This is a genomic window from Lactobacillus taiwanensis DSM 21401 (assembly GCF_001436695.1).
In the GTDB taxonomy this organism is placed as follows: Bacteria; Bacillota; Bacilli; order Lactobacillales; family Lactobacillaceae; genus Lactobacillus; species Lactobacillus taiwanensis.
The window spans coordinates 115,344-230,686 of record NZ_AYZG01000001.1; the positions used below are offsets into that span (position 1 = coordinate 115,344).

General features: G+C 34.5%; 100 protein-coding genes, 2 tRNA genes, 2 pseudogenes and 1 riboswitch (1 of these 105 only partly in view). Of the genes and pseudogenes, 31 read left to right on the forward strand and 73 right to left on the reverse strand.

Features of this window, described 5'->3' with window-relative positions:
- The first annotated feature begins 123 nt into the window (after positions 1 to 123).
- Positions 124 to 1,476 carry an aspartate kinase gene (locus tag FD18_RS00600; protein ID WP_057718052.1) on the forward strand — a complete coding sequence of 451 codons (1,353 nt, stop codon included), beginning with the start codon at positions 124 to 126 and terminating at the stop codon, positions 1,474 to 1,476.
- A gap of 15 nt (positions 1,477 to 1,491) precedes the next feature.
- On the forward strand, positions 1,492 to 2,493 hold the full coding sequence (gene dapF / locus FD18_RS00605; protein WP_057718053.1) for a diaminopimelate epimerase: 1,002 nt from the start codon (positions 1,492 to 1,494) through the stop codon (positions 2,491 to 2,493).
- A 189-nt stretch (positions 2,494 to 2,682) separates the two neighbouring features.
- Here the strand turns inward: dapF and FD18_RS00610 are convergent, their stop codons facing one another.
- The 4 genes from FD18_RS00610 to FD18_RS00625 all read right to left on the reverse strand — a co-directional run bounded on the left by FD18_RS00610 (position 2,683) and on the right by FD18_RS00625 (position 6,846).
- On the reverse strand, positions 2,683 to 3,948 hold the full coding sequence (locus tag FD18_RS00610) for a UDP-N-acetylglucosamine 1-carboxyvinyltransferase (protein WP_057718054.1): 1,266 nt from the start codon (positions 3,946 to 3,948) through the stop codon (positions 2,683 to 2,685).
- Between the two features lie 133 nt (positions 3,949 to 4,081).
- Positions 4,082 to 5,704, reverse strand: coding sequence for a CTP synthase (locus tag FD18_RS00615; RefSeq protein WP_057718055.1), 1,623 nt, complete (start codon positions 5,702 to 5,704; stop codon positions 4,082 to 4,084).
- Positions 5,705 to 5,835: 131 nt separating this feature from the next.
- Positions 5,836 to 6,378, reverse strand: a complete 543-nt coding sequence (gene rpoE / locus FD18_RS00620; protein ID WP_057718056.1) for a DNA-directed RNA polymerase subunit delta — start codon at positions 6,376 to 6,378, stop codon at positions 5,836 to 5,838.
- A gap of 48 nt (positions 6,379 to 6,426) precedes the next feature.
- Positions 6,427 to 6,846 (reverse strand): YwiB family protein, encoded by a 420-nt coding sequence (locus tag FD18_RS00625; protein ID WP_179219464.1) that lies wholly within the window; start codon positions 6,844 to 6,846, stop codon positions 6,427 to 6,429.
- Positions 6,847 to 6,959: 113 nt separating this feature from the next.
- On the opposite strand from FD18_RS00625, the gene FD18_RS00630 reads away from it, so the two are divergent.
- Positions 6,960 to 8,324: an HD domain-containing protein gene (locus FD18_RS00630; RefSeq protein WP_057718058.1), complete on the forward strand. Its 1,365-nt coding sequence runs from the start codon at positions 6,960 to 6,962 to the stop codon at positions 8,322 to 8,324.
- A gap of 39 nt (positions 8,325 to 8,363) precedes the next feature.
- On the opposite strand, the gene FD18_RS00635 is transcribed toward FD18_RS00630, so the two are convergent.
- From FD18_RS00635 to trpS, 22 genes are all read right to left on the reverse strand, one after another.
- The gene (locus tag FD18_RS00635) at positions 8,364 to 9,980 is read right to left on the reverse strand and encodes a glycoside hydrolase family 13 protein (RefSeq protein WP_057718059.1); all 1,617 of its coding nucleotides are present in this window, start codon (positions 9,978 to 9,980) and stop codon (positions 8,364 to 8,366) included.
- A 69-nt stretch (positions 9,981 to 10,049) separates the two neighbouring features.
- The gene (locus FD18_RS00640; RefSeq protein ID WP_057718060.1) at positions 10,050 to 10,907 is read right to left on the reverse strand and encodes a sugar ABC transporter permease; all 858 of its coding nucleotides are present in this window, start codon (positions 10,905 to 10,907) and stop codon (positions 10,050 to 10,052) included.
- Between the two features lie 2 nt (positions 10,908 to 10,909).
- Positions 10,910 to 12,265, reverse strand: coding sequence for a carbohydrate ABC transporter permease (locus FD18_RS00645; protein WP_057718061.1), 1,356 nt, complete (start codon positions 12,263 to 12,265; stop codon positions 10,910 to 10,912).
- Positions 12,266 to 12,301: 36 nt separating this feature from the next.
- Positions 12,302 to 13,519: an extracellular solute-binding protein gene (locus FD18_RS00650; protein WP_057718062.1), complete on the reverse strand. Its 1,218-nt coding sequence runs from the start codon at positions 13,517 to 13,519 to the stop codon at positions 12,302 to 12,304.
- Between the two features lie 112 nt (positions 13,520 to 13,631).
- Positions 13,632 to 14,735 (reverse strand): ABC transporter ATP-binding protein, encoded by a 1,104-nt coding sequence (locus FD18_RS00655; RefSeq protein WP_057718063.1) that lies wholly within the window; start codon positions 14,733 to 14,735, stop codon positions 13,632 to 13,634.
- 20 nt (positions 14,736 to 14,755) lie between these two features.
- Complete coding sequence (gene pgmB / locus FD18_RS00660) at positions 14,756 to 15,418, reverse strand: beta-phosphoglucomutase (RefSeq protein ID WP_012845587.1); 663 nt, start codon at positions 15,416 to 15,418, stop codon at positions 14,756 to 14,758.
- Positions 15,403 to 17,673, reverse strand: a complete 2,271-nt coding sequence (locus FD18_RS00665; RefSeq protein WP_057718064.1) for a glycoside hydrolase family 65 protein — start codon at positions 17,671 to 17,673, stop codon at positions 15,403 to 15,405. Before FD18_RS00665 ends, pgmB begins: the two co-directional genes overlap by 16 nt.
- Positions 17,674 to 17,825: 152 nt before the next feature.
- Positions 17,826 to 19,550 carry a glycoside hydrolase family 13 protein gene (locus FD18_RS00670; protein ID WP_057718065.1) on the reverse strand — a complete coding sequence of 575 codons (1,725 nt, stop codon included), beginning with the start codon at positions 19,548 to 19,550 and terminating at the stop codon, positions 17,826 to 17,828.
- Between the two features lie 19 nt (positions 19,551 to 19,569).
- Positions 19,570 to 21,225 (reverse strand): alpha-glucosidase, encoded by a 1,656-nt coding sequence (locus FD18_RS00675; RefSeq protein ID WP_057718066.1) that lies wholly within the window; start codon positions 21,223 to 21,225, stop codon positions 19,570 to 19,572.
- 104 nt (positions 21,226 to 21,329) lie between these two features.
- Positions 21,330 to 22,274, reverse strand: a complete 945-nt coding sequence (locus FD18_RS00680; RefSeq protein WP_057718067.1) for a LacI family DNA-binding transcriptional regulator — start codon at positions 22,272 to 22,274, stop codon at positions 21,330 to 21,332.
- A 151-nt stretch (positions 22,275 to 22,425) separates the two neighbouring features.
- Complete coding sequence (locus FD18_RS00685) at positions 22,426 to 23,397, reverse strand: ribose-phosphate diphosphokinase (RefSeq protein WP_004898715.1); 972 nt, start codon at positions 23,395 to 23,397, stop codon at positions 22,426 to 22,428.
- Between the two features lie 109 nt (positions 23,398 to 23,506).
- A complete protein-coding gene (gene glmU / locus FD18_RS00690; RefSeq protein WP_057718068.1) occupies positions 23,507 to 24,892 on the reverse strand; it encodes a bifunctional UDP-N-acetylglucosamine diphosphorylase/glucosamine-1-phosphate N-acetyltransferase GlmU in 1,386 nt (461 codons plus the stop codon).
- A 48-nt stretch (positions 24,893 to 24,940) separates the two neighbouring features.
- On the reverse strand, positions 24,941 to 25,777 hold the full coding sequence (purR, locus tag FD18_RS00695) for a pur operon repressor (RefSeq protein WP_057718069.1): 837 nt from the start codon (positions 25,775 to 25,777) through the stop codon (positions 24,941 to 24,943).
- Positions 25,778 to 25,892: 115 nt separating this feature from the next.
- A complete protein-coding gene (locus tag FD18_RS00700) occupies positions 25,893 to 26,132 on the reverse strand; it encodes a Veg family protein (protein WP_057718070.1) in 240 nt (79 codons plus the stop codon).
- Positions 26,133 to 26,207: 75 nt separating this feature from the next.
- A complete protein-coding gene (gene rsmA / locus FD18_RS00705) occupies positions 26,208 to 27,098 on the reverse strand; it encodes a 16S rRNA (adenine(1518)-N(6)/adenine(1519)-N(6))-dimethyltransferase RsmA (protein ID WP_057718071.1) in 891 nt (296 codons plus the stop codon).
- Positions 27,088 to 27,651, reverse strand: a complete 564-nt coding sequence (rnmV, locus tag FD18_RS00710) for a ribonuclease M5 (protein WP_057718072.1) — start codon at positions 27,649 to 27,651, stop codon at positions 27,088 to 27,090. The genes rsmA and rnmV overlap by 11 nt, the downstream gene beginning before the upstream one ends.
- The gene (locus tag FD18_RS00715; protein ID WP_057718073.1) at positions 27,635 to 28,408 is read right to left on the reverse strand and encodes a TatD family hydrolase; all 774 of its coding nucleotides are present in this window, start codon (positions 28,406 to 28,408) and stop codon (positions 27,635 to 27,637) included. Before FD18_RS00715 ends, rnmV begins: the two co-directional genes overlap by 17 nt.
- Entirely contained in the window at positions 28,408 to 30,384 is a 1,977-nt protein-coding gene (gene metG / locus FD18_RS00720; RefSeq protein ID WP_057718074.1) for a methionine--tRNA ligase, read from the reverse strand. Before metG ends, FD18_RS00715 begins: the two co-directional genes overlap by 1 nt.
- Before the next feature lie 119 nt (positions 30,385 to 30,503).
- Positions 30,504 to 31,499, reverse strand: a complete 996-nt coding sequence (locus FD18_RS00725) for a P-type ATPase actuator domain-containing protein (protein WP_057718075.1) — start codon at positions 31,497 to 31,499, stop codon at positions 30,504 to 30,506.
- 70 nt (positions 31,500 to 31,569) lie between these two features.
- Positions 31,570 to 31,741: riboswitch (M-box (ykoK) riboswitch) on the reverse strand.
- A gap of 58 nt (positions 31,742 to 31,799) precedes the next feature.
- A complete protein-coding gene (locus FD18_RS00730; protein ID WP_057718076.1) occupies positions 31,800 to 32,387 on the reverse strand; it encodes a TPM domain-containing protein in 588 nt (195 codons plus the stop codon).
- Complete coding sequence (locus FD18_RS00735) at positions 32,377 to 32,865, reverse strand: ComE operon protein 2 (protein WP_057718077.1); 489 nt, start codon at positions 32,863 to 32,865, stop codon at positions 32,377 to 32,379. The genes FD18_RS00730 and FD18_RS00735 overlap by 11 nt, the downstream gene beginning before the upstream one ends.
- 19 nt (positions 32,866 to 32,884) lie before the next feature.
- On the reverse strand, positions 32,885 to 33,913 hold the full coding sequence (trpS, locus tag FD18_RS00740; RefSeq protein ID WP_057718078.1) for a tryptophan--tRNA ligase: 1,029 nt from the start codon (positions 33,911 to 33,913) through the stop codon (positions 32,885 to 32,887).
- Between the two features lie 134 nt (positions 33,914 to 34,047).
- On the opposite strand from trpS, the gene FD18_RS00745 reads away from it, so the two are divergent.
- Together FD18_RS00745 and FD18_RS00750 are read left to right on the forward strand one after the other, a co-directional pair.
- On the forward strand, positions 34,048 to 34,659 hold the full coding sequence (locus FD18_RS00745) for an SOS response-associated peptidase family protein (RefSeq protein ID WP_034525281.1): 612 nt from the start codon (positions 34,048 to 34,050) through the stop codon (positions 34,657 to 34,659).
- A gap of 26 nt (positions 34,660 to 34,685) precedes the next feature.
- Positions 34,686 to 34,756: transfer RNA gene (locus FD18_RS00750), tRNA-Gly, on the forward strand.
- 42 nt (positions 34,757 to 34,798) lie between these two features.
- On the opposite strand, the gene FD18_RS00755 is transcribed toward FD18_RS00750, so the two are convergent.
- Positions 34,799 to 35,461 (reverse strand): CPBP family glutamic-type intramembrane protease, encoded by a 663-nt coding sequence (locus tag FD18_RS00755; RefSeq protein ID WP_057718079.1) that lies wholly within the window; start codon positions 35,459 to 35,461, stop codon positions 34,799 to 34,801.
- A gap of 142 nt (positions 35,462 to 35,603) precedes the next feature.
- Here FD18_RS00755 and FD18_RS00760 point away from each other — a divergent pair, with 142 nt between their 5' ends.
- The 9 genes from FD18_RS00760 to FD18_RS00800 all read left to right on the forward strand — a co-directional run bounded on the left by FD18_RS00760 (position 35,604) and on the right by FD18_RS00800 (position 43,376).
- Positions 35,604 to 36,464 (forward strand): ROK family protein, encoded by an 861-nt coding sequence (locus tag FD18_RS00760; RefSeq protein WP_057718080.1) that lies wholly within the window; start codon positions 35,604 to 35,606, stop codon positions 36,462 to 36,464.
- A gap of 202 nt (positions 36,465 to 36,666) precedes the next feature.
- A complete protein-coding gene (locus tag FD18_RS00765) occupies positions 36,667 to 38,046 on the forward strand; it encodes a glycoside hydrolase family 1 protein (RefSeq protein WP_057718081.1) in 1,380 nt (459 codons plus the stop codon).
- Positions 38,046 to 39,476 (forward strand): PTS sugar transporter subunit IIC, encoded by a 1,431-nt coding sequence (locus FD18_RS00770; RefSeq protein ID WP_057718082.1) that lies wholly within the window; start codon positions 38,046 to 38,048, stop codon positions 39,474 to 39,476. The genes FD18_RS00765 and FD18_RS00770 overlap by 1 nt, the downstream gene beginning before the upstream one ends.
- Positions 39,477 to 39,623: 147 nt before the next feature.
- Entirely contained in the window at positions 39,624 to 39,947 is a 324-nt protein-coding gene (locus tag FD18_RS00775) for a PTS sugar transporter subunit IIB (protein ID WP_057718083.1), read from the forward strand.
- A complete protein-coding gene (locus FD18_RS00780; protein ID WP_057718084.1) occupies positions 39,948 to 40,196 on the forward strand; it encodes a hypothetical protein in 249 nt (82 codons plus the stop codon).
- Positions 40,197 to 40,285: 89 nt separating this feature from the next.
- Complete coding sequence (locus FD18_RS00785; RefSeq protein ID WP_057718085.1) at positions 40,286 to 40,612, forward strand: PTS lactose/cellobiose transporter subunit IIA; 327 nt, start codon at positions 40,286 to 40,288, stop codon at positions 40,610 to 40,612.
- A complete protein-coding gene (locus FD18_RS00790) occupies positions 40,612 to 41,337 on the forward strand; it encodes a GntR family transcriptional regulator (RefSeq protein WP_057718086.1) in 726 nt (241 codons plus the stop codon). Before FD18_RS00785 ends, FD18_RS00790 begins: the two co-directional genes overlap by 1 nt.
- A 67-nt stretch (positions 41,338 to 41,404) precedes the next feature.
- The gene (locus FD18_RS00795; RefSeq protein ID WP_057718087.1) at positions 41,405 to 42,898 is read left to right on the forward strand and encodes a glycoside hydrolase family 1 protein; all 1,494 of its coding nucleotides are present in this window, start codon (positions 41,405 to 41,407) and stop codon (positions 42,896 to 42,898) included.
- Between the two features lie 70 nt (positions 42,899 to 42,968).
- Positions 42,969 to 43,376, forward strand: a complete 408-nt coding sequence (locus FD18_RS00800) for a DUF3284 domain-containing protein (protein ID WP_057718088.1) — start codon at positions 42,969 to 42,971, stop codon at positions 43,374 to 43,376.
- A gap of 50 nt (positions 43,377 to 43,426) precedes the next feature.
- Here FD18_RS00800 and FD18_RS00805 read toward each other — a convergent pair whose 3' ends face one another.
- The 3 genes from FD18_RS00805 to FD18_RS00815 form a co-directional block, all read right to left on the reverse strand.
- Positions 43,427 to 44,125 (reverse strand): GntR family transcriptional regulator, encoded by a 699-nt coding sequence (locus tag FD18_RS00805; RefSeq protein ID WP_057718089.1) that lies wholly within the window; start codon positions 44,123 to 44,125, stop codon positions 43,427 to 43,429.
- 74 nt (positions 44,126 to 44,199) lie between these two features.
- Positions 44,200 to 45,552 (reverse strand): PTS cellobiose transporter subunit IIC, encoded by a 1,353-nt coding sequence (gene celB, locus FD18_RS00810; protein ID WP_057718090.1) that lies wholly within the window; start codon positions 45,550 to 45,552, stop codon positions 44,200 to 44,202.
- A gap of 22 nt (positions 45,553 to 45,574) precedes the next feature.
- The gene (locus tag FD18_RS00815) at positions 45,575 to 46,072 is read right to left on the reverse strand and encodes a hypothetical protein (protein ID WP_057718091.1); all 498 of its coding nucleotides are present in this window, start codon (positions 46,070 to 46,072) and stop codon (positions 45,575 to 45,577) included.
- Positions 46,073 to 46,267: 195 nt separating this feature from the next.
- Between FD18_RS00815 and FD18_RS00820 the strand changes: the two genes are divergently transcribed.
- The 3 genes from FD18_RS00820 (at position 46,268) to FD18_RS00830 (ending at position 48,931) form a co-directional block, all read left to right on the forward strand.
- The gene (locus tag FD18_RS00820) at positions 46,268 to 47,716 is read left to right on the forward strand and encodes a 6-phospho-beta-glucosidase (RefSeq protein ID WP_057718092.1); all 1,449 of its coding nucleotides are present in this window, start codon (positions 46,268 to 46,270) and stop codon (positions 47,714 to 47,716) included.
- A gap of 149 nt (positions 47,717 to 47,865) precedes the next feature.
- Positions 47,866 to 48,297 carry an Hsp20/alpha crystallin family protein gene (locus tag FD18_RS00825; RefSeq protein ID WP_057718093.1) on the forward strand — a complete coding sequence of 144 codons (432 nt, stop codon included), beginning with the start codon at positions 47,866 to 47,868 and terminating at the stop codon, positions 48,295 to 48,297.
- 88 nt (positions 48,298 to 48,385) lie between these two features.
- Entirely contained in the window at positions 48,386 to 48,931 is a 546-nt protein-coding gene (locus FD18_RS00830; RefSeq protein WP_057718094.1) for a hypothetical protein, read from the forward strand.
- A gap of 387 nt (positions 48,932 to 49,318) precedes the next feature.
- On the opposite strand, the gene greA is transcribed toward FD18_RS00830, so the two are convergent.
- Both greA and FD18_RS00840 read right to left on the reverse strand, forming a co-directional pair.
- Complete coding sequence (gene greA, locus FD18_RS00835; protein ID WP_057718095.1) at positions 49,319 to 49,780, reverse strand: transcription elongation factor GreA; 462 nt, start codon at positions 49,778 to 49,780, stop codon at positions 49,319 to 49,321.
- Entirely contained in the window at positions 49,780 to 50,403 is a 624-nt protein-coding gene (locus FD18_RS00840) for a hypothetical protein (RefSeq protein WP_057718096.1), read from the reverse strand. Before FD18_RS00840 ends, greA begins: the two co-directional genes overlap by 1 nt.
- A 164-nt stretch (positions 50,404 to 50,567) precedes the next feature.
- Between FD18_RS00840 and FD18_RS00845 the strand changes: the two genes are divergently transcribed.
- On the forward strand, positions 50,568 to 51,878 hold the full coding sequence (locus FD18_RS00845) for a C1 family peptidase (protein WP_057718097.1): 1,311 nt from the start codon (positions 50,568 to 50,570) through the stop codon (positions 51,876 to 51,878).
- Between the two features lie 55 nt (positions 51,879 to 51,933).
- Here FD18_RS00845 and FD18_RS00850 read toward each other — a convergent pair whose 3' ends face one another.
- From FD18_RS00850 to FD18_RS00920, 15 genes are all read right to left on the reverse strand, one after another.
- Positions 51,934 to 52,587 carry an HD domain-containing protein gene (locus FD18_RS00850; protein ID WP_057718098.1) on the reverse strand — a complete coding sequence of 218 codons (654 nt, stop codon included), beginning with the start codon at positions 52,585 to 52,587 and terminating at the stop codon, positions 51,934 to 51,936.
- Between the two features lie 82 nt (positions 52,588 to 52,669).
- Positions 52,670 to 53,608 (reverse strand): ABC transporter ATP-binding protein, encoded by a 939-nt coding sequence (locus tag FD18_RS00855; protein WP_057718099.1) that lies wholly within the window; start codon positions 53,606 to 53,608, stop codon positions 52,670 to 52,672.
- Between the two features lie 16 nt (positions 53,609 to 53,624).
- Positions 53,625 to 54,659 (reverse strand): ABC transporter ATP-binding protein, encoded by a 1,035-nt coding sequence (locus FD18_RS00860; RefSeq protein WP_057718100.1) that lies wholly within the window; start codon positions 54,657 to 54,659, stop codon positions 53,625 to 53,627.
- A gap of 5 nt (positions 54,660 to 54,664) precedes the next feature.
- Complete coding sequence (locus FD18_RS00865) at positions 54,665 to 55,693, reverse strand: ABC transporter permease (RefSeq protein WP_057718101.1); 1,029 nt, start codon at positions 55,691 to 55,693, stop codon at positions 54,665 to 54,667.
- A gap of 3 nt (positions 55,694 to 55,696) precedes the next feature.
- A complete protein-coding gene (gene opp3b, locus FD18_RS00870) occupies positions 55,697 to 56,626 on the reverse strand; it encodes an oligopeptide ABC transporter permease (protein WP_057718102.1) in 930 nt (309 codons plus the stop codon).
- A gap of 89 nt (positions 56,627 to 56,715) precedes the next feature.
- Positions 56,716 to 58,344: a peptide ABC transporter substrate-binding protein gene (locus tag FD18_RS00875; RefSeq protein WP_057718103.1), complete on the reverse strand. Its 1,629-nt coding sequence runs from the start codon at positions 58,342 to 58,344 to the stop codon at positions 56,716 to 56,718.
- A gap of 211 nt (positions 58,345 to 58,555) precedes the next feature.
- A complete protein-coding gene (locus tag FD18_RS00880; RefSeq protein WP_057718104.1) occupies positions 58,556 to 59,869 on the reverse strand; it encodes a C1 family peptidase in 1,314 nt (437 codons plus the stop codon).
- A 121-nt stretch (positions 59,870 to 59,990) separates the two neighbouring features.
- Positions 59,991 to 60,063 (reverse strand) — tRNA-Thr (locus FD18_RS00885).
- 80 nt (positions 60,064 to 60,143) lie between these two features.
- Complete coding sequence (gene tyrS, locus FD18_RS00890) at positions 60,144 to 61,406, reverse strand: tyrosine--tRNA ligase (protein ID WP_057718105.1); 1,263 nt, start codon at positions 61,404 to 61,406, stop codon at positions 60,144 to 60,146.
- Positions 61,407 to 61,666: 260 nt separating this feature from the next.
- Entirely contained in the window at positions 61,667 to 64,597 is a 2,931-nt protein-coding gene (locus tag FD18_RS00895) for an LTA synthase family protein (RefSeq protein WP_057718106.1), read from the reverse strand.
- The gene (locus FD18_RS00900; protein ID WP_057718107.1) at positions 64,594 to 65,214 is read right to left on the reverse strand and encodes a glycerol-3-phosphate acyltransferase; all 621 of its coding nucleotides are present in this window, start codon (positions 65,212 to 65,214) and stop codon (positions 64,594 to 64,596) included. Before FD18_RS00900 ends, FD18_RS00895 begins: the two co-directional genes overlap by 4 nt.
- Entirely contained in the window at positions 65,214 to 66,323 is a 1,110-nt protein-coding gene (locus tag FD18_RS00905) for an LCP family glycopolymer transferase (RefSeq protein WP_057718108.1), read from the reverse strand. Before FD18_RS00905 ends, FD18_RS00900 begins: the two co-directional genes overlap by 1 nt.
- A 129-nt stretch (positions 66,324 to 66,452) precedes the next feature.
- The gene (locus FD18_RS00910) at positions 66,453 to 67,334 is read right to left on the reverse strand and encodes an aldose 1-epimerase family protein (protein WP_057718109.1); all 882 of its coding nucleotides are present in this window, start codon (positions 67,332 to 67,334) and stop codon (positions 66,453 to 66,455) included.
- 284 nt (positions 67,335 to 67,618) lie between these two features.
- The gene (locus FD18_RS00915) at positions 67,619 to 68,482 is read right to left on the reverse strand and encodes a GRP family sugar transporter (protein WP_057718110.1); all 864 of its coding nucleotides are present in this window, start codon (positions 68,480 to 68,482) and stop codon (positions 67,619 to 67,621) included.
- 71 nt (positions 68,483 to 68,553) lie between these two features.
- Positions 68,554 to 69,267, reverse strand: a complete 714-nt coding sequence (locus FD18_RS00920) for a hypothetical protein (RefSeq protein ID WP_057718111.1) — start codon at positions 69,265 to 69,267, stop codon at positions 68,554 to 68,556.
- Between the two features lie 258 nt (positions 69,268 to 69,525).
- Here FD18_RS00920 and FD18_RS09955 point away from each other — a divergent pair, with 258 nt between their 5' ends.
- Positions 69,526 to 69,765 (forward strand): hypothetical protein, encoded by a 240-nt coding sequence (locus FD18_RS09955; RefSeq protein ID WP_057718112.1) that lies wholly within the window; start codon positions 69,526 to 69,528, stop codon positions 69,763 to 69,765.
- Positions 69,737 to 70,408 (forward strand): MFS transporter, encoded by a 672-nt coding sequence (locus FD18_RS00930; RefSeq protein ID WP_057718113.1) that lies wholly within the window; start codon positions 69,737 to 69,739, stop codon positions 70,406 to 70,408. Before FD18_RS09955 ends, FD18_RS00930 begins: the two co-directional genes overlap by 29 nt.
- 73 nt (positions 70,409 to 70,481) lie before the next feature.
- Here the strand turns inward: FD18_RS00930 and FD18_RS00935 are convergent, their stop codons facing one another.
- Positions 70,482 to 71,414 carry a glycosyltransferase family 2 protein gene (locus FD18_RS00935; RefSeq protein WP_057718114.1) on the reverse strand — a complete coding sequence of 311 codons (933 nt, stop codon included), beginning with the start codon at positions 71,412 to 71,414 and terminating at the stop codon, positions 70,482 to 70,484.
- Between the two features lie 19 nt (positions 71,415 to 71,433).
- On the reverse strand, positions 71,434 to 71,871 hold the full coding sequence (locus FD18_RS00940; protein ID WP_057718115.1) for a GtrA family protein: 438 nt from the start codon (positions 71,869 to 71,871) through the stop codon (positions 71,434 to 71,436).
- A 181-nt stretch (positions 71,872 to 72,052) separates the two neighbouring features.
- On the opposite strand from FD18_RS00940, the gene rpsN reads away from it, so the two are divergent.
- Positions 72,053 to 72,310: a 30S ribosomal protein S14 gene (gene rpsN / locus FD18_RS00945; protein WP_057718116.1), complete on the forward strand. Its 258-nt coding sequence runs from the start codon at positions 72,053 to 72,055 to the stop codon at positions 72,308 to 72,310.
- Positions 72,311 to 72,458: 148 nt separating this feature from the next.
- On the opposite strand, the gene FD18_RS00950 is transcribed toward rpsN, so the two are convergent.
- Together FD18_RS00950 and FD18_RS00955 are read right to left on the reverse strand one after the other, a co-directional pair.
- The gene (locus FD18_RS00950; protein WP_057718117.1) at positions 72,459 to 73,151 is read right to left on the reverse strand and encodes a 2,3-diphosphoglycerate-dependent phosphoglycerate mutase; all 693 of its coding nucleotides are present in this window, start codon (positions 73,149 to 73,151) and stop codon (positions 72,459 to 72,461) included.
- Between the two features lie 189 nt (positions 73,152 to 73,340).
- Positions 73,341 to 73,715: a hypothetical protein gene (locus tag FD18_RS00955; RefSeq protein WP_235499837.1), complete on the reverse strand. Its 375-nt coding sequence runs from the start codon at positions 73,713 to 73,715 to the stop codon at positions 73,341 to 73,343.
- Between the two features lie 157 nt (positions 73,716 to 73,872).
- On the opposite strand from FD18_RS00955, the gene FD18_RS00960 reads away from it, so the two are divergent.
- From FD18_RS00960 to FD18_RS00975, 4 genes are all read left to right on the forward strand, one after another.
- Positions 73,873 to 74,295 carry a PAS domain-containing protein gene (locus FD18_RS00960; RefSeq protein WP_057718118.1) on the forward strand — a complete coding sequence of 141 codons (423 nt, stop codon included), beginning with the start codon at positions 73,873 to 73,875 and terminating at the stop codon, positions 74,293 to 74,295.
- Positions 74,296 to 74,376: 81 nt separating this feature from the next.
- Complete coding sequence (locus FD18_RS00965) at positions 74,377 to 75,210, forward strand: DUF6612 family protein (RefSeq protein ID WP_057718119.1); 834 nt, start codon at positions 74,377 to 74,379, stop codon at positions 75,208 to 75,210.
- A 20-nt stretch (positions 75,211 to 75,230) separates the two neighbouring features.
- Complete coding sequence (locus tag FD18_RS00970; protein WP_057718120.1) at positions 75,231 to 76,013, forward strand: hypothetical protein; 783 nt, start codon at positions 75,231 to 75,233, stop codon at positions 76,011 to 76,013.
- Positions 76,014 to 76,027: 14 nt separating this feature from the next.
- A complete protein-coding gene (locus FD18_RS00975; protein WP_057718121.1) occupies positions 76,028 to 76,990 on the forward strand; it encodes a Gfo/Idh/MocA family protein in 963 nt (320 codons plus the stop codon).
- A gap of 42 nt (positions 76,991 to 77,032) precedes the next feature.
- On the opposite strand, the gene FD18_RS00980 is transcribed toward FD18_RS00975, so the two are convergent.
- From FD18_RS00980 to FD18_RS01005, 6 genes are all read right to left on the reverse strand, one after another.
- Complete coding sequence (locus tag FD18_RS00980) at positions 77,033 to 78,859, reverse strand: monovalent cation:proton antiporter family protein (RefSeq protein ID WP_057718122.1); 1,827 nt, start codon at positions 78,857 to 78,859, stop codon at positions 77,033 to 77,035.
- Positions 78,860 to 78,933: 74 nt separating this feature from the next.
- Complete coding sequence (locus FD18_RS00985; protein ID WP_057718123.1) at positions 78,934 to 79,773, reverse strand: PfkB family carbohydrate kinase; 840 nt, start codon at positions 79,771 to 79,773, stop codon at positions 78,934 to 78,936.
- 79 nt (positions 79,774 to 79,852) lie between these two features.
- Complete coding sequence (locus FD18_RS00990; RefSeq protein WP_057718124.1) at positions 79,853 to 82,006, reverse strand: GH25 family lysozyme; 2,154 nt, start codon at positions 82,004 to 82,006, stop codon at positions 79,853 to 79,855.
- Between the two features lie 53 nt (positions 82,007 to 82,059).
- Positions 82,060 to 84,003 carry a glycoside hydrolase family 73 protein gene (locus FD18_RS00995; RefSeq protein ID WP_057718125.1) on the reverse strand — a complete coding sequence of 648 codons (1,944 nt, stop codon included), beginning with the start codon at positions 84,001 to 84,003 and terminating at the stop codon, positions 82,060 to 82,062.
- A 203-nt stretch (positions 84,004 to 84,206) separates the two neighbouring features.
- The gene (locus FD18_RS01000; RefSeq protein WP_057718126.1) at positions 84,207 to 84,446 is read right to left on the reverse strand and encodes a DUF2922 domain-containing protein; all 240 of its coding nucleotides are present in this window, start codon (positions 84,444 to 84,446) and stop codon (positions 84,207 to 84,209) included.
- Positions 84,447 to 84,493: 47 nt separating this feature from the next.
- Positions 84,494 to 84,703 carry a DUF1659 domain-containing protein gene (locus FD18_RS01005; protein WP_057718127.1) on the reverse strand — a complete coding sequence of 70 codons (210 nt, stop codon included), beginning with the start codon at positions 84,701 to 84,703 and terminating at the stop codon, positions 84,494 to 84,496.
- A 176-nt stretch (positions 84,704 to 84,879) separates the two neighbouring features.
- Between FD18_RS01005 and FD18_RS01010 the strand changes: the two genes are divergently transcribed.
- The 4 genes from FD18_RS01010 to FD18_RS01025 all read left to right on the forward strand — a co-directional run bounded on the left by FD18_RS01010 (position 84,880) and on the right by FD18_RS01025 (position 90,785).
- Positions 84,880 to 85,941, forward strand: a complete 1,062-nt coding sequence (locus FD18_RS01010; RefSeq protein ID WP_057718170.1) for a hypothetical protein — start codon at positions 84,880 to 84,882, stop codon at positions 85,939 to 85,941.
- 86 nt (positions 85,942 to 86,027) lie between these two features.
- Entirely contained in the window at positions 86,028 to 86,447 is a 420-nt protein-coding gene (locus tag FD18_RS01015; protein WP_057718128.1) for a hypothetical protein, read from the forward strand.
- 138 nt (positions 86,448 to 86,585) lie between these two features.
- Positions 86,586 to 88,583 carry a KUP/HAK/KT family potassium transporter gene (locus FD18_RS01020; RefSeq protein WP_057718129.1) on the forward strand — a complete coding sequence of 666 codons (1,998 nt, stop codon included), beginning with the start codon at positions 86,586 to 86,588 and terminating at the stop codon, positions 88,581 to 88,583.
- A 150-nt stretch (positions 88,584 to 88,733) separates the two neighbouring features.
- Positions 88,734 to 90,785 (forward strand): KUP/HAK/KT family potassium transporter, encoded by a 2,052-nt coding sequence (locus FD18_RS01025; RefSeq protein WP_057718130.1) that lies wholly within the window; start codon positions 88,734 to 88,736, stop codon positions 90,783 to 90,785.
- Between the two features lie 83 nt (positions 90,786 to 90,868).
- Here FD18_RS01025 and FD18_RS01030 read toward each other — a convergent pair whose 3' ends face one another.
- The 4 genes from FD18_RS01030 to FD18_RS01045 form a co-directional block, all read right to left on the reverse strand.
- Positions 90,869 to 92,527, reverse strand: coding sequence for a phosphoenolpyruvate carboxykinase (ATP) (locus tag FD18_RS01030; protein WP_057718131.1), 1,659 nt, complete (start codon positions 92,525 to 92,527; stop codon positions 90,869 to 90,871).
- 203 nt (positions 92,528 to 92,730) lie between these two features.
- Positions 92,731 to 94,437 carry a hypothetical protein gene (locus tag FD18_RS01035; protein WP_057718132.1) on the reverse strand — a complete coding sequence of 569 codons (1,707 nt, stop codon included), beginning with the start codon at positions 94,435 to 94,437 and terminating at the stop codon, positions 92,731 to 92,733.
- Between the two features lie 145 nt (positions 94,438 to 94,582).
- A complete protein-coding gene (locus FD18_RS01040; protein WP_057718133.1) occupies positions 94,583 to 96,532 on the reverse strand; it encodes a M13 family metallopeptidase in 1,950 nt (649 codons plus the stop codon).
- A 94-nt stretch (positions 96,533 to 96,626) separates the two neighbouring features.
- Positions 96,627 to 97,997: an MFS transporter gene (locus FD18_RS01045; RefSeq protein WP_057718134.1), complete on the reverse strand. Its 1,371-nt coding sequence runs from the start codon at positions 97,995 to 97,997 to the stop codon at positions 96,627 to 96,629.
- Between the two features lie 120 nt (positions 97,998 to 98,117).
- Between FD18_RS01045 and FD18_RS01050 the strand changes: the two genes are divergently transcribed.
- Both FD18_RS01050 and FD18_RS10375 read left to right on the forward strand, forming a co-directional pair.
- The gene (locus FD18_RS01050) at positions 98,118 to 99,029 is read left to right on the forward strand and encodes a hypothetical protein (protein ID WP_057718135.1); all 912 of its coding nucleotides are present in this window, start codon (positions 98,118 to 98,120) and stop codon (positions 99,027 to 99,029) included.
- A gap of 103 nt (positions 99,030 to 99,132) precedes the next feature.
- A pseudogene (locus FD18_RS10375) lies at positions 99,133 to 99,315 on the forward strand (MurR/RpiR family transcriptional regulator); the annotation flags it as partial.
- Positions 99,316 to 99,386: 71 nt separating this feature from the next.
- On the opposite strand, the gene FD18_RS01055 reads toward FD18_RS10375, so the two are convergent.
- The 12 genes and pseudogenes from FD18_RS01055 to phnE form a co-directional block, all read right to left on the reverse strand.
- On the reverse strand, positions 99,387 to 102,269 hold the full coding sequence (locus tag FD18_RS01055) for an SLAP domain-containing protein (protein ID WP_057718136.1): 2,883 nt from the start codon (positions 102,267 to 102,269) through the stop codon (positions 99,387 to 99,389).
- A 133-nt stretch (positions 102,270 to 102,402) separates the two neighbouring features.
- Positions 102,403 to 103,398: pseudogene (locus tag FD18_RS01060) on the reverse strand (tagatose 1,6-diphosphate aldolase).
- A gap of 118 nt (positions 103,399 to 103,516) precedes the next feature.
- Complete coding sequence (locus FD18_RS01065) at positions 103,517 to 104,734, reverse strand: MDR family MFS transporter (protein WP_083486732.1); 1,218 nt, start codon at positions 104,732 to 104,734, stop codon at positions 103,517 to 103,519.
- Between the two features lie 103 nt (positions 104,735 to 104,837).
- Positions 104,838 to 106,034: a DUF438 domain-containing protein gene (locus tag FD18_RS01070; protein ID WP_057718138.1), complete on the reverse strand. Its 1,197-nt coding sequence runs from the start codon at positions 106,032 to 106,034 to the stop codon at positions 104,838 to 104,840.
- Positions 106,034 to 106,615, reverse strand: coding sequence for an iron-sulfur cluster assembly protein (locus tag FD18_RS01075; RefSeq protein ID WP_057718139.1), 582 nt, complete (start codon positions 106,613 to 106,615; stop codon positions 106,034 to 106,036). Before FD18_RS01075 ends, FD18_RS01070 begins: the two co-directional genes overlap by 1 nt.
- Positions 106,616 to 106,670: 55 nt before the next feature.
- Positions 106,671 to 107,384 carry an anaerobic ribonucleoside-triphosphate reductase activating protein gene (gene nrdG / locus FD18_RS01080; RefSeq protein ID WP_057718140.1) on the reverse strand — a complete coding sequence of 238 codons (714 nt, stop codon included), beginning with the start codon at positions 107,382 to 107,384 and terminating at the stop codon, positions 106,671 to 106,673.
- Positions 107,384 to 109,594, reverse strand: coding sequence for an anaerobic ribonucleoside-triphosphate reductase (gene nrdD, locus FD18_RS01085; RefSeq protein ID WP_057718141.1), 2,211 nt, complete (start codon positions 109,592 to 109,594; stop codon positions 107,384 to 107,386). Before nrdD ends, nrdG begins: the two co-directional genes overlap by 1 nt.
- A gap of 209 nt (positions 109,595 to 109,803) precedes the next feature.
- Positions 109,804 to 111,135, reverse strand: coding sequence for a carboxylate--amine ligase (locus FD18_RS01090; RefSeq protein ID WP_057718142.1), 1,332 nt, complete (start codon positions 111,133 to 111,135; stop codon positions 109,804 to 109,806).
- Positions 111,136 to 111,166: 31 nt separating this feature from the next.
- On the reverse strand, positions 111,167 to 113,116 hold the full coding sequence (gene asnB, locus FD18_RS01095) for an asparagine synthase (glutamine-hydrolyzing) (protein ID WP_057718143.1): 1,950 nt from the start codon (positions 113,114 to 113,116) through the stop codon (positions 111,167 to 111,169).
- 60 nt (positions 113,117 to 113,176) lie between these two features.
- On the reverse strand, positions 113,177 to 114,571 hold the full coding sequence (locus FD18_RS01100) for a metallophosphoesterase family protein (protein WP_057718144.1): 1,395 nt from the start codon (positions 114,569 to 114,571) through the stop codon (positions 113,177 to 113,179).
- 51 nt (positions 114,572 to 114,622) lie between these two features.
- The gene (locus FD18_RS01105; protein ID WP_057718145.1) at positions 114,623 to 115,105 is read right to left on the reverse strand and encodes a hypothetical protein; all 483 of its coding nucleotides are present in this window, start codon (positions 115,103 to 115,105) and stop codon (positions 114,623 to 114,625) included.
- A gap of 151 nt (positions 115,106 to 115,256) precedes the next feature.
- Positions 115,257 to 115,343, reverse strand: the end of a protein-coding gene (gene phnE, locus FD18_RS01110; protein WP_057718146.1) for a phosphonate ABC transporter, permease protein PhnE. Its footprint extends 726 nt past the window's final position; 87 of the gene's 813 nt are visible here — the last part of the coding sequence; the start codon falls outside the window, past its right edge — the gene reads right to left on this strand; its stop codon occupies positions 115,257 to 115,259.

The following is a 115,343-nucleotide window of genomic DNA, read 5'->3' on the forward strand; positions in this document are numbered from 1 at the left end:
AAGCTTTTACATGAATCTTTAATTTTAATTGCAAGTTTTAAAAATAATGTTAAACTTGCAATTAAAATATTTTAACTAAAGCTATCAAAAATAGTTTTAAATAAATCTAAAGGAAGTAGTAATGTGAAAGTAGTAAAATTTGGTGGCAGTTCACTAGCTACCGGAAAGAGCGTCAATCAAGCAATTAATATTATTTTAGCCGATCCTAGTCGGCAAGTAATGGTAGTCTCCGCACCAGGTAAAAGAAAAAACTCCGATACCAAAGTTACCGATCTTTTAATCAAATATGCTAAAAAAGTTCTTAATCATGAGGATTTCAAACAAATCGTAGATGAGATTTTTAGTCGTTATCAAGATATTGGTAAATATTTTCAAGTTGAAGATAAAGAACTTGAGCAACTTAAAAATGCTTTATTATCCTTACCAACACAAATTTATCCAACTGATGATTATCTTATTGCTGCTTTCAAAGCTCATGGTGAACGCTTGAACGCTCGTTTGATTACAATGATCCTAAACAAAAAGGGGCTAAAAGCTAAATTTCTCGATCCTTTTGATGTCGGCCTAACTGTAACTGGCGAACCAAACGATGCTATTGTCAGTCCTGAAACCTATATCAATCTTGCTAAAGTTGAGTTATCTTCAGAAGAATATATAGTCTTTCCTGGATTTTTTGGAATGACTCCTTCGGGACATATTGCAACTTTTTCTCGAGGTGGATCTGACATTACAGGGGCAATCTTAGCACGCGGATTACATGCTGATCTATACGAGAATTTCACTGATGTTAATGGAATATTTGCAGCTAATCCTAGCATTATTGAACATCCCGATTCAATTAAACAAATGACTTACCGTGAAATGCGAGAATTATCGTATGCTGGATTTTCGGTTTTTCATGATGAAGCTCTAATTCCTGCAATTGAAGGAAAAATTCCAATTAACGTAAAAAATACTAACGACCCTAAAAATGCAGGCACTTTAATTGTTCCTAATCAAAAATTTAAACCGACTAATCCAGTGACGGGCGTAGCCAGCCAAAAACACTTCTCTGCTCTTTACTTGCATAAATACTTACTCAATAAAGAAGCTGGCTTTACGTTACGAATTTTGCAAATACTTTATAAACACAATATTCCATATGAACACATGCCTTCTGGAATTGATGACATTACTATTATTTTCAATCGTCAATTTTTAAATGATCAACTAATTGATTTAATTTGCAATGAAATTCAATCTTTAATTAATCCTGATCAACTAGAATGGATTGATGACTACGCTATTATCATGGTCGTTGGAGAAGGTATGAAATATCAAGAGAGCATTAGTGCGCAAATTCTTTCTGCACTTAATGAGCAAAACATTTCTCCACAAATGATTAATCAAGGGGCTTCTCAAATTTCAATTATGATTGGTACTAAAAAAGAAGAAGCCGATCAAGTTGTTAAAACTATTTATAAGCAATTTTTCTAGAAAGGATGATTTCCCATGACTACTTTATACAAGGTTCACGGTTCTCAAAATCATTTCTTTATTCTTGACCAAACTGAACTTAATACTCCTCTTTCTGAATCAGAATTAATTGCATTAACTAAAAAAATAACCAATCCACAAAATGGCCTTTTAAATGGAGCCGATGGCGTTTTAGTTATTAATAAGGCAACTAGAGATGGTGCTTTGGCGCAAATGCGGGTAATTAATGCCGATGGTAGTGAGGCATCAATGTGTGGTAATGGCCTTAGAACGGTAGCGCGTTATCTATCAGAAAAATATCATCAAGATAGTTTTTTAGTTGATACGATGAATTCTAATTTATGCGTTCGAAAATATGATGATTTAGCGGTAAGAGTACATGCTTTTGCCGTTGAAATCTCACCTGTCTTATTTAATAAAGAAGCATTATCCTTTCAAAATTTGGGTCATGATCGAATTATTGATCAATATTTACCAGAGATTTATCCGGGATTGCGTTTTACATCGCTAGCTGTTCCCAACCCTCACTTGATTAGTTTTATGAATCAAGCACAAATTGAAAGTAATATTTTAAAAGAGGTTGGCGAATATTTAAACAATGAGAATCCTTATTTTAGTGATGGGGTTAATGTTAATTTTGTCCAAATTATTGGTGAAAATCAGTTGTTTGTTCGTACATATGAACGCGGTGTTGGCTTTACTAATGCTTGCGGTACAGGAATGTCGGCAAGTTCCTTAGCTTTTTGTTTAACACATCCTAAGAAAGGCATTTTTAATCAAAAAATTGATGTATACAATCCTGGAGGAAAAGTTCAAACTATTGTTCATCACGAAAATCATTACTACTGGATTGAATTAATTGGTAATGCAACTTTTACTGATCAAATTGAGATTAGTGAGTCCGATTTACATCAAGCAGAATTTGCTAATGTCAAAGTCAAAAGTACTGATGAGGAAAAATATTATCAACAATTTAGTAACCATCTGCCACTCTTTAATAATTTACAAGCAAATTAAGATATTTCGCTTTTTTCAAATTCGAAAATTATTTAATAATCAACAAAAAAACTATGAATTACCAAAATGATAATTCATAGTTTTTACTTACTTAAATTAATCTACGATCAAATAATTGAACCATTTCATCAGTTAAATTATGCGCGATAAAGATTACCGTTGCGGGTTTTTATTATTAAAAATTTAATCTTAAACATCAATTACAGATACTTCTGCACCTAATTGACGCAATTTTTGTTCGATTCTATCATAACCACGCAAAATATTACCTGCGTTCGAAATAATAGTCTCACCATCAGCCATTAAGCCAGCGAGCATCAAACAAGCTCCTGCCCTAATTTCACCAGCACTAACATGCGCCCCATGTAAGTGATGTGTTGGATGAACTAAAATAATATTATCTTCAACATGAATATTGGCACCCATCTTTTGAAGTTCAGGAATATGTCCTACTCGCTTAGGATAGATCTGATCAATTACTACACCTTCACCAGTCTTAGCTGTTAAAAGAAGCGGAGTAACTGGTTGCTGCAAATCAGTTGCAAAACCTGGATAAACGTCAGTTCTAACCTGAACCATCTTTAAGTCACCTGCTGGATACACATAAAGTGAATCTTCATCAGAGTCAATTACTACACCCATTTCCTCTACTTTTGCCAAGTACGAATCAAGGTGTTCTTCAATGATATTATGAATTCTAATTCCATCACCAATACATGCAGCTAAAGCTACGTAGGTTCCAGCTTCAATTCGATCGGGGATAATAGTATGGGGAGTTTGAGCTTTTAACTCTTCCACTCCCTCAATTCGAATCACATCAGTACCAGCACCACGAATAACGGCTCCCATATTATTTAAAAATGTCGCTAAATCAATAATTTCAGGCTCTTTAGCTGCATTTTCAATAACGGTTTGACCCTTAGCCATAACGCTAGCCATAATTATGTTCATTGTTGCGCCTACAGAAGGCATCTTTAAATGAATTTTTGCACCACGAAGCCCAGTTTTAGGGGCTGTAATAATAATTTGATCATTTTCATTCTCAACAGTTGCGCCTAATGCCTCAAAGCCCTTAATGTGTTGATCGATAGGACGAGGTCCAATATCGTCGCCTCCTGGGAAGCCCACCACAGCTTTGCCAAAACGACCTAACAATGCGCCCATAAAGTAGTAAGAGGCTCTCAAGCTCTTAATCTTTCCTGCTGGAAGAGGACTACGCTTAATGTCATCTGGATTTATTCGTAAAGTAGTTTCGTGAAAATCACACTTTACATCCATTTCACTAAGTAGATCCATCAAATTATCTACATCAGCAATTCGCGGAACCCCTTCTAGGGTAACAGGAGTCCGCGAAAGTATTGACGCTGGAATTAATGCTACAGTAGAATTTTTAGCTCCACCGATCCATACGTCGCCCTTCAAGGGCTTTCCACCATGAATAATCATCTGTTTCATTGGGGAAACAATCCTTTTCTCTATTTGTAATACCCAAATGTATCACAAAATATATTAAATGAAAAACGTAAAAAAAACAAGAGAACCCGTATATTATGACTCTCCTGTTACCGAAATTTAATTTTTGAAAAGCCTAATTAAAATGTTGTGCTGGAAGACCACTTGCTGCACCAATAAAAGCTTTGAACAAACCTTCTGGTCTTTGTGGACGACTCAAAAATTCTGGGTGATATTGAGCTGCAATAAAGAACTTTTTATCTGGAATTTCAATAATTTCTACCAAGTGGTTGTCTGGAGAAACACCAGAGAAAACCATACCGGCCTTTTCAAAGGCTTCACGATATTCATTATTGAATTCATAACGGTGACGGTGTCTTTCTTGAATGACATCTTGATCATCGTAAGCAGCGCGAGTCTTAGTACCCTTCTTCAATGTAGCTGGGTACAAACCTAAACGAAGAGTTCCACCGATATTTTCTTCATCACGCTTGTCAGCCATGATATCGATAATATTATCTTTAGTATCTGGATCTGCTTCTGCACTATTTGCATCTTTTAATCCAAGTACATTTCTAGCAAATTCAACACTTGCCATTTGCATTCCCAAACAAATACCTAAGAATGGAATATCATGTTCACGAGCGTATTTAATTGAAGTAATCATTCCTTCAAGTCCACGTGTACCAAAACCACCAGGTACAATTAAACCATCTGAATCCTTCATAATGTCTGCAATGTTATCTTCAGTAATGTCTTCTGCTTGGACCTTATTAACTTTAATCTTGGTATCGTATAAGTAACCTGCGTGTTGCAAAGCATCAGTAACTGAAATATACGCATCTTCAAGTTCTACATACTTACCTACTAAAGTAATTGTAGTCTCATGCTTTAAGTTCTTTGCACGTTCATCAAGTTTCTTCCAAGCTTCCATATCTGCTTCTGGTTTTGGACTTTCTAAGTGAAGGAAATCGCAAACCTTTTGATCCATGCCTTGAGATTGGAAAGCAAGTGGTAAATCAAAAAGTGAAGGAGCATCAATTGATTCAATAATACGATCTACTGGAACATCAGTAAAAGTAGAAATTTTATTCTTCAATTCTTGTGCTACTGGCTTTTCAGCTCTTAAAACAAGCATGTTAGGCTGAATACCAATACTTCTTAATTCAGCAACAGAGTGTTGCGTTGGCTTAGTTTTCATTTCATGAGCTGCGTGAAGATAAGGTACTAAAGTACAGTGAATGTACATTACATTTTCTTCACCAACTTCACGACGCATTTGACGAATTGCTTCCATAAATGGCGTTGATTCAATATCACCTACAGTCCCACCAATTTCAGAGATAATAACATCTGAATCAGTTGTTAAGGCAGCACGCATGATTTTTTTCTTAATCATATCAGTAATATGTGGAATCACTTGTACAGTTGCACCATGGTAATCACCGCGACGTTCTTTATCAAGCACTTCTTGATAAATTTTACCAGTAGTAACATTAGAATATTTACTTGTTCTAACATCAACAATTCTTTCGTAGTGACCCAGATCAAGGTCAGCTTCGGTACCATCATCAGTTACATAAACTTCACCGTGTTGATATGGATTCATTGTACCTGGATCGATGTTGATATAAGGATCGAACTTTTGCATAGTGACTTTTAAACCACGATTTTTAAGTAAACGTCCTAAACTTGAAGCTGAAATACCTTTACCTAGTGATGAAACAACTCCACCAGTTACAAAAATATACTTTGTCATGCCGTGCTTCCTCTCTTTTCTTTAAATTATTCATTAAAATCAAAAAAAAGCTCCCAAATACATGGGAGCTTAATTGCACATAGAGTGCCCATACAAAATACTAAAGGGAAATTCTCTTTCCGTCAAGTACTTTACTCATCATCGTCATCAAGATCATCTTGGTGAAGCTCAGATAATTGACCTTCAATTCCGTCATCTAATTCATTGTCATCGGCATCGTCTAGATCGTCATCTGAATAGTCATCTTCATTGTTGTCGTCTTCCTCAACGTCCAAATCTTCATCTTCTGGATCATCAGAATCGTAGTCGATAATATCATCATCGTCAGAATCACCAATAAATGCATTAACTTTCTTATGGTGCTTCTTACGTGGCGCATCTTCTTCATCTTCTGGATGGTTTACTTCTTCATCAACAGATTCATATGGGAACCAAGAACGCAATGCCCAAACATTATCACCCATTGAAATGAATTCACCATCAGTGTTCATATCAGTGTAAAATTGTGGCAAACGTTCACGAATTTCTTCGTCACTCTTACCCAGAAAGTTCTGGACGGCGTTAACGATATCAGCAAAGGCCATCCGCTTGCCGCTATCTTGTAAAATTGCACGAGCAACTTCGATCATTGACAATTCGTCTTTATTTTGACCTTTAAAATCATCTAACCCCACAGTGGCACGTCCTTTCACGTAATCAAGTTATCTAAATTTGCTAAAGATTTATTCTATTATATCAATCTTTATTGCATAGTTACCTACTAAGTATAGACCAGAAAAGAGATCATATTCAACTTTTAGTTGCATCTTTCCTGGAGAAATTTCAGAAAAATCCAATTTATTAGTTAAAGATTCTAAATTCATTTGCTTACCAGCAGCTATAACTTTACATTTTCTTTTTTCTCCTGGCTCAAACTTCATTAATGTATGATCACCTTTAATATCGCCTCGCTGCATCACAAGCTCATGCGGTTTAACCAATAATTTTACCTCAACGTCGCCTTCTTTATTTTTTTCATCATATTTTATACGCCAATCATCACCAATTCTTTCGATTGATCCTAAACCGTCTCTTTCAAAAACTGCTGATTCATCTTCTTGATGAATCTCACTAGTAATCTTAATTTCAACTTCCTTACTCATTATTTTCACCTTCATCCATACTAAGATAGCCTTAAAGTAGCATTATTGTTATAATCAAGTTAATTATAAGTTAACAGATTTATTTTATTATCCGAGAAAATAGTATAAGAAAAATGAAAAAATTTCAAAGTAAAAAATTGGATCATGAAAAAGTAGTACGCGATCCAGTTCACAGCTATATTCATGTAAAAGATAAAGTCATTTTAGATATTATTAATTCAAAAGAATTTCAGCGCCTACGTCGTATTAAACAATTAGGACCTGCTTCCTATGTCTTTCAAGGTGCAACACATACACGCTTTGAACATAACCTAGGGGTATATGAATTAACACGCAGAATTTGTGATATTTTTGAAGAAAAATATCCAAGCAAAGAACCTGGAGACGGATTATGGGATCCAAGCGAAAGATTATTAGCTGAATGTGCGGCACTTCTTCATGACATTGGTCACGGTCCTTATTCTCACACCTTTGAACATCTCTTTGGTACTAACCATGAAAAAATGGGCCAACAAATCATTACTGACAAAAATACCGAAGTTAATCAAGCATTAAGACAAGTAGGTCCTAACTTTCCAGAATTAGTTGCTAGCGTTATTGCTAAAACTTATCCTAACCCTCAAGTAGTTAAATTGATTTCAAGTCAAGCTGATGCTGACAGAATGGACTACCTACTTCGAGACGCTTATTTTACTGGTGTTACTTATGGTAGTTTTGATCTAACCAGAATTTTAGAAGTTATTCGACCTTACCGTGATGGTATTTGCTTTACAGACAAAGGAATTCACGCTGTAGAAGACTATATCATTAGTCGCTACCAAATGTATCAACAAGTGTACTTTCATCGTGTAAACCGCTCTATGGAGGTTATTCTCCATCATTTACTTGAAAGAGCTCAAATCATTTATGAAGAAGGAAAACTTCAAGTTACACCTCAACTAGAAGCTTTTTTAAAAAAAGATTGGACTCTTGAAGATTATCTTAATTTAGATGACGGGGTAATGGAGACTAACTTCTTGTTATGGACTAATTCTGGTGACCAAATTCTAGCAGATCTTTCAAGCCGTTATTTATACCGCCACCCACTTGAAAGTGTCAAAATTAATGACGATACTAAGAATTTACTACCAAAACTTAAAAATCTAATTAAACAGGCGGGTTTTGATCCTAACTACTACACTGCAACTAATTCAGCCTTTGATGAACCTTATGACGCTTATAAACCAACTGGTAAAAATGCCCATAGTCCAATTGAAATTATGCAAACAGATGGTAGTTTAGTAGAACTGTCTGAATTAAGTCCATTAGTTAAATCATTAAATGGAACTTTACAAGGAGATGAACGTTTCTTCTTTCCAAAAGTAATGGTCAAAGAAACTGATGAACCACAAATTTTTGATCCGATTTATCAAGAATTTCAAAAGTATATTCGAAACAATACTTTGCGTTATTTAAGACGTCCTAATAAAAAGAAATAGATTAAAAAAGTGCCTTGATTAAAATCAACGCACTTTTTATTATTCTCTAACTGCAAAAGCTTCATAAGGCTTTAAAGTAATATTCTTTAGCCTATCTCGCTTTTCATAATTACTAATTAAAACCTTTCTAAAATCGTTATCTAAATTAAAGTCTTGCTTCTTACCAGATAAGTTGGCAACAATCAGCCACTTTTCATCCCCCAACTTACGCCAAAAAGCTAAAACGTTATCACCAGTATTTTCAACTAATTCAAAATTTCCATCCACTACAATTGGATTTTCATGTCTAAGCTTAATTAGTTTTTGATATGTATAAAAAATAGACTCTGGATCAGATAAAGCTTCTTGGACATTAATGTTTTTATAGTTGGGATTAACTTTAAGCCATGGTGTTCCACTAGTAAAACCTGCATTTTCTTTATTTGACCACTGCATTGGTCGTCTAGCGTTATCTCGTCCTTTGACATTAATTGAGTTAATTAGGTCATCTTGCTTATAGCCTTGAGTCAATCTTTCATGATACATATTGATACTTTCAATATCTTCGACTTCATCAATAGATGTAACAGGGCAATTTGTCATACCAATTTCTTCGCCATTATAAATATACGGTGTTCCGTGCATTAAATGCAGTATAATTGCAAACATCTTTGCACTTTGAACACGATATTCTTTATCATTTCCCCAACGAGAAATTACTCTTGGAATATCATGATTTTCCCAAAATAAACTATTCCATGCATGATTAAAATCAATTTCTGTCTGCCACTTAACTAGAACTTTTTTCAATTCTCCTAGATCAAGAGCTCGTAAATCCCACTTTTCTTTACCAGCTTGTTGATCTAAACTTTGGTTTTCAAATTGAAAAACCATTGATAATTCATGGCGAGACGGATCAGAATATTCTTCTGCAATTTTTGGTGTCGCATTCCATGTTTCTCCCACAGTCATTAAGTCTTTTCCTGCAAAAGTATGCTCATTCATCTCTTTCAAATATGGATGAAGCATTGGTCCGTTTTCACGAATCTTTTTATCTGGATCTTTACCAATTAATTCAATGACATCCATTCTAAATCCGCCAATTCCTTTATCAATCCAGTAATTCATCATGCCGTAAATCTTATTTCTTAATTCTGGATTCTTCCAGTTTAAATCTGGTTGCTGATCCGCAAAAAAGTGTAAATAATACTGCCCAGTTTTATCATCAAATTTCCAAGCTGAGCCTGAAAACGCTGATTTCAAATCATTTGGCTCATGTCCATCTACTGGATCACGCCAAATATAAAAATCACGATATGGGCTATTCTTACTTTTCTTTGATTCAATAAACCAAGGATGTCGATCAGAAGTGTGATTAACTACAAGGTCCATAACGATCCGTATACGATGTTTTTTAGCTTCTCTAATTAGATTATCCATATCCTCCATTGTTCCATATTGTGGATCGATTTTTTGATAATCAGAAATATCATAGCCATTATCTACTCCAGGTGATAAATAAACTGGCGATAGCCAAATAGCATCAATACCCAATTTTTCTAAATATTCCAATCTTGAAATAATACCTGGAATATCTCCGATCCCATCACCATTACTGTCTTGAAAGGATTTTGGATAAACTTGATAAACAACTGCTTTTTTCCACCAAGGTGTCATATTTTTCTCCTTAAAATAAAAAGCGTCCTGTTAAGACAGGACACTTTTTTCACATAAACTTTAATTTGATTAACCTTTATCAGCACCTGCTGTAATTCCGTTAACATAGAATTTTTGCATTACAATGAACAAAATCGTAATTGGGATCGCGATGATTACACATCCAGCAATAAACTGAGTAAAGAATTGTGCCATTGTACCCTTTGCTGAGTGAACCATGTTGTACAGTCCATAGGCAACAGTGTAGGTCTTCGGATTTCCTGAGGTAGAGAGGATAATACCTGAGAAAATGAAGTCTACCCATGGAGCCATGAACGAAGTAAGTGCAGTATAAACAATCATTGGCTTTGAAAGTGGTAGTCCAATATGAACAAATACTTGCCATTTGTTAGCTCCATCAATTTCAGCAGCCTCATCAATTGCTCGTGGCATTGTGTCAAAGAACCCTTTAGCAATGTAGAAACCAAGGCCAGCGCCACCAACATAAACTAAGATCAAACCACCAAGGTTTAGCATATTCAATGCCTTTAAGATGTAGTACAAAGCAATCATGGACATAAAGCCAGGAAACATACCTAAAACTAAGGCAATTTGCAAAAACGGCTTACGGAAGCGAAAACGTAATCTTGATAATACGTAAGCAACCGCAATCGTTACAAAAGTTGATAAGGTCGCTGAGATAACAGCTACAAATAAAGTATTTAATACCCAGTTTACAAAAGGATATTGTGAGCTAGTAAGAATACCAACATAATTTTGCCAAGTAAATTTTTCTGGCCAAATTGTAGATACAAAGCCTGTGTTGTTGTATGAAAAACTTGCTAAAATGATCCAAATAATTGGGAAAATCCATAATACGGCTAGGATAGCTAATAGAACATATCTAAAAATTAAAGCAAATCTTCTTTGATTACTATAAGACTTCATTTTTAGCCCTCCTTGTACGCGTTAGTATGACGATATGCAATTAGTGAGAATGTAGCACTAATGATAAAGATCAAAATACCCAAAACAGCGGATGCATTGTAGCGTTGCTCTTGACCAAATGTCAAGTTATAGAGCCAAGTTACAAGCAAGTCTGTCGAACCAGCACCATTGTAGTTATTGTTCATTGGTGCACCACCAGTTAACAAGTAGATAACATTAAAGTTGTTGATGTTACCAATAAATTGTTGTATCAAAGCTGGAGACATTACGAATAAAATTTGCGGGAATGTAATGTGATTAAAAATTTGTACTGGGCTTGCACCGTCAATACGAGCAGCTTCAATTTGATCTTGCGGTAAGTTTTGAATAATAGCTGTTGAAGTTAACATTGAGACTGGGATACCAATCCACATGTTAACTACAATAACTGTAATTCTAGCAATCAGAGGACTAGCTTGATTATCAATGAAGTGAATTGGGTGGCTAATCCAGCCCCAGTTCATAAGTAATGTGTTCAATGGTCCTTGATAATCTAAGAATTGCGCCATCATTAGTAAAGATACAAACTGTGGAACAGCATAAACAATTATAAAAATTGTTCTCCATACATTCTTATGCTTGATTCCCTTTGATTCAATTAAAAGGGCAAGTAAAACACCAAAGAAGAAAGTAGTAGCAGTAGCAGCCACTGCCCAAATCAAAGTCCAACCTAGCACTGGGAAGAAAGTGCCTGCTAGATCACCACTTAAGACATTTCCAAATGCTTGAAAACCAGTCCAGGAAAATCCAACTGAGTGTTGACGGTCATAGTTAGTAAATGCCATCGAAATCATAAAGACTGTAGGCAAAACCGTAAATAAGATAATTAGGACAATCGGAATCGTCATTAAGGTTGCATGTAATCTTTGGTCAAACAAAGATGCAATTTCTTCGTGATTAGTTGGAATGTGCTCATGTCTTTTTTCTAATAAGAATGTATGTTTATTAGATCTTAAATTAACGATATATAGGTAAATAAACCCAGCAACAATAAATAAAGCTAATATACCAAATAATAGAATTAACACTGAATTATCTGGCTGTTGAGTAATATATACTCCTTGAGCTTTATCAAATACAACGCGTTTACTTTTTATTGCACCTAAGTTACTTAGACCAGCAATTGAATGAATTCCGCTTAAAAAGAACCAAATCAGAAATATAATTTCAGCAAATAAAAGCGAGAATCCCTTCAGCCATTGCCGATGTCTGAGGGCATTTAAGCCCATAATGAAGAAGGTTAACTTAGTTACTGCATCTCCATCTTTCCATGTTTCCTTTAACGTAACTGCAGACGTAGCATGTTTTTTCTTAAACATAATTAATCAAACCTTTGCTTATGTGATTTTTCAAGATTATTCTTTCTTAGAAATATTCTTTTGTAGTTTAGCAAGCTTGCTCTTGTATTGTGATGGCTTAATCTTACCATCGTATGCACCACTAACAAGTGGAGCAGCATCGTTCCAGAAAATTGACATTTGTGGTAATTTTGGTTGAAGAACTGAGTAGCCTGGTTGAGTCATCTGTAATACAGCCTTAGCAACTGGATCGTTCTTAACTGCTGCAGTATTTTGAGCAGCGATATTAACAGGAACTTCACCGGTATTCTTGTGAACAATTAATTGGTTTTCTTTATTTGTTAAGTATTTAGCTAAAATTGCAGCATTCTTAGCATTAGAAGTATGTGAGTTAACTGCGAAACATTCAACACCTAAGAAGGCTTCCATTTGCGCGGTCTTGCCACCAACTTCAATAGTTGGGTATGGAGCAACTCCTAAATTCTTACCCAAGATTTTCTTAATGTTAGCCGCATTCCATGGACCATCTAAGATAGCTTGAGCATTACCTTTCTTTAATTGATTAAGTGCATTTGAAGTTTGCATAACTCCCTTATTATTCTTTTGTTCTGCATACCACTTCATTGCATTTACGCCATTTTGAGAATCAAAAGTTGAACCTTTGACATCTTCACCGTTGTTACCAAATAATTTGGTACCTGCTGAAAACATTACTGGCCACATTACATAAACATTTGTAAAGTCAGTTGCAACTACGCCTTTAGAAGTCAAAGTCTTCCAAGATTTAACATCTTCTGGTGAAAGTTTAGACTTATCATAGTAAACAGTTTGAGCTTGTTCTGCATATGGATATGCATAAAGCTTCCCTTTCCATTCGGCACCCTTATAAGCTTCTGAAACTGAATTATTCTTAATTGCTTTAGTATCAGATGGTGATAATGGGTTAATGTAACCCGAATCTGCCATTTGACCTAATTGATCATTTGGAACACTAAATACATCTGCAGCTTTTGATGGATCTTTACCAACATCGGTTTTAGCATTAGCTGATCCATTAGGATTTTGAGTAACTTTAACTTTAATATTAGGGTGTTCTTTTTCAAAATCTTTTACTACACCCTTATACCAACTAACACGTGCAGTATCTACCCAAAGAGTTAATTGCTTATCTGAGCTTTTTGATTCATTTGAATTAGAGCTCTTTCCACAAGCAGTTAATGAAATAGCTGATAGAGCTACTACACTACCTAAAGCTAATTTTTTCCATAACTTCATAATATTTCCTCCTAGCCATAACTGGCTAAATACATTTATTACAACTGTAAGCCAAGTTTCACACTCGTTGTAAACCTAATTAATACTTTGCAGAAGTGGCCTCTCCTCCAAATTAGCGAATAGCATTCGTTGTATCTTTATCGAAGAAGTGGGCCTTATTAACATCAAACCCCATTCTTACTTTATCGCCGGGAGTATGGTAATCACGGGCATTTACAATGGCTACAAATTCTGTTCCATCAACTTTCTGATAAAGCTGAATGGTTGAACCAAGCAACTCTGAAACAACAACAGTTGATTCAACAACTGAATTAGGCCAAGTTTCAAGGAAAGCTTCCTCTGAATGAATATCTTCAGGACGAATACCAAAGACTAAGTCTTTATCTTCATATCCTTTTTCCCTAAGCATCTTAGCCTTACCTTCAGGAATTTCAATGTTCAATCCTTTACCATCGCTAATTCGGTTACCCTTAAAGTGAACGTTGAAAAAATTCATTTGAGGAGATCCGATAAAACCAGCTACGAACATATTTACTGGTGTATTGTAAACTTCTAGAGGTGTACCAATTTGTTGAACTTTACCCACCGACATAACTACTACCCGATCTGCTAAAGTCATGGCTTCAGTTTGATCGTGAGTAACATAAATCGTAGTAGTTCCCAAATTTTGGTGCAACTTAGCAATTTCAGCACGCATTGTGACACGTAATTTTGCATCCAAGTTTGATAATGGTTCATCCATTAAGAAGATCGGCGCATCCCGAACAATTGCTCGTCCTAAGGCAACACGCTGTCTTTGACCACCAGATAATTCAGATGGCTTTTTATCAAGATATTCTGATAAACCTAAAATATCTGCTGCATGCTTAACTCGCTTATCAATTTCATCTTTCTTATAATGACGAAGCTTTAATCCAAAAGCCATGTTGTCGTAAATGGACATATGAGGGTACAAAGCATAGTTTTGGAAAACCATGGCAATGTCTCTATCTTTTGGTGCAACGTCATTCATTACCTTATGGTCAATCTCTAAAGTACCTTTAGAAATATCTTCTAGACCAGCAACCATTCTCAAAGTAGTTGATTTACCACAACCAGACGGTCCAACAAAAACGATAAATTCCTTATCTTTGATATGTAAATCAAAGTCATTAACTGAATATTTATCATTTCCTTCGTACTTTTTATAGATATGGTTCAAATCTACCTCAACCATTCTCTTCCCCTACTTCCCTCTTATTTTTTATTAAAAACTGATTCAATTTCTGAAAGTTTCAATTCTTTAGTAGTTGGAACAATATAATCAGCCTCTTTCAAGACCTCTTTATTCCCAATTCCAACTGCAAATTGACCAGCACTTTTAATTGATTGAACACCGGCTTGAGCATCTTCAAAACTAATTACTTCGTCTGCATTCAAACCAGCCAATTCTTGTGCCTTTTCATAAATTTCTGGATCTGGTTTTCCGCGATGAAGTGTTGCTGGATCAACAATGCCATCAAATTCATCCATAATTCCTAACTTTGTTAAAATCTTAGGTGCATTTTTTGAGGCAGAAGCAATAATCATTTTTAAATTTTGCTTCTTTGCATCACTAAGCAATTCAGGAATACCTGGCAAAATATCTGCTGGCGTCATTTTTTCAACTTGTTCAACAAATTTAGTATTCTTTTCTGCTGCGAACTTTTCTTTTTCTGCTTCAGAATATTTATCTTCCTGATCGCCATATTTCAAAATTAGATTTAAAGAATCCATTCTTGAAATACCCCTTAAGCTATCAAGTTGATCATCCGTTAAGTTAATCCCTAATTCCTTAGCTAAATTATTCCAAGCGGTTAAATGGTAGACGGCTGAATTTGTTAAAACTCCATCTAAGTCAAAAATTAGTCCTTTAAGCATTTACTTTCACCTTCTTTAAGCATTACCTTCTTATCATTAACAAGAATCTCTAGATCTTTACCTTCAAGTAAAGAGATCTTGTTTTCTTGATGATCAACATAAACTTTAATTAAACGACCACGGTAGTTAATCTTAAAGCTATAGTGATCCCAGTTATCTGGAATAAATGGCTTAAATTTTAATTTATCGTGATCATAACGCATCCCAGCAAATCCTTGAACAATTGCTAACCATGAACCGCTCATCGAAGTAATATGCAAACCATCAACGGTATCATTGTTGTAATTGTCTAAATCAAGTCTTGCAGTTCTCTCGTAAAGCTCAACAGCCTTATCTTTCTTGCCTAATTCAGCAGCTAAGACAGAGTGAATTGAAGGAGATAATGAACTTTCGTGAACCGTTAAAGGTTCATAGAAATCAAAGTTCTTTTCTTTTTGCTCTTTAGTGTAATTTTCTGGGAAGAAGTAAATTCCTTGTAAAACGTCAGCCTGTTTGATAAATGGTGATCTCAAAATCTTATCCCATGACCAATGTTGGTTAATTGGTCTTTGATCTTCAATTTCACTTACTGGACGAATCTCTTTATCAAGAAAATCATCTTGTTGTAAGAAAATACCTAAATCTTTATCTTCTGGTAGATAAATCTTATCGACAATGTCTTGCCACTTTTCTTTTTCTTCTTCAGTAACATGTACTCTTTCTTGAGCTTCTTTAGTTGCAAGTGGTAAACGTTCTAGCGTATATTTCAAAAGCCATCTTGCCATGGTGTTTGTAAACCAGTTATTGTTAACATTATTTTCGTATTCATTTGGTCCAGTAACACCATGCATTACATACTTATTACGCCATTTAGACCAATGAACTCTGGCTGCCCAAAATCTTGCAGTTCCAACTAGGACATCCATACCTTCATTCTTAACATAGCTATCATCGCCAGTATATTCAGTGTACATTGCAATTGCATGTGGAATATCAGCATTTCTGTGGATTTCTTCAAAAGTAATTTCCCATTCGTTATGACATTCAATACCATTGAAAGTTACCATTGGGAACAAGGCACCTGGAAGGCCTTGTTCTTTAGCATTGTGATATGCTCCTGGTAATTGATTATGACGATATTGAAGAAGGGCTTTAGTAACGCTTGGGTTAGTGATTCCTAAGTACATTGGAACGATATAAGCCTCAGTATCCCAATAAGTAGCACCACCGTATTTTTCACCAGTAAATCCCTTAGGACCAACGTTCAAGCGTTCATCTTCACCGTAGTATGTCATGAACAATTGAGCAATATTAAATCTAATCCCCTGTTGTGCTGCTGCATCACCAGAAATTTCAACATCACTCATATTCCAACGTTTTTGCCATTCAGCAGTATGGTCGGCTAAGTTTTCTTCAAAGCTCTTTGATTGAAGCTTATTCATTAAATTTTCAGCAACACTTGCTTGATCTTTTTCTTCAACATCTCTACTTGTTATAACAATAACGTCTTTTTCAAGTTCGTAGCTTTGTCCTTCACTTAATTCAACTGAAAATTTTTCGCTTAACTTGGCTTCTTTAGTAGAAACTTCAGTTTGAATTAGTTCACCATTGTGGCGTAAAGATTCTTGAAGTAAAACTGTGAATTGTGGCACTTCATAAGGATTAGGCTTAGTTTTTACCTGGATAGCTTTTGTATCCTTATTCTCATCAAGTGGAATCCAGAAGCGTTCACCATAGTTACTGTCTTCGTTAACAACTATTCCATCTAAGCTAGCATCAAAATCAATCTTAGCCTTTCCTTCAAGTACTGTAGCTTTTACTTTAATTAAAGCAGCTTCTTTTTGTACAATATGGAGAAAACGTTCAAATTCAAATTTAATTTTGACATCTTTACCTTCATAGATAAAACTTCTTGAAAGAAGTCCTTGATGCATATCAAGTGATAATTCAAAATCACTAAATTTTACTTTGGCTAAATCAATTTTTTCACCGTTGACAGTGATCCCAATTCCAATAAAACTTGGAGCATTTGGTGTCTTACCGAAGTACTTCGGGTATCCATTCTTCCACCAACCAACAACTGTCTTATCTGGGAACCATACACCTGCTAAGTATGTTCCTTGAAGCGTGTCACCAGAGTAACCCTCCTCAAAGTTTCCTCTCATTCCCATATAGTCGTTACCAATTGCGGTAATACTTTCTTGTAACCTTTTATCTTCCTTGGAAAATTCATGTGTCGTTACTTTCCAAGGATCAACCTCAAAAATTCTCTTCATTATCCTTCTCCATCACTTTCGTGAAGTTTTTTTATTTACAAATCTATTATCCAATTATTGAAAGCGCTTAACAATGTTTACTTTGATGTTACCGGTATCAAAAAATTATAAGAAAAAAAGCAGCATCTTATTGCTACTTTTTTGTTCATATATTAAGCTTCAACCTCGATTAAAAAGCCATCTGGCGCTAATACTCCCGATTTATAGTTCTGACTCAGTGCTGTTATTTTATCAATTTTAATACCTTTTTTACCTGTGTTATAGTAGGCCCTTATTGTTTCTTTGCCTATTCGTTCAACTTTTAAGAGATCTTTTTCTGTTACCGTTAACGTAACAGTACCTTTATTTAAGGTATCACTATGATCTAGTCTGAATTTTACTAATTCATGGACTCTTTGCCATACTGGTCCTTCGAGCTTGCTCCAGTCCATTGGTTTGCGGCAATCCGGATCATTATCGCCGCTCATTCCCATCTCTGTCCCATAGTAAATACATGGCACTCCAGGTTGAACAAATTCATACGCAACTGCTTGTAAAGCTAAATCTTGATTTTCTTTTGCTAAAGTTAAAATTCTAGCCGTATCATGGGAATCGAGCATATTCATCATAGCCTGGTCAACCATATCAGGATACATCATTAGTTGATCAGTTAAGTGTTCACTTAGGTCTTTAGCATCCATTTTATGCTTGAAGAAATGATCTTCAATTTGTAAAGTATATGGATAATTCATGACACCTGTAAATTGATCTCCCTGAAGCCATGGACGAGCTGAATGCCATATTTCACCAACAATATAGAAATCAGGCTTTATTTTAACTAATTCGTCATGGAATCTCTTCCAGAAATGATGGTCAACTTCATTTGCAACATCTAGACGCCATGCATCAATATCAAAATATTTTACCCAGTAGGTCGCAATTTCTAATAAGAAGTCCTGTACTTCTGGGTTAGCCGTATTTAATTTAGGCATATGCTTTTCGAATGCAAAGGTTTCATACGGTGGATTTTTTTCACCTTTACTTGGGTCACGATAGGGTTCAACAGGATAGGAATTAATGTGGAACCAATCTTTAAAGCGTGATTTTTCGCCATTTTTAACTACATCTTGCCACTGCATCGATTGATCACCCAAGTGATTAAAGACCGCATCAAGCATAACTTTCATCCCACGCTTATGCGCTTCATTAACTACTTTTGCAAATAAATCCTTTTCTCCAAAAGCTGGATCTACTTGTAAATAGTCAATTGTGTCGTATTTATGATTAGAACTTGCCTTAAAAATTGGGCAGAAATATAGTCCCGTAACTCCTAATCTTTGTAAATCATCTAAATGATCTAAAACGCCTTGTAAGTCTCCACCATAAAAATCTTCTCTACCTGGATGATCTTGCGGACTCCACTCTTTAACATTTGCTGGGTCATTACTTTTATCACCATTAGCAAAACGCTCCGGAAAAATTTGATACCAAACAATGTCTTTAAGCCATTTTGGAGTCTTGATGCGATCAATATCATGGAAGTACGGAACTTTAAAATACATTCCATCTTCTCTTAATTTTTCATCGCTAAAGTTTTCAATACTACGGTCACCAAAAATCACATGACTTCCGTCTTTGCCAATCACTTCAAAAGTATATTTAATTCGGTGATATGGAGCAGTTAAGGTTGCTCCCCAGTAATCATTAACTTGACCACTACCTATTTTCTCCATTTCAAGTTCTTTAGCTTGTTTTGGTGGTAGATAGTTATCCGTGTAATGAACAATTACTTTTTCCACATCATCTTTTGCTGTATGAAGTCTAATTTTAACGTGTGAATGATCAATAATAAAACAATCTTCACTTTCAGTTCTATGTTTTAAAGCTGCAAGTTGCATATTTTATTCCTCAATCTTTTTAATTTTCTAATACTACTCCGGCATATGGTTCTAATCGTAATTTTCCTGCCGTTAAATCATATTCGCCAGCCGCTAACCTTTCACTACTAAATTCTTTTCCTACTTCAAGCTCAATTGGTTCTTGACTCAAAGAAACAGCAATAAGTGCTTTTTTGTCTTTTAAATTACGCTCATAGACATAGCTCCCATTTGACGTTGGCCATAAATAATAATTACCTTCTTGAAATAGTTGTTCTTTCTTCAAGCTAATAAGCTTTTTGTAAAAGTTAAACATACTACTATCATCTGCTATTTCATCAGCTGCATTTGTCTCATCAAGCTTTTTACCTTGAATCCAAGGTTCTCTATCTGTAAAGCCATTATTTCTTTCGTTATTCCATGGCATTGGTCCTCTAGCTGGGAGCTTATGAGTCTTACTTGCCATTAGCAAGGCTTCTTTTGTAGTCTTTCCTGCCTTTTCTGCACTCTTTACAAACTCTTTTACAGTATCATCTTGAAAATCATTTACATTTTCAAACTGTAGATTTCTCATTCCTAACTCTTCACCATAATAAATGATTGGAATACCGCATTGTAAGTACATCAACATAGCTAAACTTCTTGCTTGAGTATTATTTTTAGCAATCCTGGTTGCAAGCCTTGCCATATCATGATTATTCCAATAAAGGGTAGGTTTAGAAATTCCACTTAAGGTTTGTTGCCAAATAGTTTGATTTTGTTTAAATTTAACCCAATCTAATGGTTTAGGCTGATAATTACTCAAAAAACTAGGATCGACTTTGTTCTGATCTTCAGTAAAATATCTAAAAGTAATTACGCTATCCATTAAGTGATTATCCTTATTTGTATAATCCACAGCTAAATTTACATTTGCACTTGCTGCTTCTCCTAAAAGTAATGCATCAGGATAATCTTGTTTTATTTCTTCACAAAATGGTCGCATCCACTTTTGAACTTGTGGTAAATTAGCAAAAAATGGTTCTGCAATTATTGGTTCTTTATCTTTGCTATCAACTGGAAAATTCTGTCTTAAATCTGCTTTTGCAATATGAATAAATGCATCTAGTCTTAATCCATCAATTCCCTTTTCTAACCAATATTTTGCAATCCCAGTCATTGCATGTCTAACTTCTGGATTATTCCAATTCAAATCAGGCATTCTTTTATCAAAAAGATGGAAATAAAATTGTCCGGTACCTGCAGGATCCTTTTCCCAAACACTTCCTCCGAAAAAACTTCCCCAGTTATTTGGACGCTGATTGTTTCCTCCTGCAAAAATATAATAGTCACGATATATACTTTCTGAATTTTTTATAGCATCTTGAAACCAGGGATGCTGATCAGAAGTATGGTTCAATACAAAGTCCATAATTACATGAATCCCAGCCGCATGCATTTCCTTAATTAAGTTATCCATATCTTCCATTGTTCCCATCTTTGGATCAATAGCGAAATAATTCGATACATCATAACCATTATCCACTTGTGGAGAAACAAAAATTGGATTTAGCCAAACAGCATTGATTCCTAATTCCCTTAAATACGGTATTCTCTTTCTTATTCCATTTAAGTCACCAATACCGTCACTATTAGAATCTTGAAAAGACTTCGGATAAATTTGATAAATAATTGCTTGGTCATACCAATATCTCATAATAAACTTCCTCCATAGCTTTTATTTTAAGCAATTATTTTAAGCGCTTACAATATGTTTTATATGTTACCGGTATCAAAAAAAGAAGCTGCGGTAACAGCTTTCTAATTTCTTGTAGATTCATTTTTTCTTAGTTCTGGCTCAATCAAGACTTCACCCTGCTGAGCTCCATCTTGTTTAATTTTTTGCAGAATCATGGCTGCTAAGAGTTCACCAAGCTTAAATAAATTTTGCTTAACTGTAGTTAACTTAGGATTTGAGACTTGATCTAAAAATACTCCATCAAAACCAATTACACCGAAATCTCTAGGAATATTCCCATTCTTTCTTTGGATAGCGCGTACTACACCAACTGCAATTCGATCACTGGCACAAATAAAGCACGTATTCGGCGCAAATTTTTTCCAATTACTAATAATTAACTTTTCAGCCAAACTACTATGATTTTGAATTCGAAAAATTTTAGGAATCATATTATGCTTTTGGAGTGTATTGATATAGCCCGCTTCTCTTGAATATTCAAATGGTTCTTTCTCATCAATTCCAATAAAAATAATTGATTGATAATTTTTATTGAGTGCATATTGTGTAGCTAACTGTTCACCTAATTTGTTATCTGTATCAATAAAATCATAACCGAAGCGATTTTCTCCAAATAAAACAAAAGGTTTATCTAATTGATCTAACCATTCTGCATCCGTTGCTCGCCCCCCAGTTATAATGTAGCCGTCTCCTCCGCCAACATCCCTACCTGTGGCTAATTGAATTGCGTAGTGTTTTTTGCTCAGTCCTTTAGCAATTCCAAAAAGTAGATTCATATAGTATGGCTCGGTTGTATCAATATCTTCTAAAATTACCAGTTTAACCACATTAGTTCGATTATGAGCCAAAGCACTCGCAACTGAATTGGGATGATAATTCAATTGTTCCATTGCTTTTTCCACAATTTTTCTTAATTCTGGCGTCACTTGCTGCGGATGGTTAATAACCCGCGATACTGTCATCTTAGATACATTAGCTTTTTTTGCTACATCAGATAAAGTAGTCATATTCCTATAGTTCCCTCTTTAAAACTGTATAGTTTAATACTACCTTAATTATCCGATATATGTAAACGCTTTTCATATTTTTAAAATAAAGATATAGCTTTTATATGATAAAAACCAATATCTAAACAAATAGATATTGGTTCTTTATTACTTAATTATGGGATTGAAAACGAGTATTAAATAGTGGACTAACTGGCTTATGTTCTTGAATCAATTTAATTGCTTCACCCATCAATGGTCCTACAGAAACAATTTCAGCCTTAGATAAATCTTTTTCTTCAGGTTGGTTGATTGAATCAGTTAAGATTAATTTCTTAATTGGAGAATTATTTAAACGTTCAATTGCAGGTCCTGACAAAACAGCGTGTGTAGCTGAAGCATAAACCTCAGTTGCACCAGCATCCATTAAAGCTTGAGAAGCTAAAGTAATAGTACCAGCTGTATCAATCATGTCATCGATAATAATGGCACGCTTGCCTTTTACATCTCCAATGATGTTCATAACTTCAGCAACATTTGCTTTTGGACGACGTTTATCCACAATTGCAATTGGAGTCTTAAGAAATTCTGCTAACTTTCTTGCTCTGGTTACACCACCATGATCAGGCGAAACTACAACAGCATCTTTTTCTAAATCATGACTCAAGAAGTAGTCAGCAAGAAGTGGTGCACCCATTAAATTATCAACAGGGATATCAAAGAATCCTTGAATTTGTGGGGCGTGTAAATCAAGTGAAAGAACTCGATCAGCACCTGCTTTTTGAAGCATATCAGCTACTAACTTAGCTGTAATCGGCTCACGTGCACGGGTCTTTCTATCTTGACGTGCATATCCATAGTAAGGCATTACTAAGTTAACACTTCTAGCTGAAGCACGCTTAACAGCATCAATCATAATCAATAATTCCATTAAATTATCGTTTACTGGAGCTGAAGTTGATTGTACTAAGTAAACATCTTTACCACGAACTGATTCATCGATGTTAATTTGGATTTCACCATCACTGAAACGTTTAACATCAGACTTACCAAGCTTAACTCCTACTTTATCAGCAATTTTTTCTGCTAAAGGTTTATTAGAGTTGAGCGCAAAAATTTTAATTTCTTTGTCTAATTGAGACATAATTTCCTCCACCGAAAAATTACAATTCCATCTTTAATAATAGCAAAAAAATGCTACTTACGCTTGAAAATAGCAAAAAAAGAAGTTGTATTTAACAACTTCTTTTAATTTATTTCCAATCTTTATCTTTTGATAGCGGTAACTTGTGCCAGTAATCAGGTTTATTAGTCTGTCTACCTCTAGCAATTGCCATATCGTACTTATCAACATCTTTAGTAATTGTTGAATCTGCTGCCACAAATGCATGATCAGCAATATTAACTGGGGCAATGATAGTAGCACCTGCTCCAATAAATGAATGATCGCCCACATTAGTATGAAACTTCTTAACACCATCGTAGTTAGAGAAGATAGTACCACAACCAATATTAATATCTTTACCTAAAGTTGCATCCCCAACATAAGTTAAGTGACCTACCTTACTATCTTCACCAATTTCAGCCTTCTTAATCTCAACAAAGTTACCAATATGAGCGCCTTTTCTAATGATAGCTTTAGGACGAAGGTGAGAGTTAGGTCCAATATCAGTATTATCATCCATTTGAGCTTCTTGAAGAGTTGAAGAAGTAATAATTACGTGATTGCCAATCTTAGAATCAATAATTCTTGAACTGTTAGTTATATAGCAGTCGCTACCAATTTCAGTCTTACCCTTGATAACAACGTTGCCTTCAATAACAGTATCATTACCGATCTTAACATCGCCATCAATATATGCTGTGTCAGGATCAATAAATGAAACACCATTCTTCATATGCTTTTCATTAATCCTTCTTTGCATAATCTTTGTTGCTTGAGCCAAAGCAATTCTATCATTAACACCCAAGCTTTCACTAAAGTCAGGCATTTCATAAGCACCAACTTTATGACCAGCTTTACGCATAATTTCTAAGACATCAGTTAAGTAATATTCGCCTTGAGCATTATCATTACCAACTTGTTTTAAAGCCTTAAATAATTCTTTATTATCAAAACAAAATACACCAGTATTAATTTCATCAACTGCTAGTTCTTCTGGAGTACCATCTTTTTGTTCAACAATTCTTAGGACATTTCCATCCTCATCACGAATAATACGTCCATAGCCAAATGGATTTGGTGCTTTCGCAGTTAAAACAGTTGCACTGTTTCCACTTTCTTCATGTTTTTTAAATAAGTTGTTAAAAGTTTCAGCAGTAAATAAAGGAGTATCACCAGTAGCAACTAAAGTTGAACCATCTAAGTTTTCTAATAAATCACTGGCTGCCATAACGGCGTCTCCAGTACCTAGTTGCTTTTCTTGAAAAGCAAATTCTGATTGGCCTGCCAAAACATCTTTAACGCTAGCTGCACCATTGCCAACTACAGTAATAATCTTATCTGGATTCGTGCCTTTAGCAGCATTTACCACATGTTCTACCATAGTTTTACCACAAACCTTATGTAATACCTTGTAAAGTTGGGACTTCATGCGGGTACCTTTTCCAGCAGCTAAGATAACAACATACTTATTCATTAGTTTTATATCCCTTCAATTTTTTATATTTAAACACCTATCAGTATATCATTTTGGAAAGCGATTGAAGTCTGTCTGCTCTAAGAAATTCCCTGGTCTTACTTTGATTAGCTTTTTAGTTCTATCAACTTCTGTAATCTTTATTAAAGATTGATAGTCATCTACTACTTTTTGAGAAGCGTATTTTGTTTCACAAAGAACGCACATTCCAGCAACTGTTCCTTTAAATTCTTTAACTAGTTCTTCCATTCCAGTTAAAGTTCCGCCGCCCTTCATGAAGTCGTCCACAATTAATACATTGCTTCCTTCTGGGAGTAAGCGTTTAGCCAATTCCATTTTTTCAACTCGTTCACTTGAAGAAGCGACATAATTAACAGAGATCGTTGATCCTTCAGTAATCTTTGGTCTTCTTCTCACCATTACGAATGGGACGTTTAAAAAGCGACTAACTGCTTGGGCAATAGCTATTCCTTTAGTCTCAATTGTCATAACATAGTCAACATTGCTATAAGCATATTTAGTTGCAATTAATTGACCAATTTGACGTAAATCTTGTGGTGAGCCCAAAATATCAGACAAATAAACAAAATTTCCGGGTAAAATACGATCAGGATCCTCAATACGGTCAGCTAAATCATGAAGATAGTTTGTGGCCTCTTTTTTTCCTACAAAAGGAATATATCTCACTCCACCAGCAGCCCCTGCTACTGTCTCTAAAATTCCATTTTTATCATTAGCTAAAGTCTGACGTAAAATTGCCAAGTCTTCTGAAATTGAAGATTTAGCTGCGCCATAGCGATCTGCAAAAAACGGTAGTGCGATCAAAGTATGAGGGCGAGCTAAAAGATACTTAACCATATCAACTAATCTTTCTGAACGTTTCATGCTTTTACCTTCCTAAACATTAAATATTTCTAAGTTTAAATATACTCTACATAAAGAAAAATCACTAGCATTTTAAACAAAATACTAGTGATTGTTCGTAATCTTCTATTGTCAATTACATTTCATCAAACTCAAGCTCAATATTCTTGGTTAATAAATCCGTGTAACTATAAGATACTCGTTCAAAGTTGTTTTGATCTTGATCAAGATCTACAACAAATACTGCACGGTAGGTCTTAGTTAATCTACCCTTGCGGCGTGTTACTTTCTTTCTTCCTGCTTGAGCTACTACAATCAAGCTTTCACCCAAATGAGAATCCAAATTATGTTTAATTGCCATTAGTGTTGTTGGCACTGGACGTCACTCCTTTGCTTGGCCTAATTTTATCAAAAAATTAATATTTTTTCAAGTCTGTAAATTGTAATCGTTTTATGCTTGCTGATCTTTTAAAAGATGAACTAACTTAACAAATTGTTCGAGAGTTAATTCTTCCGGACGAACCCTAACATCCAAGCCTAAATCACTAATTATTTTTTCTCGTTCATCTTTATCTTTAATTAAAGCTTTTAAATTATTAGCTAATGTTTTACGACGCTGTGCAAAGCACATTTTTACTACATGATCAAAGAATGCATAATCACTAATATCAGGCTTTTCAATAAGTGGTGTTAAAACCACAACAGCTGAATCAACTTTAGGCCTTGGCATAAATGATGTACTTTTTACTTCTTCTGCCAGTCTTACATTCATTCGGCTTTGAACAGCGATAGTTAAGGGACCATATTCTTTAGTCTTTGGCTCAGCAACTAGTCTTTCAGCAACCTCTTTTTGCATCATCAATGTTAAACTAGAAAAATCCAAATCACTTTTAATAAGATTAAAAATAATTGGCGTTGTGATGTAGTAAGGCAAGTTAGCAACAATCTTTACTGCTTTACTTAAATTCAAGAAACCGCCATTATCTTCAATAAAGTTAGCCTTTAACACATCTTTCATTACTAACTTAAATCGATCTTTCAAATCTTCACCATCAATTTTTTGTGGCAATTCATTGTTTAAAATTTCTGGCAAATCTTGATCGACCTCATAAGCTAAGACCTTTGCCCCTGCTAACAGCAACTGTTCAGTTAATGAACCAATTCCTGGTCCAATTTCAATAACTTGATCTCCTACTTGAATATCAGCTGCTTCAACTATTCCTTTAATAGCAGCCAAATCCACTAAAAAGTTTTGACCTAAATTCTTTTTCGCATGCATAAAGTAGCGATTTACAATTGCTTGAGTACGTACAGGACTAGCAATTGGCATACTATTTGACATCTTTGACTGCCCTCTTTAATTCATCATAAGTAATTCCAAACATCTTTAAACGTTTTAAAAATTGTTTACTGTTTCCATAGCCGATCCCTAGTTTAACACCAATCTTTTCACGTAAAAGACGTGCTTCTGAACTCATTCCTAAGCCTAAATCATCGTACTTTTCTTTAGTAATATCGCTTTTTATAGGCTGAACTTCATGTAAATCGCTGAGTGCGCGTTCCAAAGCTTCTTTTGAGGCATGTTCAACTCCCAAACTATTTCCATGCTTAGTTGGTTCTCCTTCTTTACGTGTAATAAAAGCTTGTTTCGCATTAGGAGCAGCTTCAGTAACTAATCGGCGTATTCTTTCACCATTATAATCTGGATCAGTAAAGATTATTATTTCTCTTGTCTGAGAAAGTTTCTTTATTTCAGCTAAAGTTTCATCGGATACTTCCGAACCGTTAGTCTCAATAGTTTCGATTCCAGGAAAGAATTGCTTCAACCGTTTTGTATCGTCTCTACCTTCAACAATAACTACTGCATTAAATTGCTTTTTATTCTTTGATTCCATATGCCCTCATCGTATTTTCAAACGTATGCTTAGCGACTTCTTCAACAGATGTATCGCGTAACTTAGCAATTGCCTCTGCCACATAGCGAACATATCCTGTCTCATTTTGTTTGCCACGGTATGGCTTAGGAGTTAGATATGGTGCATCTGTTTCAATTAAAAACTTATCCCATGGTACAACTTTAGCAGAAACATGTACGTCAGTTGCCTTTGTAAAGGAAACAACCCCAGAAAATGAAACCATCATTCCTAAATCAAGAAACTTTTTAAGCCATTCTGGATCACCATTAAAATTATGGATGATTCCGCCATATTCACCCACATGACTATCTTTTAAAACTTGATATGTATCTTCAAAAGCATCTCGAGTATGAATATTAACTGGCATTTTTAAACTATGTGCTAAATCAAGTTGCTTTGCAAAAACTTTTCGTTGAACATCTCTAGGTGATTCATCCCAGTAATAATCTAGTCCGATTTCTCCTAAAGCAACAGTTTTAGGCTTTTTAAGCTGTTCAACTAACTTATCTTCTGCTTTTTGATCGTAGTCTTTAGCTACATCTGGACAATAACCAACAATAGCGTATAAATTATCAAATCTCTGACTAAGGTCAACGGCGCGTTCATTAAATTCTGGATCTTGTCCGGCAACTGCACTTCTTACTACATCTAATTCTTTCGCCCGATCAAGATAAATCTCTTCTTTTCCGCGAAAAGGAACGTCATTTAGATGCGTATGTGAATCAAAAATCTCCATTAGCCTAATTCAGCTCCAACTTCATGCTCATTGCCTACAAGAGCTAATTTAACTTGACCATCTTTTTCACTAGATAAAAGCATACCTTGACTTTCATGTCCCAGCATCTTACGTGGCTTCAAGTTAGTTACTGCTAATACCTTTTTATCTAACAATTCACTTGCATCTGGATAAAACTTACGAATACCACTCAAAATTTGGCGCTCATTACCATCACCAAAGTCTAGCTTAAACATCAAAAGCTTGCTTGAGCCTTTTACTGGTTCAACAGATAAAATTTGACCAACTTGAATCTTAACCTTATCAAAATCATCAATAGTAATCTGTTTTTCTTCTTTTTGCTGACTTCTAGTCTTCTTCTTTGGCTTAGCCTTCTTCATTTCTTCCTTAATGTATTTAACTTCTACATCATTCTTAAGTCTTGGGAAGATTGGAGTTGGCTTTTCAGTAACTTTAACATTCCAGTCAAAAGCACCAAATTCAATTTTCTTTTGATCTTCATTATTCCAATCAAGACCAAGTTGTTCAAACATCTTAACTGGGCTTTGAGTCATTACTGGTGCAATTAAAATGGCAACTAAGCGAAGACTCTCTGCTAAATTAGACATTACTTTAGATAATTCTTCACTCTTGCCCTCTTTATTCAAAGCCCAAGGCGTTGTTTCATCGATATACTTGTTTGCACGAGAAATAAGCTTCCAAACACTGTCCAAAGCTTGAGAGAAGTGAAGTGCATCCATTTGCTTTTGGTACTCTGAAATTGTTTCATTAGCAGTCTTAATTAAGTCTTGAGCAAATTCATCTTGTTCTGATGCAACAGGTGCTACTTGACCATCTTGGTATTGATTAATCATTGAAACAGTTCTGTTTAATAAGTTACCCAAATCATTAGCAAGATCAAAGTTAACTCTTTCAACAAAGTCTTCGGGAGTAAAAATACCATCTGACCCAAAAGGAATTGCACGCATCAAGTAATAACGAAGTGCATCTAAGCCGTAGCGTTCAACAATCATTTCTGGGTAAACAGCGTTTCCTTTAGACTTAGACATTTTACCGTCTCTCATCAATACCCAGCCATGACCAAAAATTTGCTTAGGAAGAGGTAAATCAAGTGCCATTAACATAATTGGCCAATAAATTGTATGGAAACGAACAATTTCTTTACCAACTAAATGCACATCAGCTGGCCAATACTTTTTAAATAATGAATCATCATCAGAACCGTATCCCAAAGCAGTAATATAGTTTGATAAAGCATCAATCCAAACATAAACAACATGTTTTGGATCACTAGGTACAGGAATACCCCAGTCAACGGTCGTACGAGTTACTGATAAATCTTCCAAGCCAGGTTTAATAAAATTATTTACCATTTCTTTTTCACGAGAGTGAGGCAAAATAAAGTCTGGGTGATCCTTGTAGTATTGAAGTAAGCGATCAGCATATTTACTCATTCTGAAGAAGTATGATGGTTCTTTAACTAAACGCACTTCGTGACCTGAAGGTGCCTTTCCGCCAATAACGTTCCCATCATCATCTTTGTATACTTCAGCAAGTTGAGATTCAGTAAAGTATTCCTCATCTTCTACAGAATACCAACCAGTATATTCACCTAAGTAAATATCACCTTGCTTTAATAATCTTTCAAAAATCTTTTGAACAGCCTTAACATGGTCTTCATCGGTTGTTCTAATGAAGCGATCGTAAGAAACGTCTAGCATTTTCCATAATTCTTTGTAAGAATTGGCCATCTTGTCCACAAATTCTTGGGGCTTAATTCCTTGTGCTTCAGCTTTTTGTTCAATCTTCAAACCATGCTCATCAGTTCCAGTTAAAAAGAATGTGTCAAAGCCGCGAGATTTTTTATAACGGATCATTGTATCAGCCGCAATAGTAGTATAAGCGTTACCGATAGTTAATTTTCCAGATGGATAGTAAATAGGTGTAGTAATATAGAAAGTTTTCTTTTCAGCCATCTTTATTCTTCCTCTCATAAGTCTTTTAATTGCTAGTATAACATAGCATGCAGGACTTAATTTGTACATTAAAAAAGGAATTCCATAAAATACGGAATTCCTACAAATTATTTAGATAATTAATTGTCATATGTCGCTCGAATCCTGGGCGTATCAACATTGGCTTTTACCAAGTTATTTACAATAGCTGTTGGCATCACTTCAGCCATTATACCAACAGCTATTGCCATAGCAAAAATTAAAGCATTTTCCCAATTGCCACGCATTATTTCATTAATTAGTAAAACAACTGGAACAATAACTAGAATCAATGTCAAAAAGATTTTGGTTAATCTTTTCATACCAAAATTAAAGAAATGGTTTTCTAGATTAAGCTTAGAAAGATTTTGGACTACTCTTCCAAAAACAGTTTCTTTACCAGTCGCAAAAACAACGCCAATGCCTGATCCAGAAAGAATAATTGTGCCAGCATATAAAATATTAGCGTAATCTAAGCCATCATTTTTATCAGTGTAATTAGCACTCTTTTTCACAGTATCTTCTTCGCCAAGTAAAGAACACTCTAAATCATTACTTTTAAGTAACTTAATGTCAGCGGGAACAATATCTCCAGTTTTAAGTAACACGACATCACCAATTGTTAGATCTTTAGTTGAAATTTTTTGTGGTGTGCAATCGCGCATTACTTGAGTTGTTCTAGAAATTCGATTTATCAAGTTCTGAATATTAGTATTAATACGAATATTCTGCACAGCAGTTAAAATTACTGAGATAAATAAAATAGCTAAAACAAAAATTGCTGGACTTAAGTTAAGAGTACGTTGAGAAGAATTTAGAAAAATTGCTACAATTGCTAAAAAAAATAACGTCAGGGAAAAAGGAGTTATAAAAGCCTTTAGAAAATAGTGAAGCTTAGTCTTATCATGTTTGATTATTATTTCATTAGAACCGTATTTTGCTAAGCGTTGCCTCGCATCTTTACTTTGAAGGCCACTAATTGAGGTTTTTAATCGTTGCAGCGTCGCAAACTTATCTTCGCGTGCAATCCGGCGCACCAGCTTGGTGTCTGTAGTATTTCTTGTGCCGGAAGTGTTGATTTTGAACATCTTCAACATCCTTTCTTAAGAACCTAGCAAACAAACAAAAAGACCGATGCAAAAACTGCATCGGCTTAAATCCAAGCGATTTTTATACTCGTCGTTCAGTTTTAACACTACGTGACGTAAGGTTATTTAACATAACTAGCTGGCTGGGGAGGGCCTTATATCGACGATCCCTGTTTGACCCGTTGGCATCTCTGGATGTTGCTGGGCGACAGCATGTGTTCACGTAGGAGTCTCACCTAACAGTTTATTTGCTCTAAATATTTAATTTCTACTGATACTTTAACGGCTAACTAGCATTTAGTCAAGTCCTTAATGCGGTTTTCGCATACTCTTAAATAAAACAAGACCAAAACTAATTAAGGCCGCAATCACTAATCCCCAAACTAAATTTACGCTTTGTGGATGGTCTATTTTTTGTAATTCTTCTTGAGTTAAAGAATTTTTATCATAAGACAACTTATCTTTTTGTGCGATTAAGGTTGCACAGGCATTAAATACCAATTGAATGCCCGAATTAAAAGTTGCTTGCTTTTCACTTCTCAACTTGTTACCCGCATAGCGAATAATGTTACTACATTTAGACTGCGTTAAAGTGTCCTGATAATTTTTACCAACAAGAATTTGGATATTTTTCTTCTTGCTTTGTAAGGCTGCTGCAATGATAACTTGATTCTTTTGTGGTCGAATTCTATTTATTGCATTACTATCCTTTAAACTTAAAAGACGAATCTCAGGTTTACTCTTTGTCTTTTGATACTCTACATTTTTTTGCGTAACAAGTTCTTCAGTTTTAGTGTTAAACAAATTTTCTGGATCATTAATAAATGAACTTGTACTAGCAGTTAATAATAGAAGACAAGCTAATAAAGATAGAAAACTAACAAATTTATTTTTCATTATCAGCCTTCTCTAACCTATCAGCTAAGCTTTGAACATACTTATGATCTAACGTTACTTGTTCAATTGCTACACCCTTTTCACGTAAGAGTTTAAGTGCCAAAGGATTATCATGATAGTCATAATAATAATTGATTTTCTTAATGCCTGCTTGCACTAAACATTTACTGCAATTAAAGCATGGAAAATAGGTAACATAAATTTCAGTACCTTCAGTTGAGATACCATTTTTAGCACACTGAATTAAAGCGTTCATTTCAGAATGAATAGTTCTAACGCAATGTCCGTCAACCATTAAATGCCCCACATCATCACAGTGCGGCTGACCGGAAACACTACCATTATATCCCGTTGCAATCATCCGGTCATCCTTAACTATTACGCTCCCAACTAAAGCACGATCACAAGTGGAGCGTTGTGCGATAACTAAGGCCTGCATCATGAAATATTGCTTCCACGGAATCCTGTCTCTTGTCATTAATCTTACCTTCTTTAAATTATTTGTTTAATCTATCAAAATAATTTAAACCAATTGCTTCTCTAACTTCTTGTAGAGTTTGGTTAGCAACTTCATTTGCCTTCTTTGATCCTTCTAAGAGCATTTCATATACAGCATCTGGATCTTGAGCAAATTTCTCACGACGCTCTCTAATTGGAGCGAGTTCTTCTTCAAGAACCTTGTTTAAGTAACGTTTGATTTTTACGTCGCCCAAACCACCTTTTCGGTATTGTTCTTTAAGTTCAGCTACCTTATCTTTATCCGGTGCAAAAACATCAAGATAAGTAAATACAGTGTTTCCTTCTACTTGACCAGGATCTTCTACATGAATATGGTTTGGATCGGTGTACATTGACATAACTTTCTTTTGTACAGTCTTTGCATCATCAGCTAAGTAAATCGCATTGCCAAGTGATTTAGACATCTTCGCATTACCGTCTAAGCCTGGAAGTCTGCCTTGTCCCTTAGGTGGGAAGTAGCCCTTTGGCTCAACCAAAATATCAGTATTATATACTCGGTTAAATGTACGTACAATTTCACGAGTTTGTTCAAGCATTGGTTCTTGATCATCCCCTACCGGTACCACAGTTGCTTTAAAGGCGGTAATATCAGCAGCTTGAGAAACAGGATAATTCAAGAATCCAACTGGAATTGAATCTTTAAAATTCTTCTGTTTAATTTCAGTCTTAACAGTTGGATTTCTCTCTAAACGTGCAACTGTTACCAAATCCATGTAATAAGCAGTTAATTCAAAAAGAGCAGGAATTTGTGATTGCACATAGATAGTAGACTTTTTAGGATCTAGTCCAACAGCTAAATAGTCTAAAGCTACTTGAATTAAGCTATTCTTAATTTTTTCAGGATCTCTAGCATTATCAGTTAGTGCTTGAGTGTCCGCAATCATAATATAAGGCTCATATTTACCTTCATTTTGTAATTTTACACGGTTTTTTAAGGAGCCAATATAGTGACCAATATGAAGTTTTCCGGTTGGTCTATCCCCAGTTAATAAAATTTCCTTTGTCATATTTTTTCTCCAATATATCTGTAATCTTTAACTTTACCTCCAATTCTAGCAAAAATCCTTATTTGTTTAAACTTACCTAAAACTTGCTAAAATTAAATTGAGAGAAAAGTTATATAAAGAAAGGATGAATAAGGATGTGTAGTCATTATGAAATGCCGTCGCTTAAAGAAATTAAGACATATCTAAAAACCGATTTAAAATTACCGCTAGTTGTATCAAAAAATATTGAAGATAAATTTGAATCTGTTACTCAAATTTATCCTAAATCTCCATCTTTAGTTATGCTATATAGCGATGACGAACTAAAGCTAGTTGAAAAGAAATGGGGCTATCCTAGTCCATTTAAAAAGAATCGAGTAATTTATAATGCTCGGGTAGAGCGTTTTTATGAAGAAAAGCCATCAATGTGGGATGATTCATTTGCTCGTCAGCGTTGTATTATTTTAGCTAATGAATTCTGGGAAAGCAGCAAGCAAACTTACCTTGCTTCAAATAACAAAACCTATCATGAGCACTCATCTTTTACTGCAAAAGATGAACCGATGGCACTAATTGCTGGCATTTATAAAGGTGATGATTTTTCAATGGTTACTACTGCTTCTAATGATACTGTGCTTCCAGTTCATGAAAGAATGCCATTAGTATTAAAGCCATCTGAATTACGTCGTTGGCTCTTTCAAAACTTTACTTCTCTACTTGATCGTTCAGAATATAATTTGGATAGGCATCAGTTGCCACATCGTTAGCAAAATGATATAATCATTTTGCTTATGCGGGTATAGTTTAATGGTAAAATGTCAGCTTCCCAAGCTGAAGATGCGGGTTCGATTCACGCTATCCGCTTATATTAAAAACGAGGAACTCTACGAAGTTCCTCGTTTTTTGTTAGGCTAAAATCACCATAAAAATTCCATTTAGGATTGCTAAATAAATTGGCATCACGATTCTTTGTGAATATAAGTAAGACCAAGCAAATAGCATCCCATAAAGACTATTAAGAATAAATAAACTAAATGAAGTTTGAAAATTAAGTATTCCATAGAGAAAGCCTGAACACATAATGCCAACTATACCGCTAACCATATTCTGGGCTCTAAACCCATAATTAAAGAAAAAGCCTGTTGTTAAATATACTTGCATCGCTGGCAGCAAAAGACCAGTAGAAAATATAAGAAACCAAAATAAAAGATTACATTCAGCTTTTTGATAAATTATTTGAAAAGACATTAAGGGCACGCTTCCCTTAGCTTGAAGATAGGAAACAAAAATACGTCCTAAAATCACGAGAATGGATACACCAACTATAAATCCATAATCTGCCAATAAAGGCATTGTAGGCCTTTTTTCAAAAAATCGTTGTTCTCGATTAAATTGACGAATATAAAAATATAAAGTAAACAAGGAACAAAGTAAGAAAAAAAAGTACCCTATTTTATTTACATGATCATTTAATAGAGCTAATTTTTTAACTCCAATTACAATTAAATACAAGACTAAATAAACAATATATCTAGTCAAATTTCCTTGTCTGGATGATGGCGTATTCATGTCTTTTCCCCTTTATATCAATTACTTTCAATTATAGCAAAGCATTTAATATTAGTTGTACTTCATGAAAAATATATACTTATTGACAACGCTTACTTTGGTGATTAACATGAAAGATAAGATAAAAAGAGAGGTAATACTAATGAACTTAATTGCAATTGATATTGGCGGAACAACTATTAAAATCGCTACTTGGATAAATCAAAAATTAAAAATGATATTTACCATTGATACGCCAGATAATTTAGATACTTTTTATGAGGAATTAACTGATGCAGTTAATGAAATAAAAGCTAATCATAAAATTGATGGTGTAGCAATTTCTTCTCCCGGTGCTGTTAATAAAGCTACCGGAGTAATTGAAGGAGCAAGTGCCCTACCTTATATCCATAACTTTAAAATCGTACCTGAATTAGAAAAAAGATTTGGTCTACCAGTAAGTATCGAAAATGATGCAAATTGTGCAGCTCTTGCCGAAATCGCTGACGGAGCAGCTAAAGGATGCAAGAGCATGGCATTTTTAGTTATTGGAACCGGTGTTGGCGGAAGTATCATTATTAACAATCAAATTTGGCATGGTGCTCATCTCTACGGTGGTGAATTTGGCTTTATGATTATTGATGGTAAGCAGTTAAGCGATCTAGCTTCACCTGTTACCATGGCTAAGAGCTACAATAAGAAAACTGGAAAAGATTTTGACGGTAAAACTGTTTTTGAACTCGCAGACACTGATGATCCAATTGCTCAAGAAGAACGCGAAAAGTTCTTACATGCTCTTGCTGTCGCAATTTTTAATATTCAACACAGTTTTGATCCTGAAAAAATTATTATTGGTGGTGGAATTTCACAAAATCCGGAATTAGTTCCACTACTTGATGATGAGATTGCTAAACTAAGAAATAAGATCGAAGTTACGACAATTAAACCAATTTTGGATATTTGTACGTTAAAAAATGAAGCAAATTTGCGTGGAGCGGTTGCAGATTTTGAAAAAGAGCATTAAATTTTATATAGACACTTTTTTATTATTAAATAAATGTGTTTGAAAGCATCATGAAAAAGGACTGAGGAAACTACCTCAGTCCTTTTTTGTTATCTAATTAAGTAAAAGTATATATTTTAAAATAAAAGTGCTTTACTTCTATTTTAAATAAGCTTATATTTATACATGTAAAATATGTAAGCGATTGCAAAGAGAGAATATTATGAATAAGCAAAAAATGCCTAAAGACTTCTTCTGGGGCAATTCAGTTTCAAGTATGCAAACTGAAGGCGCCTGGGATGAAGACGGTAAAGGCTTATCAGTTTACGATGTACGACCTGCTACAGAAAATACTACAGACTGGCACAGCGCGATTGATGAATATCATCGTTATGATGAGGATTTAGACCTAATGAAAGAAATGAATATGAATATGTATCGTATTCAAATTTCATGGTCAAGAGTTTGTCCCGAGGGAGACGGGGATTTTAATCCTAAGGGAATTGAATTTTACGACAAATTAGTAAATGCCATGCTTGATCGCGGAATCGAGCCAATGATTTGTCTTTATCACTTTGACATGCCACTACACCTAGCTAAAGAATACAACGGTTTTATGTCACGCCATGTTGTTGATGCTTTTGTTAGATTCGGCAAAAAGATGATTGATCATTTTTCAGATCGAGTTAAGTACTGGATTATTTTCAATGAACACAATCTTTATTTCCAAGATGAAGTATTTAACATCTCCGGTTATGAAAAAGGTGACAAAACTTTAGATGATATGTATACCATCTTTCACCACACCATGATCAGTCATATTCGATTAGCTAATTACATCCATGAAAAATATGATGATGTAAAAATCGGTGGAATGCTTGCCTTCCAACAAATTTATCCTGAAACTTCGAAGTCTACTGATGTTTGGGCAGCAAAACAAATTCAAGAATTTTTGAATTTCAATATTTATGATGTAGATACTGGTCGCGGTTATTCACCAGAAGTGATGCAATATGCTAAAGACCATAATATTAGTTGGGATATAACCGAAGATGATAAAGAAGAAATGAATAACGCAAAAGCTGACTTTTTAGCTTTTAGTTACTATTCTTCTTGGACAGTTTCAGCTGATAAAATTCCTGCTGACGTTGCACCTAACCGTTACATGAATTATGGCGGTGTAGAAAACAAGTATCTCAAGACAAATGCTTGGGGCTGGACAATTGATCCACTTGGTTTTAGAAACGCTATTACCACTATGTATAACCATTACAAGATTCCAGTTTTCCCAATTGAAAACGGAATCGGCCTAAAAGAAACTTGGGATGGTGAGCATATGATCGAAGATGATGAACGTATTGCTTACCATGAAGAACATATTAAGGCTATGAAAGATGCCATGTTCTTAGATGGAGCTAAAGTTTTAAGTTATCTAGGCTGGGGATTAATCGACATTCCAAGTTCACATGCCGATATGGAAAAGCGTTACGGTGCTGTTTATGTCAACCGTTCAAATCATGACTTAAAAGATTTAAAACGTGTTCCAAAGAAATCATTTTATTGGTTCCAAAAAGTATTAAAAGATAATGGAGACGAAATATAATGGGCGAACAAAAACAATCAGGCTTTAGTGTGTTTGTTAATAAATGCATACTGCCTCCAGTAATGAAATTTGTTAATACTAAGGCTATCCAAGCTTTACAAAATGGTATGATTTATACTTTACCATTTATTCTTATTGGATCTATTTTCTTAATTTTAGGAAATATTCCTATTCCAGCTGTAGCTGATGCAATTAATAGTTCCGGATGGGGAGCCTTCTTTAACCAAGCCTACACTACTACTTTTAGTATCATGGCTATGTGGGCATCAGTTGGTATTGCCTACATTTATGTTAAAAATGAAGGATATGAACCATTAGCTCCCGGTCTTACTTCACTAGCCGCATTCTTAATGCTTCAAACTTTAACTATTGACAGCCCATTAAAGAATGCCATGGCTAAAGGTATTGACGGTGGAATGAGTGCAAAAGCAGTAACTGAAAATATTGATAAGTTACCACATGCTTTACAAACATTCTTAGAATCACCAGTTACCGGAGTATTTAACATTACCTGGCTTGGCGGAGACGGTATGATCGCTGCAATTATTGTTGGTTTATTAGTCGGCTGGATTTACTCAGCTATTATGAAAAAAGGTTGGACTATTAAGTTACCTGAACAAGTTCTAGCTGCTGTTTCTAACCAATTTACTGCTATGATTCCATCAGGAATTATCTTAATTGGTACTATGCTTATTTACGCAGGCTTTAAGTTAACTACTGGTTCAGACTTCTTACAATGGACCTACCAGACTCTTCAAATTCCACTTCAAGGTATTTCAGATTCACTTGGTGGTGCCATCGCTATTGGATTCTTAGTACCATTCTTCTGGTTCTTTGGTGTTCACGGTGGTTTGATTGTTGGTTCCTTAGCTGGTCCAATGCTTCAGGCCAACTCATTCGATAACGCTCAATTATACAAGGCCGGTAAGTTAACTATCGCTAACGGTGCCCACGTTGTTACTAACGAATTCTACAACAACTTCATTAACTTAACTGGTTCAGGTATTACTATAGGTTTAATTATCTTTATCTTAATTGCTGCTAAATCAGCACAATTACGTTCAATTGATAAAGTTGAATTAGTTCCTGGTATCTTTAATATTAACGAACCATTCCTATTTGGTTTACCTATTGTTATGAACCCATTCTTAGCAATCCCATTCTTCTTAACTCCAGTTGTAGTTGCAATTTCAACTTACTTTGTAATTAAAACCGGTATTGTTCCTCCTCTTAACGGTTTTGCTTGTCCATGGACAATGCCTGCTGTTATTTCTGGTTTCCTAATTGGTGGCTGGAAGATGGCAATTTGGCAAGCATGTACTCTAGTAATTTCAACCTTAATCTACTGGCCATTTGCTAGAAAATACGACAAGATCTTGGTTCAAAGAGAAGCTGCAACGCTTAAGAAAGACGAAGCTGAAGGTAAATAATTTTTTAGTTATTAATTGACACTTATAATTAAAATAGTGCTATAATGTAAATGCTTTCAATGATGAAAGTGCATACATTTAATTTATAGATCAACACTCTAACACTGAAAAACACTTAACTATATTTACAAAAAGGAGATAATTATTATGGCAGATAAAACTATTATGTTAGCTTGTTCAGCAGGTATGTCAACTTCACTTTTAGTATCAAAGATGCAAAACGCAGCTAAGGAAAAAGGTAAAGACTATAAGATCTTTGCTACTGCAGCATCAGGTATCCAAGATGAAATTGATAAGGAACACCCAGATGTATTAATGCTTGGACCTCAAGTTCAATACATGGAAGATAGTGTTAAAAAGATCACTGATGAAGCAGGCATTCCATTAACAGTCATTAACATGCAAGATTACGGTATGATGAATGGTGAACATGTTCTTGAAACTGCTCAAGAATTAATGGGCGATAAATAAATGAACGACGAAGTAAAAATTGTTAATGAATTCGATCGCGATGGTCATCACTTCAAAATTGGTGTCAGCGCAGATGGACAAGTTTCTATTTATTTAGATAATGGAACTAAGGCTTATCATGGTTACCATTTTCCAAGTATGATTCAGATTCCTAAGGGTCTTGAAATTGATGGAAAAATGATTTTACAACTACCAATTGACTGTGATGCAGCAATTGATCAAGGAATTCGAGAATTAAAACAAAAATAATTTATGGGAGATGCTTGCTGACATAGTAAAATAAATAATTGTCAGGAGCATCTTTTATTTTAAAAATACTATCTAGGAGAATTAAAATTATGGCACAAGAAAATAGCGATAACATGCAAGTTGTAATGGGAATTATTATGCAAGCAGGTAATGCAAAAGCTGCTGCTATGCAAGCAATTCAAGCTGCTAAGAAAGGCGATTTTGAAAAGGCTGACGAATTTATTAAGCAAGCAAATGAAAGTTTAGTAAATGCTCACAACGTTCAAACCGATATGTTAACCCAAGAAGCACAAGGTAACCACGTAAAAGTTGACCTTTACATGGTTCATGCACAAGACCACTTGATGACAGCCATTACTTTTATTGACTTAGCAAAAGAAGTAGTAGCTGTTTACAAAAAAATGGCTGAAAAATAATGACTGCAGAAGCGAAATACTTAAAAGTTGCTCGAATTCTACAAAAAAGAATTGAAGATGGAGTCTATAAACCACAAAATCCCCTTCCTGACCAAAAAACACTTGCAGAAGAATTACACGTAAGCCGTTTAACTGTTAAGAAAGCTTTAGATGGCCTGCAAAGAAAAGGACTCGTTTATAAAGAATCTGGTTTAGGTACTTTTGTATTAGGTCCAGTTCCAATTCAAGATAAGTTTGATTCAGCAGCAAATGCTTTTAGTGGATTGGCTAATTTACTAGGATCAGATGAAGTTACTAGTGATATCATCGAATTTAATGTCGAATTTCCAAATGAAGATATTCAACACTACCTAAGAATAAAAGCTAGTGACCCTGTTTACAATATTCGGCGCTTAAGACGACTTGAAGATAAACCTCTAATTCTTGAACATACTTTTATGCCCGTTAATTTAGTTCCGAATTTAAATGAAGATATCTTACACAATTCTATCTATAATTATCTTCATCATGATTTAAAACTAAAATTTGGCGTTGCATATCGTAAAATCAAAGCTGCTAAAGCTGATGATTGGGATCAAAAATATCTTCAAGCTAAAAAGGATGACCCAATCTTAGAGCTTGAACAGATCGTGTGGTTAAACAATGGTCAACCAGTTGAATATTCAACAAGCCGCAATCGCTATGATGAACGAAATTACGTCGTTTTGGAAACAAACAGCTTTTAAGTAAAAGTTCTAGAGCAATTCTAGAACTTTTTTTATAAAATTAAACAAATTAAGAAAGGAAAAAAGTATGACTAAAACCTACTCAATGCCTAAAGATTTTTACTGGGGCGGTGCTAGTGCTGCTAATCAATATGAAGGTGGCTATCAAGAAGGTGGTAAAGGATTAAATGCAATTGATGTCTTAACTAACGGCTCTGCTACCGAACCAAGGAAAGTTACTTGGAAAACACCAGACGGCAAAACTGGTACCACTGCAATGACTTGGGGAAACGAATTCAAATTGCCTGAAGGTGCAAAACCAGCTCTTTTAGATGGTTACTCTTACCCTAGTCATGAAGGAACAGACTTCTACCACCACTATAAAGAAGATATTAAATATATGGCTGATATGGGCTTTAATATGTTCCGTTTATCATTAAATTGGTCACGTATTTTGCCAAATGGAGATGATGAAAAGCCAAATGAAGAAGGATTAGCCTTTTACGACAAGATTTTTGATGAATGTGCTAAATATGGTATTGAACCTTTAGTAACTCTTTCGCACTATGAAACTCCCCTATCTTTAATCAACCGTTTTGGTGGCTGGAAAGATCGAAAAATGATTGATATCTTTGTTCACTATGCAGATATCGTCATGAATCACTACAAGGGTAAGGTTAAGTACTGGCTTACTTTTAACGAAATTAATGCGATGGATATGGCTCCTTATATGGGCGGAGGTCTAATTGATGGAAGTAAACAAAATCGTGCTCAAGGGGCTCATAATCAATTTGTAGCAAGTAGTAAAGTTGTTAAATTAGCTCATGAAATTGATCAAAGCAACCAGGTTGGTCAAATGCTTGCCTACTCTGCTTACTATCCTTATACTGCTGATCCAGCTGATCAAATTTTAGTTATGAAAGCTAGGCAAGAGATGCTTTTCTATTCTGATGTTCAAACTGGCGGTCGCTACCCTGAATATCGTTTAAAACAATATGAACGTGATGGCATCAAACTTGATGATAAGCCAGAAGACTATGAGCTAATTAAAAACTATCCAGCAGACTTTCTCAGCTTTTCTTGCTACACTTCTAATGTTCTTACTACACATGAAGCAGATGCAAAAGCCAATGGTAATGTTTCCGCAGGTGGCGTTAAGAACCCTTATCTTGACTATAATGCCTGGGGCTGGGCAACAGACCCAGATGTCTTAAGAATTGCCTTAAATGACCTCTGGGATAGATACCATAAGCCACTATTTATCGTTGAAAATGGTCTTGGTTGGGGTGATGAATTAACTGAAGATCATAAAGTTCATGATGATTACCGCATTAACTATCTTCGTGCCCAAATCAAGTCAATGGAAGAAGCAGTTAATGAAGATGGCATTCCTTTAATGGGCTACACGATGTGGTCAGCAATCGATTTAGTATCAAATGGAACAGGTGAAATGAAGAAACGCTACGGCTTTGTTTACGTAGACCGCGATGACAAAGGTAACGGCTCATTAAAGAGATATCCTAAGGATTCCTTTAACTGGTACAAAAAAGTTATTGCATCACATGGTGAAGATTTAGACTAAAAAACAAGATAGAACCTAGCATTTCTAGGCTCTATTTTTTTGACAAGATAGATAGAGAAAGACAAACAAAATGATTACAATCAAAGAACAAGCAAACTTTAAAGCAAGAGATTTCTTTAATTACCTAGATAGACAGCTTACTCAAGCAATTAAAAAAGCTCGTGGTAATGACTTACCTGTTAAAATTGCTGCAGGAACAACATATCAACAAAGAAATGTGAAAGCCGAAATCACTGAATATGAATTCGGTAAAAAATATGTTTCAGTTTTCAAGTCACCTAAAATAGATGTTAAAATTGGCTACTATTTAACCGATACACCGCAGGGTTGTCAGATTGTTTTTAAAGAAAATGTTCTCAGCTATGACGAAAAGAAACATTCTAATATCGGTACTTGGTTTTACAACTGGCAATTAAAGCAAGGCGCTAAAAAGCAATTAAAACAAATGAAAAATAATGTCTTAGCTTATACAAAATAAAAATAGTCCTAGTCTCAAATAATTTGTACTTTGAGATTAGGACTATTTTTTTAAATAATGTCATCAGAACTTTGATCATAGAATTTAGAATTTTGATAATTGTATACCAACTTAGAACTATCAAAAGGAGTTCCATTAGCTAAATAGAACGTATCATAAACTTCTAAACAAGGATCTCCTTCTTCTAATTCTAGATACTTTGCTTCATCTGCTCTTAACTTTCTAACACGCATATATTTATCAGAGAAACGAATTTCTTTCTTTAAACCATCTTTGATATAGTTAAAAATCGATCCTTCAGCAATTTCCTTACTCATAAACGGAATAATGCTCTTAGGATAATATGATTCTTCCAAAACAAATGGCTTACCTTCTTGTCTGCGCAATCTTTTTATAAAGTAACATACTTCATCAGAATGAAGATACTCATTTAGAGGACTAGGCGCTTTTTTCTCTGAGAACTCAATGACTTCCGTACTAGGATTTTTTAATACATGAGCAAAACCAGCATTGTCTGTTAGTGACATATATCCATCTCGTCCAGTCGGTCTGACAAAAACTCCAGAACCTTGAACTTTATAAACTATTCCTCGTTGAGTCAACAACGTAATTGCCTGTAAGATCGTTGATTTACCAACCTGATATTCTTTCATTAATTCGGTAATTGTTGGTAATTTATCTCCATGATGAAGTTTGTTTTTGGTAATATAAGCTTTTATTTTATCCGCAACTAATTCATATTTTTTCATTACTATGTCCTTAAAATAAAAAACCTCATAGTTATATTTTAAACTACGAGGTTTTAAAAGCATATACTTTTTAATTATGCTTTAATAGCATCAGCTTGTTCTTTCTTATAAATCGCTGTATCGTAGTGTCTAATAAATGGGAACCAAATTAAAAATGCTACTACAGCACATACAACTGAAAGAACGAAACCTTGCCAACTAGCAGTTGCAATCATACCACTTAATCCAACTGGAGTTGGCCATGGTTGTTGAACAATAATTTTAGGAACCATGTGAGTTGCGATTGCAACATAAGCTACAGCACCAGAAGCAAGTGGTGCACAAATAAATGGAATAAATAGACCCACATTATAAACAATAGGTAATCCAAAAATTAATGGTTCGTTAATGTTAAAGATTGCGGGAATCAATTCAAGCTTACCTAGTTCTTTCAATTGCTTTGATCTAGCCAAAAATGCAATAAAGATTGCCATACCTAAGGTAGCACCAGAACCACCAATAGTAACAAATGCGTTTATTGGGTCACCAGCAAATACATGGAATCCACCTTTTACGTTATCCGCCATATTTGCTAAAACAATTGCTTGATAGAAACTTGATGTAATTGTAGCACCATGAATACCAAACCACCATAAAAAGTGAATGAAGAAGATAACGATTAAGAATCCCCACCAAGTATCAGCAATAGCAGAAATAAATGAAAATGGGATATATAATACTTGGAAAATATCAGTGCCTAGAACAATTAAAATGATATCAATAATACCAATTGTAAATGCAACGACAAATCCTGGAATTAATGCAGAAAATGAATTTGCCACACCAGATGGAACAGATGCTGGCATCTTAATGCGCCAATTATGTTTAATACAGAAACGATAAATTTGAACCGTTAACCAAGCAACTACTAAGCCAGTAAAAATACCAGTTGCTCCGATTCTGGTCAACCCAGAACCAGATACACTATATCCTCCTGCTATTACATTATTATTTTTTAAAATATTTATAAAAATTGTGCTGCCGCTTTTCCAAACCAATTGTGGAACAGTGATGAATAGTCCCATCAAAGTTAAGAAAACAGCGTTTAATGGATCAAGTAGCAAATTCTCTTCTTTACGGTAAATATCTGCATAATTATATGCAAATGAACCAGCAAAGAAAATTGCAATAATTCCCATGGTCGCATTATATATAACAGTATACATATTACTAAATCGACCAATAGTGTTGTTATAGAAATCTACAAATCCCTTAGCAGTAATAACTTGTGGTAATACTGTTAGGACCAAAAACATAGATCCAATGATAGAAAAGGCAATAATGGAATAACCAGCACCCATAATTGCACGTACAAAACGTGAACCTGAGAACTTACCTAAAGCCTTCATCATTTTATCTTTAAATGATGGTTGTGCAGTGTCAGACATAGTACATCCCCCTCAATTTGTCCTACTGTCTATTAGTTTCAAATGTCTTAATTGCTCCTGCATATTTGTCGCGACCATTTTGAATGTTGCTAATTCTTCTTAAGATTAAGATGGATCCTAATATTCCAATAATTAAAATTGTAAAGATCACATTTGCGACATCGTTTGTAGCCATAAAAGGAAATAGAATCTTTCCAAATGGTAAATAGCAACCCATAGCAAAGATTACATTTGCAGCTAGCTGCAGTTGATAATACAGTTTGGTAAATTTTAAGTCAGTATTTTTAACATTCCATTTACTTACTTGCTCTACTGAAGCTATTAATAATAAAACAAATAATAATCCTGAAATTATCGAAGCAACAATATCGTGGTAACAAATTGCAAAAACTAACCAAAATAGATTAGTGAATAAGAACGCCGCAGAGAAATAACGAATCATTAAATAGCGGCTAAAATTTATAGATCTTACACTCATGTCATGTTTCTTTTGTTCTAAACTCTGATCTTTTTTAGTCATTATTGTATCTGTCCTTTCAATATTGTTCCTGAACAATTCAGACAACACCTGTATAATACTCCACTATGAAACCGCTTGCAACAATAACTGTTTTCTTATAAAAAATAAAATTCTATACTTTTACGCTTTACAATTGAGTTTTTAATTTGTAGAATGAATTCCGAAAACGCTTACTTTAGAAAGGACGTATTGAATATGACTGGATACACTATGCCTGAGGGCTTTTTATGGGGTGGCGCTGTTGCCGCTCACCAACTTGAAGGTGCATGGGATGAAGATGGAAAGGGAATGTCAGTTGCTGACGTTATGACAGTAGGATCAGCAACTAAGCCACGTGAAATTACTGATGGTGTTATTCCTGGTAAGAACTATCCTAACCATGACGCAATTGATTTTTACCACCACTACAAAGGTGATATTAAGTTAATGGCGGAAATGGGCTTTAAGGCTTTCCGTACTTCAATAGCTTGGACTAGAATTTTTCCTAAGGGCGACGAAAAAGAACCAAATGAAGCAGGGCTTAAGTTCTATGATGACTTATTTGACGAATGTCATAAATATGGAATTGAACCTGTAATTACCCTTTCTCACTTTGAAATTCCATATCACTTAGTTAAAGAATATGGTGGCTTTACTAACCGTAAATTAATTGATTACTTTGTTCGCTTTGCCCGTGTTTGCTTCAAGCGTTACAAGAACAAAGTTAAATACTGGATGACTTTCAACGAAATTGATAATCAATCTAGTTTTAACAATGACTTCTTAATGGCTACTAACTCCGGTATCTTGTTTAATAATGGAATGGGCGATAAAGAAAAAGAAGCTGCTATGTATCAAGCTGCCCACTATGAATTAGTTGCTTCTGCTTTAGCAGTTAAAGAAGGTCACAAGATTAATCCCGACTTCCAAATTGGTTGTATGATTAACTACTCACCTGTTCGTCCTTTAACTCCATCATCAGATGATGTTTTACTTGCTGATAAATTTGAACAAAGACGTGACTTCTTCTCCGATGTACACGTTAACGGTGAATATCCAAATGCTGTTGAAGATTACATTGAAAGAAATGGTTATCGTCCAGATATTACTGAAGAAGATAAGATTGCCTTAAAAGAAGGTACAGTAGACTACGTTGGCTTCTCATACTATCAATCCACTACTGTTTCAAGTAAGAAAGTCAAACCAGATGAATTAACTGACTTACAAGAAGCGATCGTAGAAAACCCTACTTTAGAGCGTAGTGACTGGGGTTGGGAAATTGATCCAGAAGGTTTGAGAATCTCTCTTAACCACCTAACTGACCGCTACCACAAGCCATTATTTATCGTTGAAAATGGTCTCGGTGCTTACGATAAGCGCGAAGCTGACGGTTCAGTTCACGATCCATATCGAATCGATTACTTGAGAAAGCACATTGAACAAATGGAAAAAGCTGTTGTTTTAGACGGCGTTGACTTGATGGGTTACCTTCCTTGGGGATGCATTGACTTAGTTTCAGCTGGAACTGGTCAAATGGACAAACGCTACGGCTTCATCTATGTTGACAAGAATGATAAGGGCGAAGGAACACTAGAACGTTCAAAGAAGGATTCATTTAACTGGTATAAAAAAGTCATTGAATCTAACGGTAAAGACTTAGATTAGTAATTTAAAATAGGATTTAGCAAGTATACTAAATCCTATTTTTTTCTTCCAAATTAGCAGTTAATGTGCCAGAGTGCTAAATATTTTACATTCTATCCTAACCTACTACAATAAACAGTGTAGAGAGCGTAATGGAAGGAAGTTTTATTATGGCAAACGAAATAATGAAGAATCGTAACAATGATAATATGATGGATCAATTAAGCGATTGGTTTAGTTTTCCAAAAGACTTTTTTGATGACAGTTCAATTAAGAACATTATGCAATCTGATGTAGCAGAAACTGATAAGGATTATATTGTTAAGGTCGACATGCCTGGAATGGATAAGAAAGATATCAAGGTTTCATATAAAGATGGTGTCTTAAATGTTTCAGGTAGCCGTGATTCGTTTGATAACTTAGATGACAAGAATGGCAATCTTCTTCACCGGGAAAGAAGCGTTGGTCACATTCAAAGAAGTTACCGCATCCCTGATGTTGACTCTAAAGAAATTTCCGCAAAAGATGTTAATGGCGTTTTAACCATTACCTTGCCAAAATTAACTGAAGAAGATAAGGAAAATACAATTACTATTGATTAAAAAATTTATAACTTAATCGTCGTCTATTTTTTAATAGACGACTTTTTTTGTTACACTTGAGTAAATTAGAATCATTAAGGATTGCCATATGGAATTACTATTTATACTATTTTTAATCTATAAGTTTATCCACGGGACATTTAAAGCAGACACAGCAACTAGATTTTCCTTAATAATTATTCCCATTTATTCTGCAATAATGATGATTTTAGCAATTAAGTATGAATATTCAATTCTAACGATTATTGCAACTTTTGCTTTATCCTTCATTGGAATTATAATAGGAATATTTCAAGCCTACGGTGCAGAAGTATCTATTAGTGATAATTTAAATAAATATCATGTTCCAAAAATTACAATAAAACGTGGGCTAAATTATTTAATTGGCTGGATAATCATTTTTATATTAGGCTTATTAATTAAATTACTTTTTGAACAAAATATTAATCATAAAGAAATCTTTGGAGAATTATCGACAGAACTGCTTCGTGATTTATCAAAAATATTCTTTTTTACTGATCACAGCACTTGGTTTATGTGGATTTTAAATACTAGCTCTAGTTGGACATATGACACATATCTATTTCTTAAATATCCCACTTTAAGAAAATATGTTCTTTTGAGAAAAAAATAAGAATAGAAATTGTAGTGACCTACAAAAATTGATGCTTTTCATAATCAGCTTTAAATTCTAACAACGAAGCTCTTCGTTTCCCTTCTTAAAATTCCTAGTTACCTAACATTCCTCCATGAATAGCCCCAGATCCAATGCAATATTATTAATAGATTCGTTAGCTGATAAAACACGATTTATAGTTTTTTCTTTAAACTCTTTAGAATATAGGTAGCAGTAAAGCCCTGTCTATCAATTAATACAAGTAAATATGCAATTCTACCTATACGCAAGTTATATTTCTTACTTAAATAGCAAGAAGCTTTATATTCAAATTTTTTACTTTTTAAAAATTTAAATTTTATCCTAGTTTAGACAATCTTAGGGAGACCATTACAATATCTATTTTTAATTCACATCAATAATTTTAACATCATAACTTCCAGCTGGCGCTTCAACAGTTACTGTTGCACCAGCTTTTTGCTTCATTAAGGCTTGCCCTAAAGGCGAATCAAAGGATATCTTTCCCTTAGCTAAATCTGCTTCCATTCTACCAACAATACGATATTTTTCAGCTTCATCATCACCATCAAAAAGCAAAGTAACATTTGATCCTAAATCAATAGTTCCACTTTCATCTTTTTGAATAATTTCTGAATATCTTAATTGCTTATCTAAATAGCGCAAACGACTTTGTAAATGCCCTAATTCCATCTTAGCGGTAGTATATTCAGAATTCTCCGATAAGTCTCCCATACTACGAGCTTCTTGTAAGATTTTAATTCTCCGTGGCCGATCTTTTTTTAAGCGGGCTATCTCGTCTTTAATTTCTTGATAGCCTTCAGGCGTCATTTTTTGATAATAAACCATTATTTAACCTTAACATCATTTCCAGTAATCACATCTTGCTTGTAAAGATCACCATTCTTTACAGAATAATGACCAACAATTGTTCCAGTTGACTTCTCAGCTAAAGAATATTGTCCATTACCACCATCAATTAACGTAAAATTATCTGGTCCATAACTACTTGAATAGCCGTTTTCTTTAATAGTATTAGAAACCATCTTGTTAAACATGGTATCTGAAGAGTTATTAGCTGATGCGGCACTTTGACCACTATTATTTTGAGTATTAGATGCTGAAGAATTGGATGAGCCATTTAAATTATTTGATTTTTCTACTTCATTTGAATTAGACGAATTAGAGCTTGCTGATCCATTCTGACTGGTCTTCTTACTAGTACTACTCTTGGAATTTTCACTGCTCTTATCAGTCTTTTTATCTGAGCTGGTAGTTTCTGAATTATCAGTATCTATATCAGTTTTATCTTTCTTAGTTATATGTTTTTTAGCTTTGTGGCTCTTTTTATGGCTCGTCTTAGTACTTTTAGCTTCATTATTAGTGTTAGACTGGCTTGCATTATTACTGCAACCTACGGCTAAAAGCATTGTCATTAGGGTAATTCCTGATACAAAAATATTCTTTTTCATAGTTTTTCCCTCCGATATTGTTATAAATATTATACTTCATAACGTCTATTGAAATACTTATGAAAGTTACTTTCATTCACAAAATTAGTGTATTAAATCATTATTTGCTGTATAGTAAATATAATGAAAAACATGATAAAAAAATTAAAGGAGTGTAAAATTATATGTCTCACGAATTAACCCTACAAGAAATTGATCAATTCCGCAGTGACTTCGATAATTCACGTAATGAAGTTGTTTCTCGTGCTGCTATGCGTTCTGGAGTGCTAGAAGCTTCATTTAATCCAGCAGTTACTAACCGCTTAAACGATGTCTTCTCTGTTGAAGTAGAAACTGATAATGTTACTAACCAAATGCAATCAGGTCGTTGCTGGTTATTTGCTACTTTGAATACTTTACGTCACGACTTTGGTAAAAAGTATAAGGCTAAGAATTTTACTTTATCTCAAGCTTACAACTTCTTCTGGGATAAGATTGAACGTGCAAATATTTTTTACGATGCAATTATTGATTCTGCTGATAAGCCTTTAGATGATCGTACTGTTAAAGCCTATATGAACTTTGCTGGCTCAGATGGTGGTCAATGGGCAATGGCGGCTTCATTAGTTAAAAAATACGGTGTTGTACCAACTAATGCAATGCCTGAGAGTTTTAATACTAACCACACTGCTGGCTTAGCTGATGCTTTAGCTCGTAAGGAAAGAAAAGATGCCCTAGTTTTACGTAAATTAGTTCAAGAAGGTAAAACTGACGAAGTTGAAAAGAAGCGTAAAGAATTCTTAAGCGAAATTTACCGTATGACTGCAATTGCTGTTGGTGAACCACCTAAGACTTTTGACTTAGAATATCGAGACGATGATAAAAAGCTTCACTTAGATAAGGACTTAACTCCAGTTGAATTCTTTAATAAATACTGGGATGTTAACTTTGAAGATTATGTTTGTTTAACTAATGCACCAGATCATGAATATGGTAAGCTTTACTCTCTTCCATTTGAAGACAATGTTAATGGCGGTATTCCTATTACCTTCTTAAATGTTCCAATCGAATACTTAAAAGACGCTGCTATTAAACAATTAAAGGATGGCGAAAGTGTTTGGTTTGGCAATGATGTCTTGAAAGAAATGGACCGCAAGACTGGTTACTTAGATACTGAATTATATAAGACTGACGAATTATTTGATGTTGATACTTACATGACTAAGGCTGAAAGATTAGCTACTGGCGAAGGTGAAGTTAGTCATGCTATGACCTTAGTTGGTGTCGACTTAGATAAGGGTGAAATCCGTAAGTGGAAAGTTGAAAACTCATGGAGTGAAAAGTCAGGCCGTAAGGGCTACTTCACAATGAGCGATAAATGGTTTGATGAGTTTGTTTATGAAGTAGTTGTTAGAAAAGAATTCTTAACCGACGACCAAAAGAAACTCGCCGAAAGCAAGCCAACTCCACTTCCAGCTTGGGACTCACTTGCTTAATAAAATATACTTATGCAAAAAGCATTGTGTCAAAAATTGATACAATGCTTTTTTACTACACATTCCATTCATCCATAAATTCTTGAACAAACTCACGCATATATTCAGTTCTTCGATGTGCTTCTTTCTTAGCAGCTGGAGTATTCATCAATCCTTCTAAATCAAATAATTTCTCGTAGAAGTGATTAATTGTTGTTTCCACATGGTTACGATATTGATCATGACTTACTAATTTTTCAGGTTTAATCTCTGGATCATAAATCTTATTACCATGCTTTCCGCCATACGTAAAAGCCCGCGCAATTCCAATTGCACCCAAGCTTTCAATTCGGTCAGCATCTTGTACATATTGTCCACTCAAGGGCAGCTTATAGTGGTGCTCAATATTAGCTGAAAATGACATATGTTGAATTGTAAATAAAATATCCTGCGCTTCTAATTCAGTAAATCCAATTTTTGGCAGTAACTCTTCAATTTCCGAGATTACTTTACTAGGATCTTCGCAAATCTTTTCATCAATCGTATCATGTAAATAACTTCCTGTCTGAATAATAGCAACAACTCTACTATCTTCATGTGCATCAGGATAATCGCTTAGATACATTTTTGTAGCTAAGTTTGCTACTCTTTGTCCATGATAGTAATCATGGCCTGTTTTTTCTCCTTTTAACTGTTTTTTGGTAAATTGCTTAACTAATTCAATATCCATCTTGCACCCTCTTTTCTATATTTTAATTCTAACAGACACAAGAAAAAGATCTATCAGATATTTTATCCAATAGATCTTTAATTTACAGGTAACTCTTTGCAGCTTTTAAATAGTAGTCTACCTCATCATCAGCACATCTTACAAAATGTCCCGGTTCAATTTCATGTAATGAACGAGGCTTTCGAGGATCAAATTTTGAGTCATCATATTGTATTCTTTGTCTTTTACGTTCAACTTCTGGATCAGGAATAGGCACGGCAGAAATTAAACTCTTAGTGTAATCATGCAGTGGACGATTATAGACTTCATCTGCTGTTCCTACTTCAAGCAACTTTCCAAACCGCATAACTCCAATTCGATCAGAAATAAATTTAACCATTGAAAGATCATGGGCAATGAACAAGTAAGTTAACTTTTTCTTTTCTTGTAATTCTTTCATTAGATTAACTACCTGCGCCTGAATCGATACATCTAGTGCAGAAATCGGTTCATCAGCTACGATAAACTTCGGATTAATTGCTAAAGCTCTGGCAATCCCAATTCTTTGACGTTGACCACCAGAGAATTCATGCGGAAATCTTGATGCATGTTCTTTACTTAAACCTACCAAGTTTAATAATTCAATAACACGCTTTTTCCTATCAGCTTTATTTTTAATTTGCTGGTGAATATCTAGACCTTCTGCAATAATATCTTCAACAGTCATTCTAGGATTTAAGGATGCGTATGGATCTTGAAAAATCATCTGTGCATCACGATGAAATTTCAATTTTTCCTTTTTGCCTTTTAATTTATTAACATCTTTTCCTTCAAAAATTATTTCTCCGTCAGTAGGCTCATAAAGATGCAAAATACTTCGTCCAGTAGTAGTCTTACCTGATCCTGATTCCCCTACTAAACCAAAAGTTTCACCTTCATAGATATCAAAACTGACATCATCTACAGCTTTGACAGTTGATCGACCCACTTTAAAGTATTGCTTTAAGTTTTTAACTTCTAAAATCTTTTTCTTTTCTGTCATCGCTTTTTCCTATCTATTATTTTTCTTTCATTTCTGCAAATTTTTTCTGTCTACGTCTAATCTCTGCTGGAGGAACAACTTTAGGAGCATTCGGATGCAGTAACCAGGTAGCAGCATAATGAGTCTCAGAAACCTTAAAGAAAGGTGGTTTTCTCTCGGCATCAATCTTCATCGCATACTTGTTACGTGGAGCAAAAGGATCTCCTTTAGGAGGATCTAGCAAGTTAGGAGGGGTTCCTGGAATTGATTCTAATTCTTCGCTTTCTAACGTTGGCATTGAATTGATTAACCCCCATGTATAAGGATGTTGTGGGTTATAGAAAATATCATCAACAGATCCATATTCTAAAATCTCACCTGCATACATTACTGCTACTCGATCTGCCATTCCAGCAACTACACCTAAGTCATGGGTGATAAAAATAATTGATGTACCAATCTTTTTTTGCAAATCTTTCATTAAATCTAAAATTTCTGCTTGAACTGTTACATCTAAAGCCGTTGTTGGTTCATCAGCAAGTAAAACTTCTGGTTCACAAATTAAGGCAATTGCAATCACAATTCTTTGACGCATACCACCTGAAAATTGATGGGGATATTGATTAATTCTTTTTTCTGCATCTGGAATTCCAACAGCCTTCATCATTTCAAGAGCTTTTTTCCATGCTTCTTTTTTACTGACTCCCTTATGTTTAATCAGAGGCTCAGCAATTTGCTGGCCGATCTTCATTGTTGGATCTAAGGATGTCATTGGATCCTGAAAAATCATCGATATTTCATTTCCACGAATTTTGCGCCAATCCTTTTCTTTAGTTGCCAATAAATTTTTACCGTGAAAATCAATCTCTCCACCAACTATTTCAGCGTTTTTAGCTAACAAGCCAATTATTGTTCTTGTAGTTACCGACTTTCCGGAACCTGATTCACCTACAATAGCTAATGTTTCTCCCTTGTTTAAATGAAAAGAAACGTTACGAATAGCCTTTACATCCCCAGCATATGTATGGAAATCAATTTTTAAATTTTTTACGTCTAAAACTTTTTCTGTCATTTCTTTTACCTTCTGCTCTTTGGATCTAATGCATCTCTTAAGCCATCACCTAACAAGTTAAAGGCAATCATCAAAACACATAACACAATTGCTGGGAACCACATCTGATATGGCAAAAATTGAAAATTCTTTTGCCCTTCATTAAGCAACACTCCAAGTGAAGTTTGAGGAGCAGATATACCAATACCGATAAAACTTAAAAATGCTTCAAAGAAAATAGCAGTTGGAATTGTGTACATCATTTGGATGATAATTAAACTTGAAAGATTAGGAACCAGGTGTTTTAACGCAATCTTCCAAGAAGACTGTCCTAAGTTACGGGCAGCTAAAACATATTCCTGATTCTTTAATGTTAATGTCTCCGCCCTAATTTGCCGAGCCATTGTTGTCCAAGAAGAAATGGCAATTGCTAAAATAATTGACATCATTCCTGGTTTTAAAACAACCAACATCAAAACAACAATTACTAAATTAGGAATTGACGAAATAATTTCGATAATTCGCTGCATTCCATTATCTACTCCTCCGCCTTTCCAACCAGAAACAATTCCATACAACACTCCAATGGTTAGGTCAAACAAGGCAGCAACAAAAGCGACAATTAAAGAAATTTTTGTTCCATAAATGATTCTTTGACCTAAGGGTCTGCCTAAATAATCAGTTCCAGCAAAGAAATACTTATCTTTAGGGATATGATTTTGTTCATATACATTTACCCACTTATCTCCCTGCTTTAATTTTCCATTTAAGCCATTAATTGCGCTCATACCAGGAACTTTTGCGGGCAAGTTTGCATACTGTGGATGTGACTTTACCAAGGTCTCATTATTAATAAATGGCGTTGAACCAAATGCTATAAGAACCATTAAAATAATGACTACAGCTGAAACAATTGCTGATTTTTTCTTTTTTAATTGTAGCCAAACACTCTGACCAAAGGATAAAGATGGTCCTGCAATATTTTCATTATCTTGAGCTTCATCTGGAGGTAATTTTTTAAAATCTTCAGGACTTACATTGAATTCTTCGTTCATTCTCTATCCTTCCTTTCCTTGCAATCTAATTCTTGGATCAATTAAGCCGTAGATAATATCAGTAATTAATAAGACTACTACCAAGCCAATTGAATAAATCATTGTTACACCCATGATTGTTGGATAATCGTTAGTTAAAATTGACTTAACGAATTGCTCACCAATACCAGGAATGTTAAAAATATTTTCAATAACCATTGAACCAGTCATCAACGCTACGGTGTAAGGACCAAGCAACGTTACAATTGGAATCATACTATTACGCATTACATGTCCTCGAACAACTTCCATTCGACTCAAACCCTTAGCACGTCCAAGTTCCACATAATCCTGATTCATATTATCGACCATACTAGTTCTTACAAATCGTTCAGTTTCAGCCATTGGAGCGACCGCTAAAGCAATCGTTGGCAAAACAGATTGTGAAAATGAACCCCAACCAGCAATTGAAAACCAACCTAATTTTAAAGCAATATAGTATTGCAAGATAACAGCTAAAACAAAGTTAGGTACTGATCTTCCGATAATTGCCAAAACTGTTGAAGTAGAGTCAACCCAAGTACCTTGTTTTACAGCGGCTAAAGTTCCTAACAAAACTCCAAATACGACTCCTACCACCATAGCTTGCAAACCTAATTGCATAGAAACAGCCAACCGTGGCAAGATCAAACTAGTTACTGATTGATTAGCATATTGGAAAGAAGTACCGAAATCGCCCTTGAACATTCCACCCAAATAAATTAAATATTGAACAAAGACGGGCTTATTTAAACCATATTGTTCGTTCATAATTTTAATTTGAGTTGGTGTCATTTTAGCTTCATTTGCATAAGGCGACCCCGGCATAGCTTTCATTAAGAAGAAAGTTGCTGTTGCCACAATAAACAAAGTTAAGATCATATAAAAGACACGTTTTAATATATATTTACTCATATTTAGCCTTTCATTAACTCATACTTTTTAATATTGTATTTAATAAAAAAATCGGAGATTTTATAATCTTCGATTTTTCATTTAACTACTTATTTTGCAACATAAGCATGCTTAAAGTTGTATGATGCACCAGCACCATTGTAAATAACTCCCTTAACTGATGGTTTTACCATCCATGCTTCTTGTTGGTGGAATAATGGACTTACACCTTGTTCTTCAAGTAAGATCTTTTCTGCATCTTCTAAGTCATGATTTCTCTTGTTTACATCACCAGTAGTCTTAGAGTCAGCAAGTAAGCTGTTGTATTTTTCATTGTCCCACTTACCAAAGTTCATTGCGTTATCAGGTGTTAGAAGATCTAAGAAAGTAATTGGGTCTGCGAAGTCACCACTCCATCCAGAGAAGGAAACATCAAAGTTGCCAGATACCATTTTGTCGATTGCAGTCTTCTTAGGAATGTTTTGAACATGAACATTTACATCTTTCAATGTATCTTCTAATTGACTTTGAAGAGTTTCTGTTGCTTTCTTACTTGCATCGTCATCGTAGCCAAGCAAGTTGAAAGTTAAACTAGTCTTTCCAAGTTCCTTAAGGGCTTCTTTATATAATTCACGTGCCTTCTTAGCATCATGTTTCATGTAAACTTCTGACTTAGGAGTTTCTACGTAGTCAACATAGTCTTTTCCTTTAATGTCTACAATACCTGGTGCAGTTAAAGTCTTAGCTACTTGGTTAGCTCCACCTAATGCATTTGCTAAAGCTGGGCGATCAACAGCCATTGAAATAGCTTGGCGTAACTTAGCATTCTTAAATTCTGGTCTCTTAGCCATATTGTAGCTTAAGTACTGAGTACTTGCTTTCTTTCGAATAGTGTAACCAGTTTGATTCTTTAATTGCTTAGTGCCTTGTGCATCTAAAACAGCTGCATCTAACTTACCGGATTGATATAGGTTGTAAGCAGTAGTAGGTGTCTTCTGAATTGAGTAATCAATACTCTTAAGCTTAACATCCTTCTTGTCCCAGTAAGAATCATTCTTAACTAACTCCCACTTCAAGTTAGAACCAGTCCAGCCTTTTTGAACAAAGGGACCATTATAAACTTGATACTTAGAAGCAGTTCCGTAATTGCTACCAGACTTTTCAACAGTCTTTTGATTTTGAGGGAAGAATAGTGGGAATCCCATTAACAACTTAAAGTATGGAATACGGTGTTCCAATTTAACTTCTAATTTGTAATCTCCTACTGCTTTAATACCTAAAGTACTTGGAGACTTCTTTCCTTTAGTAATTTCGTCAGCATTTTCAATTCCAGAAAATAGAGAAGTATATTGAGAACCAGTCTTTGGATCAACGGTTCTTTGCCAAGAATAAACAAAATCTTTCGCAGTTACAGGATCACCATTTGACCATTTTGCACCTTTACGTAAAGTGAAAGTCCAATTCTTTCCGTCTTTACTTTCAACAGTCTTAGTCGCTAAAGCATTTTCAACTTTTGAATTCTTTCCTAAACGATAAAGACCTTCATAAACATTATTTAATTGATTAAAACTCGTTTCATCTGTGGCTTTAGAAATATCCATAGTTTGAAGTTCAGTTTTTTCCATCCAAGTTAATGCTTGGTCACCTGAAGAGCTATTATCTTTCTTACCACAAGCAGTTAGGGCAACAGCGGCAACGGCAGCCGTAGAAACAGCCGCAAATATCTTCTTAACTTTCATATTGTCCCCTCCAAAAAATAAAATACATTAAATTAAGATGAACTTTATTAAACACTATTTAAATAAAAAAGTAAAGATATTTTTAGTAAAAAATTAAAATTATATTTATCTAAATTAAATTTTTGTAAACAAATACTTATATATAAAAAAATACTAATAATTATCAGCTAAGCAGTAATTATTAGTATTCTGTACATAATTTATAATTTAATTAAGCCATTGAATCCCAGCAAGGAACAGGAGTTGCTTCGCCTTCAGCAATTTTCACTAGTTTCTCTGATAGGTATTGCTTCTTAACTACTACCTTAAAGAGGTATTCATCAAACCACTTGTCATCCATTACAAAGTAACCTTTTTCACCAACTTTGGTTCCCCAAGAATTTTCAACTTTCCATTGACGTGGCTGATTATCCACAACATCTACACCAACAAAAGTCATCGCATGAGTAGAGCCACTAGCCCCAGTTTCAAGACGCTCTTTCTTACTTAAATTAGTTTCAATATTAAAAATAGTATCTGTTTCATATAAATCAGCAGCTAAAATTCCCTTTTGGCGATCACTTTGCTTACCAACATCACAGCCAAACCAGATTGTTTCCCCATCTTTTAGTTGCTTAATTGCGGCTTCCTTAAGGTTTTCAATCTTTGTATTTAAAAATCTAATTGGACTTCCGCCTTCAACATTATCCTCAAATGGAAATGCATAAAGTTTGTCATATTCATGGTCTGGCGCATTAAAGAGGACAACATAATCATCCAAATCATCTTCAAAATAATTGTGGAAAAAGTCTAACGGACTAAGATTTTGATCTAACCTGTACTTTCCATCATCATCTTTAAATTCTAAATCAAACTTTTGCACAGGTTGTCCAAAGGCGATCACAGCCATGCGGTAAACTTCACTTAAAAATTCTTGACGTTTTTGTTCAATTTCATCACTTTTGCCTTCTTGTGCTAGTTTACGTAAGATCAAACCATCTTCACGTAATTTCATATTCAAGGCTTGGTTAAATGCTGCTGTATTATTTGCGGTAAAGCTCTCATCTTGTGCATAAGTTGGCACTAACCCGTATTTTCTAGTTAATGAAACAGCCATATGCCATTGCCCACCATCAGTATCTGGTGCTTGCAAGTAAAAGTGCACAGTTCGATCATCCACAGGTTTATCCGCAGTTTCTAAGATATGATTGAAGAAAATATTTGCTCTTTCAATTCGATCCCAGAAGAAAAGATAACTTTGTGAAAAAGTAAAGTTCTTTGCATGATATTGCTTAGCAAACTTGTAACGTAATACATTTAACGCAGCAAATAGCCAGCAACGACCTGATTGTTTTTGATCAGTCACATTATCAGTGGGGATTTCAATTGAGAAAGTGCGATTTAAATCACGAATTCCTTCACTGTTAAAGCTAGCTTTTTGCACACCGTTATTCACAACGGCCAATTCAGCGATTTTATTTTGCTTATTTTGTTGATAATCTTGTTGAAATTTTGCAATTTCATCTAATGTAAGTTCATGTGCCATATTAATTCTTCTTTCATAAATTACAATGTTTTATTCCATTATAAAAAGTGACAGTCGTTTTGACCATCCCTTAATGTATCATTTACTTTTTGGCTGTCCAAAGCTTTATTTTCAATAACTAAGCCGTTTCCCAGATTTGAACTGGGGACCTCCTCCTTACCACGGCGGTGCTCTACCTCCTGAGCTAAAACGGCAAACCATTTTAATCCACATCTAATTATAACAAAAAAGACGAGGAGTGCCTCCAGCACTCCTCGTCTTCTCTTTTTAACAACTATTTAATTTTAACCAAAGTGTACTTTCTCTTACCCTTACGGATAATTACGTACTTACCATCGAAATCATCATCTGGTTCAATAATGAGATCAACATCGTTTTGACGTTCACCATTTACATAAATAGCGCCGTTCTTAACATCTTCACGTGCTTGACGCTTAGATGGTTCAATCTTAGTTTCAACCAAGAATTCAACAATATTCTTAGCTTCGTGGGTTGCTTCAGCACTTGGTGCATTCTTCAAAGCTTGTTCAATTTGAGGCACAGACAAGCTCTTAACGTTACCTGAGAATAGGGCTTCAGTAATCATTTGAGCTTCTTTCAAGCCTTCTTCGCCATGAACAAACTTAGTTACTTCTTCAGCTAATCTCTTTTGAGCTGCTCGCTTCCAAGGTTCTTTTTCAGTCTTTTCAGCCAAGTCCTCGATTTCTTCACGACTTAAGAAAGTAAAGTACTTAAGGTATTTCACAACATCACGATCGTCTTGGTTAATCCAGAATTGGTAGAATTCATAAGGACTAGTCTTTTCTGGATCAAGCCAAACAGCACCACCAGCAGACTTACCAAACTTAGTACCATCAGCCTTAAGCATCAATGGAATAGTTAAACCAAATGCTGGACGATCTTGACCTTCAAGCTTGTGAATCAAATCAATACCAGCAGTAATATTGCCCCATTGATCAGAACCACCAATTTGAAGTTGAACACCATTGTCTTTGTTTAAGTGATAGAAGTCAATAGCTTGTAAAATTTGGTAAGTAAATTCAGTGAATGAAATACCATTTTCCAAACGACTAGCAACAACATCCTTGTTAATCATGTTGTTAACTTGGAAAAACTTACCGTAGTCACGTAAGAAGTCAATCAAGTTAAGCTTACCAAGCCATTCCGCATTGTTTTTAATTTCAAAGTTTTCAGTACCGAATAACTTCTTCATTTGGGCAGTCAATTTCTCTTCATTGTGTTTAACTTGCTCAGCAGTTTGAAGAACACGTTCAGTCTTTCTACCAGACGGATCACCAATTGAACCAGTGCCCCCACCAATTAAAATTACGGGATGATAACCAGCCATTTGGAATCTTTTTAAAATCATAAATGGAATCAAGTGCCCAATATGAAGTGAATCTCCAGTTGGATCAGTTCCGCAGTAAAGAGCTAAATCATCGTGCTCTGCTAAATATTTACGCAAACCTTCTTCATCAGTTTCTTGATTAATAGCACCGCGCCATTTTAAATCTTCTAAAATGTCAAATTTTGCCATAATTTTTTCTCCTAACAAAAAACGTCCCTAAATTTCTCTCGAAATCTAGGGACGACTAAATTACTTCATTAGCCGTGGTACCACCCACGTTTGCGCTTAACGCGCCTTAAGTTCAGTTGATAAGGAAACTACCCCATCATCCGTACTTCGCCTGCTTAACCTGCCTAGCTCACACTAACCGCTAGTTCTCTGAACACTGAATTAAGTAGCTACTCTCATTTACCTACGATAATAAGGGAGAATAACATTTTAGTCAACTATTATTTATAAAATCCTTTAATATCTAGGCTATATCCCTTACCAGCAGACATATCATATTGAATTAACTGATAGTCTTTAAGTAGTTCTTTTTGCTTCTTAGTCAACTTATTTTCAGAAACTTTCTTACCATTTTGGTCAACTAATTCAAAACCATCATCACCGCTATAGTTAATAGTTATTGCGGGTAACTCTTTATAGATGCGGGTAAGTAAGGCCTGGTATGCCGTGACTTTAGAATTAGTTTGATCTAGTGCCATCGGAATAAATGAACTAGTTGAAATATATTTATCAGGCTTAATCTTACTCTTTGCTCCATGTTCACGAGCATATTTATTTGAATAAATAAAGTAAGTCGTAGCATGAAGTTTTACAGGATATTTAGCTAATTGAGACTGATCAATTATCGCTGGGTAATGATCACCATAAAAGACAAGTGTAATTGGTTTATCAATCTCATCAATTTGCTTAATAAACTTCTTTACTGCTTTATCAGTATATTCCACTCCTTTAGTATAAGAAGCAAAACTGTTCTTTGTATTTTCATCAGCAATCAAAGATCCACTCACATTATCCTGATACTCATTTGATGAATAATAGTCGCCATATGGCATATGGTTCTGCATTGAGATTAGGTTAATAAATTGACCATCTTTTTGACTCTTAATCTGGCGTATTCCATTTTGATAAGCAGTTTCATCAGATAAGTATGGGTTAGAGCCAATAGTTTTTTGATCATAAATCTTATATTTAGATCCTAGGTAGGCAAATTTATTAAATCTAAACCGACGATAATTATCAATTCGCCCATAAAACGTCCCATTAAATGGATGAAGAGCACTGCTATACTTAAAGTTCATTCCAATTGTTGGATAGAAATTATAACGAGAAGTTATTTGTGTATATGGCGTGACAGCAGTAGAAAAAGTGCCCATATTAAATCCAGTTAAAGATTCATATTCCATATTTCCTGTTCCACCACCATAGCCAGCACTAAGCATATGGCCAGAAGTGGTTGTTGTCATGAGCTTACGGATATATTTCATAGGATCACGAACACTATTAGAAATTTTAACAGTTGGAAATTCCTTTGGATCTACAAAACTTTCACTAAGATTAAAAACAATTGTTTGATCACTTAATTTGTTTTTTCTTGTTTTATTAATAGTTGTTGCTTCACGCTTATACTTTTGAACGACTTGTTTAACTGCGCTTTCTGAATAATTAGCTGGTTTATCCATAATCGGCACTTTAATAAAGTCCAAGAAGGTCAGAATTGAGCCATTAGCTCCTGTACTATCCGGTGGATTTCTAAAGTTAGGATTATTATCAAATCCCTTAGAAATATAATAAATCGGTGAATTTTCATCATTAAACCATAACGGTGTAATCAAGATTAACAAGCTAATGATTGCCTTTATCCAGCTTATCTTTTTACGTTTAAGATTAATTGGATACTTTTTTTCTAAAAATATAATTACAACAATTAAAAGTGCGAATCCTACTAAAATATAGATCAGATTTTTAACTCCCATCATAGGAATTAAAGTTTTCCAATTAACAATTTCACTAACTTCAGTTGGGTAAATTGGCTCTTCTCTTAAATTCATCTTAATACCATTACCAATAGCAATTCCCAAACCAAGAATAGTTGGAATGCTTGCTGCTACCCAAAAACGAGTTGTAATTACATAAAATATTTCAAAAATTGCCAATAGAAAAATGCTTGATAAAACAACTGTTCCTAATCTATTGGTAAAGATATAGACTAAAGTGACATTTAGATTACTCTTAAAGGTAAAGAAACCAATGATAGTTACAACCATGAAATAAGCAAAAAGACATATTATATGCAGATGTCTTTTAATAAAATTAATGCCTTCTTGTAAAAGATTAAGACTATCTTTTAAATTTCTACCAATAAACTTATTTAAAAATCGTTGAACATGCTTATTTGAAAGAACAAAGTTATCAAAAACAAAATTAATAATGAAGCTTGCTACTAATAAAGCCAGGATCAATAAGATCGTAACTTTTTTACTAACAGGAGCTAAAACAAGTTGTAATTTTTCCTTCCACAAAGTCATTCCATACGCAGTTGTTCCAAAAATGATTGCTGGAATCAAAATTGAAATAGTTTGATGTGAAATTTCCGACATCCATCTTCTAAAAAGTAATGCACCTGTAATTACAATTACAAACAATAATGGAGATGAAGGACTCATAAGCATGCTTGTATTCCAGGCCATATTCATTTGCGTAAATAAAACTGCTTGTGGTGTTTGAACTGGCATTAAAGCGATCGTTGCATAATAAATCACCGGAAGTAATATGACACTTAAAACAGTTAAGCCCAAGAGACATTTACTAATTTTCACTTTACTAATAAGCATTCCCCAAGCAAAGGGTAAAACTAAGTATAAGCCAAAAATACTATAGCTAGTTAAAAGCGAGTTTCCAGCGCTTAAAGTAAAAATTAAAAGTGTAATGGTAGTTAATAACAACACATTCTGCTTAGCATTTAACTTTTCTTGCAATCTAAAGATAAAGGGCTGAAAGAAAAGTGAAATGATAATTCCACTAAATAAAGCCGATGTACTTGTTAAAACTGGGAAAAAGATACCCCATAAATTCCAAGCAGAGAAAAACTGCGGTAAAGAAATAATAAAAACAAGATAGAAAATAATAAGAGTAATTACACCTTCCAGCCAGTTCTTAACTGCTTCCTTAAATGTGTATTCTTTATTACCATAGCTCATCCCATACCAAACCATCACAATAAGTTGAACTATGCTAATAACAATGCCAATCCGTGTCTTAGTAGAAACTTCAGTTGGATTATAGTTCCAGAATCCCAAAGTTTGAATTAGTACTCCCAGCAACAAACCAATGAGCAAAATCCACTGGATTGTTTTTCTTAACGCTGACTTCATTTGTATATCCCTAACTTTTTCTTGATTGTTACTAATACATCTACGCGTTTTCCATGGCCAGTGAAGAAATCAACAATATCTTTTCGGAATTGGAAGATCATAATTAATGTAGCAATTAAAAATATTAGTCCTTGTCTCCAACCAAAATTAACCCAAGCAAAAATACTGAATCCAAGCATATATACTAATGGTGGAATTGTAAGATTCTTCATAATGATGACTAAAAACAAGCCAATTAATAGTGCAATTAGTCCTGCTCTCCAATCAAAGAACACAATCCATAAAGCAGTTACAGCTACTCCCTTTCCACCTTTAAAGTGATTCCAAAATGGAAAAGAATGGCCTAAAACCACCCCTAAACCGGCAAAAGATAAATCCAAGCGATTACCATGATAAATAAAATAAACAATTAATAAAGCTACTAAAGTCTTTGCTAAGTCTCCAATACAAGTTAAAATGCCCCATTTTTTACCAAAGACTGCTCCCACATTGGCAGTTCCAGGATTTCCTGAGCCATATTTTGTTGGATCTTTATGTAAAAATATTTTTGTAACAATCATAGCAAAAAGGATATTTCCGAGGAAATATCCTATTACTAGTGAAATTAATTCATTCATTAATAAGCACGATCTCCGTTCCATAATTCATCTGTGTAAGGATCATATATGTAGTATACCTGATTAGAACTACCAGTAGTCCAATCAAATTGAGAATTCATTGAATTTTGATAAGTTTCATTATTATCAATATCCATTGAATCTAAGCCAAGATCATTTCGTACAATATTGGAAACTCTTTGCAACTCACGATCAGACATAACCTGATATGAAGCGTCCCCAATCATGGCTCCTACACCATGCATGTAATCACTAGACATATTCTTTGCTGAACTACGGTAGTTCTTTCCAATTTTAACTAATGAATTAAAGGTTAAATTAGTTCTTAAACTAGTAGAAAGAGAACTTAAAATTGAATTTAAATTCTTTAGAGTATTAACTGACATTGCATGATCTAAAACAGACATGATAACTTCACGCTGACGCAACTGTCTACCATAATCTCCTCGAGGATCATCATAACGCATTCTCGAGTAAGCCAATGCTTGACTACCATTTAAATGGACTGTTTTTCCTTTAGTAAAAGTATAGCCATCGTAAGTAAAAGTTAATGGCGGAGTAACTGTAACGCCACCTACACCATCAACAATCTTTCTCATTCCGCCCATATTCATTGAAATATAATATTTAATCGGCACATTAAGAACTTTACTGGTAGTATTCATCGCCATCTTCGCACCACCAATATTATAAGCGGCATTAATTTTATGAACACTAAAGTTTTCAGTTCCAATCATACGTGCCATTGTATCACGCGGAATAGACATTAAAGATAATTTCTTCTTGGCTGGATTAACAGTCATTAAGATCATCGTATCAGAATTACCACGAACTTCTTTTCTGCCAAAGGCTCCTGTATCAGTTCCTAATAAGAGAATGTTGAATGGCTCTTTACCAGAAAAGCTATCTTGTTTTACAGCTGTTTTGGGATCATAAGTTTTATCAAACGCATTTTTAGCCTTAAGATATACTGAACCTGCGTAAACTCCAAATCCTAAAACTATCACTAAAATAACTGTAACAATGATATAGATTGGCTTTTTCTTATTATGTTTTTCCTTGTTCATCTCAACTCTTGAGAGAACCGGTTCTTTGGGCTTTTTATCCATAATATTCTTTCTCAAACTTTCTTAAAACAAGGATATTATAGCAAAATTACACTCTTAAAAGTCTATTATGCCAAATCTTAACTAATTAGTAAAAAAGAGGAAAACTTAAATTGCTTTCCTCTTTAATATTTATTCTAAAGTAATTGTAGTTGAGAAGTGAGAACTTTCATTTGGTGCTAAGAGATTATTCCCCTCTTTTTTCATCCAATCTGTCAATTCATCACTCTTGATATCAGGTAAACCAGCAAACGGCCCCATGCATAAAAACTTAGCTTCTGGATCAGTCATGGTCCATAGCGCTATATATGGAAAATCTTCCAACGTTAAAGAAATTTTATGTTCTGATTTTGTACTACTTAACTCAACACCAGTTAAACCTGGATTATTAATAATGATCAAACCGTTATCAAATTCCGCATACGATAGTGGCAAAGTTCCCTTTTGTGGATTAGGTACTGGAATAACCTTCCCATTTCTAAATGGAATTGGATCAATTTGAAATTGAGTTAATTCTGTCACTTCTGGACTTAAAGTTAACTCATAGTCTGAAAATTCCAATTCATCTCCAGCTATTGGCACATTAAAGCCTGGGTGAAAACCAAGTCCAAATGGCATCGTTTCTTCTGAATTATTTTTAACTAAAAATTCTATCTTTAATTGATTAGCTTCTAACGTATAGGTAACCATTAAACTAAAATGAAATGGATAAACAGCTAGAGTCTCTTCATTTTCAGTTAAAGTCAGACTTACTCGATCGTCTCCCTTGTCAACTACTGTCCATGGATAATCACGAGCAAAGCCATGTTGCTTCATTTCATATATTTTCCCATTTAAAATATACTTATTGTCATTTGATTTTCCGATTGCCGGAAAAAGAATTGGAGCATGTCTTTCCCATTCGCTCCCATTCCAAATATAGTCGGCATTAGTAGTCTTATCAACTACATGAGTAAGTTGAGCACCGATCTCATTAATTTCAACCTTTAACTGGTTGTTTTCAATTGCTAGCATCCATTGTCCTCCTAAACAATTTCGACCAATCCCATTTTGAAAATATCACGCCATACTCAATATGTCAACTGTAAGCGATAATATATAGTTTATTATTGAATTTATTATTTCTTTATTTGTTATATAACTTGAGAAATTCTTTATAGCACACGATTATATTTAACTTGACTTTTAATTTGGTTCTAATACAATTAAAAGTGTTCTAATACTAAAAATGATTTAAGAATTAGGACAAGTTGATACAAAAAAAGGGCATCCCAGACGTGGGATGCCTTTTTTATTCCTTAGAATAATGTAGTTAACATTGCACCGCCAATAATTAAAATTAGGCCTGCAATGGTAAAAATCAAGCCGTTGCGAGTTTTCTTTTCGTGTAAGAAAATCAAGCCACCTAAAGTAGAAATCACTACACAAAGTTGTGAAATAACGAAAGCCATGTTAACTCCGTTATCTTGAACAGAAAGAATATAAGCTAGTGCAGCAATTGCATAAAGAATACCTGCTCCACCACTTTGAACTGTAGATTTTTCTTTCCAAACATGTAAATTCTTAGTAACTAATGTATAAATAAATACGGCTACTAACATACCAAGGGTTTGACCAAAGAAGATTGAAATACTGCTTCCATGTAAAGCCTTTGGAATAGAGCTTGAAGTAATGTATCCAAGCGAAGTAAGTACAAGCAAAATAATAGTACTTACTTGGTTAGACTTGTTTCCTTCGCTTGTTCCGCGATCAGTCAATGAAGTCAAAACAACCCCAACGATCAAAACAAGAATTCCAATAAAACCATATAGCTTAGCTTGTGGACTGCTCCATTCACCAAAAGCGAGCACGCCGACAAGAGGCACACCAATTAACTGCAAACCAGTTGAAATTGGCATAGTTTCAGAAACACCAATTCTTTCATAAGAAATATATTGACCAACTTGACCAATTACCCAGCAAGCGCCTCCTAATGCAGAAAGCAGAAATAGTGACCAACTCATTGCTGGATGCATAATTGCCATTACAATTGCTCCAAAAATAAATGAAGCTGCAACAGTACCGACAATCTGATTATAAACTGTACTATTCTTCACACTAGCAATAACTAGAGGCATAAGTCCCCAGCCAATTGCTGGTAAAAACAAATAAACATATTTCATAATTTTGTATCTCTCCTAAACTTTTAAACAATTAATTCTATCAAGGATCGATACAATCTGACAAGAGCTAATTATGAAATCCTTTTCTTTATCATTAAAATCCGATTACTTCGCCAAACTAAAATTAACAGAATAACCTCACCAATTAAAGGTAGAAAAATAATATTCAAAGACGTTGCACTAGCAAAGACCATATGGAGGACAATTGCTACTAAAACCATAATCCATGAAGTCCATCTTCTAAACCATGGCTGCCAAATACTACCGGCTAAAACAAGATAATATACACACAGTAAAAAGCCTAAAACCAATAGCCAAGTCTGTCCTTGCACGGTAAAGATCTCTGCTCCCATCAAAGCAGCAAAGCCACTAATATAGGCTAAATATGCTAAAACAAGCATCATTACTAATCTGATAATCAATAGTTCCCTATCTTTATATTTCATTACCAGATTATTTTTAAAAATCACCATTCCAATCCAAGTTAAAAGTAGTAAAGCAAGAACTAGACCAATAGTAAATTTCATTGCCATTTGATTAGTCATCAAAAAGATAATAATTAAAATCAATCCTAATTCATAATAGAAATTCAAAGCAAAAATACTACTTTTCAACTCCATTGGTAACCAAAGTAAGACTACAGCAATAATAAAAAAGATGGCACATCTTCCCTTAAGTCCTTGATCAACAGCTGCATAATTAGGCAGATAGACCAAAAGTGCATCTAAAATTCCTAAAATGGATAAAGCAATTTTTATCCATGTATTTTGACTAATTTTTTTCATATAACTTCTCCCTTGTTCAAATTATCCCACTTTTCTATTTTTGAATCTTCAAAAAATTACTTACGAGAAAAAATTTTTTCTGTTAGTATGATCAACGATGCAATTTTTCACTATTTACTTAAGGAAGAATATTTTTTTGAAGAAATACATTAAACATTGCTCTACCACAATTAATGACCGCTTTTCGTGTAGGTACAGGTACTATTCAGTGGCTAGTTACTGGTTATATGTTAATTATCTTGAAACTGGATTTTTTGAATGTTTGTTCCATTCCTAGTAGTTGCACTTATTTTTGCTTTTACTTCATTAAAAAATACTACCAAGATTACTAGACCACACATTGACTACCTTTCAATTATTGAATCAGCTATAGGTTTTGCCAGTTTAGTTGCTAGTGTTAGTCTTGCTTCTGACCTCGATTTAACTTCACCACTTGTTATTGGGCTATTTGTTTTGGCTATTGTCGTACTTGTATTTTATTGTTCATCGTCAACTTAATTTGAAAAATCCAGTTTTAAATCTAAAAATCTTTTCAATTACTCAATTTAGAACTGGCGCACTTTTGGTAATGGTCGACTTTGAGATCATTTTATCTACGATGTATCTATTACCACAATTTATTCAAAAAGGTCTTTCATTCGCAGTAGCCTTAACAGGAATTATTATGCTTCCTGGTGGACTTATTAATGCAATCACTTCTACTTTAGCTGGTAGGATTTATGATAGTCAAGGTGCTAAAAGACTAGCAGTTCTAAGTTTTATCATTGCTTTTATTGGGGCTTTAATGTTAGCCTTAGCTACTCCATCTACTCCCGTTTGGTACATTATTTTGTCTCAAATTATTCTAATGATTGGTTGTCCTTTAGCAATGTCACCATCCCAAACTTACGTTTTGAATGCTATTCAAGGTCCAGCTTCTGCCGACAGCTCAACTATCATGAACACTTTGCAACAAATCGTTGGTGCCGTTGCAACTGCGATTGCAACTATTTTATTAGCCATGGGTCAAGGAATGAGTAAAGGGGGGGTGAGAGCTGTGCGTTTTACTAACGGTGCTTACTACGGCTTCTACTTTACTTTAATCTTAATCGTTATCGGCTTTTTATTAAGTCTTACAATTAAAGCAGACGGAAACAATTAATCCTCATTTAAAAATTTTAGCCATATAAAAATACCGAGATTCGTAATTGAATCTCGGTATTTTTTGATCTATTTTATTTTTTCTCTTTAATAATATAGATTGGCCGATTCTTTACTTGAATATATACTCGGCCGATATACTTACCTAAAATACCAATGCAGAGTAATTGTAAACCACCAAGCAGAAGAATTACGCATACCATCGAAGCCCAGCCAAAAATACTTGAGCCTGGGTAAAGTATTCTGCGTATAATCACAACTATTAAGCCAATAATTGATAAAACAAACGATCCTGTACCAATCCAAACAGCTAAGTTAAGTGGAGCTTGTGAAAAGTCTGCAATCCCATCCATTGCATATTTAAATAACTTCCAAGTATTCCAATCACTTTCACCAGCTACACGTTCAACATTGTGGTAATCTAAATACTTGGTCTTAAAACCAACCCAAGAGAAAATTCCTTTTGAAAATCGGTTGTATTCAGGCATATCTAAAACAGCATTTACCATTTGACGAGTCATCATCCGATAGTCACGAGCGCCAGGAACGATTTCTGTATCGGAGATCTTATTAACTACCTTATAGAACATATCACTCAGGAACGACTTAAATTTAGCTTCTCCTGTACGATCTACACGACGTGTTCCGATACAGTCATATTCGCCTGTCTTAATCAAATCATACATTTGTGGTAAAAACTTAGGTGGATCTTGTAAATCAACATCCATTACAACTATGTAATCTCCAGTAGCTGCTTGAAGACCAGCATAAAGAGCAGATTCCTTACCAAAATTTCTTGAAAAAGAAACAAAGTGAACATGCTCCGGATCCTTCTTGCGTAGTTCTTTAATTTCTTTTAGAGTATTATCCTTTGATCCATCGTTAATGAACCAATATTCTGGTTCCAAGTCTGGAATTGTATCCATTACTTTATTCACTGCTGGATAAAAAAGTGGTACAGATTCCTCTTCGTTATAACAAGGAACTATAATTGATAATTTTTTCATACTTTAACAGGCTTTCTTCTTACTTTCTAACGTCTACTTTTGATTTAGTAGTTTTTATTTTTCTAAATGTTAGTAATTTATTAATTACAAATTGAATCAAGGTAGCGATAAATGTAGAGACTGCCTTTACAATCAATTGATTATAACCAAGTTTAGTTACAAAAATAAATAGGCAGACTGTTGTAAATAAAGTTGTAATCTGTCCAACTAAATAGTAAGAAATAAATCTTACAAGCAATTTATCGTGAACCTTAAAGTTAAGAAAACTATTCCAGAAAAAGTTGTTGATTAACCCACAAGATGATGAAATAAAATTAGCTACTTCGACTTGCATCTTAAAGTGAGTCAGAATGGCAAAAATTCCAAAATCAACCCCTAATCCTAATACACCAATTAATACATAAATTATTAGCTGTCGCAAGTCTTCATTATGAAGTATTCTTTTAAAAATACCCACGGCTTCTTTTCCCTTCTTTAATCAATCATCACTTATTTTAAACTAATTTTTTTAAAAATACTTTCTTTTTGACAAATTATTAATAATTTAATACAATATACTTACTTTAAGTTAGCTCAAATTCGTTAATACTTATTTTTATATTTTAATTGTCTTATTTTATATTCGAAAGGAAAGATATATGGCAAAAAAATCAAAAATTGTTAAGGCTGCTAAGCAGCGTGAATTAATCAAAAAATACTATGAATTAAAAGAAGCTGGCAACGTAGAAGCATTAGCTAAATTACCGCTTGATGCTCATCCGACCCATTACCACAACCGTGATTTACATGATGGTAGACCACATGGTTATATGCGTAAGTTCGGAATGTCACGCTTACGCTTCAAAGAATTAGCACACAAGGGGCAACTTCCTGGAGTGCGCAAGGCTAGTTGGTAAAATTATAAAACTAGACCTTAGTTAAATCAAAACTTAAATATACAAACATAATTAGTCACACTTAAAGACCTTCCCCTTGGAAGGTCTTTTTTGATTTACAAAAAAAGCTCTGACTTTCGTCAGAGCTTTAATACTTAATAACTAGAAATTAGTCGTCAAGCTTTTCTTTGTTAACAACATCTAACTTATCGTCAAATGTGTAAACAACTGGTTCACCAGTCTTCATTTCTAAGTCCATGATGTCATCATCAGAGATGTTTTCAATGTACTTAGTTAAAGCACGTAGTGAATTACCGTGAGCAGCAATAATAACGTTCTTGCCGTCAAGTAAATCTGGAGCAATGTGATCTTCCCAGAATGGCATTACACGGTCTAAAGTAACGTGTAAGTTTTCTGCCTTAGGAACGATATGTGGATCCAAGTTTGCGTAACGACGGTCATGTGCTTGACTAAATTCGTTATCATCATCAATAGCTGGTGGTAAAACATCGTATGAACGACGCCAAATGTGAACTTGTTCGTCACCGTATTTTTCAGCAGTGGCCTTCTTGTTTAAACCTTGAAGAGCACCGTAATGACGTTCGTTTAATCTCCAAGTCTTAGTTTCTGGAATCCAAAGTTGGTCACTTTCTTCAAGTGCGTAGTGCAAAGTCTTGATAGCACGAGTTAATAATGAAGTGTAAGCTTGATCAAATTCAAGACCGTGTTCCTTGATTAAACGACCAGCTTTTTTAGCTTCTTCAACACCTTTTTCTGAAAGGTTTACATCAACCCAACCAGTAAATTGGTTGGAAAGGTTCCATTCACTTTGACCGTGACGAATTAAAACTAATTTCGACATGAACTGTATCTCCTTTAAAATTCAATGTTTCATTAACTATTTTACACGCTTATTCAGAATTTTCATAGGAAATCCCACAAATTTCCCTTATTCTTAGCGAATTTGTTCAAAGGTAGTCGCTTTCTTATCAACGTCTTGTCCAGCATTAGCAATTTGATAAGTAAAGCTTCTTGAGTGCATCTTTTTACCCTAGACTAACATATCATTATATTGCCATAATGAGACTTTATTATCTTGAAGCTTAGAGATCGTTAACTTGTTTCCTTGAGCTTTATAATTCCACTTACCAGATTTAGCATTTTCTTTATAAATTTTTTGGAAATCACTTGCACTATTGCTTGTTTTAAGAGTTGTGTCTTTATCTGGAGTAACAATTACTTGATCTCCATTATCAGCAAAAGTCATGTAGGCATTTTGATTACCAGAAACTGAAGTATATTCATAGACGTGACCAGGCAAATGTTTAGCGATTGAATGACTAGCATAGTAATAGCCGCCACCTACAATAACCACTAATACAGCTGTCATAAACGTAGCAGTCATTTGTTTTTTACTTAATTTCATAAGATATCCTCCATATCTACCTTAAAGCTATGAATACCGCTTTCATTTTGCTACTACAAAAATATATACGCAATTTCCAAACACCAAAGTAATAATTATTTATTAATGTTAAAATAACATTGAATATATTAAGATTTAAAGAATTGGAAGTACACATATGAAAGACATCAAATTACAAGGTGGTCACTTATCCTTAGATCAATTAAACGCTATCTTTAGAACAATTCCGCAAGAAATGGATGTTTTAGATGAAAATGATCGCGTTGTTTGGTCGTCAATGAATAAGCATCGGCTTTTCAAACGAACTGAAAAAGATATTGGTAAAACTGTTTTTGAAGTGCATCCCGGTCACAGTCAAAAGCATGTTAAGGAAGTTCTAAATCAAATGCATACTGGGAGTCGTAGCACAATTTCAATCATGATTACCAAAGACAATCAACCAGTTAATATTTCTTTTTATAGTCTTCATAATGAAGCTGGAAAATACATAGGCTGTATTGAAGTGACGCAGCCAGTAAGTAATCTACAGATCAGAGGAAGTAAATTACGTAATATTTTAAATGTCCTTAAAAAGCACTAAAGTTAAGTTCTTAGAATACTTTTTTGCACTTAAAATAGAGTAAAATAAACATTGTATACTTTTATTGGGGGAATAAATTTTATGAAGAAAAAATTTAGCTTTTTATTGCTACTAGGAATAGTGCTTATTTCTTTAACTACAGCTTGTTCAAAAAAGAATTCCAAGCCAAAAACCAATCCAGAACCTTCTGCAAGCTCACTTATTAATGCTAACTTCAAAACTAGTTTCGCAAACGGTCACTTCACACAATCTCTTAATTCGGATGAAATGAATCAAAAATCAAAATCAGAAGGTCTTTTTAAGGATAAGGGCGACGTAACTAACCTTACTTATACTTTAACTCAAAAGAAAAAGTCTCAAACTGAACAAATGTGGCTTACGAAAAAAGATATGTATCTTCTATTAGAACAAAATAAAGGTCACTGGATTAAAAATTCAATCAATGCTGACACCTTTGATTCTGACCAAGTAAAAGAAAGATTTGATCCAGCAACCTTTAAGTCTATCAATAAGGCTTTTGCTAATAAAGCAACTGTTCAAAAAAAGAACGGCAACTATGTAGTTAGCTTTGATGGTACTGATACTAAACTTTGGAATGCTGTTAACCCACTAGTTATTGATGCTATGAACACACCTGGCTCTCAAAACATGCAAGTAGCTCGTCTTGTAAAATTAGCTCAACTGCAAAATCTTAATGTTACTTATCTTATCGATCCAACTACTAAGAAAGTTGAATCAATGACTTTTAAAGCACGATATACTGCTGGTGGAAAATATAACTTCACTTGGAACCTAACTTATGATCAACTAGGTCAGCACAGTGACTTGGCAGTTCCAGATAACATTCAAAAAGATGCAATTAGTGCTGAAGATATTAAGAAAGCCCAAGAAGAACAACAGCAAAATCAAAAATAATTATTTTAGAAAGATAAACTATGGCGAAAAATAAAACAAAAAACAAAAGAATTATTTTTCCTAACAACCAAGGCGGCAAAATTGCCGCTTTAATTTTAGGCATTATTATTTTAATAATCGTAATTTGGGGTTCAGTTATCGCATTTAAGAAACCTAGCACCAAAGATGCCTTAACTGATGCAGCTAATACAAAAATTGAAACTGCACGCGTTGACGTTAAAACTACTAACTCAAAAGCAAAGCTGTACTCAAATTATGTTGTTGGTCCTAATAATACTATCCATATTACAATGAAAAGCATTCCTAAATCTGATACTAATTCTGAATTATGGGCCAACAATAAATATGTATATCATCGTGACGGCACCAAACAATGGAATTACATTAAGCAAAATGCAATCTTCAGCAAGGTTTATTCAGGCTATAAAAAATTATACACCGCTCATGATTTTAGCCAATTTTCTGATGATGCCTTCAAAGCAATGACGATTAAAGCTAACGGTTTTAACGGATATCTCATTTCTTATAATGGCGATAATCGCGATGTTATTAGAGGCATGCAAAATACTACTACAGTTGCCCCAACAAGCAACCCTCAATTAACTAATGTTAAAAGTATCAAATTGCGTATCAATGTTAACCGTAAAAAAGAGTTAACTGAAATGTACTATAAAGTTACTTATCATAGCAAAAAAGAGGGTACACTCACACTTCATCTTTACGATATCAATCAAGTTAATAAATTAAAGGTTCCATCTTCTGTTACTAAAAATGCTAAAAAATTAGATTTTAAGCTTAAATAAAGGAGTTTTTTATTGTGAAATTAGGTATTATTGGCTCAGGAAAAATTGTTCACGATTTTTTATCAATAGCTAATCAAATCCCTCATCTTGATCTTACTGCTCTTTCAACTACTAAAAGAAGCCATCAAATCGGGCTTGAATTACAAAAGCAATATCATATTTCAAATTTATATGATGACAACAACAATTTATTTAATGACTCTAATGTCGATACAGTGTATGTTGCCGTTCCAAACAGTTTACATTTTTCTATTGCTAAAGCAGCGCTTGAAGCTGGTAAAAATGTTATTTGTGAAAAGCCCTTTGTAGCCACAATTGATGAAGCACGTGAACTAAAGAAAATTGCTGATAAAAATCAACTCATTATTGTTGAAGCAATAACTAACATTTATCTTGAAAATTTTAAATTTATTGAAGATAACTTAACTAAGATTGCACCAATTCATATTGTTAACTTAAACTATACTCAGTATTCAAGTCGCTACGACGCATTCTTAGAGGGTGATATTCAGCCTGCCTTTGATCCTAAAAAAGACGGCGGTGCATTAATGGATTTGGGCATCTATAACCTTCATATCATCGTTAAACTTTTTGGAAAACCAAATTCAGTTAAATACTTCCCTACCATTCAGAAAAATATCGATACTTCCGGCATCTTACACTTAAGCTACTCTGATAAACAAGCAAACTCAATTGCGGCCAAAGACAGTTTTTCACCTAACGTCAGCACAATAGAAGGTGAAAAAGGCGCACTTATCATTTATGGTCATCCTAACGAAATGCCTAAGGTTGGAATCCAGTTGCGAGGAAAAGATCTTGAAGTTATTAATCATAATAAGTATTCTCATCGAATGATCGCGGAATTTATTGAATTTACCAAGATTATTGATCAGCATAATTTTATGGCAGTAGATAAAGCTTTTACTCATAGTCTTAATACTTTAGCTGTTTTACAGGAGGCTAAAAGTCAACGCTAACAAAAATGGGACAGGAAAAATTCCTGCCCCATTTTTTAATATCTAATTTCTTCTACCCAATTCTTCACGAATTCGTTCAGCATCTTCACCTTTAGCGGTGAAAATTAAATGGTCACCTACTTCAATAATTGTATTTCCATGCGGCACTAACCATTTACTGTTTCTCCAAATTCGGCTAACCGTCATTTGCTCAATAAAGTCAAGGTTCATTAATTTCTGCCCAGCGTATTTATGATTTCTAACCGTTACTTCGAACAATCCATTCTTAGTATCAGTCAGAATTCTTAAAATCGAAGGTGATTCAATTAATGCACGCAAAACCGAAGTTTGAACATTGAAGACATTATATATTTCAATATTTTCACTCTTTAAGTTCTTAATTATTTCAGGCTTTGGTTTCTCTTGGCTAGCGATTACACGTTGAACACCATGTTCTTTGGCCAATTGGGCAATCTTACGATTTAAATTATCTTCAATAAATCCAGCAACCAAAATATCACAATTAAAGATTCCAGCCTTATCCAAAGCTTCTTCACTTAGTCCATTAATCAACTTTAAGTTTTCCACCTTGCTCTTATAGGTATCATAATTTTCTTTTTTATGAGTTACTAATAAAACATCATACCAATTATCATGCAGTTCTTGAGCAACTGGAACTGTCATAACATTTGTTCCCATCATAACAACTCGCTGTTTAATTTTATCCTCCTTAGTCAATTTGAAGATTGAATTAAACAAGATAGGTCCTAAAATACACGCTACAACTGCTGCCAAAATAAAGGCATCTGATTGCGTTTCAGTAATTGCATTTAGTTTACGAGCAACTTCCAACGTAGGAAGTACAATCGTAATTGTAGTCATAATTAAAAAGGTACCTGCAATACTATTACGCTTGTTGAAATTTCGTACATAAACTAAAAAAATCGGCAATTTTGCTAAAAGTAAAAATAATACTAAAACAGGAATCAGCATTAAGGCATTTGGATTGGTCAATAATGTTTTAAGATCTAGCTTCACCCCAGTTGTAATGAAAAATATTGGAATGAAAAAGCCATATCCAATAGATGTTAACTTATCCATTGTAGCTTCACTTGGTTCTAACAATTTCATTACCATTCCTGCTAGAAAGGCACCTAAAATGTTTTCTGCTCCTACTCTTTCTGCAACTGTTACCAGAGTAAAAATCAAGAAAAATGCCAATCTAATATCAAGTTGCGTAGTTGATTTAGAAATTTTATTAAACCAATGATATGGCTGCTTAAATCGTTTCAGTAAAATAATAGCAACTAAAAATAGCAAGATAATCAGCCATAAACGTCCTGCATTCCCACCATTAATAGATGCATAGATTGTTAATAGTAATAAGGGAATAACTTCTCCTAGCACGGCTGTAAGTAAAATAGTCTGTCCAATTGGACGCGATAAGATTTCTTTTTCTTTTAACGTAGCAATAACTACTCCTAAAGCCACTGTCATAAAGATAATCATTGCTAGCATCCCATCACTAAATAATCCCATAAATTTAAGAATTTCAGCTAAGGCAAATGCTGTAATCGTTATAGTAACAAAAGATATTATAGCTATTCGTGCTGGATTTACTTTACTTTGTTTTGAATCAGGCAAGTCTTTCTTTTTAAATAGGTCAAAATTTATTTCCATTCCTGACAAGAACATCAATAAAATCACACCTAGATTAGACAAGAGCGAGACGCTACTAGTAATCTTAATGGTATTTAAAAGACTTTTTCCTAAGATTATTCCAGTCACAATTTCAGCAACAGCAGTCGGAATAGCATTAATTTTAAACCTAGCCATTAAGATTGGAATGACCAGTGCAGCTAAACTGACAATCAAAAGAGACAAATCCACTTTTCTTTTCTCCTCACAGTAAAATTACTGTAATTATACTAAAATAAGTCGGTCTTTGTGAACCGACTTATTTTTTACTCTGCTTCTTCAAAAGTAATTCTTCTTGCAATAACCTGTTTTTGAAGTGCTGGTGTTGTTGTAAAGTCAGTTAACCATTTACTTTGGGCTGTATCACTACCAGCAGCAATTGCATCTGCTAAATTTCTAACAGGTGTATAACCTTTAAGCATTCCAGCAAGGAAAGTACCAAGCAGTGCATCCCCACTACCTGTACTATCAACTTCTTCAATTTCAGGTGCATGCGCCATTAAAGCATCCATCATGTTAACAATTGCAGCGCCATTGGCACCTAAAGATATGAGAACATGTTGAGCACCCTTTACAACTAAGTTGTGTGCCATATCAATTAATTCTTTTGTAGTTACTTTTTCATTATCTTTTTCAAACCAATGCTTCAATTCAGTTTCATTTGGTTTAATTAACAATGGATTCATTGGTAAGATATCAAGTACATTTTCGTAAGGAACATCAACAACTAAACCTGCTGCTCGCTTATCAGCAACTCTAGCTAAATCAGTTAAATAAACTGGATCAATTCCCTTGGCAAAACTTCCCGCAATGACTAAGATATCACCAGCTTTTAATATCTTTAAATAATCTAATAATTTTTGCTGATTCTTAGCGGTAATTTTAATTCCACGTTTTTGCTCAATAAATTGATTCTCAATCTCAGCTTTATCAAGTTCTTCTGCAACTTGTTCTACATTTTTATGATTTACGATGCCAGTTGCAATTGATTCAATACCTAATTTTTTTAAAATAAGTGAAATATTGATTCCTTTACCTACTACACTTTCACTAGGATCTAAAGTTACTGTATAAATCAAAATTATACTCCTCCATGCTTTTTTCATAGATTATTATAAGACAAAAAAGACATGATTCCTAATTCAGAAATCATGTCTTTTCATTTAGTCAAAATATTTTAAGAGACTATCTGTAAGTTCCCCATACTTGGTTATTTAAACGACCTACTAAATAGCCGTATTGACCATTTGCTCTTGGTTGTCTTAACCATACATAGTTACCAGAACGGTAGTACGCATCGTACTTAATTACAGTATTAATTGGTAAAGTCTCAATAATTGGGCTCTTAGTGCTTGCACCAGTTCTTAGGTTAATTGCTCCACCAGTAATGAAAGTGCCATTTTGTTTAGTCCAAGTAACGTTATTATTAGTTGCTACTTGCTTTTGAGTATTTTGTTGAACAGGTTTATTAACGTTAGTATTTGCAGGTTTACTTGCTTCTGCAGAACCTTCTTTGAATGTTCCCCAAGCATTACCGTTATTACGTCCTACTAAGTAACCATATTGACCGTTTGCTCTTGGTTGTCTTAACCATGTGTATTGGCCTTCTGTACGGTATGCATCATATTTAACTTCAGTATTTGCTGGAAGTTGAGCAATAACACTACTATTAGTGCTTGCACCAGTTCTTAGGTTAATTTCACCGCCAGTAACGAACACACCATTTTGCTTAGTCCAGTCACTATTTACATTAGTGTTTGTATTGTTGTGTACTGGTTGACTTGGCTTGTTATTGTTTTGAGCTGGTTTGTTGTTAGTTGCAGGTTTACTTGCTTCTGCGGAACCTTCTTTGAATGTTCCCCAAGCACTGCCGTTATTACGTCCTACTAAGTAACCATATTGACCGTTTGCTCTTGGTTGTCTTAACCATGTGTATTGGCCTTCTGTACGGTATGCATCGTATTTAACTTCGGTGTTTGTTGGAAGTTGAGCAATAACACTACTATTAGTGCTGGCACCAGTTCTTAGGTTAATTTCACCGCCAGTAACGAATACACCATTTTGCTTAGTCCAGTCACTATTTACATTAGTGTTTGTATTGTTATGTACTAGTTGACTTGGCTTAGCTGTGTTTTGAGCTGGTTTGTTAGTATTTTCAGCTGGTTTATCAACGTTATTATTGTTAGTTGCTGGCTTAGTTACTTCATTAGCAACTGAGTTTGTCTTGAAAGTACCCCAATCTTGACCGTTTGCACGACCTACTAAATAGCCATATTGATTATTTGCACGTGGTTGTCTTAACCATGTGTAATTACCTTTGGTGCTATATGCATCATACTTAACTTCAGTATTTGCTGGAAGTTGAGCAATAACGCTACTATTAGTACTTGCACCGGTTCTTAAATTGATCGCTCCACCAGTAGTAAAAGTACCTTCTTGCTTAACCCAGCTAGTATCAACCGTTTTGTTGTCATTAATAAATGGATTTGCAGGTGCTTGACTACTACTTTGAGAACTAGTATTAACGTTTGACGTATTAGTACTTGTACTTGCATTAGAGCTACTGTTTTGACTTGCACCATTACCTTTATTTGAAAGGGGAACTACGTTAACATTTCCATCAACATTTTGACCACGCCAATTTTGTGTATATTGCCAAATAGCTACATTATCCATTGACGGGAAGTAATTGTAGTCAGGATTATCTTCACGACCATTAGTTTTGTACTTAGCTACCCATAATGAATTTGGATATTTTTCAGTGATCTTATTAGTATCTACCTTATTCTTTAATAGCGACTCACTAGAATATAGCATTGGATTATATCCACCATTGTGAACAGTATCCATAAAACTAGTAATTGCATTAGTATTATCTTCGATACTACCAGTAGTCTTGTTATTAGGATCTTGTTCCCAATCAGCTGCTAAATACGATCCTTGTTGTAATCCAGCAGATTTTGCAGAATTAACTGCATAATTTCCTTCTTGAACGGCTTGATTACTGTTATCACCAAAGTGAGTATAGTGATACCCCAAAGTCATCATATTATTTTGCTCAGCACTAGAAATTTGTCCTTGAGCTCTAGGGTTTTGATAATTTGTACCTTCAGATACCTTCACTACAGCAAATTGAGCCCCTGACTTAGCTTGTTGAGTTAAGTCCTTGCCTTGCCAACTCGAAACATCTACACCAGCAGATTTTGCAGGTACAGTATCAGTTGCGGCTTGTGCTACTTGATGAGTTTTAGTAACTCCCACAGGATCAATAATTGCTAAAGCTGTCATAGCACTAGCACAAGCTAATGCACTAATAAATTTCTTATTTGTTGAACGCATTAAAAAAATTTCTCCTCCAAAAAATCTTAATGAATAAATTCTATCTTTTTAAATTAACGAACCAATACGGATTTAGCAGATACCCATTGGTTACCGCCAAGGTCATACCAAGTTTGTCCTTGAACATTTGCTACACGGAAGTATCTCCAACTTGAGCCATCTTTCAAGAATTTACCTGAAATCTGATCTTGTCCAGGAACACGCCATACTGCTACACCGTAGTCTGGCTTGGAATTAATAGTTAACACACCAGATTTAGCAGTAATTTGTGCTTCTTGAGTAGTATATTGTGCCATAATCCATTTTCCGTTACTAATTTCGTAATATAAGTTACCGTTGTAGTATTTTGAAGATAAAACAACGAACTCACTACCAGCGTCAACTTGTTGGTTTAACTTTTGACCACCTGGTGCTGATAAAACGTCAACAGTCTTAGTAACTTTAACTAAAACAGTAGATGCAGCCTTAGGAGCAGTATTGGTGCTGATCCATTGAGTACCATAGTTGCTAGTAGCAGGATTAGTTGCTACGCTTTGATAACTTTGAACTGGCTTAACTGCAGCAATTGGCTTCACAACAGTCTTAGCGCTAGTAGTAACTGGAGTCGTCTTAACTTCTTTAACTTCAACTTTCTTAGGTTTAACTACTGGAGCTTCAGTAGTCTTAGTGTCTTCTTTAGTTGCAGCTACTGGAGTTATCTTAACAACTGAAGTTGTTTCTTTCTTAACAGATTCAACTGGTTTAACTGCTGGAGTTTCAACCTTCTTAACAGTTTCAGTTTTCTTAGTTTCAGTAGTTTTAACTACTGGAGCAGCAGGCTTAACTTCCTTGTTTTCAGTTTTAGCAGCTTCAGTCTTCACAGGAGTTACCTTAGCTGGTTCAGCTTTAACAACATCCTTCTTAACTTCTTCTTTCTTAGGTGCAACTGCTAATGAAGTAGCTAATCGTTTTACAGGTTGTGCTGCCTTAGTCTCAGTTTTAACATTTAAGGTTGTTGTTTGGACTGGAGTTTTAACTTCAGCTGCCTTCTTTGCCTCTACAGTTGCGGTTTTAACTGGAGCAGCAGGAGCTTGACTCTTAGCTTGTTGAGTTTGAGCTACTGGAGTCTTAACCGGTTGGCTGGCTTGGTTGGTAGTAGTTGTAGTTTGCTTATTACTATTATTAGTATTAGCCGTGGCATTGTTAGCAGTAGCGTTATTAGTAATTGGACTAAATGCAAGTGCATTAATCCAGCCGTTACCAATAAATGCACGCTTTACGCCGTTGTTATAAGTAATATATTTAGTAACATTTACGTTTTGACCAACTCTTGCAGTATCTACTTGTGTACCAACACTAGGATCAACTGGTGCACTCGTAATTGGCGTTGTTTGTGCAACTGTACGGTTTTCGTTAACAACTTGGGTAACGGGATCGTATTTGTCAAAACCATTAGTTGCAATCACACTATTAAGCGTCTTAGCATAATTTGGATCAGTAGCGTATTTACCTTGTAAACCATTTTGAGTTGCTTGAGCATAGTTATTTGAGTTTTCTACCCAAGTACCAGAGTAATAGTTACCCATTTGGTTACGTAATAAAGCACCATTATCTTCAAATGATTCAGTATACGATGGATACTTTCTGAATCCGGCATTAGTAGTGTAGTAACCACCGTTGCCGTATTCGCCAGTATTCATGTTTACAGATTGGCCATTGTAAGAACCCTTAATACCAAATAAGTTATTATTAGGTTCTTGTGACAGACCTGATTGGCCCCAAGCTGATTCAACTGTTGCTTGAGCAAGCATAACTGAAGTATAAGTACCATACTTAGATGATGCAGTCGTAGCAGCTGGAATAGCTTTATTTAAAAATTCTTGTTTATAGGTTGCAGCTTGAACAGTACCTTCACCAGTTTTTAAAGGATTATCTGGTTTAAGGTTGTTGGTAACTGATATACCGGCAGTTGTGATAAGTGCCGCGGTAGCAATACCAGTGAATGTTCGTTTTTTCATTGCTTAAACTCCCTCCAATTTACATACACCCTTTATTGTAGTTTGGCAAGTTGTCAGATACAACCGAACGTATATTCTGAAACAAAAAAGTAACATAAATTACATACTTTTATCTTAAAATAAAAAGAGTAATGCCGAAGCATTACCTTTTCAAGAGCTTATTTAATAACTTAATTAGGTTCCTTACCTCTCTTACCAATGTTTTAATTTTGCTTACTATCATCAAACACAGAAGTAGTTGTACGTTCAACGTATTGAGCAGATAAAGGAACCTGATATTGATCAACTTCTTCCTTTGCAAAAATGTTTGCTTCACACATTTCATTCATTGCATTCTTTACTTCTTCTGCAGTTAAATCTTCAGCTGCTTCTGCTAAAGATAAATTCACTTTCTTGTCTTTAGCATTTTTGAATGTAAGTCTTAAAGTTTTAGTAGTAGCCATTTTTTATTTTCCTTTCAAACTATTGAGATTTATAAAATAGATAATTTCTAGTTTTGAATATCTGAATATGAAATTAATCTAGCTTTTTGAATTCCTGCATCTTTTTGAAGGCTAGATAAAGCTTTGCCCACCTTCATAATGTCTTCAGCTTTAACTTGCTTTTTAACATTTTTCAGAATTTTATTTTTCTTACCATTGTTGTACTTCTCACCTATAAAAGTAAATTGAACTGATTGATCTTTTAAAATAAATTCCATTTTTATGCTCCTAATTTATAAATATTTTTTGTAAGTCATCACCGGTGAATTGCCTTACACTATTACTAACGATTTATCTCAGTAATTTGTGCCAACTTTTTCTAAAAAATTGTTATACATGAAATTTGGTATAATTTAAGTAGGATAAATTCATTTTTAATAGGAGGAAAAAAATGATGAAACGATCAAAACTCGGAGTGGCCATTACGGCATTCTTCATTACCTTTTTAGCAGTTGGATGTTCAAATACATCATCAAATAATTCATCTAATAGTGGTTCAGATAAGTACACTACTTACATGAACCAAGGAAAAGATGCTGCTTCTAGTCAACAATATGAAGCAGCTGAAGAAAAGTTTGAAGATGCACATGATGTAAAGGCTACTTCTGAATCAAAGACCTATGCAGATCAAGCTGGCAATATGAAAGATGCTAAAGAAAAAATTCGAGAATACGAATTTAAAGATTCTCTTGGTGAGTTAGACAAAGTTGCCAATAAGACTAATGGCTACTCTGTAATGACTAAGCAAGCTGCAAAGCTCTACAAGACCATTAATAAGGTGCAAGATCATATCAAAAATGATATTAATCCTTTATATAAGCAGGCAAAGATTAGCTATCGCGATGGGAACTACCAATCAACCATTGATTCTTGCGACCAAATCTTAGATCTGCCCTACATTAATAGCAAATATTATAAGAAAGTAAAGAAGAACGTAAAGCATTTGCGTAAAGTTGCTAATGCTAGATTGAACGGTGAAGATGTTAATGAGGATATCGATACCGATAACTTAGATGCTAATGATGAAGATGAGGCTACTTCTTCAAATAAACAAGCTAGCTCAAACTCTAACTCATCTACAAAATCTAACTCTACAAGTACTAACAGCAATAACAGTTCTAACCAAACTAATTCAAGTAATACTAATACTCAAAACAATAGTGCTTCAAATAAACAATCATCTCACTCAAATGCTTCAAGCAGTAATCAATCTGCTAATAATAACAATACCAGCAGTAACTCCTCATCTAATTCAAATAACGATAGCATGATGGTTGGCGGACAAACAGTTACTGGTCGTGTAATTTCTCAAACTCGTAACCAGTTAAGTTCAATTGGTGTTGATACTAGTTCTTGGTCCGATCAAAAAGTTGTCGACTTCATGAGATCAGCTGCCAACAACGGTCATACCACAATTGACTCATATACTAAGCAAGATGTAGAGAACTTTAAATAAGCCCGATAAAATTTGCTTTTGATTGCAATTCAATGTAAGATTATATTGAATTTTTGTACAGCTAAACAGTAAAGGAGCTCTTAACTTTGACTGAAGACAAGAAGAACACCGAAGAAACTCAAGAAAAAGAAGAATTTGAAGTAGTTATGCCAGAAGCAAATCGTGTAGAAATGCCTGCTACTGAATTTAAAGAACAACCGGATTACTTAAAGACATTTGCTAACTTCTACATTTCAAAATTTGACGAAAGTGATCTTGAAATCATGGACGTTTACGATGGTAATCATGACGTTATCGAAATCAATACTTACTTAACTAATAATATGGCCTTCAGCCGTCAAAATTTAGTTAAGCACGTATTAAACATTCATGCAGAACGTTTTATAGATATGCTTAACAATATCCAAAAACAAACTGGCGTAGATCCACAAAACATGAAGACTTACGAAGATTGGGACAAATGGTACACTGATCGTCGTAACGAAATTAAACAAACTCTTTCATAAAAAATCACAATTTATTATTTGCATATTGGTTTTTAATGGGCCAAAATAGTGCTAACAAAAAAGAATGTATCGTATGATACATTCTTTTTTTGTTTATTCAGAAATATTATTAACAATTTATTTCAGAGGAAAGCTAATATGAATAATAATCTACGTAAAAAAGTTACCTTAGCAGGACTTTTAGTTTCAATTGGAATTGTTTACGGTGATATTGGTACAAGTCCACTATATGTTATGAAAGCAATCGTAAACGAAAATGGTGGTATTGCCAATGTTAACCGTGAATATATTGTTGGCTCCATTTCACTTATTCTTTGGACGATAACGCTTTTAACAACAGTTAAATATGTCTTAATCGCTCTCAAAGCAACTAACCATGGTGAGGGCGGGATCTTTTCACTCTATGCTTTAGTTAGAAAAAAAGCAAAATGGCTAGTTATCCCCGCCTTAGTCGGAGGAGCTGCATTACTTGCTGATGGAACCTTAACACCAGCAGTTACTGTAACAACAGCCATTGAAGGTCTTAAAAACATGAAATTCGGCGACGACATTCCTCTTCCTAATCAAAATAGCGTTATTATGATTACAATTATTATTTTGCTGTTTTTATTTTCTATTCAAAGAATGGGAACTAGTATTATCGGCAAGACTTTCGGCCCTATCATGCTACTCTGGTTTACCTTCTTAGGAGTAACTGGAATCATGAACTTAAGTCATGACTGGTCACTACTTGAAGCACTTAATCCACTTTTAGCTGTCAAAGTTTTATTTAGCCCAGCAAACAAAGTTGGTATCTTAATTCTAGGAGCAGTCTTTTTAGCTACTACAGGGGCTGAGGCACTCTATTCCGACGTTGGACATGTAGGTAAAGGCAATATTATGGGATCATGGCCTTTTGTGTTTGTTTGCTTAGCCTTAAATTATCTTGGGCAAGGTGTTTGGATCTTAGAAAATCCAAACTATCATGCTGGAGCAACTGACTTTAATCCCTTTTTTGAAGCCCTACCAAGCCAATGGAAATTTTTTGCTATAATCTTGGCCACCTTAGCCGCAATTATCGCCTCGCAAGCTTTAATTACGGGGTCATTTACTTTAGTTTCTGAAGCTAGCAACTTAAAGTTTTTACCAAGAATGAAAATCATTTATCCTTCTACTCAACAGGGACAATTATTTATTCCTTCAATCAATAAAATGCTTTGTGTTGCCACAATTGGAATTGTCTTTTTATTTAGAACATCTGAACACATGGAAGCTGCTTATGGTCTTGCAATTACCGTAACAATGCTTATGACAACAATTCTTCTCTTTGAATATCTATCACTGAGAAAAATTAATTTGAGTTTGCGCTTAATATTTCTGTTACTTTTTGGTGCAATTGAAATTATGTTTTTAATTTCTAGCTTAGCCAAATTTTTACATGGCGGTTACGTTACAGTTATCATCGCTGCCTTCATTGGTGCAATTATGTACGTTTGGTACTTTGGTAATAAAGTACGTGATAAGCGGGAAGCTGAAAATGCTTATGTCCGTTTAGATGAATACACTAATATGTTAAGTAGTTTAAGTCATGATGATAGCGTCCCGCTATATGCTACTAATTTAGTTTATATGGCAAAAGTTAAATACAATAAATTTATCAAACGCGACATGCTTTATTCAATCTTAGATAAACGACCTAAACGAGCTCATGCTTATTGGTTCGTAACTGTAAATGTTACTAACGAGCCATTTACTGCTGAATACGCGGTTAATACTTACGGCACAAAAAATGTCATTAATGTTCAGCTTTATTTAGGATTTAAACAGCAACAAAAAGTTAATGTTTATCTACGCCAAATTGTTCATGATTTAATCAAAGACGGCACTATTGAATCTCAGCCACAAGAATATACAACCACTCCTGGGAGAGATGTTGGTGACTTTAAGTTCGTAATTGTTAACGACGTAATTAGTCCACAAACTCAACTTAACACCTATGAAAAATGGTTAGTTGAAAGTCGCGTTTGGCTTCAAAATCTATCCTCTAATCCAGCCATCTGGTTTGGCTTAGAATATGCTGATACTGTAGTTGAACGAGTTCCTTTAATTTTAGGATCTCAAGATATTAAATCTATTCATAGAACTAAACTAAGATAATTATTTTTAATTATTCTCTTGCAGATACTTGCAACTCTTGCATAAATAGATGAAAATAGATATGTTTAAAGAAGAATGTCCCTTTTTTGGCATTCTTTTTTACGTTATTTAGATATTTAGTCATTTTGGCTATCTATTGGGAGAATAAAAATGAATGAAAAAACACGGAAAAATATATCGGCCGCGGGCTTACTAATTGCTATCGGCATTGTCTACGGTGATATCGGAACAAGTCCGTTATACGTTATGAAGTCAATTGTTGCCGGAAACGGCGGAATTGCAAATGTAAATCGTGACTTTATCGTTGGTTCTATTTCTTTAGTGCTTTGGACAGTTACATTATTAACGACACTGCAAACTGTTTTTATTGCATTAAAAGCAACCAACCACGGTGAAGGTGGTATCTTTGCTCTTTATACTTTAATACGTAAACGAGCAAAATGGTTAGTGCTTCCTGCTTTAATCGGTGGGGCGGCGATCTTAGCCGATGGTACTTTAACTCCTGCAGTTACTGTTACAACTGCTATTGAAGGATTAAAGGGAATTGAATTTGGTCATGGCAATGTTCCAGTTTCAACTCAAGGCGCTGTTATTGCAATTACTGTAGTAATTTTGTTAATCCTATTTTCGATTCAAAGAATGGGAACAAGTATTATTGGTAAAGCATTTGGTCCAATCATGTTTATCTGGTTTACCTTCCTAGGTGTTATCGGTTTAATGAACATGATGGGCGATCTTTCTATCTTACAAGCTCTTAACCCATACTATGCAATCAAGCTTTTATTTAGTCCATATAACAAGGCTGGGATCTTTATTTTAGGATCTATCTTCCTTGCTACTACTGGTGCTGAAGCTTTGTACTCTGACGTAGGACACGTTGGTAAAGGTAATATTATCGGTTCTTGGCCATATGTTTTCGTCTGTTTGTCACTTAACTACTTTGGTCAAGGTGTTTGGATTTTAAACAATCCTAACTACAATGCTGGAAATGGTGATTTCAACCCATTCTTTGAAATCATTCCACAAAATATTCGTTTAGCTGCTATTGTTTTAGCAACTATTGCAGCCGTTATTGCTTCACAAGCCTTAATTACTGGTTCATTTACTTTAGTGGCTGAAGCCAGTGGATTGAAATTTTTACCAAGAATGAATATTATGTATCCCTCAACTAAGAAAGGGCAAATTTATATTCCCTCTGTTAATAAGATGATTTGTGCTGCAACAATTGCGATTGTTTTGTTCTTCCAAACTTCTGCTCACATGGAAGCAGCATATGGTTTGTCAATTACCATCTCAATGTTAATGACAACAATTCTGCTCTATGAATGGTTAGCAATGAAAGGCGTCCATACAATTTGGAACTGGATTTTCTTAATTTTCTTTGGCTTCTTGGATGTAATGTTTATGTTAGCCAGCTTGAGCAAGTTCATGCATGGTGGTTACGTTTCATTAGTAATTGCCGGCTTCATCGGCGTTATTATGTACGTTTGGTTCTATGGTAATAAAATTAGAGACAAGCGTGAATCACGCAATGCTTACGTAAGACTTGATGAATACGTTGATATGCTAACAAACTTAAGTCATGACGAGGATTATCCTACTTTCGCTACTAACTTAGTTTATATGGCAAAAGTTAAATATAATAAGTTCATTAAACGTGAAATTCTTTATTCTATTTTGGATAAACGTCCAAAGCGTGCACGTGCATATTGGTTTGTAACGGTAAACGTTACTAATGAACCATTTACTGCTGAATATGCTGTTAACACTTATGGTACTAAGAACGTAATTAACGTTCAACTTTTCCTTGGTTTCAAGCAACAAACCAGTGTGAATGTTTACTTGCGTCAAATTGTTCATGATTTAATCGCCGATGGAACAATTGAATCTCAACCACAAGAATACACCACCACTCCTGGTAGAGATGTTGGTGACTTCTCATTTGTTATTGTTAACGATGTAATTAGTCCTCAAACTCAACTACGTAGTTATGAAAAATTCCTAGTAGAAGCACGTGTATGGTTACAGAACCTTTCATCTAACCCAGCTTCATGGTTTGGTTTAGATTACGCTGACACAGTCATCGAACGTGTTCCATTAATTTTAGGAAATCAAAGAAGACAACACATTACTCGAATTGCTCCAAAGAAATTTGAAGTTATTAAAAAGAAACTTCAAGCTGAAGGCGAACTTAAAGAGTAATAAATAGATACGAAAAAGACATCCCAATCGGGATGTCTTTTTTAGTGTTCAAATATAAAAATTATAGAGGAATATTTAAATTATTAACTTAATTCTTTAATAATGCCTTCTAAAGTTTCCTTAGCTTCAGCTTGGATTGGTTGAGTAGGATGTTCTTCATCATACTTGTTAAGCCAATCTAAACGATCTTGCATTCTCTTAGCTAAAGTCTTTTGATATTCTGGATCATCCAAGTGAACTTCATAGTCTTCGATTGGTAAGTATGATACACCCTTGAAGTTACCAAATGGTTTCCAGTCGCTATCCTTAATGCTGCCATTAGCAAGATCTTCCACTAACTTCTTAGTTACTTCCTTTGGAATATCCTTACCCATGAATGCATCTGTGTTTAAGATATAACAAGATGCTCCTCGCTTAGTAAATAATTCCTTAAAGTCGGAGTAGTCACCAGATACTGGGTAAGCGCGGAATGGATCTGCAAATGGCTCAATTACTAAGGTATTCATATCAAAGCCCTTAGGCAAGTTTTCAGCACTAGTTCTCTTAGTTGCTAAAGTAAGTCCCATGGTTGTAGCTAAAACTGGATCGTCAACCTTTAAGATTGGTGGTAATGAACCATCCTTCATAATCCAGAATAAAGCTGTAATTGGTGCACTTTCATAGTCAACTCTATGTGGTGAAGTATAACGTGTCTTAATAACACGACCATTATTGTTACGTAAGTCTTCAGTAACAATAACTTTCTTGCCATCTTCATCTTGAGTAACAGCACAGTTCATAATTGTAGTGTAGTACTTAGTCTCGTGGTGACCTGCTGGATAGTCATGCGTCTTATCAAAGTATGAAGGTTCTAATGCTACTGAAGAACCATCTTCACGAGAAATAATAAATGCATCGTCGTGCAAAACAGTAATATCATATTTACCATCATACATTTCATGAGTCAAAGTAGATTTACCTGAACCAGATAAGCCGTAGAAAGCAAATACTTTATCATCCTTATCCTTAAAGTGGAATGACTTTTCACCACCGTGACAAGCAGTATAACCGTTTCTATGAGCCATAGCCCAAGCAAGAGTCAAAGTACCCTTCTTTAATTCACCGAAGTAGCGTAAGCCACAGACTGCAGCACAGTTATGTGGAGCATCAAAGACACCAAAGCCCTTTGGATAGTCTTCATCTTGTGTATTTGGATCAAAGTAGAAGTAAATATCTCCTTCATCATATAATTTCGACTTCTTATAGATCTTTTCTGCTTCTTCATCAAAGAAGTGGAAGTTCAAGATATATGAGAGCAAGTTAAAGGCTTGGTCTTCTGGCATCATAATATGTGCTTTAACAGTAAAGCTTGGATCTAGTCCTACTAAAACTGTTGCTTTTAAGAATTTTTGATCATGGCCCTTATAAATATCTTCACGTAAATTGCCTGCTAATGCCTCAGGATCCTCTTTTGGATCGTCAACAAAGTGACGTGCACTTGCTGTTCTACCCAAAATTTTACCATGGTTATAAACCAATTGCTTTGCACCTTGTGGCAAGCCTAATTCCTTAGTATGCAAAATTGGTAGGTCAGTTTCAATAACACCAGATTGTTTTTTAGCTAAATTATAAGCTTCAGCAACACTAGTTACTTCGTGTACATTGTTGCCATAAAAGGCAGATTCAATAGTAGAACGAACCCGACTAAATTTCTTGTTAGCTTTTCTTAACTCATCATGAGAATAACGTTCTTGTGTACTCAACTTATTTTCCTCCTCCGAAACCATAGAAAGCGGTTCCAATTATTACAGTTAAATCATAACATAACAAGTTAGCTATCGCTATGTAAGACTTGAAAAATAAATTGATATTAATAGTAAGTAAACCAGTACAAACAAAAAGCAGAATCCTGATGAGTTTATCCCATCAAGATTCTGCTTTTATATATGATTAAAAATTACTCTAATTAATTATTTTTACCATTTATAAAATTTTTCCATATTAAAAAGACGACAGCTGCAAGCCACGACATCATTGAAATTGCACTCACTATATAGAACCAAGTCGGTACTATAAAACGTAAAGTAGCATGGTTTAATCCCCGTTTTTGATAAATAATTGGGTTACCAATTACATTTTTAGCTCCTGAGAATTTTTTATTATTCACAGTTAACTCACTCTGTTTGTATAAAACAACGGGTAAGACAATATCACGAGATTCTTTTCCCTTCCAAGATAAAATCAAGTCACCATTTTTAGTTACATAGTGACGATATTTTTGCCACTGATTAACAACATTAATTTTGTATAGATAAGCTGCATTTTGATCAATCGACTTATCTTTAGTCGGTAAATAATCAGGCAAGTAATGCCACTTAAGCATATTTAACATCTCACTGTCATTCGATTTATCTGCTACTTGTTGAACAGTAGTATCTTTTGTACAAGCAACTGTGAAAATGTGATTAGTTATTAGGTTTGGTATTGCAGCTTCCAAAAGAAGAATGGTCACTAAGCTAATTCCAACTACTCTTGGCTTAACTCCTTGCTTCAGTAAATAATTAACAGTTAGTCCCATCCCTAAAAGAATTAATGGATAAGCTACTACCGTTAATCTAAATGGAAATTGGAAGTAGGATTTCAAACTTGGAAATACTCTTTGTACTAATCCCCAGGGAAAAACAAATGAAGATAACCCTAATAAAATTGTTCCCCAAACTGTTACAAAGGCATTCAACTTATCTCGCTTATAATGCATTACTGCATAAACAAATTGTGCAATAATCAATAAGACAAAGATTGGCAAAATATAAGCAAAGGCTGTTCCATATTCATTATGCCAAAGCATATGCGGCCGCAAACCGCCACGGGATAAGTCAAACTCAGTATTAGCAGCTAAATGATTATTAGGCATTAAGACTAAAAAAGCACCGATTATATTTGCAGATAAAACAACTGTACCAACAACAGCCTTAATAAAAGGTATCCAAACTTTTTTTGAATTGTTATTGATAATTAATGAACAAACAAAGAATGGAATTAATAGCAATGCTGCCATTAATGTACTTAAAACATGAACTTGTACTAGTAAGCTCATTACTAACATCAGCTGAATCCAGTTAATTGGCTGCCTTTTATCTTGAATCATGCGTACGCCGCACAAAACAACTAATGGCATTAAAGCTTGACCCCAACCGTTAAACGAACTGCGGTTAATAAATGCTGGAATCATCCCAATATTAATATAAATAATTCCAATGACAGTTGCTAAAAGCTTATTAATACCTACTTTTTTAAGTAAGTAATACATACTCCCAGCACCTAACAACGAAATTAGATACGTTAAAATAATCTGATAGTTAAACCAATTACCAGCAATAAGCACTAGAATTCCATTAAAGTAAGCAAATAATGGTCCATAAATAGCATTAATTATTCTTCCACTCTGCTGAAAAGTAAAGTTCGTCTGAAAAATACTGAAAATTCCAGTTTTAATTTGCATCCCTGCATCATAAAAACGACTATAGTGAAATAAAGTATCAGCAGTGTCATCGCTAGCTAAAATAGTGTGCGAGATTAATTGCGGTGAAATAACTATTGTAGTAGCTAAGACAATTAAAAGATACGGCCAGATGAATTGGCAGAATTTGTTATTCCTTATTTTTTCTAACATTGTCTAACCTTTTCTAATTTTAGAAATATTTCTTTATTTTAAGAATACCAATTCATAATATTATTAACGAATTTTTTTTGCAAACCATGAAAAAAGAATCAAATAGCTTCGTACCATTTGATTCTTAATAATCCTTATTTAATTCCTACCAAATTACAACACGTTTTTCTGGATCAAGCCACATACCATCTTCTGGCTTTACATCAAATGCTTTATAGAATTCTTCTTGGCATTGCGATTGAACATTAGCTCTTTCAGGACCAGGAGCGTGAACGTCAACTGAGACTTGTGTCTTAATTGATTCAGGAAGTTGCTTGTTTGCCCAAACACGAGCGAAGTTTTCAAATACTTCCTTCATGTTGCCATTTTCGCCCTTATTTGCTTCAACAGCTGCAGTTAAACCACCTTGGTCTGCAATATTTTCAGAAACAATTTGCTTACCATTTAAGGTAACTGGGCCATATTCAATTCCATTAAATAAGTCAATTTCGTCTTGCGTACGTTTCTTGAATTCTGCAAAGTCTTCGTCAGTCCACCAATTCTTCAAATTACCGAATTCGTCGAACTTAGCACCGTTGTTATCAAATGCGTGTGAAATTTCGTGCGCAATAACGACACCAATACCACCATAATTCAAGCTACGTGATTGCTTCAGGTCGTAGAATGGCTTTTGTAAAATTGCTGCTGGGAAAGTAATGTCATTTCTTTGTGGATCGTAGCAAGCATTTACTAAGTTACCTGGCATTAACCAAACAGTTCTATCAACTGGTTCGTTTAATTTTTCAAGGTTGTACTTAACTGATTCAACAGCAGCGGCACTTTCATTTGAGTAAAGACTGCCACCTTCTGATTCAGAAGTAACTTGAAGACGATCGTAAATTTTTTCGATCTTTTCTGGGTAACCAATCTTCAAAATTAAGGCGCGCAACTTAACAATTGCTTTTTTCTTAGTATCTTCAGATAACCATTCATTTTCAGAAATACGTTTTTCATAAACGTCAATCATCTTATGAATCATATCTTCGACATCAGCTTTTGCTTCAGCACCAAAGTAAGTTTGACCGTAGTAAACACCAACTACTTCACTAAACATGCCGTTAGCTAAGCGATAAGCTTGCTTAGTACCAGAAGATAATTCAGGTTGACCTGATAAAGCTTGACTAAACGGAAATGCAGCTTCACGGAAATCTTGAGAAAGATATGCAGCTACACCATTAATGAATTTAACAACCATCCAGCCTTTAATTTCATCAAAGTTATCTTCATTAAGTAATTCTTCAACATGGTCTAAGAATCTAGGTTCAGTTACGATCACCTTATCTGGCTTTTGAGCAAATAAGTTACTTAAGAAGTTATCAACTTTAAAGCTATCAAATTTAGATTCGAATTCATCTAAGGACATCGGATTATACATTGCAGGATAATCTGCCCATTCTTCAGATGACTTAACAACTTTAGAAAGTTTCTTATCAAACTTCAAAGCATCTTCTACATATTTCTTGGCATCTGCTTCACTTACACCAGCCATCTTCAATAGGCTTTCAGATTGATCTTGTAATACCTTCAATAGGTCAGCTGCCGCAGGATTATCGTAAGTAGTAGTATCAGGTAAGAATAAGCCAGGTCCACCAACATAAACTACATGAACCTTTGTATCTTTCATGTCAGCATCAACCGATACACTAATTGGTAAATCAAACGCATTCTTGTAAAAATCAGCCGCTCTTAAGTTAAGATCAGCTAAATTGCGTAAACTAGTAATTTCTTCAAGGTCAGCCTTAATTGGTTTTGCACCATCTGCATTTCTCTTGTCAAAATTATTAGCGATCTTATAAAGTTCTACTGCTTTTTCAAAATTAGGAACCTCTGGCAACTTCTTTTTACCATCTGCAAAATCAGCAAAATCTTGCATTAAATTCTTTTCAATATTTAAGTCAATACCATCAAATGAGCTGATTCTTGAACGATCTGAAGGAATTTTTGCTTTTTCCATCCATTCAGAATTCACTGCTAAATAAAGATTATCTTGTGGTTTTGCATTAAGATCTGGCTTAGTGATATCACCAGCACCACCGCGTACATTGAATAATGCCATTAATAAAATTCCTCCTTATAAATCATAAGTAATTAACTAAATGATATCATTATTAAAATTTTTAGTCTATTATTAAAAACATAATTTTTTATCTTTATTTTTTCTTTGGTACAAAGACAATTGTCAGAAGCAAATTAATAATTATCAGAACTAGCAAGATCATAAAAGCCCATTTGGATCCAATTGCTGTACTATTTTTATAGTTTTGATTTTGTGCCAAGGCAATCATTGTACCAGCTAGTGCCGTTCCCAGTGCCCCAGAAAACTGTTGCAGCGTATTAAAAATAGCATTACCTTGAGCATGATTATCTTTACCTAAACTAAGTAAGCCACTAGTCAATAAACTGCCAAAGCACATCCCATAGCCACCATAATAAAGAATATACAAGAAAACAATTTCTAAATTGCTAAGTGGCGCTAAGAAATTCATCAAAATCAAACTAATCAAACTGGCGCACACACCAATAATAATTGGTAGTCTTGCTCCTTTTTTATCAAGTAGTTTGCCAGCTAAAGCTGCCATTAGCGCATTAATTATTGCTCCGGGAAAGGTTATCCAGCCAGCAAGAGATACTGATCCATGATTAACAGTTTGCACATAAATAGGAAAAATAAACCCTAACGCTAACGTAGCAATTTTGGCAAAACAATAGGCAATTAATTGCATACTAAAATTGAAATTTTCGAATAGTTGCGGGCTAATAAGCGCATTTTTATCCGACCAAGATATCTTTATCCAAATTAACAAACTAATAATACCTAATGCTAAAAATCCAGCAACTTGAATTGACAAAAACTGATACTTTGCTATTTGAGTAAAGCCTAACATGAGACAGACTAAAGCTAGAGCTAGTGAAAACCACTGCCCATACTTAATCTTTACATTTTGCAATGAATTAATTTGTTCAATTGAATACGTTCCCGTTAGTAAACTAATTAAAATTAAAACTAATGAGATAATAAAGATCCAACGCCAATTTAAAATATCAGTTATAGTTCCGCCAAAAACCGGTCCAAAGGCAACTGCACACGCAGTAATCATTGTTCCGATTCCCATCATAAAGCCAATTTTTTCTTTAGGCACTTCCGTTAAAATAATATTGTACATTAGCGGTAATCCAATTCCAGTCCCAACACCTTGGAACGCACGTCCTAGCAGTAATAAATCAAAGGACGGCGTAATAATATCAATTATCAATCCTAAAGCAAACAATAAAACACCTAAGATAAAAATATGTTTAGTTGATATCCTTAATCTAATCTGGGAACTAATTGGTACAATTGTTGCAATTACTAATAATACAAGGGTATTTACCCATTGCACTTGATCAGTTGTAACTGCAAATTCTCTAGTTAGGATAGGAAAAGTAACCGTTGTAGCTGTTTCATCTAAAATTTCTAAAAATGATAGCATCCCTGCGGATAAGATAGCCAATACTATGCGTGGTGAAACCTTTTTAGCCATTTTTAATCTTCCTTTTTCTCATAAATAGGCTGTATCTCTCATATTTCATTCTAGTCTTTTTTTACTCATTCTTGGATAATAGAGTTATGAATTACATCACAAATAAATGGAGAAAAGATTATGAAAAAATTTATTTCACCACCCAAAATCCACATAGATAAAATATTTTATTCAATCATACTTTTGATAGCTTCTTTAAGTATATTTTCTGGTGTAACTGTATATGCTGAAGATACAAATTCAGCTCAAGAAACTCAAACATCTTCAACACACGAACGTAGCGTACAGAAGCTTTATGCAAAAGTATACGATCAAGATACCAATGAATATCTAGGAAGATTTTTATTATCTACTCAAGTCGGTTATACTGATAGTCCCCATAGAATGTTTGATGAGGGTGGTATTAATCCAATTCATATTGATGGTTATACTTTTGTTGGTAATCCATCGGCTATGCTTCCAGTAGATTGGAAAAATAAAAGTGGAGTAACTGAAATTAAATGCACTATGGTTAAAACCACCTCTGAAACTTATAAAAAAAGACAAGAAGCAACAAACCATTCCAAAAATACACATACAGAAAAAGATACTTCCAATCCCAAATTTAATGAAGATGGTTTACGCATAGATGATCATGGAAATCCCGATCTTCATGATCTGTATCATACCTATATGGCTTTTCTAGGTCATCCTCTTTCTTCCGATAAAGCAATCAATTATAGACCGGATTATCACACTCTTTATCTATTTAAAAAATACTTTGGCTATGATCCCAATAAAATAAAAGAAGAAAATTATAATCACTCAGTTGATAAGCTTTCCTCCACAAATTCTTCTTACGTAAATGAATCAAATTATCAATCACATTCAAAAAAAGTTCACCAAAATAATATAAAACATACTTCTAAAAAAAATAATAAAAAACCTAAATCCAATCCTAATATAAAATTATCTTTAATAGGATTGAGTTTAGTTTTAATTAGTCTGTTAGTTTACTTAATAGTTAAACGTCTAAGACTCAGATACGAATAATGCCTTAATCTCTTTTGGTATCTTAGCTTGTTTCAATTTTTCAATAAAATCTTGGTGAGTAAGTAATTTAACCGTATTAGACAAATATTGTAAATGAATTTTACTATCCTTTACTACTAATCCTAATGGACAGCTTGCTTCTCTTTCGACATTAACTTTTATGGGCTACATGTCAAAAACCAACTATTTTCCTGATTATGAAGTGCGCTCTCGATTACCTTTACAAATCATGACCCGCATTTTTTTGGATGCATATTCAGTTAGAATTGGTTTTGCTAGACAATAAAAAAGAGTTGATAATCTCGTTTTTCAACGTTGATCTATCGACTCTTTTTTATCAGTACATGATTTTATAAATTAATCATTCTTTTTCTTACGGTTAATACCAAGGTTGCTAACTAAACTAGTTCCTGCAACTGCTAATCCAGAAAGAGCTGCAACTAGCTCATTCTTTGCACCAGTTTGTGGCAATTTATTAGTAGTTACATTACCAGTTACAGCAACTACATGAGCTTTATCAGCTTTAACCCAGCGGTTTGCACTAACTTTGTAGTAAGTAGTACCGTTAACTGTCTTTTCTCCAAAGGTCTTAACTGGAGTATTTGAATCGTTTAAGACAACAGATACGGCTGAACTATCACTATTATCAACAATCTTAACAGTAGATAATTTTTCTTCAGACTTATTGTTAGTCTTAAGATCTGCCTTAGCATTTTCTTTTACAGTATCAGTATTCTTTACCTCTGCATCAGTATCAGCTGGGGTAGTTTCAGATGAATTAGTTGTTGATGCTTCACTATTTGAATCCGGCTTATCTATTGGCTTTACAGTACTATTTGCAGCAGTTTTATCTGAAGGTTTTACAACATGACTAGTGTCAGGTTTGTTGGTTGGGTTTACTGGTTTTTCAGTATTGGAAGTTTCTTTATGGCTGTTTTCTGTTTCTTTCTTATTAAATGCGTCTAATCTTGCCTTAACATCTTCAAGCTTACTTTGTTCAGCAGCTAATTCTGCTTCCGCTTTCCTAAGTTCTTCTGATGCATTTGTAACTTGGGCGTCAGCTTTATCTTTTGCTTCTTTTAAAGTATCTAAAATTAATTGTTGAGCTTTAACTGCCTTGTTAGCAGCAGTTACGTCATCATTTGCCTTATTCAAAGCTGTTTGAGCAGCAGAGAGATTTGATTGAGCATTTTCTAAATTGTTCAAAGTTTGATTCAATGAATCGAAAGCAGCTTGGGCACTCTTTAAATTATTATCTTTAACTTGAACGTCATTTTGTGCTGCATCTACCTTGGCTTGACTTGCCTTAACAGCAGCAGTAGCTTCAGATAAAACATTTTGTGCTTGAGCTACAGCTTCTGCTGCCTTAGCTTGTGCAGCTTTAGCATCATCTAAGGCCTTTGCTTTTGTACCAACTTTAGCTTGAACATCTGCTAAGGTTTGATTGGCTTGATCTAGTTGTTTTTGCTCAAATTCAAGATTTTCTTGGCCTTTAGCAAGAGCAGCTTGCGTATCAGAAATCGCTTTATTGATCTTAGCAGAACCATTGTTTAATTCTGCTAGGTTAGCTTGTAAACTCTGAACATTATTTTGTGCTGATTTAAGTGCATTTTGTGCTGCAACTAGGTTTTGATTTGCAGTAGCTACGTTAGCTTTAAGGGTGTTTAACTGATCTTCTTTTAATACATCTTTAGAATACTTATTAAATAAATCAGTATAGGCTTCAACACTTAGTGGATTTGAAACATCAAGAACATCATTTACATCCCAAGAAACAGCAGAGTCATCTAAGCGGCCCATTCCAAAATGAGTAAGAGACGGATCCATTAAATTCAAAAAGTGACCTACTTGTAAATATTCATCATAATGGTTGGTAAAGAAAGCATAAATATTGTAAGAGCTATTTAACACATCAGCATATTCTGGATGCTCTTTTACCATTTCATTCCAGGTTTCTTCTTCTTGCATCCACGATTGAACTGGTTCCTGCATATAAGTAGTAAGATTTTCTGATTGATATAAACTGTCTGGATGGTCTAACCAGCCTGTTTGATAGTCTGCATCAATCATAGCTACAGCCATATCTGTTAATGATATTCCCAAAACAGATCTATTATGACTTGTGCGGGCTTCATTTACCTTAGGTAAATATGGAAGAACATTTTTCATTTCTTCAATACTGGTAGCATCATTTTTAGCACCTAAATGTACACGTTTTGCATACCAGGTTGGCTCTTTTCCATATTCACCCTTATATGTTCCCGCTACAATTTCATATGCAGTTTGAGCATCTTCTCTCAAACTTTCAGAATTATCTTTATTGTCAGCAATTGCCTTAAAGAAACCAGCTGCACCGCTTGCTTGATCTTGAGCAACTTGATCTTGTAAGTCCTTCAAAGCTTGTTTAGCATCAGCCAGCGCCTTTTGTTTAGCATTAACATTGTTTTGAGCATCTACTACAGCTTTGTTTGCCACTGCAAGATTATTATTAACAGTTGCTATCTTTTGATTATTTTCAGCTAAAGCAGCTTGATTCTTAGACAAAACTGATTCGTTATCCGCATTTGTCTTCTTAATATCATTTAATGCGTTTTGAACTTTTTGAACATTTTGTTTTGCTTCATCTAGTCCACTATTCTTAAGAGCAGCTTCAGCGTTAGCAACATTATTATCAGCGGTTTTCTTTGCAGCTTCTTTACTGTTAACTAAATTTTGAGCATCAGCCTGTTTTTGTTTAGCAGTCGCCAATTGACTTTGTGCTGTATTTAAATCTGCATTTGCATCACTGACATTTTGCTTAGCAGCTTTAATTGCATCTTGCTGTGCAGCAATATTCTTTTGGGTCTTTTGAATATTTTCTGAAGTTGCTTGCTTTGCTACTTCAATTGCACTAGTTAACTTATCTTGTGCTTGTTTTGCAACAGCTTGCTTATCAGCTAAATTCTTTTGGCTATCATTTACCTTAGCTTGTTGAGCATCACAGGCATCATTTGGTGCTTTTGCCTGTGCTTGTGCGTTAGTTAATGCGCTCTTTTTACTATATACGCTTGCTTGAGCATTATTAACTGAATTTTGTGCTTGATTAACAGCATCTTGTAATTTTTCTTTATCTGATTTTGCTACAACGACAGTGTTATTTTTATCAGTTGTAGCAGCTTGAACCTTACTATTATTAGTACTTGCTAAAAGAGTAGCTGTTAATGCCGCAACAGCCAAACTTGTATATTTCAATTCTTTCATTGTTTTCCTCCAAATTAACAATTCCTTTTTTATTTTATTGCGCTAAGTATGTTTTTTCAAGGTTGGACCTAGGTTCATCCATACAAAAAACAAGGCCACTTCTGACCTTGTTTTCAATTAAATAATTCAGCTATTATTCTTTGATTTCTAATTTATCTTTCCATGATTTTGCACCTTTAAGTGCATCATTTAAGTTCTCGATATTTTTCTTTCCTTCAGTTGAAAGCCATTCTCTACGTTGCTTTTCTCCTTCAGCAGCAAATGGCTTAATTGTTGACTTTCACGTTGCACGCCCGCAAAGCACACCATTAAAGTCTGCATCAGCTTTTTCAGCCATTTCAATCTCTGCAATAAATTCTTCTGAAGTTACACCAGCCGATAAAAAGATATATGGTAAATTAGTTAAATCTGACTGTTTCTTCAATAATTTCTTTGCTTCTTCTTGAGTATAAACAACATTGTTGTCGCCATTATAGCCTTCTACAAACTTAATATTAAATGGCATCTCAACTTTAAGAACTGTTACATCATATTGAGACTTAGAGAATTCTTGCATAGTTTTGAAAACTTTTTCAGGTTTTACCTTTGCGTATTCTTCACCTTTAGCATCATTAATTTTCCCATCATAAATTAATAATTCACGGAAAAATGGTAATCCATTTGCTTTAGTTCCAGCTCCTACTCTTTCGACAAAAGCCTTCTTCTTATCGTTAATTTTATCACTTTCGTCTGGATCGTAGTAAAGTAAGAACTTAACTGCATCGGCACTATCATTTTTAATTCTTAATGCTGATTGATCGGCAATTAAATCACACATTCTACCTGGCTCAGTAGTATCATAGCCCGTCTTTTCATAAGATAATAATAAACCACACTTCTTATCTCTACCCTTAGTTGCTGGAAGACCATATTCCGGATCTGTCAAAATGGCAGAAGCATATGGAGTCAACTCACTAGAAACAGCCTCCTTAAAATCAACAATTATTGTTTCATCAGCAGGCTAATTTTCTGCCTCAGCTAACATTCGTTTTAATGATCCTCTTTGGTCAATTGTTAATGCACTGATTACGCCAGTCTCATTAGATAAATTATCCATATGTTTTGCAACTTCAGGTGAAATCTTTCTCATCGTGTATCTCCTTTTCATTTACCGCACATTTATATTATAAGACGGCGTTTTCATAAAAAGCGGAGATCGCTTTCATACTGTAAAGCTTTTCACTTAATAAGAAAAATCATGTAAAAGTTTACCTAAATATTTTCAGCTTTCCTTTTAATCTTGTATGAAGGGGAACAATAATTGCCAGCATCATAAAAATTCCAACCGCAGCAACAATAAAGAAATTGATATAACCAAACTTATCAATAACCAAGCCCCCAAATAATGGTCCAAATGCTCTCCCAACAGCCGACGTTGAAATTATTAAACCTTGGTATTTCCCTTTACTATCGACAGGTGACAAGTCATTTACATAGGCGGGCATTGCGGGCATTGCTGTTGATTCACCAAGCGTTAAAGTAACCATTGAAAATACAAAGTGAGCATAGTCTTTTGCAAAAATTAGAGTTACAAAAGAAATAGCAAACATAGTAACTCCAAATACTACTTGATGAAATAAGTTCTTAAATGTGTTAGGAAAACGACTTAGAAATGCTTGAACAATCACAATAATGCTGGCGTTAATTGTCCACAATAAACTATATAAATGAAAAGGAATTCCCAAAGAAACCATATAAACTGAAAGATTAGATTCCCAGTTCATATACATCAACCAAATTACAGCTAAGGTCGTAAAAAAGCCGATAGTCAGCTTTAGATTAGCAACCGGCATCGGAGTTACCTTATTTTTACTATCTTTATTTTGCTGAGCTTTTCTTTTCGAATGAAACTTAATAATTGGTCGATAATTAATGATTGCGTTTATACTTACAATCACAAAAAGACTAGCCGCAATTACAAATAAAATTGTAACTGAATAATCATAGATATAACCTACAATTAATGTTCCTAGTACCACACCAAGATTTTGTGCAAAATAAATTGTATTAAAGATATACCGCCCTGGCTTAGACTTGATACTAGTCGCAATTGAATTAATTAATGCACCATTCCAGCCGCCCAGTAGACCAGTCAAAGTCATCCAAACCCAATAAATTGGCCAGGTATGATTAGCGGCCATTCCAAATAGTACTAAGGCATCTAAGCCAGCGCCGGCAATAATTAAATAGTATGGATTGAAATGATCATATGCCCCGCCAGCAATAAATGAACCAAGCATATTAGCCAAACAATTAAATAGAAGTACTACTCCAATCATAGCCAAAGAAACATGGAGTCTTTTATTCAAATAAACTGAAGTTAATGGCCAAATAAAACTGGCTCCAATCCAGGTAAATAACTCACTCAAAAGAAGCCAATGTAACTTTATCTCATCATCCGGTTGGACATTTCCCTTACTATGCAACTTTCTCACCCTTTTCTTCCATATTCTTACATTCAGTCTAGCAATTAATGAACATTTTTGCACGAGCGTAAAAAAGACTCTGCCTACAGGTAGAGTCTTCTCGTTATCGCTTTTCATTCTTCCAACTTCTAATATCAGTAACATCCTGAGCAACTTCTAAACAGCCCAAATATTTATTATCTTTTCTCACAGCAAAATACTGTAAGTATAGGTACCGCCCCATATGTCTTGGCTCAAACCAAAACTCATACTTATCTTTTTTCCCTTGGTGAAAATCGTCAAAAATCTTTTTAACTCGTGGTATGCTCTCAGGTAAATGACAAGAATAAACACTATTGCCAATCGCATTTTTAGAATGAGGGAAAATATTGGCGCCTCCACCAAAATAAGCTACTTTATCATTTTCATCAATAAAAGTTAATGCAAAAGGCAATAAGTCCAAAATTGCAGATAATTGCTCCAAATTTAAGCTTCCTTCTGCAAAATTTAGTGCTAAGCTACTTAATTTATCAACAGAAAATGGCCCATCATTTTTAGTCTTTTCCTTAGGTTTCCAATTCATTGGTTTTTGAATCAAGGTATAGCCAATCTGTTCTTCCTCATTTTTGACATTGCCCCAGTCTTCTTCACTGGCAACTTCATCAATCATTGGCAACATGATTTCTTCTTCTTTAAAAATCATTTCAAGCACTTCACGTGCCGTCTCTTTTATTGCCTTAGACACTTCAACTTGATCAATATCTTTTTGATTAACAAGTAAATTAGCCTGACCAATGAGTTTTCGAATTTTATCATCAACGCCCCACATAACTTTCGGTGGTGCAGTAATTCCATATTTAGTCATAATGGGAAACATTGAGGTTTCCTTACGAGCATAATGATAGTGAATTTTAGCTAGGTCTTTTAACTCCTGTCTTAACTTTGAGAGTGCACCCTTATCTCCCTTTTCCCACTTAGCTAAGTCTGGCAATAAAGCGTCATTTACCAAGGACTTAAGAACAATATTCTCTAACTTGAATGTATGAACTGGATGACCTGGTTTTTCAAACTCAGAATTTTTCTTATTTTCTTTAATATTACCCTTAAAAACATCGGCGTGAATATTGCACAAATATTGGATTTCTCTTGGATCAAGGCCTTGAGCAATTAATTCTCTTTCTGCTGCAGTGATTTCAGCCACATCAACTTGATCAAAGGCAGCTTGAAACATTTTCTTTGCTTCTTCAAGCTCCCCACCATCTTGAATAAAATTTAAAATTTTTAAAATAGCTTTTTGTCGTTCTTTATCTAGTTCTTTCATTAATCAATCACCTTGTAGCCTTTATCTTCGAACGCCTGCCTTATTTTGTCTAAATCAATTTTCATAGCTTGGGCACCAAGCGGAATCGTCATTACTCTTCCTACGGTAGACAACAGGCCCGGAATTTTAATTCTTGTAAAGCCGCAGTCATACATAATTTGAATAAAATCTGGATATTCTTCTGCCAGCTTCTTTATTGGAACAGAAAAATCAATTATCTTTTCTGTCTCTTCAATTTTATTTTCTTGATCAAGGACTTGTTCATTATCCAGCATCCCTAATTGTTTCTTAGCCGCTATCGTCATTCTTTCTGGACTCCAAACTGGATACCAAACCAACTTCACATCACAAGTCTTAATTTTGGGAACAGACAAGACTGCCTTTTCAATTGCATTTTGCAAATATGTGGACAAGGGACAGCCAACGATTGTTAAAGTCATCTTAACTGTGGCATGATCCCCTTCAATATCAATTCCATAAATTAACCCTAAATTAACTACATCAACTAGTAATTCTGGATCTTCTACACCTTGCAAGGCGGTCATAATTTTATCGACTAATTTCAAATTCTTTTCTTGCATCTTTTTCACCTAAAAAAATAAGAGAAACATTATCGTTTCCCTTATTCTATCAAACTTATCTAACTAGCTTATCCCAAATAATAACCTTATTAGCCTTAATTGATTTTTGAACATCAATAATTCGCTGGTTACTTGACCCACGAAATTGTAGTGTCAAATCTTTTAAATCATCCATGAAACGTCCATCAACTAAAATATCAATCTTTGAAAGCATTTCTTTCTTATCGGGAGTTTCTTTTTGAAGCTCATCCCAAGTATAGCCTGACCAAGACCAAATATCTTTACTATGTCCAAATTCTTTACGTACCCGGTTAATTAATTTCAAGCATACCCAAGTATTTAAAAATGGTTCTCCACCTAATAAAGTTAACCCCTGCACATAAGATTGAGACATATCTTCAATAATTTTATCTTCCAATTCTTGAGTATAAGGACGTCCATAATTAAAATTCTGGGCTGCTAAATTATAACAACCAGGACAGTTAAACAAACATCCACTTACATATAAGCTGCATCTAACTCCTTCACCATCAACAAAATTAAATGGCTTATAATCAGCTATTTTATGTTTAGAATATTCTTCAGATTTCCATTCCTGTGGTTTTGGATTTTTTGGAAGACGGTGTTTTCTTTTCAATTCCTTTGCATGTTCAACTTGAGGTTTATATTGATTAGAATCAACAAAAATTGTGTCTCCCCCAACATTAACCTTAATCAAGTTACCTCGAACATCTGGACCTTCTTGACTATTTTTGTCTTTTTCTGGCATTAGTATTCGTCATTCTTTCTAACTTCATCCTTTGCCATCTTTTCTTCCATTCCTAAGTTCAAGTGCTTTACACGGTGAACAATTTCTTCGTGACGGCCGTGAACCATTGGACGCTTCAAAGGATTACCAAGATAACCACAAGTACGTTTTACACAATCACAAGTTTCTGGATCATGATTGCCACATTGTGGACATTCAAAGCCTTTAGCGGTTGCCTCAAATTCACCCTTAAAACCACACTCGTAGCATTGGTCAATTGGAGTGTTGGTTCCTAAGTATCCCACTTTATCATAAGCCCAGTCCCAGACAGCCTCTAGTGCCTTAGGATTTTGCTTAAGGTTTGGATATTCACAATAATGAATGAATCCACCTGCAGCATAGAATGGGTATGGAGCTTCAAAAGCTAATTTTTCAAATGGAGTTGGGTGCTTTCTAACATCATAGTGAAAAGAATTAGTGTAGTATTCCTTATCAGTAATATCTTTAACCTTACCAAACTTCTTAGTATCTAAACGACAAAATCTATCAGTTAAACTTTCACTTGGAGTTGAATAAACACTGTAGTGATAGTGATTTGGATCTTCTTTTTCCCATTTAGCGCAGTAATCGTGAAGTTCTTTAACAATATTAATAGTAAATTGGTGCGCTTCTTCATTATGTTCCCAATTAGGACCATAAAAGACTGTACCTACTTCATAAAGTCCAATATAACCTAAGGAAACCGTACAGCGGCCATTTTTGAAAAGATCATTTACATTATCTTCTGCATTTAGTCTTTTACCAAAAGCACCATATTCATAAAGAATTGGAGCATTATCAGGTATAGCATCAGTACAACGTTTAGCCTTAATTTGCAAAGCTTCATGTGCTGTTTGGACCTTTTCTCTAAAGATTTGCCAGAATAAGTCTTTATCTCCTTTTGATTCCATAGCAATTCTAGGTAGGTTTAAAGTAACAACGCCTAAGTTCATACGACCGGAATTTACTTCTTTACCAGTTTCTGGATCTTTCCAACCTTGTAAGAAGGAACGACAACCCATTGGAGCTTTAAATGATCCAGTAATTTTCTTAATCATGTCATAACTAACAATATCTGGATACATACGCTTAGTAGAACATTCCAAAGCTAATTCTTTAATATCATAGTTTGGATCTCCAGGATGTAAGTTAAGTCCCTTCTTTAGCGTAAAGACTAACTTAGGAAAGATGGCTGTTCTTTTGTCTTTTCCTAAACCTTCAATTCTAATCTTTAAGATTGCTTTTTGGATTTCACGTTCAATCCAGGATGTTCCTAATCCAAATCCTAAAGTAGTAAACGGAGTTTGTCCTTGGCTTGAAAATAGGGTATTAATTTCATATTCAAGAGCTTGCATAGCATCATAAATATCTTTTTTTGTTCGCTTAACTGCAAAAGCCTTGATCTTTTCTTCATCGTCAAAGAATTCGCTAGCTTCCTTAATATTCTTGTGATAATTCTTTTCAGCATATGGAGCTAAAACTTCATCTACTCTGTCAGCAGAACATCCCCCATATTGACTAGAAGCAACATTAGCAATAATTTGAGACATTTGAGCAGTTGCTGTTTCGATTGAATGAGGAGATTCAATATTTGCATTTCCTATTGTAAAGCCATGACCTAGCATTTCTTTAAAGTCAATCAAACAACAGTTAGTTAGAGGACTGAGCGGTGTGTAATCTAAGTCATGCCAGTGAATGTCACCGCGTAAGTGAGCCTTCGCAATATGTTCTGGCATCATCGTTAAACCAATTGTTTTACCAACTACACCAGCTGTTAAATCACGCTGAGTTGAAAAAACACGTGAGTCTTTATTAGCATTTTCATTAACAATTGTTGGATCATGATGAACTAAGCGATTCAGACGGTTAGTAGTCTCAGTTTGCTTCTTAAAATTAGCTTCGTCTTCTCTACGATAATCAACATAAGCATTTGCTTCATCACTAAAGCCGAATTCGATTAATGTTTGAACAAATGCATCTGCTATTTTCTCAGTAGAAGTCTGCTTTGCACCATTTAGTTTTTGAAGGATAGCAGGTAGAATATCTGCTTCATGTTCAGTCAGATGCAAGCTATCTAAAACCATTTCAATTTTGTAAAGAGCAAAAGGATAGATGCTACCGTCTCTTTTAATGGCTGTTTCTGGCAGCGTCATTTGAGTAATTGATTTAATTTGAGCATCTTGTTGTAACATGGTTATTCTCTTCTTTCACAATATCTATGGTTCTATTTTATCAGAAACTACATGATATTGTAGGTATTGACATTTTGGATCATATATATTGTATTAAGCAAAAGTTACGTCTAGCAAGAGAGAGGCTCATTTTCAAAATTTTCTATAATTAGTAAAGTAGTCAAAAAAATACTGCTGAGAGTAAAAAATTCTCAGCAGTATTTTTCTAATTAAATTTCATTTTCATGGTTTTCTTGTTGACCATCACGAAGAGCTTGTTTTTCTAATTTTTTAGCTTCTTCTTCAAAATATTGTCCCTTATTTACTTGGTAGTACTTCTTATATCTAGCATAGTAATTATGGAACATGTAGTGCATCAATAACCAACGTTTTAAGCTACGATCTTTATCATAGAAGACAGTTGTACCGTAATGCCCCTCATCAATTAACTTTTCAGCTAAGCGTTTTGAACCGTTGTCGTAAGCATATTCCTTAAAGATTTTCTTAGGAACACCAAGCCAAAGCATATAGTCAGCACCATCTTTATTGCCGTACACAGTTGGCTTATCTTTCAAATTATCTTCTACATAATCATCTACATACCACTTAGCTAAGTTGTAGCCATTTAAAGTTACATAGAAACTTGAACGACCTTGACGCAAGTTAATTTCAAAGAACTTGTACTCTCCATCTCTTGGATCATACTTAATGTCAAAGTTAGCCATTCCAGTGTAATTCAACTTTTCAAGGAATGATTGAACTGTGTCATAAAGCTTTTGACTAAATGCTGGTAAAATCGCCATATAGTTACCAATTGATTGTGGAGTAGGATCTTCAAGAAGTGGATGACCTAAACACATCATCTTAACCTTGTGGTTTTTGTCAACATATGCATTAAGTACACGCATATTAGAGTCATCACCTGGGATAAAGTCTTGTAAGATTAAGTCTTCAGTATATCCATGAGTGTAGATTTTACCTACAATATCAACTAATTCAGCCTCATCGTGAATAGTAAATGCCTTTTTACGCCCCTCAAATTGGCAATTTAACCAAGAAACTGGATCTTCTGGCTTCAATTCCACTGGATAATCAAATGGTAAATTCAAGTAATTATCAGCCTTATAATCATCCATTGTCACAATTTTAGTATGTGGGTATGGAAGACCATACTTTTCAGCGATTTCGTAGAAACCTTCCTTAGAAATTAGTTTCTCCAGCAAATCATAATCAATATAAGGAACTACGAAAGTATCCTTTAATTCATCTTTATGCTTAGCAAGTAATTCCGCATATCCATCCCCACAAGCAATTAAAATAACTGGTTCTGGATGATTCTTGTATTCTTCAATCTTTTGCTTCATTACGTTCATAAAGCCTGGATCTTCTTCAAAGTCTTCATGAACTTCCACGTCAACAATCTTAGAGTAACGTGTTGCTGCTAACTGACTAGCTGCCCAAGCTTGAACCTTAATTCCATAAGCTTCATTGAATGAACGCGCCATTCCGTAAACATTGATATCGCTACCTAGTAAAATAGGAGTAAATTTTGCTTGTACCATTTTGTAATCCGTACTTCTCTCTAACTTTTAATTAAACAAGTCTTCCACTTTCGATTAATTCTGCCACTTCTGGTTGAACGTGTTGATACTTCTTAACAGTTTCATCATAGTCAACAAAGAATAACTTGTACCAAACCAAGAAAGTGTAAATAGCCCAGATTTGGCGACGAGCTGAACCATCGCCCTTGTAATTATCATCAAGCAATTTAACAATCTTCTTTTGGTCAAAAATATCATTTACAAAGTCTTCAGTAAACAATTCTCTAACTTGCTTATAAAATCTTGGTTCCTTAAGCCATTGCTTAATTGGAGTTGGGAAACCAAGCTTTGGCCTTTGAGCCCATTCTTCTGGCAAGACTTTTTCGGATGCCTTACGAAGAGCATATTTAGTATCGTGGCGGTTAACTAAATATTTAGTTGGGATTGAGTTAGCAAGTTCTGCAATCTTCTTATCAAGATATGGCACACGTAATTCTAGAGAATGAGCCATTGAGATCTTATCTGCTTTTTGCTCAATATCATTAAGCATAAAGTGGTGAAGATCAATATATTGCATTTGCTTAACTTCATCGATATTCTTAACTTTCTTAAAGTCTTCTTGATAAATGCCATTAACTGTCAAATCATTCTTGTATTTATCACGCAAGATAGCATTAGCATCTTTAGAAGTAAAGATAGTTGGATAGTCCATATCATAAATGACAGATTGTCCAACATAAAATTCACTTGGCTCTGCTAAGTTAGTGTACATATGTACTTTACCTGGGAAGTTAGGCATCTTCTTAATCTTATGAGCTAAACGAACACGACTCTTCTTAGGTAATTTCTTAAGGCCAGCAGTAAAGACCTTAATTACATCATTATGGGTATGCATGCCGTAGTTAACGTAGCCTGCAAATAATTCATCGGCACCTTCACCAGAAAGGGCAACAGTAACATGCTTTCTAGCTAATTTACACAAGTACCATAATGGAATAATAGATGGGTTGGCATCTGGTTCGTCCATGTGATATTGCATTTCTGGGAAGTCACGCATTGCTTCATCTGCATCAACTTTATCTGCAAAGAATTTCCAGCCGTGTAAGTCAGAAAGTGCCTTAGCCTTTGATGCTTCATTATATGTAGAATCATCAAAAGAAACTGAGAACACATCTTCAGGATCAAGTAAACTAGTTAAGTAGGAAGAATCAATACCTTCAGATAAGAATGCACCAACTGGTACGTCCGCATTTCTGTATAAATCAACAGTTTCTTTTAAGTCCTCATTGATTTTATCTAAGGTTTCTTCAAAACTTAGACTATTTTCAACATACTTAGCATCCCAGTACTGATGAGTTTTCATTTTGCCATCTTTATATTCAAACCAGTGACCTGCTGGAAAGCGGTAAACACCCTTAAAGAAAGTTTCCTTTAAGTCATTATATTGGTTCATTAAGTATGGCTTAACTGCTTCAGTATTTAATTCCTTTTTAAAGCCTGGATAAGCTAAGAAGCTCTTCAATTCACTACCAACAATTAACTTACCATTTTGGTCTGAGTAGTACATTGGCTTAATTCCGAAGAAGTCACGAGCACCATATAAAGTCTTGGTATTGTCATCCCAAATTACAAAGGCAAACATACCGCGAACTTTCTTCAATAAGCCATCCATTCCCCATTCTTCATAGCCGTGAAGCAAAACTTCAGTATCAGCCTTAGTAGTAAAGGTATGACCTGCATCAATTAATTCTTTTCTTAATGGTTTAAAATTATAAATTTCCCCATTAAAAATAATTGCTCTACTTTTATCTTCATTAAAAATTGGTTGACTTCCACCACGAAGGTCAATAATTGACAAACGTCTAAAACCTAAAGCCACCTGATCATTAGTATATTTTCCATCAGAAGACGGACCACGGTGTTTAATTGTATCCATCATTCCTTGAATAGCACAGTCTTTATCCTTTAATTCAGGATCAAAAAACGCACAAATTCCACACATAAGTAACTTTCACCTCAAAATAAACAGTAGTCTTATTATAAGCTATTTACATTTCAAAAATTAAATTCGATAGAATCGTCTCTTAGAAGCAGCTCCATATCCAAATACTTGTAATAAATGTCGGTGAACATCAACATTTACTATATATCCAGCTGCTTCATTAGCATGATCCATCTGTCTATTCCAGCGCTTATTATATTGCGTAGTAAGCGCATGGTTAGGCCCCATTAGAGCCGAGCAATTAAAAAATATATACTGTATACCATTAATGCGATATTGGTCTTCAGTATGACGGTGTCCACATAAATATGCAACTATTTTTGCATTCTTTATCTTCGTAAAATCAAAGCTATTAGCTAGGGTAAATTCAGGAGGAACATCCCTTGAATTAAGGTATCCTTTTTCACGTTGATTAAAGGCAACCATTAATTCATGTAGAGAACGCCCATTAAATTTCAAGGCATTTGTTCCCTTGCGAGTAATAGGGTTTGCATGACTCATGAAAATAATTGTTTTACCATTTGAATTTTCAAGAATTTCGATAATTTCTTGCATCTGATCTTCACGAATCGCTAAAGCAAGTTTAGTATCGTATTTTTTCTTTCCTTGATCATCAAGCTCATAAGGTAAATCAGATGTATTGACTGTAATAATTCTGACGTCATCTTTATCAAAATATGCAACCCCGTGCTTGCGCGTGATATAGTGAATACCATCTTGCGCATACATACTTGGCCACATTATATCCTCAAATTCATTTTCTGGAAAACTAGCTCTCAGATCATGATGCTCATCAAATTTATCATTTTCATCGTGATTACCCTTGATGACAGCAAAGTTAGTTTTTTTAGATCTAAACGTTCTAGACAAAGATATCAACTCTGCTTCGCCAACTAATCCTGGATCGGATCCATCCATCCAATCACCTAAATGAGCTTTTAAATCTAAAACATCTTTATCTTCAAGATAATTAAACTCTTTAACATGACGAAGTCCGTTATGTCCATAAAAATCAATACTATCAGCATCTTTATAGTGTGTATCGGTTAAAACACCGATATTAATTGAGTTATAGCCATCTCGGCTATGCTTTTTCACATAATCTACTAACTGATCTAGTTGATCTTCAACAATATAACGTCGACCTGTTTGCTTGTTAACAAAAGCAGTAAAACGATTTAAGCGTTTATCAAATTTCCTTACGTACGCTGGTGCTAAATCAGAAGCATCAACAGAACGTAAAGCTTGATGCAAAACATTGTCAGTATCCTTGTAAACAATGAGCTTATATTCTTCACCGTGAGGCGTTCCCTCTGAAGCTCCAACGTTATATTCACCGACAGTCATATATTTTTGCATTCCATCAAATGGAATATTACTTTTATTTCGCATCATCTTCCGAGTCATCCCGGAAAACTTATCAATCATACCTTTGGTTTTATTGATAATTTTCATGATACTCTTCCCCACTCATCACACAAAAAAAGGCCGTTAATGGCCTTGGGGTTAATTATTTGCCAAAGCGTTTGCGGCAAGACCTAATGATAGAACCGCATCTTTAGACAAAACCTTCTTTAAATCATTTGGAACAATTGCTCTAACAGCTCCAATAACTTTCAAGCTGTAAAGTAGAACATGTAAGTCAGTAGCGCGGTCATAGCTACCATCTTGCATTGGATCTTCATGATTATAGGTTAAATTAATCTCATCTTGATCAACATATCCATCCACATGATTAGTTAAAATTCGATCATTTAATTCACGTAATGATTGATCTAAATGAAGTAAAGTTAACTTCCCATCAGATTCGCTATTGTAGTATTCATCTTGAGTCATATCAAAGTATTCTTCGATTGGCTTATCAAGAATGCTTAAACTATTGATTTCGTTGTAAATTCTTTTGGTATTCAGGTCTTGTTGGCCATTGATAATTTTTTCTTGTGATAATGCAATATCATCAGCCAATGTCATGGTAGTTAAATTATCCATCATTGTCCTCCTTGAAATACAACTTCCATTATAACAAAAAAGTTCACTTTTTCCCGTACTTATCATTATTATAGATAGATATTACAAAAAAATTTAGAATTTGACAAAAGAAAAACGAGCAGATTTGATAAATCTTACTCGTTTCAGTTGATTAAACTAATTTCTTTCTAATCCAACCGGAAATCCAGTCAATGATTACCACCATGACGATGATTCCTACTAAGATGACACCTACTCG

Bases quoted from the DNA above. Each gene is read 5' to 3' on its own strand.
- dapF (WP_057718053.1), top strand. From the start codon at position 1,492: ATGACTACTTTATACAAGGTTCACGGTTCTCAAAATCATTTCTTTATT.
- FD18_RS00610 (WP_057718054.1), bottom strand. From the start codon at position 3,948: ATGAAACAGATGATTATTCATGGTGGAAAGCCCTTGAAGGGCGACGTA.
- FD18_RS00615 (WP_057718055.1), bottom strand. From the start codon at position 5,704: ATGACAAAGTATATTTTTGTAACTGGTGGAGTTGTTTCATCACTAGGT.
- FD18_RS00625 (WP_179219464.1), bottom strand. From the start codon at position 6,846: ATGAGTAAGGAAGTTGAAATTAAGATTACTAGTGAGATTCATCAAGAA.
- FD18_RS00630 (WP_057718058.1), top strand. From the start codon at position 6,960: ATGAAAAAATTTCAAAGTAAAAAATTGGATCATGAAAAAGTAGTACGC.
- FD18_RS00635 (WP_057718059.1), bottom strand. From the start codon at position 9,980: ATGACACCTTGGTGGAAAAAAGCAGTTGTTTATCAAGTTTATCCAAAA.
- FD18_RS00640 (WP_057718060.1), bottom strand. From the start codon at position 10,907: ATGAAGTCTTATAGTAATCAAAGAAGATTTGCTTTAATTTTTAGATAT.
- FD18_RS00645 (WP_057718061.1), bottom strand. From the start codon at position 12,265: ATGTTTAAGAAAAAACATGCTACGTCTGCAGTTACGTTAAAGGAAACA.
- FD18_RS00650 (WP_057718062.1), bottom strand. From the start codon at position 13,519: ATGAAGTTATGGAAAAAATTAGCTTTAGGTAGTGTAGTAGCTCTATCA.
- FD18_RS00655 (WP_057718063.1), bottom strand. From the start codon at position 14,735: ATGGTTGAGGTAGATTTGAACCATATCTATAAAAAGTACGAAGGAAAT.
- pgmB (WP_012845587.1), bottom strand. From the start codon at position 15,418: ATGCTTAAAGGACTAATTTTTGACTTAGATGGAGTTTTAACAAATTCA.
- FD18_RS00665 (WP_057718064.1), bottom strand. From the start codon at position 17,673: ATGAAGAGAATTTTTGAGGTTGATCCTTGGAAAGTAACGACACATGAA.
- FD18_RS00670 (WP_057718065.1), bottom strand. From the start codon at position 19,550: ATGCAACTTGCAGCTTTAAAACATAGAACTGAAAGTGAAGATTGTTTT.
- FD18_RS00675 (WP_057718066.1), bottom strand. From the start codon at position 21,225: ATGAGATATTGGTATGACCAAGCAATTATTTATCAAATTTATCCGAAG.
- FD18_RS00680 (WP_057718067.1), bottom strand. From the start codon at position 22,274: ATGACTACTTTATCTGATGTAGCAAAAAAAGCTAATGTATCTAAGATG.
- FD18_RS00685 (WP_004898715.1), bottom strand. From the start codon at position 23,397: ATGTCTCAATTAGACAAAGAAATTAAAATTTTTGCGCTCAACTCTAAT.
- glmU (WP_057718068.1), bottom strand. From the start codon at position 24,892: ATGAATAAGTATGTTGTTATCTTAGCTGCTGGAAAAGGTACCCGCATG.
- purR (WP_057718069.1), bottom strand. From the start codon at position 25,777: ATGAAACGTTCAGAAAGATTAGTTGATATGGTTAAGTATCTTTTAGCT.
- rsmA (WP_057718071.1), bottom strand. From the start codon at position 27,098: ATGTCAAATAGTATGCCAATTGCTAGTCCTGTACGTACTCAAGCAATT.
- rnmV (WP_057718072.1), bottom strand. From the start codon at position 27,651: ATGGAATCAAAGAATAAAAAGCAATTTAATGCAGTAGTTATTGTTGAA.
- FD18_RS00715 (WP_057718073.1), bottom strand. From the start codon at position 28,408: ATGGAGATTTTTGATTCACATACGCATCTAAATGACGTTCCTTTTCGC.
- metG (WP_057718074.1), bottom strand. From the start codon at position 30,384: ATGGCTGAAAAGAAAACTTTCTATATTACTACACCTATTTACTATCCA.
- FD18_RS00725 (WP_057718075.1), bottom strand. From the start codon at position 31,499: ATGTTGAAGATGTTCAAAATCAACACTTCCGGCACAAGAAATACTACA.
- FD18_RS00730 (WP_057718076.1), bottom strand. From the start codon at position 32,387: ATGAAAAATAAATTTGTTAGTTTTCTATCTTTATTAGCTTGTCTTCTA.
- FD18_RS00735 (WP_057718077.1), bottom strand. From the start codon at position 32,865: ATGACAAGAGACAGGATTCCGTGGAAGCAATATTTCATGATGCAGGCC.
- trpS (WP_057718078.1), bottom strand. From the start codon at position 33,913: ATGACAAAGGAAATTTTATTAACTGGGGATAGACCAACCGGAAAACTT.
- FD18_RS00745 (WP_034525281.1), top strand. From the start codon at position 34,048: ATGTGTAGTCATTATGAAATGCCGTCGCTTAAAGAAATTAAGACATAT.
- FD18_RS00755 (WP_057718079.1), bottom strand. From the start codon at position 35,461: ATGAATACGCCATCATCCAGACAAGGAAATTTGACTAGATATATTGTT.
- FD18_RS00760 (WP_057718080.1), top strand. From the start codon at position 35,604: ATGAACTTAATTGCAATTGATATTGGCGGAACAACTATTAAAATCGCT.
- FD18_RS00765 (WP_057718081.1), top strand. From the start codon at position 36,667: ATGAATAAGCAAAAAATGCCTAAAGACTTCTTCTGGGGCAATTCAGTT.
- FD18_RS00770 (WP_057718082.1), top strand. From the start codon at position 38,046: ATGGGCGAACAAAAACAATCAGGCTTTAGTGTGTTTGTTAATAAATGC.
- FD18_RS00775 (WP_057718083.1), top strand. From the start codon at position 39,624: ATGGCAGATAAAACTATTATGTTAGCTTGTTCAGCAGGTATGTCAACT.
- FD18_RS00780 (WP_057718084.1), top strand. From the start codon at position 39,948: ATGAACGACGAAGTAAAAATTGTTAATGAATTCGATCGCGATGGTCAT.
- FD18_RS00785 (WP_057718085.1), top strand. From the start codon at position 40,286: ATGGCACAAGAAAATAGCGATAACATGCAAGTTGTAATGGGAATTATT.
- FD18_RS00790 (WP_057718086.1), top strand. From the start codon at position 40,612: ATGACTGCAGAAGCGAAATACTTAAAAGTTGCTCGAATTCTACAAAAA.
- FD18_RS00795 (WP_057718087.1), top strand. From the start codon at position 41,405: ATGACTAAAACCTACTCAATGCCTAAAGATTTTTACTGGGGCGGTGCT.
- FD18_RS00800 (WP_057718088.1), top strand. From the start codon at position 42,969: ATGATTACAATCAAAGAACAAGCAAACTTTAAAGCAAGAGATTTCTTT.
- FD18_RS00805 (WP_057718089.1), bottom strand. From the start codon at position 44,125: ATGAAAAAATATGAATTAGTTGCGGATAAAATAAAAGCTTATATTACC.
- celB (WP_057718090.1), bottom strand. From the start codon at position 45,552: ATGTCTGACACTGCACAACCATCATTTAAAGATAAAATGATGAAGGCT.
- FD18_RS00815 (WP_057718091.1), bottom strand. From the start codon at position 46,072: ATGACTAAAAAAGATCAGAGTTTAGAACAAAAGAAACATGACATGAGT.
- FD18_RS00820 (WP_057718092.1), top strand. From the start codon at position 46,268: ATGACTGGATACACTATGCCTGAGGGCTTTTTATGGGGTGGCGCTGTT.
- FD18_RS00825 (WP_057718093.1), top strand. From the start codon at position 47,866: ATGGCAAACGAAATAATGAAGAATCGTAACAATGATAATATGATGGAT.
- FD18_RS00830 (WP_057718094.1), top strand. From the start codon at position 48,386: ATGGAATTACTATTTATACTATTTTTAATCTATAAGTTTATCCACGGG.
- greA (WP_057718095.1), bottom strand. From the start codon at position 49,780: ATGGTTTATTATCAAAAAATGACGCCTGAAGGCTATCAAGAAATTAAA.
- FD18_RS00840 (WP_057718096.1), bottom strand. From the start codon at position 50,403: ATGAAAAAGAATATTTTTGTATCAGGAATTACCCTAATGACAATGCTT.
- FD18_RS00845 (WP_057718097.1), top strand. From the start codon at position 50,568: ATGTCTCACGAATTAACCCTACAAGAAATTGATCAATTCCGCAGTGAC.
- FD18_RS00850 (WP_057718098.1), bottom strand. From the start codon at position 52,587: ATGGATATTGAATTAGTTAAGCAATTTACCAAAAAACAGTTAAAAGGA.
- FD18_RS00855 (WP_057718099.1), bottom strand. From the start codon at position 53,608: ATGACAGAAAAGAAAAAGATTTTAGAAGTTAAAAACTTAAAGCAATAC.
- FD18_RS00860 (WP_057718100.1), bottom strand. From the start codon at position 54,659: ATGACAGAAAAAGTTTTAGACGTAAAAAATTTAAAAATTGATTTCCAT.
- FD18_RS00865 (WP_057718101.1), bottom strand. From the start codon at position 55,693: ATGAACGAAGAATTCAATGTAAGTCCTGAAGATTTTAAAAAATTACCT.
- opp3b (WP_057718102.1), bottom strand. From the start codon at position 56,626: ATGAGTAAATATATATTAAAACGTGTCTTTTATATGATCTTAACTTTG.
- FD18_RS00875 (WP_057718103.1), bottom strand. From the start codon at position 58,344: ATGAAAGTTAAGAAGATATTTGCGGCTGTTTCTACGGCTGCCGTTGCC.
- FD18_RS00880 (WP_057718104.1), bottom strand. From the start codon at position 59,869: ATGGCACATGAACTTACATTAGATGAAATTGCAAAATTTCAACAAGAT.
- tyrS (WP_057718105.1), bottom strand. From the start codon at position 61,406: ATGGCAAAATTTGACATTTTAGAAGATTTAAAATGGCGCGGTGCTATT.
- FD18_RS00895 (WP_057718106.1), bottom strand. From the start codon at position 64,597: ATGAAGTCAGCGTTAAGAAAAACAATCCAGTGGATTTTGCTCATTGGT.
- FD18_RS00900 (WP_057718107.1), bottom strand. From the start codon at position 65,214: ATGAATGAATTAATTTCACTAGTAATAGGATATTTCCTCGGAAATATC.
- FD18_RS00905 (WP_057718108.1), bottom strand. From the start codon at position 66,323: ATGGATAAAAAGCCCAAAGAACCGGTTCTCTCAAGAGTTGAGATGAAC.
- FD18_RS00910 (WP_057718109.1), bottom strand. From the start codon at position 67,334: ATGCTAGCAATTGAAAACAACCAGTTAAAGGTTGAAATTAATGAGATC.
- FD18_RS00915 (WP_057718110.1), bottom strand. From the start codon at position 68,482: ATGAAATATGTTTATTTGTTTTTACCAGCAATTGGCTGGGGACTTATG.
- FD18_RS00920 (WP_057718111.1), bottom strand. From the start codon at position 69,267: ATGAAAAAAATTAGTCAAAATACATGGATAAAAATTGCTTTATCCATT.
- FD18_RS09955 (WP_057718112.1), top strand. From the start codon at position 69,526: ATGTTTGTTCCATTCCTAGTAGTTGCACTTATTTTTGCTTTTACTTCA.
- FD18_RS00935 (WP_057718114.1), bottom strand. From the start codon at position 71,414: ATGAAAAAATTATCAATTATAGTTCCTTGTTATAACGAAGAGGAATCT.
- rpsN (WP_057718116.1), top strand. From the start codon at position 72,053: ATGGCAAAAAAATCAAAAATTGTTAAGGCTGCTAAGCAGCGTGAATTA.
- FD18_RS00950 (WP_057718117.1), bottom strand. From the start codon at position 73,151: ATGTCGAAATTAGTTTTAATTCGTCACGGTCAAAGTGAATGGAACCTT.
- FD18_RS00955 (WP_235499837.1), bottom strand. From the start codon at position 73,715: ATGAAATTAAGTAAAAAACAAATGACTGCTACGTTTATGACAGCTGTA.
- FD18_RS00960 (WP_057718118.1), top strand. From the start codon at position 73,873: ATGAAAGACATCAAATTACAAGGTGGTCACTTATCCTTAGATCAATTA.
- FD18_RS00965 (WP_057718119.1), top strand. From the start codon at position 74,377: ATGAAGAAAAAATTTAGCTTTTTATTGCTACTAGGAATAGTGCTTATT.
- FD18_RS00970 (WP_057718120.1), top strand. From the start codon at position 75,231: ATGGCGAAAAATAAAACAAAAAACAAAAGAATTATTTTTCCTAACAAC.
- FD18_RS00985 (WP_057718123.1), bottom strand. From the start codon at position 79,773: ATGAAAAAAGCATGGAGGAGTATAATTTTGATTTATACAGTAACTTTA.
- FD18_RS00990 (WP_057718124.1), bottom strand. From the start codon at position 82,006: ATGCGTTCAACAAATAAGAAATTTATTAGTGCATTAGCTTGTGCTAGT.
- FD18_RS00995 (WP_057718125.1), bottom strand. From the start codon at position 84,003: ATGAAAAAACGAACATTCACTGGTATTGCTACCGCGGCACTTATCACA.
- FD18_RS01000 (WP_057718126.1), bottom strand. From the start codon at position 84,446: ATGGCTACTACTAAAACTTTAAGACTTACATTCAAAAATGCTAAAGAC.
- FD18_RS01005 (WP_057718127.1), bottom strand. From the start codon at position 84,703: ATGGAATTTATTTTAAAAGATCAATCAGTTCAATTTACTTTTATAGGT.
- FD18_RS01010 (WP_057718170.1), top strand. From the start codon at position 84,880: ATGAAACGATCAAAACTCGGAGTGGCCATTACGGCATTCTTCATTACC.
- FD18_RS01020 (WP_057718129.1), top strand. From the start codon at position 86,586: ATGAATAATAATCTACGTAAAAAAGTTACCTTAGCAGGACTTTTAGTT.
- FD18_RS01025 (WP_057718130.1), top strand. From the start codon at position 88,734: ATGAATGAAAAAACACGGAAAAATATATCGGCCGCGGGCTTACTAATT.
- FD18_RS01035 (WP_057718132.1), bottom strand. From the start codon at position 94,437: ATGTTAGAAAAAATAAGGAATAACAAATTCTGCCAATTCATCTGGCCG.
- FD18_RS01040 (WP_057718133.1), bottom strand. From the start codon at position 96,532: ATGGCATTATTCAATGTACGCGGTGGTGCTGGTGATATCACTAAGCCA.
- FD18_RS01045 (WP_057718134.1), bottom strand. From the start codon at position 97,997: ATGGCTAAAAAGGTTTCACCACGCATAGTATTGGCTATCTTATCCGCA.
- FD18_RS01050 (WP_057718135.1), top strand. From the start codon at position 98,118: ATGAAAAAATTTATTTCACCACCCAAAATCCACATAGATAAAATATTT.
- FD18_RS01055 (WP_057718136.1), bottom strand. From the start codon at position 102,269: ATGAAAGAATTGAAATATACAAGTTTGGCTGTTGCGGCATTAACAGCT.
- FD18_RS01070 (WP_057718138.1), bottom strand. From the start codon at position 106,034: ATGAAAGAACTAGATAAAGAACGACAAAAAGCTATTTTAAAAATTTTA.
- FD18_RS01075 (WP_057718139.1), bottom strand. From the start codon at position 106,615: ATGCAAGAAAAGAATTTGAAATTAGTCGATAAAATTATGACCGCCTTG.
- nrdG (WP_057718140.1), bottom strand. From the start codon at position 107,384: ATGCCAGAAAAAGACAAAAATAGTCAAGAAGGTCCAGATGTTCGAGGT.
- nrdD (WP_057718141.1), bottom strand. From the start codon at position 109,594: ATGTTACAACAAGATGCTCAAATTAAATCAATTACTCAAATGACGCTG.
- FD18_RS01090 (WP_057718142.1), bottom strand. From the start codon at position 111,135: ATGGTACAAGCAAAATTTACTCCTATTTTACTAGGTAGCGATATCAAT.
- asnB (WP_057718143.1), bottom strand. From the start codon at position 113,116: ATGTGTGGAATTTGTGCGTTTTTTGATCCTGAATTAAAGGATAAAGAC.
- FD18_RS01100 (WP_057718144.1), bottom strand. From the start codon at position 114,571: ATGAAAATTATCAATAAAACCAAAGGTATGATTGATAAGTTTTCCGGG.
- FD18_RS01105 (WP_057718145.1), bottom strand. From the start codon at position 115,105: ATGGATAATTTAACTACCATGACATTGGCTGATGATATTGCATTATCA.